Source organism: Nonomuraea fuscirosea (assembly GCF_003001935.1).
GTDB lineage: Bacteria > Actinomycetota > Actinomycetes > Streptosporangiales > Streptosporangiaceae > Nonomuraea > Nonomuraea fuscirosea.
This window is the reverse complement of the sequence record NZ_PVNG01000002.1, coordinates 288,358-402,965: the sequence shown is the minus strand read 5'-3', so window position 1 is coordinate 402,965 and position 114,608 is coordinate 288,358. Positions and strand designations below refer to the sequence as shown.

102 protein-coding genes and 1 pseudogene (1 of these 103 running past the window's edge) are annotated in these 114,608 nt (G+C 71.4%); 51 read left to right on the top strand and 52 right to left on the bottom strand.

What is annotated here, in order from left to right; translation table 11 throughout:
* The 6 genes from B0I32_RS05390 to B0I32_RS05365 form a co-directional block, all read left to right on the top strand.
* Nucleotides 1-224: the 3' portion of an urease subunit beta gene (locus B0I32_RS05390; RefSeq protein WP_106235489.1), read on the top strand. The gene continues 88 nt to the left of window position 1, outside the view; the window shows 224 of its 312 coding nt (coding positions 89-312); its start codon lies beyond the left edge, outside the window; it ends in the stop codon at nt 222-224.
* Nucleotides 217-1,941 (top strand): urease subunit alpha, encoded by a 1,725-nt coding sequence (locus tag B0I32_RS05385; RefSeq protein ID WP_106235487.1) that lies wholly within the window; start codon nt 217-219, stop codon nt 1,939-1,941. Before B0I32_RS05390 ends, B0I32_RS05385 begins: the two co-directional genes overlap by 8 nt.
* Complete coding sequence (locus B0I32_RS05380) at nt 1,941-2,630, top strand: urease accessory protein UreF (RefSeq protein ID WP_106235485.1); 690 nt, start codon at nt 1,941-1,943, stop codon at nt 2,628-2,630. The genes B0I32_RS05385 and B0I32_RS05380 overlap by 1 nt, the downstream gene beginning before the upstream one ends.
* 17 nt (nt 2,631-2,647) lie before the next feature.
* The gene (ureG, locus tag B0I32_RS05375) at nt 2,648-3,322 is read left to right on the top strand and encodes an urease accessory protein UreG (RefSeq protein ID WP_106235483.1); all 675 of its coding nucleotides are present in this window, start codon (nt 2,648-2,650) and stop codon (nt 3,320-3,322) included.
* 149 nt (nt 3,323-3,471) lie between these two features.
* On the top strand, nt 3,472-4,188 hold the full coding sequence (locus tag B0I32_RS05370) for an urease accessory protein UreD (RefSeq protein WP_245955606.1): 717 nt from the start codon (nt 3,472-3,474) through the stop codon (nt 4,186-4,188).
* 54 nt (nt 4,189-4,242) lie between these two features.
* A complete protein-coding gene (locus B0I32_RS05365; RefSeq protein ID WP_106235479.1) occupies nt 4,243-4,701 on the top strand; it encodes a hypothetical protein in 459 nt (152 codons plus the stop codon).
* 24 nt (nt 4,702-4,725) lie between these two features.
* Here the strand turns inward: B0I32_RS05365 and era are convergent, their stop codons facing one another.
* From era to B0I32_RS05325, 8 genes are all read right to left on the bottom strand, one after another.
* Nucleotides 4,726-5,634, bottom strand: coding sequence for a GTPase Era (era, locus tag B0I32_RS05360; RefSeq protein ID WP_245955604.1), 909 nt, complete (start codon nt 5,632-5,634; stop codon nt 4,726-4,728).
* A gap of 17 nt (nt 5,635-5,651) precedes the next feature.
* Nucleotides 5,652-6,128: an NUDIX domain-containing protein gene (locus tag B0I32_RS05355; protein WP_106235475.1), complete on the bottom strand. Its 477-nt coding sequence runs from the start codon at nt 6,126-6,128 to the stop codon at nt 5,652-5,654.
* A gap of 7 nt (nt 6,129-6,135) precedes the next feature.
* Nucleotides 6,136-6,447 carry a cytidine/deoxycytidylate deaminase family protein gene (locus B0I32_RS05350; RefSeq protein WP_106235473.1) on the bottom strand — a complete coding sequence of 104 codons (312 nt, stop codon included), beginning with the start codon at nt 6,445-6,447 and terminating at the stop codon, nt 6,136-6,138.
* 9 nt (nt 6,448-6,456) lie between these two features.
* Nucleotides 6,457-7,089, bottom strand: coding sequence for a hypothetical protein (locus tag B0I32_RS05345; protein ID WP_146178051.1), 633 nt, complete (start codon nt 7,087-7,089; stop codon nt 6,457-6,459).
* Between the two features lie 320 nt (nt 7,090-7,409).
* Nucleotides 7,410-8,705 (bottom strand): hemolysin family protein, encoded by a 1,296-nt coding sequence (locus tag B0I32_RS05340; RefSeq protein ID WP_106235469.1) that lies wholly within the window; start codon nt 8,703-8,705, stop codon nt 7,410-7,412.
* Nucleotides 8,702-9,178 carry an rRNA maturation RNase YbeY gene (ybeY, locus tag B0I32_RS05335; RefSeq protein ID WP_106235467.1) on the bottom strand — a complete coding sequence of 159 codons (477 nt, stop codon included), beginning with the start codon at nt 9,176-9,178 and terminating at the stop codon, nt 8,702-8,704. Before ybeY ends, B0I32_RS05340 begins: the two co-directional genes overlap by 4 nt.
* Nucleotides 9,175-10,215, bottom strand: a complete 1,041-nt coding sequence (locus B0I32_RS05330; protein WP_106235465.1) for a PhoH family protein — start codon at nt 10,213-10,215, stop codon at nt 9,175-9,177. The genes ybeY and B0I32_RS05330 overlap by 4 nt, the downstream gene beginning before the upstream one ends.
* Nucleotides 10,216-10,334: 119 nt before the next feature.
* Nucleotides 10,335-10,679, bottom strand: coding sequence for a histidine triad nucleotide-binding protein (locus tag B0I32_RS05325; protein ID WP_106235463.1), 345 nt, complete (start codon nt 10,677-10,679; stop codon nt 10,335-10,337).
* Between the two features lie 279 nt (nt 10,680-10,958).
* Between B0I32_RS05325 and B0I32_RS05320 the strand changes: the two genes are divergently transcribed.
* On the top strand, nt 10,959-11,471 hold the full coding sequence (locus B0I32_RS05320) for a SigE family RNA polymerase sigma factor (RefSeq protein WP_106236047.1): 513 nt from the start codon (nt 10,959-10,961) through the stop codon (nt 11,469-11,471).
* Complete coding sequence (locus B0I32_RS05315) at nt 11,468-12,124, top strand: hypothetical protein (protein WP_106235461.1); 657 nt, start codon at nt 11,468-11,470, stop codon at nt 12,122-12,124. Before B0I32_RS05320 ends, B0I32_RS05315 begins: the two co-directional genes overlap by 4 nt.
* Nucleotides 12,125-12,302: 178 nt before the next feature.
* Here B0I32_RS05315 and B0I32_RS05310 read toward each other — a convergent pair whose 3' ends face one another.
* From B0I32_RS05310 to hrcA, 3 genes are read right to left on the bottom strand one after another with little or no spacing between them, the layout of a single operon-like run.
* Nucleotides 12,303-13,028, bottom strand: coding sequence for a 16S rRNA (uracil(1498)-N(3))-methyltransferase (locus B0I32_RS05310; protein ID WP_106235459.1), 726 nt, complete (start codon nt 13,026-13,028; stop codon nt 12,303-12,305).
* A complete protein-coding gene (gene dnaJ / locus B0I32_RS05305) occupies nt 13,025-14,167 on the bottom strand; it encodes a molecular chaperone DnaJ (protein WP_106235457.1) in 1,143 nt (380 codons plus the stop codon). The genes B0I32_RS05310 and dnaJ overlap by 4 nt, the downstream gene beginning before the upstream one ends.
* A gap of 11 nt (nt 14,168-14,178) precedes the next feature.
* Nucleotides 14,179-15,192: a heat-inducible transcriptional repressor HrcA gene (gene hrcA / locus B0I32_RS05300; RefSeq protein ID WP_106235455.1), complete on the bottom strand. Its 1,014-nt coding sequence runs from the start codon at nt 15,190-15,192 to the stop codon at nt 14,179-14,181.
* Between the two features lie 562 nt (nt 15,193-15,754).
* Between hrcA and B0I32_RS05295 the strand changes: the two genes are divergently transcribed.
* The 3 genes from B0I32_RS05295 to B0I32_RS05285 are packed head-to-tail and all read left to right on the top strand — an operon-like array spanning nt 15,755 to nt 17,996.
* Entirely contained in the window at nt 15,755-16,192 is a 438-nt protein-coding gene (locus tag B0I32_RS05295; RefSeq protein ID WP_245955602.1) for a hypothetical protein, read from the top strand.
* A 17-nt stretch (nt 16,193-16,209) separates the two neighbouring features.
* Nucleotides 16,210-17,016: a DUF3097 domain-containing protein gene (locus B0I32_RS05290; RefSeq protein ID WP_106235453.1), complete on the top strand. Its 807-nt coding sequence runs from the start codon at nt 16,210-16,212 to the stop codon at nt 17,014-17,016.
* Nucleotides 17,013-17,996 (top strand): DUF4870 domain-containing protein, encoded by a 984-nt coding sequence (locus B0I32_RS05285; RefSeq protein WP_106235451.1) that lies wholly within the window; start codon nt 17,013-17,015, stop codon nt 17,994-17,996. Before B0I32_RS05290 ends, B0I32_RS05285 begins: the two co-directional genes overlap by 4 nt.
* Nucleotides 17,997-18,002: 6 nt before the next feature.
* Here the strand turns inward: B0I32_RS05285 and hemW are convergent, their stop codons facing one another.
* Complete coding sequence (hemW, locus tag B0I32_RS05280; protein ID WP_106235449.1) at nt 18,003-19,223, bottom strand: radical SAM family heme chaperone HemW; 1,221 nt, start codon at nt 19,221-19,223, stop codon at nt 18,003-18,005.
* Nucleotides 19,224-19,316: 93 nt separating this feature from the next.
* Here hemW and B0I32_RS05275 point away from each other — a divergent pair, with 93 nt between their 5' ends.
* The 5 genes from B0I32_RS05275 (at nt 19,317) to B0I32_RS59640 (ending at nt 26,234) form a co-directional block, all read left to right on the top strand.
* Nucleotides 19,317-20,543 (top strand): styrene monooxygenase/indole monooxygenase family protein, encoded by a 1,227-nt coding sequence (locus tag B0I32_RS05275; protein WP_106235447.1) that lies wholly within the window; start codon nt 19,317-19,319, stop codon nt 20,541-20,543.
* A 51-nt stretch (nt 20,544-20,594) separates the two neighbouring features.
* Nucleotides 20,595-21,842, top strand: a complete 1,248-nt coding sequence (locus tag B0I32_RS05270) for a glycoside hydrolase family 18 protein (RefSeq protein ID WP_106235445.1) — start codon at nt 20,595-20,597, stop codon at nt 21,840-21,842.
* A gap of 976 nt (nt 21,843-22,818) precedes the next feature.
* Nucleotides 22,819-23,307 carry a hypothetical protein gene (locus tag B0I32_RS05265; protein WP_146178050.1) on the top strand — a complete coding sequence of 163 codons (489 nt, stop codon included), beginning with the start codon at nt 22,819-22,821 and terminating at the stop codon, nt 23,305-23,307.
* On the top strand, nt 23,300-25,213 hold the full coding sequence (locus B0I32_RS57455) for a sensor histidine kinase (RefSeq protein WP_245955652.1): 1,914 nt from the start codon (nt 23,300-23,302) through the stop codon (nt 25,211-25,213). Before B0I32_RS05265 ends, B0I32_RS57455 begins: the two co-directional genes overlap by 8 nt.
* Nucleotides 25,214-25,409: 196 nt before the next feature.
* Complete coding sequence (locus B0I32_RS59640) at nt 25,410-26,234, top strand: response regulator transcription factor (RefSeq protein WP_245955600.1); 825 nt, start codon at nt 25,410-25,412, stop codon at nt 26,232-26,234.
* Here the strand turns inward: B0I32_RS59640 and B0I32_RS05245 are convergent.
* A complete protein-coding gene (locus B0I32_RS05245) occupies nt 26,194-26,511 on the bottom strand; it encodes a hypothetical protein (protein ID WP_146178049.1) in 318 nt (105 codons plus the stop codon). The two genes, B0I32_RS59640 and B0I32_RS05245, sit on opposite strands and share 41 nt — an antisense overlap.
* A 265-nt stretch (nt 26,512-26,776) precedes the next feature.
* Between B0I32_RS05245 and ccmA the strand changes: the two genes are divergently transcribed.
* Entirely contained in the window at nt 26,777-27,400 is a 624-nt protein-coding gene (gene ccmA, locus B0I32_RS05240) for a heme ABC exporter ATP-binding protein CcmA (protein ID WP_106235434.1), read from the top strand.
* Nucleotides 27,397-28,935, top strand: a complete 1,539-nt coding sequence (locus B0I32_RS05235) for a DUF6297 family protein (protein WP_106235432.1) — start codon at nt 27,397-27,399, stop codon at nt 28,933-28,935. The genes ccmA and B0I32_RS05235 overlap by 4 nt, the downstream gene beginning before the upstream one ends.
* Before the next feature lie 21 nt (nt 28,936-28,956).
* Here the strand turns inward: B0I32_RS05235 and B0I32_RS05230 are convergent, their stop codons facing one another.
* Both B0I32_RS05230 and lepA read right to left on the bottom strand, forming a co-directional pair.
* Nucleotides 28,957-29,448 carry a GNAT family N-acetyltransferase gene (locus tag B0I32_RS05230; protein ID WP_245955598.1) on the bottom strand — a complete coding sequence of 164 codons (492 nt, stop codon included), beginning with the start codon at nt 29,446-29,448 and terminating at the stop codon, nt 28,957-28,959.
* Nucleotides 29,449-29,544: 96 nt separating this feature from the next.
* A complete protein-coding gene (gene lepA / locus B0I32_RS05225; RefSeq protein ID WP_106235428.1) occupies nt 29,545-31,374 on the bottom strand; it encodes a translation elongation factor 4 in 1,830 nt (609 codons plus the stop codon).
* Between the two features lie 56 nt (nt 31,375-31,430).
* On the opposite strand from lepA, the gene B0I32_RS05220 reads away from it, so the two are divergent.
* The 7 genes from B0I32_RS05220 (at nt 31,431) to B0I32_RS05190 (ending at nt 41,035) form a co-directional block, all read left to right on the top strand.
* Complete coding sequence (locus tag B0I32_RS05220; protein ID WP_106235426.1) at nt 31,431-32,429, top strand: glycoside hydrolase family 18 protein; 999 nt, start codon at nt 31,431-31,433, stop codon at nt 32,427-32,429.
* Between the two features lie 109 nt (nt 32,430-32,538).
* Nucleotides 32,539-32,808 (top strand): 30S ribosomal protein S20, encoded by a 270-nt coding sequence (rpsT, locus tag B0I32_RS05215; RefSeq protein WP_106235424.1) that lies wholly within the window; start codon nt 32,539-32,541, stop codon nt 32,806-32,808.
* Between the two features lie 180 nt (nt 32,809-32,988).
* Nucleotides 32,989-36,066 (top strand): ABC transporter permease, encoded by a 3,078-nt coding sequence (locus B0I32_RS05210; protein WP_106235422.1) that lies wholly within the window; start codon nt 32,989-32,991, stop codon nt 36,064-36,066.
* Nucleotides 36,067-36,130: 64 nt separating this feature from the next.
* Nucleotides 36,131-38,719, top strand: a complete 2,589-nt coding sequence (locus B0I32_RS05205; RefSeq protein ID WP_106235420.1) for an FtsX-like permease family protein — start codon at nt 36,131-36,133, stop codon at nt 38,717-38,719.
* On the top strand, nt 38,716-39,642 hold the full coding sequence (locus B0I32_RS05200) for an ABC transporter ATP-binding protein (RefSeq protein ID WP_106235418.1): 927 nt from the start codon (nt 38,716-38,718) through the stop codon (nt 39,640-39,642). Before B0I32_RS05205 ends, B0I32_RS05200 begins: the two co-directional genes overlap by 4 nt.
* Entirely contained in the window at nt 39,635-40,327 is a 693-nt protein-coding gene (locus tag B0I32_RS05195) for an ABC transporter ATP-binding protein (RefSeq protein WP_106235416.1), read from the top strand. Before B0I32_RS05200 ends, B0I32_RS05195 begins: the two co-directional genes overlap by 8 nt.
* Before the next feature lie 33 nt (nt 40,328-40,360).
* Complete coding sequence (locus B0I32_RS05190) at nt 40,361-41,035, top strand: HAD family hydrolase (protein WP_106236043.1); 675 nt, start codon at nt 40,361-40,363, stop codon at nt 41,033-41,035.
* Nucleotides 41,036-41,146: 111 nt separating this feature from the next.
* Here the strand turns inward: B0I32_RS05190 and B0I32_RS05185 are convergent, their stop codons facing one another.
* Together B0I32_RS05185 and B0I32_RS05180 are read right to left on the bottom strand one after the other, a co-directional pair.
* Nucleotides 41,147-42,181, bottom strand: a complete 1,035-nt coding sequence (locus B0I32_RS05185) for an RNA-binding protein (RefSeq protein ID WP_181307033.1) — start codon at nt 42,179-42,181, stop codon at nt 41,147-41,149.
* Nucleotides 42,156-43,736: an MFS transporter gene (locus B0I32_RS05180; RefSeq protein ID WP_181307031.1), complete on the bottom strand. Its 1,581-nt coding sequence runs from the start codon at nt 43,734-43,736 to the stop codon at nt 42,156-42,158. Before B0I32_RS05180 ends, B0I32_RS05185 begins: the two co-directional genes overlap by 26 nt.
* Before the next feature lie 80 nt (nt 43,737-43,816).
* Here B0I32_RS05180 and B0I32_RS05175 point away from each other — a divergent pair, with 80 nt between their 5' ends.
* Entirely contained in the window at nt 43,817-44,302 is a 486-nt protein-coding gene (locus B0I32_RS05175; RefSeq protein WP_106235412.1) for a MarR family winged helix-turn-helix transcriptional regulator, read from the top strand.
* Nucleotides 44,303-45,329: 1,027 nt separating this feature from the next.
* Here the strand turns inward: B0I32_RS05175 and holA are convergent.
* Nucleotides 45,330-46,301 carry a DNA polymerase III subunit delta gene (gene holA, locus B0I32_RS05170; protein ID WP_106236042.1) on the bottom strand — a complete coding sequence of 324 codons (972 nt, stop codon included), beginning with the start codon at nt 46,299-46,301 and terminating at the stop codon, nt 45,330-45,332.
* 162 nt (nt 46,302-46,463) lie between these two features.
* On the opposite strand from holA, the gene B0I32_RS05165 reads away from it, so the two are divergent.
* Nucleotides 46,464-47,384, top strand: a complete 921-nt coding sequence (locus tag B0I32_RS05165) for a phosphotransferase (RefSeq protein ID WP_106235410.1) — start codon at nt 46,464-46,466, stop codon at nt 47,382-47,384.
* 23 nt (nt 47,385-47,407) lie between these two features.
* On the opposite strand, the gene B0I32_RS05160 is transcribed toward B0I32_RS05165, so the two are convergent.
* Entirely contained in the window at nt 47,408-47,842 is a 435-nt protein-coding gene (locus tag B0I32_RS05160) for a hypothetical protein (protein WP_146178048.1), read from the bottom strand.
* 920 nt (nt 47,843-48,762) lie between these two features.
* Nucleotides 48,763-49,977: a ComEC/Rec2 family competence protein gene (locus tag B0I32_RS59635; protein WP_245955596.1), complete on the bottom strand. Its 1,215-nt coding sequence runs from the start codon at nt 49,975-49,977 to the stop codon at nt 48,763-48,765.
* 90 nt (nt 49,978-50,067) lie between these two features.
* Between B0I32_RS59635 and B0I32_RS59630 the strand changes: the two genes are divergently transcribed.
* Nucleotides 50,068-50,262 (top strand): hypothetical protein, encoded by a 195-nt coding sequence (locus B0I32_RS59630; protein ID WP_245955594.1) that lies wholly within the window; start codon nt 50,068-50,070, stop codon nt 50,260-50,262.
* A gap of 12 nt (nt 50,263-50,274) precedes the next feature.
* Complete coding sequence (locus tag B0I32_RS59625) at nt 50,275-50,802, top strand: hypothetical protein (protein ID WP_245955593.1); 528 nt, start codon at nt 50,275-50,277, stop codon at nt 50,800-50,802.
* Nucleotides 50,803-50,916: 114 nt separating this feature from the next.
* Here B0I32_RS59625 and B0I32_RS61585 read toward each other — a convergent pair.
* From B0I32_RS61585 to B0I32_RS05120, 6 genes and pseudogenes are all read right to left on the bottom strand, one after another.
* Nucleotides 50,917-51,948: pseudogene (locus B0I32_RS61585) on the bottom strand (ComEC/Rec2 family competence protein); the annotation flags it as partial.
* Nucleotides 51,949-52,087: 139 nt separating this feature from the next.
* Entirely contained in the window at nt 52,088-53,107 is a 1,020-nt protein-coding gene (locus B0I32_RS05145) for a ComEA family DNA-binding protein (RefSeq protein WP_106235406.1), read from the bottom strand.
* Between the two features lie 801 nt (nt 53,108-53,908).
* Nucleotides 53,909-54,625 (bottom strand): DegV family protein, encoded by a 717-nt coding sequence (locus B0I32_RS05135; protein ID WP_245955592.1) that lies wholly within the window; start codon nt 54,623-54,625, stop codon nt 53,909-53,911.
* Nucleotides 54,626-55,082: 457 nt separating this feature from the next.
* Nucleotides 55,083-56,291 (bottom strand): imidazolonepropionase, encoded by a 1,209-nt coding sequence (gene hutI, locus B0I32_RS05130; RefSeq protein WP_103953925.1) that lies wholly within the window; start codon nt 56,289-56,291, stop codon nt 55,083-55,085.
* A gap of 688 nt (nt 56,292-56,979) precedes the next feature.
* Nucleotides 56,980-58,392: a GTPase HflX gene (gene hflX / locus B0I32_RS05125; protein WP_106235402.1), complete on the bottom strand. Its 1,413-nt coding sequence runs from the start codon at nt 58,390-58,392 to the stop codon at nt 56,980-56,982.
* Nucleotides 58,393-58,500: 108 nt separating this feature from the next.
* Nucleotides 58,501-59,193 carry a DUF4097 family beta strand repeat-containing protein gene (locus tag B0I32_RS05120; protein ID WP_106235400.1) on the bottom strand — a complete coding sequence of 231 codons (693 nt, stop codon included), beginning with the start codon at nt 59,191-59,193 and terminating at the stop codon, nt 58,501-58,503.
* A gap of 144 nt (nt 59,194-59,337) precedes the next feature.
* Here B0I32_RS05120 and aceB point away from each other — a divergent pair, with 144 nt between their 5' ends.
* The 8 genes from aceB (at nt 59,338) to B0I32_RS05080 (ending at nt 68,560) form a co-directional block, all read left to right on the top strand.
* Nucleotides 59,338-60,915 carry a malate synthase A gene (aceB, locus tag B0I32_RS05115; protein WP_106235398.1) on the top strand — a complete coding sequence of 526 codons (1,578 nt, stop codon included), beginning with the start codon at nt 59,338-59,340 and terminating at the stop codon, nt 60,913-60,915.
* Nucleotides 60,916-60,930: 15 nt separating this feature from the next.
* Nucleotides 60,931-62,367, top strand: a complete 1,437-nt coding sequence (locus B0I32_RS05110; RefSeq protein ID WP_106235396.1) for an FAD-linked oxidase C-terminal domain-containing protein — start codon at nt 60,931-60,933, stop codon at nt 62,365-62,367.
* 40 nt (nt 62,368-62,407) lie between these two features.
* Nucleotides 62,408-63,613, top strand: a complete 1,206-nt coding sequence (locus tag B0I32_RS05105) for an FAD-binding oxidoreductase (protein ID WP_245955591.1) — start codon at nt 62,408-62,410, stop codon at nt 63,611-63,613.
* A 46-nt stretch (nt 63,614-63,659) separates the two neighbouring features.
* Nucleotides 63,660-64,868, top strand: a complete 1,209-nt coding sequence (locus B0I32_RS05100) for a (Fe-S)-binding protein (RefSeq protein WP_181307025.1) — start codon at nt 63,660-63,662, stop codon at nt 64,866-64,868.
* Complete coding sequence (locus B0I32_RS05095; RefSeq protein WP_106235392.1) at nt 64,865-65,611, top strand: IclR family transcriptional regulator; 747 nt, start codon at nt 64,865-64,867, stop codon at nt 65,609-65,611. The genes B0I32_RS05100 and B0I32_RS05095 overlap by 4 nt, the downstream gene beginning before the upstream one ends.
* A gap of 14 nt (nt 65,612-65,625) precedes the next feature.
* A complete protein-coding gene (locus B0I32_RS05090) occupies nt 65,626-66,366 on the top strand; it encodes an IclR family transcriptional regulator (protein WP_106235390.1) in 741 nt (246 codons plus the stop codon).
* A gap of 3 nt (nt 66,367-66,369) precedes the next feature.
* Nucleotides 66,370-66,582 (top strand): DUF2277 domain-containing protein, encoded by a 213-nt coding sequence (locus B0I32_RS05085; protein WP_106235388.1) that lies wholly within the window; start codon nt 66,370-66,372, stop codon nt 66,580-66,582.
* A 61-nt stretch (nt 66,583-66,643) separates the two neighbouring features.
* On the top strand, nt 66,644-68,560 hold the full coding sequence (locus B0I32_RS05080; RefSeq protein WP_106235386.1) for a zinc metalloprotease: 1,917 nt from the start codon (nt 66,644-66,646) through the stop codon (nt 68,558-68,560).
* A gap of 94 nt (nt 68,561-68,654) precedes the next feature.
* Here B0I32_RS05080 and B0I32_RS05075 read toward each other — a convergent pair whose 3' ends face one another.
* Nucleotides 68,655-69,116, bottom strand: coding sequence for a septum formation initiator (locus B0I32_RS05075; RefSeq protein WP_146178046.1), 462 nt, complete (start codon nt 69,114-69,116; stop codon nt 68,655-68,657).
* Nucleotides 69,117-69,208: 92 nt separating this feature from the next.
* Here B0I32_RS05075 and B0I32_RS05070 point away from each other — a divergent pair, with 92 nt between their 5' ends.
* From B0I32_RS05070 to B0I32_RS05060, 3 genes are all read left to right on the top strand, one after another.
* A complete protein-coding gene (locus B0I32_RS05070) occupies nt 69,209-69,886 on the top strand; it encodes a response regulator transcription factor (RefSeq protein ID WP_106235382.1) in 678 nt (225 codons plus the stop codon).
* Complete coding sequence (locus B0I32_RS05065) at nt 69,883-71,121, top strand: sensor histidine kinase (RefSeq protein WP_106235380.1); 1,239 nt, start codon at nt 69,883-69,885, stop codon at nt 71,119-71,121. The genes B0I32_RS05070 and B0I32_RS05065 overlap by 4 nt, the downstream gene beginning before the upstream one ends.
* A gap of 66 nt (nt 71,122-71,187) precedes the next feature.
* A complete protein-coding gene (locus tag B0I32_RS05060) occupies nt 71,188-71,529 on the top strand; it encodes a PepSY domain-containing protein (RefSeq protein ID WP_106235378.1) in 342 nt (113 codons plus the stop codon).
* Between the two features lie 172 nt (nt 71,530-71,701).
* On the opposite strand, the gene B0I32_RS57445 is transcribed toward B0I32_RS05060, so the two are convergent.
* The 11 genes from B0I32_RS57445 to B0I32_RS05000 form a co-directional block, all read right to left on the bottom strand.
* On the bottom strand, nt 71,702-72,808 hold the full coding sequence (locus B0I32_RS57445; RefSeq protein ID WP_181307023.1) for a hypothetical protein: 1,107 nt from the start codon (nt 72,806-72,808) through the stop codon (nt 71,702-71,704).
* Nucleotides 72,805-75,273 (bottom strand): Hsp70 family protein, encoded by a 2,469-nt coding sequence (locus B0I32_RS05045; RefSeq protein ID WP_106235373.1) that lies wholly within the window; start codon nt 75,271-75,273, stop codon nt 72,805-72,807. Before B0I32_RS05045 ends, B0I32_RS57445 begins: the two co-directional genes overlap by 4 nt.
* The gene (locus tag B0I32_RS05040) at nt 75,266-75,751 is read right to left on the bottom strand and encodes a hypothetical protein (RefSeq protein WP_146178044.1); all 486 of its coding nucleotides are present in this window, start codon (nt 75,749-75,751) and stop codon (nt 75,266-75,268) included. The genes B0I32_RS05045 and B0I32_RS05040 overlap by 8 nt, the downstream gene beginning before the upstream one ends.
* On the bottom strand, nt 75,748-76,761 hold the full coding sequence (locus B0I32_RS05035; protein WP_106235369.1) for a serine/threonine-protein kinase: 1,014 nt from the start codon (nt 76,759-76,761) through the stop codon (nt 75,748-75,750). The genes B0I32_RS05040 and B0I32_RS05035 overlap by 4 nt, the downstream gene beginning before the upstream one ends.
* A 9-nt stretch (nt 76,762-76,770) precedes the next feature.
* The gene (locus B0I32_RS05030) at nt 76,771-78,156 is read right to left on the bottom strand and encodes a hypothetical protein (protein WP_106235367.1); all 1,386 of its coding nucleotides are present in this window, start codon (nt 78,154-78,156) and stop codon (nt 76,771-76,773) included.
* A gap of 173 nt (nt 78,157-78,329) precedes the next feature.
* Nucleotides 78,330-79,094, bottom strand: a complete 765-nt coding sequence (locus B0I32_RS05025; protein ID WP_181307021.1) for an endonuclease/exonuclease/phosphatase family protein — start codon at nt 79,092-79,094, stop codon at nt 78,330-78,332.
* Between the two features lie 57 nt (nt 79,095-79,151).
* The gene (locus tag B0I32_RS05020) at nt 79,152-79,823 is read right to left on the bottom strand and encodes an HNH endonuclease family protein (protein ID WP_245955590.1); all 672 of its coding nucleotides are present in this window, start codon (nt 79,821-79,823) and stop codon (nt 79,152-79,154) included.
* Nucleotides 79,824-79,884: 61 nt separating this feature from the next.
* Nucleotides 79,885-83,271, bottom strand: coding sequence for a 2Fe-2S iron-sulfur cluster-binding protein (locus B0I32_RS05015; RefSeq protein ID WP_106235361.1), 3,387 nt, complete (start codon nt 83,269-83,271; stop codon nt 79,885-79,887).
* On the bottom strand, nt 83,268-83,510 hold the full coding sequence (locus B0I32_RS05010) for a sarcosine oxidase subunit delta (protein ID WP_106235359.1): 243 nt from the start codon (nt 83,508-83,510) through the stop codon (nt 83,268-83,270). Before B0I32_RS05010 ends, B0I32_RS05015 begins: the two co-directional genes overlap by 4 nt.
* The gene (locus tag B0I32_RS05005; RefSeq protein WP_106235357.1) at nt 83,510-84,712 is read right to left on the bottom strand and encodes a sarcosine oxidase subunit beta family protein; all 1,203 of its coding nucleotides are present in this window, start codon (nt 84,710-84,712) and stop codon (nt 83,510-83,512) included. Before B0I32_RS05005 ends, B0I32_RS05010 begins: the two co-directional genes overlap by 1 nt.
* A complete protein-coding gene (locus tag B0I32_RS05000) occupies nt 84,709-87,159 on the bottom strand; it encodes a GcvT family protein (protein ID WP_106235355.1) in 2,451 nt (816 codons plus the stop codon). Before B0I32_RS05000 ends, B0I32_RS05005 begins: the two co-directional genes overlap by 4 nt.
* Before the next feature lie 150 nt (nt 87,160-87,309).
* Between B0I32_RS05000 and B0I32_RS04995 the strand changes: the two genes are divergently transcribed.
* Nucleotides 87,310-88,293: a helix-turn-helix transcriptional regulator gene (locus B0I32_RS04995; protein WP_106235353.1), complete on the top strand. Its 984-nt coding sequence runs from the start codon at nt 87,310-87,312 to the stop codon at nt 88,291-88,293.
* Nucleotides 88,294-88,352: 59 nt separating this feature from the next.
* Here B0I32_RS04995 and B0I32_RS04990 read toward each other — a convergent pair whose 3' ends face one another.
* The 6 genes from B0I32_RS04990 to B0I32_RS04965 all read right to left on the bottom strand — a co-directional run bounded on the left by B0I32_RS04990 (nt 88,353) and on the right by B0I32_RS04965 (nt 94,572).
* Entirely contained in the window at nt 88,353-89,111 is a 759-nt protein-coding gene (locus B0I32_RS04990) for an SDR family NAD(P)-dependent oxidoreductase (protein ID WP_106235352.1), read from the bottom strand.
* 112 nt (nt 89,112-89,223) lie between these two features.
* On the bottom strand, nt 89,224-91,500 hold the full coding sequence (locus B0I32_RS04985; protein WP_106235350.1) for a hypothetical protein: 2,277 nt from the start codon (nt 91,498-91,500) through the stop codon (nt 89,224-89,226).
* 19 nt (nt 91,501-91,519) lie between these two features.
* Nucleotides 91,520-92,275: an SCO6745 family protein gene (locus B0I32_RS04980; protein WP_245955589.1), complete on the bottom strand. Its 756-nt coding sequence runs from the start codon at nt 92,273-92,275 to the stop codon at nt 91,520-91,522.
* 48 nt (nt 92,276-92,323) lie between these two features.
* The gene (gene dapF / locus B0I32_RS04975) at nt 92,324-93,136 is read right to left on the bottom strand and encodes a diaminopimelate epimerase (protein WP_106235348.1); all 813 of its coding nucleotides are present in this window, start codon (nt 93,134-93,136) and stop codon (nt 92,324-92,326) included.
* 1 nt (nt 93,137) lies between these two features.
* Nucleotides 93,138-94,031: a tRNA (adenosine(37)-N6)-dimethylallyltransferase MiaA gene (gene miaA, locus B0I32_RS04970; RefSeq protein ID WP_106235346.1), complete on the bottom strand. Its 894-nt coding sequence runs from the start codon at nt 94,029-94,031 to the stop codon at nt 93,138-93,140.
* 13 nt (nt 94,032-94,044) lie between these two features.
* Nucleotides 94,045-94,572 (bottom strand): methylated-DNA--[protein]-cysteine S-methyltransferase, encoded by a 528-nt coding sequence (locus tag B0I32_RS04965; protein ID WP_219911656.1) that lies wholly within the window; start codon nt 94,570-94,572, stop codon nt 94,045-94,047.
* Between B0I32_RS04965 and B0I32_RS04960 the strand changes: the two genes are divergently transcribed.
* Nucleotides 94,571-95,488, top strand: a complete 918-nt coding sequence (locus tag B0I32_RS04960) for a ribonuclease Z (RefSeq protein WP_106235342.1) — start codon at nt 94,571-94,573, stop codon at nt 95,486-95,488. The genes B0I32_RS04965 and B0I32_RS04960 overlap by 2 nt on opposite strands.
* Here the strand turns inward: B0I32_RS04960 and B0I32_RS04955 are convergent.
* The 3 genes from B0I32_RS04955 to B0I32_RS04945 all read right to left on the bottom strand — a co-directional run bounded on the left by B0I32_RS04955 (nt 95,461) and on the right by B0I32_RS04945 (nt 97,772).
* Complete coding sequence (locus B0I32_RS04955; protein WP_106235340.1) at nt 95,461-96,114, bottom strand: class III extradiol ring-cleavage dioxygenase family protein; 654 nt, start codon at nt 96,112-96,114, stop codon at nt 95,461-95,463. The genes B0I32_RS04960 and B0I32_RS04955 overlap by 28 nt on opposite strands.
* 166 nt (nt 96,115-96,280) lie before the next feature.
* Nucleotides 96,281-97,021, bottom strand: coding sequence for an isocitrate lyase/PEP mutase family protein (locus tag B0I32_RS04950; RefSeq protein WP_106235339.1), 741 nt, complete (start codon nt 97,019-97,021; stop codon nt 96,281-96,283).
* A 169-nt stretch (nt 97,022-97,190) separates the two neighbouring features.
* Entirely contained in the window at nt 97,191-97,772 is a 582-nt protein-coding gene (locus B0I32_RS04945; RefSeq protein WP_106235337.1) for a hypothetical protein, read from the bottom strand.
* A gap of 358 nt (nt 97,773-98,130) precedes the next feature.
* Here B0I32_RS04945 and B0I32_RS56325 point away from each other — a divergent pair, with 358 nt between their 5' ends.
* On the top strand, nt 98,131-98,646 hold the full coding sequence (locus B0I32_RS56325) for a hypothetical protein (protein ID WP_146178043.1): 516 nt from the start codon (nt 98,131-98,133) through the stop codon (nt 98,644-98,646).
* Nucleotides 98,647-98,803: 157 nt separating this feature from the next.
* Here B0I32_RS56325 and miaB read toward each other — a convergent pair whose 3' ends face one another.
* Nucleotides 98,804-100,303: a tRNA (N6-isopentenyl adenosine(37)-C2)-methylthiotransferase MiaB gene (gene miaB, locus B0I32_RS04935; protein WP_106235334.1), complete on the bottom strand. Its 1,500-nt coding sequence runs from the start codon at nt 100,301-100,303 to the stop codon at nt 98,804-98,806.
* 137 nt (nt 100,304-100,440) lie between these two features.
* Here miaB and B0I32_RS04930 point away from each other — a divergent pair, with 137 nt between their 5' ends.
* The 6 genes from B0I32_RS04930 to B0I32_RS60830 all read left to right on the top strand — a co-directional run bounded on the left by B0I32_RS04930 (nt 100,441) and on the right by B0I32_RS60830 (nt 106,725).
* Nucleotides 100,441-101,196 (top strand): amino acid ABC transporter ATP-binding protein, encoded by a 756-nt coding sequence (locus B0I32_RS04930; RefSeq protein WP_106235332.1) that lies wholly within the window; start codon nt 100,441-100,443, stop codon nt 101,194-101,196.
* Between the two features lie 18 nt (nt 101,197-101,214).
* Complete coding sequence (locus B0I32_RS04925) at nt 101,215-102,078, top strand: glutamate ABC transporter substrate-binding protein (protein WP_106235330.1); 864 nt, start codon at nt 101,215-101,217, stop codon at nt 102,076-102,078.
* Nucleotides 102,079-102,136: 58 nt separating this feature from the next.
* A complete protein-coding gene (locus B0I32_RS04920) occupies nt 102,137-102,805 on the top strand; it encodes an amino acid ABC transporter permease (protein ID WP_106235328.1) in 669 nt (222 codons plus the stop codon).
* Nucleotides 102,802-103,719 carry an amino acid ABC transporter permease gene (locus B0I32_RS04915; RefSeq protein WP_106235326.1) on the top strand — a complete coding sequence of 306 codons (918 nt, stop codon included), beginning with the start codon at nt 102,802-102,804 and terminating at the stop codon, nt 103,717-103,719. Before B0I32_RS04920 ends, B0I32_RS04915 begins: the two co-directional genes overlap by 4 nt.
* Before the next feature lie 188 nt (nt 103,720-103,907).
* Nucleotides 103,908-104,756 (top strand): glutamate ABC transporter substrate-binding protein, encoded by an 849-nt coding sequence (locus B0I32_RS04910; protein WP_106236033.1) that lies wholly within the window; start codon nt 103,908-103,910, stop codon nt 104,754-104,756.
* A gap of 136 nt (nt 104,757-104,892) precedes the next feature.
* On the top strand, nt 104,893-106,725 hold the full coding sequence (locus B0I32_RS60830; RefSeq protein ID WP_281262573.1) for a S9 family peptidase: 1,833 nt from the start codon (nt 104,893-104,895) through the stop codon (nt 106,723-106,725).
* Between the two features lie 44 nt (nt 106,726-106,769).
* Here the strand turns inward: B0I32_RS60830 and B0I32_RS04900 are convergent, their stop codons facing one another.
* The gene (locus B0I32_RS04900) at nt 106,770-107,093 is read right to left on the bottom strand and encodes an STAS domain-containing protein (RefSeq protein WP_106235323.1); all 324 of its coding nucleotides are present in this window, start codon (nt 107,091-107,093) and stop codon (nt 106,770-106,772) included.
* 124 nt (nt 107,094-107,217) lie between these two features.
* A complete protein-coding gene (locus B0I32_RS04895) occupies nt 107,218-107,799 on the bottom strand; it encodes a DUF5994 family protein (protein ID WP_281262576.1) in 582 nt (193 codons plus the stop codon).
* Between the two features lie 158 nt (nt 107,800-107,957).
* Between B0I32_RS04895 and B0I32_RS04890 the strand changes: the two genes are divergently transcribed.
* Both B0I32_RS04890 and B0I32_RS04885 read left to right on the top strand, forming a co-directional pair.
* Nucleotides 107,958-108,962, top strand: coding sequence for a tyrosine-type recombinase/integrase (locus B0I32_RS04890; protein ID WP_106235320.1), 1,005 nt, complete (start codon nt 107,958-107,960; stop codon nt 108,960-108,962).
* Between the two features lie 118 nt (nt 108,963-109,080).
* Nucleotides 109,081-110,421 (top strand): PP2C family protein-serine/threonine phosphatase, encoded by a 1,341-nt coding sequence (locus tag B0I32_RS04885; RefSeq protein WP_181307019.1) that lies wholly within the window; start codon nt 109,081-109,083, stop codon nt 110,419-110,421.
* Between the two features lie 175 nt (nt 110,422-110,596).
* Here B0I32_RS04885 and rny read toward each other — a convergent pair whose 3' ends face one another.
* A complete protein-coding gene (gene rny, locus B0I32_RS04880) occupies nt 110,597-112,213 on the bottom strand; it encodes a ribonuclease Y (RefSeq protein WP_106235316.1) in 1,617 nt (538 codons plus the stop codon).
* A gap of 1,308 nt (nt 112,214-113,521) precedes the next feature.
* The gene (gene recX / locus B0I32_RS59615) at nt 113,522-114,238 is read right to left on the bottom strand and encodes a recombination regulator RecX (RefSeq protein ID WP_245955650.1); all 717 of its coding nucleotides are present in this window, start codon (nt 114,236-114,238) and stop codon (nt 113,522-113,524) included.
* Nucleotides 114,239-114,608: the final 370 nt, after the last annotated feature.

Genomic DNA, 114,608 nt, shown 5'->3' with positions numbered 1-114,608 from the left:
CGGACCGGCCAGTGCAGGTGGGCTCGCACTACCACTTCGCCGCGGCCAACCCGGGGCTGGAGTTCGACAGGAAGGCGGCGTGGGGGATGCGGCTGGACGTGCCGGCGGGGACGGCGATCAGGTTCGAGCCCGGCGTCGAACGGGACGTGACGCTGGTGCCGCTGGCGGGGAACCGGGTGGTGCCGGGGCTGCGCCCGGAGTGGGCGGGACCGCTCGATGACTGACCGGCCGGCTTCTCATCAGATCACCCGTGCCCGCTACGCCGCCCTCTACGGGCCCACGACCGGCGACCGGATCCGGCTGGCCGACACCGACCTGTTCATCGAGGTCACCGAGGACCGCTCCATGGGCCCGGCCGGTCCCGGCGACGAGGCCGTCTTCGGCGGCGGCAAGGTCATCCGCGAGTCCATGGGCCAGGCCAGGACCACCCGCGCCGAGGGCGCGGCCGACCTGATCATCACCGGCGCGGTGATCCTCGACCACTGGGGCGTGATCAAGGCCGACGTCGGCATCCGCGACGGCCGCGTCATGGGCATCGGCAAGGCCGGCAATCCCGACACTATGGACGGCGTCGACCTGGTCATCGGGCCGTCCACGGAGGTGCTGGCCGGCAACGGCAAGATCCTCACCGCCGGGGCCGTCGACTCGCACGTCCACCTCATCTGCCCGCAACTGCTCGACGAGGCCGTCGGCTCCGGCGTCACCACGATCGTCGGCGGCGGCACCGGGCCCGTCGAGGGCACCAAGGCCACCACCGTCACCGGCACCTGGTACCTCGCCCGCATGCTGGAGTCGCTCGACGCCTACCCGCTGAACTTCGCCCTGCTCGGCAAGGGCAACACCGTCAGCGAGGAGGGCCTGCTCGAACAGCTGCGGGCCGGCGCCTCCGGCTTCAAGCTGCACGAGGACTGGGGCACCACGCCGGCCGCCATCGACGCCTGCCTGAGCGTCGCCGACGCCGCCGGCGTGCAGGTCACGATCCACACCGACACGCTGAACGAGGCCGGCTTCGTCGAGTCGACCCTCGCGGCCATCGGCGACCGGACGATTCACGCGTACCACACCGAAGGGGCGGGCGGCGGGCACGCGCCCGACATCATCCGCGTCGCGGCCTATCCCAACGTGCTGCCGTCCTCCACCAACCCGACCAGGCCGCACACCGTCAACACGCTCGACGAGCACCTCGACATGCTGATGGTCTGCCATCACCTCAACCCGTCGATCCCCGAGGACCTGGCGTTCGCCGAGTCGCGGATCCGGCCGACGACGATGGCCGCCGAGGACGTCCTGCACGACCTCGGCGCGATCTCCATGATCGGCTCCGACTCGCAGGCCATGGGCAGGATCGGCGAGACGATCATCCGTACGTGGCAGACGGCGCACGTCATGAAGGGGCGGCGAGGCTCGCTGGGCGGCCCGGCCGACAACCTGCGCGCCCGCCGCTATATCGCGAAATATACGATCTGCCCGGCCATCGCCCATGGGCTGGAGGCCGACGTCGGCTCCGTCGAGCCCGGCAAGCTCGCCGACCTGGTCCTCTGGGACCCGGCCTTCTTCGGGGTCAAGCCCGACCTGGTGCTCAAGGGCGGCGTGGTCGCCTGGGCGCAGATGGGCGACGCCAACGCCTCGATCCCGACGCCGCAGCCGGTGCTGCCCCGCCCCATGTTCGGCGCCGCGCCGGTCACCGCGGCCGCCACCTCGCTGCACTTCGTCTCGCCCGCCGCCGTGGAGTCGGGGCTGGCCGACCGGCTGGCGGTGCGCCGCCGCCTCGCGCCGGTCGCGGACGTACGGAGGCGCGGCAAGTCCTCGATGCCGCTCAACGACGCGCTGCCGCGGATCGAGGTGGCGCCCGACACGTTCGAGGTCCGCATCGACGGCGACCTCGTCGAACCCGCTCCCGCCACCGCCCTGCCCATGGCCCAGCGTTACTTCCTCTTCTGATGCGTCCCGCCCTGCTCCTCCTCACCGACTCCCGGCTGCCGGCCGGGGGTCACGCCCACTCCGGCGGCGCCGAACGCGCCGTCACGTCGGGGGCGGTCCACGACGTGCCCTCACTGGCCCACTTCCTGCGCGGACGGCTGCGCACGGCCGGCGCCGTCGCCGCCGCCCTGACCGCCGCATGCACCCACGCCTCCGCCGGCGGGGGCACGGTCTCGTGGGAGGCGCTGGACGCCGAGGTGGACGCCAGGACCGCGTCCCCGGCGCAGCGGGAGGCCTCGCGCACCCAGGGCCGGCTGCTGCTTCGGGTGGCCCGCCGGATCTGGCCGTCCCCCGTGCTGGACGAGCTCGCCCGGGCGATCCCGAGCCCGCACCACCCGCTCGCCCTCGGCGCGGCGGCACACGCGGCCGGTTGTACGCCGGAGGAGGCGGCGCTGGCGGCGGCCTACCACGCGGTCACGGGGCCGGCCACGGCGGCGGTCCGTCTGCTGGGCCTCGACCCGGTGTCCGTGCACGCCGTCCTGGCCACCCTGACCCCCGACCTCACCGCCGTGGCGACCCACGCCTGCCGGCCGTCCGATCCCCTCACGCCCCTGGAGGCGCTGGGGGCGCTGCCCGCCTGTTCGGCGCCCGCCCTCGATGCCCTCGCGGAACAGCACGCCCGAGCCGAGGTACGGCTGTTCATCTCCTGACACGAAAGGACCCCTTCATGGGAGCCAATCACGACGACCATCACCACGCCCCCGACGGCCGCGGCCGCGCGCTGCGCCTGGGCGTCGGCGGGCCGGTCGGCAGCGGCAAGACGGCCCTGGTGGCGGCCCTGTGCCGGACCCTGGGCCCGACGCTGTCCCTGGGCGTGGTGACCAACGACATCTACACCACCGAGGACGCCGACTTCCTGCGCCGCGCGGGCGTGCTCGACCAGGAGCGCATCCTCGCCGTCGAGACCGGCTGCTGCCCGCACACCGCCATCCGCGACGACATCGCCGCGAACCTCGACGCCGTGGAGACCCTCGAACACCACTTCGGCCCGCTCGACCTGGTGATCGTCGAGAGCGGCGGCGACAACCTGACGGCCACGTTCAGCCGCGGGCTGGCCGACCGGCAGATCTTCGTGCTGGACGTGTCCGGCGGCGACAAGGTCCCGCGCAAGGGCGGCCCCGGCGTCACCAGCGCGGACCTGCTGGTGATCAACAAGACCGACCTGGCCCCGATGGTGGGCGCCGACCTCGACGTGATGGCCCGCGACGCGGCCGCGGTGCGCGGGGACCGGCCGGTGCGCTTCACCTCGATCCGCCAGGAGCCGACCGCCGCCGAGGTCGCCGCCTGGGTCTACGAGCAGGTACGCGACTGGTCCCACACCCACGCCTCCCCCGTCTCGTAATGCCACCACCGCCACCACCGGCCGGTCGCACAACCTCCACCCGGGCGACCGACGATCCCGCGACGCCCTCACCATCGGCCGACCGGCGCGCGACGCCCCCGCCCCCGCCCCCGCCGAACGGCCGCCGGGTGATGCGGGCGAGTGCCGCCGTGGCCACCGCACGAGCTGCCGACGGCCGTACCGTGGTGAGCCGGCTGGCCTCGGCGCCGCCGCTGACGCTGCGCCAGACGGGGCCGCACACCGTCCACCTCGTCTCCACCGCGGCGGGCCCGCTCGGCGGCGACATGCTCGCGCTCGACCTGTACGTCGCCCCCGGCACCACCCTGGAGCTCGGCTCGGTCGCCGCCACACTGGTCCTGCCCGGCCCGGGCGAGTCCGAGCTGCTGGTCACCGCCCACGTGGGCGCCGGCGGCACGCTCCGCTTCGCCCCCGAGCCGACCGTGCTCGCCGCCGGCTGCGCGCACCGCCTCCTGGTCCGGCTCACGCTGGAGGACGGCGCGAGCGCGTTCTGGCGGGAGGAGATCGTCTTCGGCCGCCACGGCGAGCCGTCCGGCCGCTGCCGCTCCCGCTTCGACGTCACCCGCGACGGCCTGCCGCTGCTGCGGCAGGAGTTCACGGCCGGCGACCCGGACCTCGACTCCTCCCCCGCCGTGTACGGCTCCGCGCGCTGCGTCGGCACCACGTTCCTGACCGCCCGCGCCGAGGAGCCGGCCGTGGCCGAGGGCGTCGCGGTGCTGCCGCTGGCCGGCCCCGGCACACTGGTGTCAGCGCTCGCGAAGGACGCCGTTCAGCTGCGGTCACGGCTGGAGTGGGGCGAGCGCACGGCTGTGGCGGATGAGCCGGCCACCGCCGCCACGCCGTGGTGACGACTCCGTTGCGTACGGTGGAGCGCGGTGCATCTCCCGGCTTACAGTGATCGTATGGCCGTCGCACCCGCCCACCCGAAGCTGCGCCGTGGTTACCCGCTGGCCGTGATCGCCGCCGGAGTCCTCCTCGTGTTCTGCGCGGTCCTGCCCTGGGCCGGGCTGCAGGCGACGAGCGGCCTGATCGGCGCCGGGGTGGCCAGCGACGTGCGCGGCATCGACGACGCATTCGGCGTCTACACGCTGGTCGCCGGGCTGGCGGCGCTGGGCTGCGGCCTGGCCGGGCTGCTGTCGCGCCCGAGGCTGGCGGCGCTGGCGCTCGTGCCCGGCGGCGCGGCCGTGCTGGTGCTCGTCCTGTTCGTGACCGAGGGCAGCGGGCTGCGCGACCGCATCTCCATCGACCTCGGCGAGCTGCTGTCGATCGAGCCGGTGATCAGGTTCGGCTGGTTCGCCGCGCTGGCCTGCGCCCTGGCGATCGTCCTGCTCGCCTTCATGTCTCTGGTCGGCCGCCGCTGAAGCCCCGGCCACCCCGAGCCGGGATCAGTCGTAGAAGCCCAGGCGGCGCAGCTGCTTGGGGTCGCGCTGCCAGTCCTTGGCCACGCTGATCCGCAGGTCGAGGTAGACCCGCGTGCCCAGCAGCGCCTCGATCTGCTTGCGCGCCCTGGTGCCCACGTCGCGCAGCCGCTCTCCCTTGTGCCCGATGACGATCGCCTTCTGCGAGGGCCGTTCGACGAACATGTGAGCGTAGATGTCGAGCAGGTCGTCACGCCCCTCGCGGACCATCATCTCGTCGACGACCACGGCGATCGAGTGGGGCAGCTCGTCGCGTACGCCCTCCAGCGCCGCCTCCCTGATCAGCTCGCCCACCAGCACCTGCTCCGGCTCGTCGGTGAGCTGGCCGCCCTCGTAGAGGGGCGGCGACTCGGGCAGATGCTCGATGATCACGTCGCCCAGCACGTCGAGCTGCTCGCCCGACTGCGCCGACACGGGCACGACCGCGGCGAACTCGGCCACCTCCGACACCGCCAGCAACTGCGCGGCGATCTGCTCCTTGCTCGCCAGGTCGCACTTGGTCACCACCGCGATGACCGGGGTCTTCTTCACCGCGGACAGCTTGTCGGCGATGAACCGGTCGCCCTTGCCGATGGGCTCGTTGGCCGGCACGCAGAACCCGATCAGGTCGACCTCGGTCAGCGTGGACAGCACCAGGCTGTCGAGCCGCTCGCCGAGCAGCGTGCGCGGCCGGTGCAGGCCGGGGGTGTCGACGATGATGATCTGGGCGTCGGGCCGGTGCACGATGCCCCTGATGACCCGCCTGGTCGTCTGGGGCTTCGACGAGGTGATCGCCACTTTCGTGCCGACCAGGGCGTTCATCAGCGTGGACTTGCCGACGTTCGGCCTCCCCACGAAGCAGGCGAATCCGGCGCGATGGTTGTCTGGCGAAGTCACATGTGCATTCTGTCCCATCATCGAGCCTGTTCACGCCACCAGGCGAACGCCGTCGGCGCCACTCCGGGCGTCCACGCCGTCGTCTCGAAGCCGGGCAGCTCGCTCTCGGACACCCACCGGTAGTCGTTGATCTCGTCTCCGTCGGGGTGCGGCTCGCCCGAGCCGGGGGCCAGCGCGCAGCCGTAGACGGCGACGACGTAGGCCACCTGGTGGCCGTTGGGGTAACGGGTGCGGAACTCGGGCCCGCCGTACACGCCGATCAGGCCGCGCACCTCGATCTCGACGCCGAGCTCCTCGCGCAGCTCCCTGACCACGGCGTCCTCCGGCCGTTCGTCCGGGTCGATCCCGCCGCCCGGCGGGGCCCAGAGCCCCACGTCACCATGCCGGGCCAGCAGCAGCCGGCCCTCGTCGTCGAACACGTGCCCGGACACCGACGGCAGCATGAGCAGATCGTTGCCGACCTTCTCCCTCAGGCTCGCCAGGAAGGGCGACATCGCCACGTCAGCCCCGCAGGGTGCCGTCGGGACCGGCCACGAGCAGCTCGCCGACGCCCAGCTCGGCGGCCACCGCCTCGTCGTCGGGGCTCGGCGCGCCCTCGCTGACCAGCGCCGCCGCCTCCAGCGACGTCGCTCCGCTGGAGATCGCCATGGCCGCCGCCACCTGCACCGCCGACAGCTTGAGCGCGGTCAGGGCGACGTCGGTGGCCGCGTAGGTGCGGCCGGTCTCGTCGCGGACGGCCGCCCCCTCGGCGGAGCCGTTGCGCGCCCTGGCGGCACGGGCCAGCGTGATGATCTTGCTGTCTTCAGGGTTCACGGATCCAGATTAGGCGCTGACCAAGGAGATCGCCGCCTCGACCACCTTGCGGGTACGCGCCGCGTCCACGTCGTTCATCCCGGTGTGCACCACGGACACCAGCGTGTCACCGACGCGGGACACGACGACGTCCAACGCGTACGGGTAGCCATTCAGCCGCCCGTGCAGCCGCGCGCCCACGGCCTCGTCCCCCGCGTCGCGCACGGGAAGCGTCCGCACGCTCAGGTCGGTGCCGCTGGAGGTGTGCACGGAACGGCAGGAGTCCATGGCCTTGGCCAGCTTGTCGAGGTGCCCGCGCGCCTGCTCGTTCGCGTACCTGGCCAGCCCCACCCCGGCCTGCTCGCCGAGCCCGTCGCCCTCGTAGCTGACGGCAGCCTGGGCCTTCAGCGCCTGCGCCGGCGCCCGCCCGCCGGCCGGCTCCAGCACGGCCCTGCAGTTCCTGTCCGCCTGCCCGAACGGCATCCGCCAGGCCTGCTCGGGCCGCGGCGTGAAGCCGTCGGGCAGCGGTGGCTTCTTGTTCAGCACCTCGCGCAGCTGTGCCATGGCCCGGGCGTCGAGGAAGCTCTCGGCTCCCCCGCCGCCGCATCCCGCCAGGACTCCGGCCAGCAGTGCGCAGGCGATGACCCCCGGCACGCGTTTCATGATCCCCCCTGCTTCGCAACTTCCCCCACCTGCGAAGACGGCAATCCACCGGGGTGGCCACCGAAGCGCAAAAAGGGTGCCCTCCTCCGTTTCCGGAGGAGAACACCCTTTACGCCGAGCAACGTCTCAGCCGGTCGCCCAGCCAGGACGTTGTCGTCCCCCCGGGGAGTCTCCTCAGGCCGCGAACCCCACCCGGCCTTCGGAGGCTTCCCCTTTGACACCCACCGCACTGGATGTCGTGAATCGAGAATGGCGGACCCGGCTTGCAGAAGACTTGTAGAACGCTTGCCGCATCACCCTTGAGGTGATTCCGCGTCCGGTCAGTCGCGTTCGGCGGCGGCCGGGACCACCTCGTCCTCAGGGGGCGTGACCCGCCGCGCCACCACCGTGCTGATCCGGTTGCGCCGCCCGGCCAGGCTCTCGGCCGTGAGTGACAGCCCGCCCACCTCCGCGTGCGACCCGGCGATCGGGACCCGGCCGAGCGCGTGGGCCAGCAGCCCGCCCACGGTCTCCACGTCGTCCACCTCGATCTCGGTGTCGAACAGCTCGGCCAGCTCGTCCACCGGCATCCGGGCCGTCACGCGCAGCGCGCCGTCCGGCATGGACTCCACCCGGGGGGCCTCCTGGTCGTACTCGTCGGTGATCTCCCCGACGATCTCCTCCAGGACGTCCTCGATCGTGACCAGGCCGGCGGTGCCGCCGTACTCGTCGATCACGATGGCCATGTGGATCTGCCGGGCCTGCATCTCCCGCATGAGCTGGTCGATGGGCTTGCTCTCCGGCACGTACGCGGCCGGACGCATGATCGACTCGACCTGCTCCTTGCCCCCGCCCTCGCCCGACTCGTGGATCTTGCGGGCGATGTCCTTGAGGTAGGCGATGCCGATGACGTCGTCCTCGTTCTCGCCCACGACCGGGATGCGGGAGAAGCCGCTGCGCAGCGCGAGCGACAGCGCCTGGCTGATCGTCTTGCCGCGCTCGATGTAGACCATGTCGGTACGCGGCACCATGACCTCGCGCACCAGCGTGTCACCCAGCTCGAAGACCGAGTGGATCATCTCGCGCTCGTCGGGCTCGATCACCCGGCGCTCCTCGGCCAGGTCGACCAGGTCGCGCAACTCGGCCTCCGAGGTGAACGGGCCGTCGCGGAAGCCCTTGCCGGGGGTGAGCGCGTTGCCGAGCAAGATGAGCAGCTTGGGCAGAGGGCCGAAGATGCGGGTCAGGCCGTACACGATGGGGGCGCTGGCCAGCGCGACCGGCTCGGCGTGCTGGCGCCCCAGCGTCCGCGGCATGACACCGACCACGACATAGCTGATCACGATCATCACGACCGCGGCCCAGAAGTAGGCCCAGCCCTGATCGTCGAGCAGGTCGATGAAGAGCAGCGTCGCGATCACCGTCGCGACCAGCTCACAGCTCAGCCGCAGCAGCAGGAGCAGGTTGAGGTAGCGCGGCGGGTCGGTCACGATCGCCTGCAACCGTGCGGCGCCGCGTCTGTCCTCGCGCGCGTATTCCTCGGCACGCACCCTGGAGATGCGCGTCAGCGCCGTTTCCGCGCTGGCGATCAGGCCACCGATGATCACAAGGGCGATGACCGACAGCAACCAGGCGTTCACCGCGGGTTGCGCACCTCCTGCCACGACTCGAGGAGCCGGGACTGCAGTCCGAACATCTCCTTGTGCTCCTCCGGCTCGGCGTGGTCGTAGCCGAGCAGGTGCAGGATGCCGTGGGTGCACAGCAGCTCCAGCTCCTCGGCTGCGCTGTGACCGGCCTCCTCCGCCTGCCTGGCCGCCACCTGCGGGCAGAGCACGACGTCACCGAGCAGAGCCGGGTCGGCGGGACCGTCGCCCTCGCCGCGCGCGCCGCCCCCGGGACGCAATTCGTCCATCGGGAACGCCAGCACGTCGGTCGGGCCGGGCTCGCCCATCCACTTCTCGTGCAGCTCGGCCATGGCGTCCTCGTCGACCACCACGATGGACAGCTCGGCGAGCGGGTTGATGCCCATCTCGCCGAGCACGTGAGCGGCCAGGGCGGCGATGCTCTCCTCGTCGACCCCTACGCCGGACTCGTTGTTGATCTCTATGCTCATGGCCGTCGCTTCCCCCGCTGCTGGATCGCCTTCGGCTCCTGAGCGGCCTGCGTGGCATCGTAGCGCCCGTAGGCGTCCACGATCTCGCTGACCAGCTTGTGGCGGACCACGTCGGCGCTGGACAGGCGGGCGAAATGGATGTCGGGGATGCCCTCCAGGATGTCCTGGACCACCCGCAGCCCGCTGACCGTGCCCGACGGCAGGTCGACCTGGGTCACGTCACCCGTCACCACGATCTTGGAGTTGAACCCCAGCCGGGTGAGGAACATCTTCATCTGCTCGGCCGAGGAGTTCTGTGCCTCGTCGAGGATGATGAAGGCGTCGTTGAGCGTGCGCCCGCGCATGTACGCCAGCGGCGCGACCTCGATCGTGCCCGCGGCCATGAGCTTGGGAATCGAGTCGGGGTCGACCATGTCGTGCAGGGCGTCGTAGAGCGGCCGCAGGTAGGGGTCGATCTTCTCGTAGAGCGTGCCGGGCAGGAAGCCGAGCCGCTCACCGGCCTCGACCGCCGGCCGGGTGAGGATGATGCGGTTGACCCGCTTCTCCTGCAGCGCCCGCACGGCCTTGGCCATCGCCAGATAGGTCTTGCCGGTGCCGGCCGGGCCGATGCCGAACACGACCGTGTGGTTGTCGATCGCGTCGACGTAGCGCTTCTGGTTGACGGTCTTGGGCCGGATGGTACGGCCGCGCGAGGAGAGGATGTCGAGGGAGAGCACCTCGGCGGGACGGTCGGAGGTCATGCGCAGCATGGCGATGCTGCGCTCGACCGCGTCGGGGGTGAGCTCGCCGCCGCTGCGCAGGACCTCGACGAGCTCCTCGAAGAGGCGCACCACGGTGCCGCTCTCGTCGGGGCTGCCGGTGACGGTGATCTCGTTGCCACGCACGTGGATGTCGGCCCTGAAGGCGCCCTCGATGACGCGGAGCAGCTCGTCACGGGAGCCCAGGAGGCTGACCATCGGGTATTCGTCCGGAATCAGCACCTTCGCCTGAGTCCGCGAAGGAGGTGCTGTGCGTCGGGATTCGTGTAGTTCGGACATGGGCAGGCCAGCGGCCTGATGCCTCCCGGTCTCTTTCAGGTGTGCTTCTCCGCCCCATCGTAGCCGGGACCTGGCCGATTGCTCGCGCCAATATCACCGCGTCAGGCCGGAGGTGTCCGTTATCCGGGCGGCCAGCCCAGATCGCGCCCGCCCAGGACGTGGGCGTGGACGTGGAAGACCGTCTGCCCGGCGCCCGCCCCGGTGTTGAACACGATGCGATAGCCGCTCCCGGACACCCCGTCCAGCACGGCCACCTCGTGCGCGGACTTCAGCACCTCGTCGGCCAGCCCGTCGTCGGCCGCGGCCAGCGCCGCGGCGTCGGCGTGATGCTCCTTCGGGATGACGAGAACGTGCGTGGGAGCCTGCGGATTCACGTCGCGGAAGGCGAGGGTCCGGCCGGTTTCGTAGACGATCTCAGCGGGAATCTCGTTGGCGACGATTTTGCAGAAGAGGCAATCGCTCACCCGATCACCCTACCGAGAGCTCACCGTCAGCAAGTCCGTTGCGAATCGGTAATCAGCTGTGTCGTGCGTAGGAAGATCAACGAGGTTAGGGTGAGTGTGCGACACTACAGCTAAAAGAAGACGATTCAGGGTCGGGCGAGCGCCACCTGGCGAGGACACGACTGGGTAATGCACCCTAAGGAACCGGGGAAACCTCAAGAACCGGAAGAGCGTAAACCCTCTGGGAAGGCCGCGCGTCCCACTGATGTGACCACCGAAACCCTCCTGGCCGACAGGTCGATGGGGGCGGTGCAGGTCGGGTGGGATGCCGACATGGCCGTGACGGCGCTGTACAGCGCGCACTTCCGGTCGTTGGTGCGTCTCGCCGTGTTGCTGGTGCGCGACATTGCAACAGCCGAGGAAGTCGTGCAGGATGCGTTCGTCGCCATCCATGGCGCCTGGCGCAGACTGCGTGACCCCGACAAAGCACTCGCCTACCTGCGTCAATCCGTCGTCAACCGGTCCCGGTCCGTGCTGCGTCACCGCGCGGTCGTCGAGAAATACGCCCCCAAGGGCCTGCCTGACGCTCCGAGCGCCGAGAACGGCGCGATCGGCGAGCTGGAACGCTCCGCCGTGATCGAGGCGTTACGAGCCCTGCCGACCCGACAGAGAGAAGCACTGGTTCTACGCTACTACGGTGATCTGTCCGAAGCTGAGATCGCTCACGCCATGGGCATCAGCAAGGGCGCGGTCAAGAGCCACACGGCACGTGGTATGGCCGCGTTGCGATCGGTCCTGGAGAAAATGTCATGACCCAGCCCCCCGACGAGTACGGCGATCTCTTGCGCCGTGCGCTCCGCGCGGAGGCGGACGCGGTCGTACCCTCGCCGGAAGGACTGGAGATCATCCGTGGCCGCATCGAGCGGCGTGGAGTGCGCAATCTGTTCTGGTGGCGAGCGGGCGCGGCCGCCGCCAGCGCCCTGCTGGTGGCGGGAACGATCGTGATGGCCGTTCCCTCGTTGCGCTCGCAGATCATCGACCAGATTCCGGCCGCCCCCATCGACAACGAGACGACCTCCGAGGCTCCTTCCAACTCCTCCACCACCCGCTCCGTACAGCCTCCGCCGCCGGAGCGGACCACCGACCCGCCCGCGGTCGTGATCCCCGAGACCCCCAAGCCGCCGACCCCGCGCACCAGCCGCAAGGCCGACTCGACCAGCAGGCCGTCCCCGTCGCCCAGCCCGACGCCGACCGACTGCCCCTCGACCCTGGCCGAGCAGACCGAGCCTCCCGCCGACTGTCCTACGCTGTCACCATCGCCGACACCGACGCCGACGATGGAGGAGACGAGCGTGGCGCCCACGGCGTGCCCGCCTGAGGAGTGCCCGCCGACCGACGACGCGATGGAGACACCCGCGGACCTGGCCAGCCCGCTCCAGGACACCTCCGACACCACGGTGCCCTGACCCGGCTCAGCCGGCCCCCGCACACCCTCACGACCGCACCGCCGCGGTCACCCCTTCACCACCGCACCGTCGCGGTCACACCCTCACGGCCTGAGCGGTTCTCACGCCTGAGCAGCTCTCACGGCCTGAGCGGTTCTCACGCCTGAGCAGTTCTCACGGCCTGTGCGGCTCTCGCGCCTCACCAGCGTCCGGTACGGGTCAGCAGGACGGCCGCCGCCGCGACCCCCGCCGTGGACGTGCGCAGGACCGTCGGCCCCAGCAGTACCGGCGCCGCCCCGGCCGCCCCGAACCGGGCGATCTCGTCCTCCGAGACGCCTCCCTCGGGCCCCACGACCATCACGATGTCGCCGCTCACGGGCAGTGTCACCTTCGACAGCGGCTCGGCCGCCTCCTCGTGCAGCACCAGGCCGAGGGCCGCCCCGGTGAGCAGCCGTTCGACCTGCGCCGTCGTGGCCAGGTCGGTCACCTCGGGCAGGTGGAAGCGGCGGGCCTGCTTGCCCGCCTCACGGGCCGTGGCCCGCCACCGGCCGAGCGCCTTGGCGACCTTGTCGCCCTTCCACTGGGTGATGCTGCGCGCGGCCGCCCACGGGACGATCACGTCCACGCCGGCCTCGGTCATCATCTCGACCGCGAGCTCACCCCTGTCGCCCTTGGGCAGCCCCTGGACGACGACGAGCCGGGGCGCGGGCGCCTCGACCCGGTAGCGGCGCAGCACGTCGAGCCTGAGCGCGTCCTTCAGCGTCTCGCGTACGACGCACTCGGCCACCGTGCCGGCGCCGTCGGTCAGATCGACCCGCTCACCCGCGCGCAGCCGTCGTACGGAGGCCGCGTGCCGCCCCTCGGGCCCATCGAGCGTCAGCTCGGGGCCGTCGAGCGCCTCGGCCAGGAAGACGGGCGCCGTCAACGGCCGTTGAAGGCGTCACGCAGGCGGGAGAAAAAACCCTGCTGACCCGGTGCGAACTTGCCAGGCGGGCGCTCCTCACCCCGCTGCCTGGACAGCTCGCGGAGCAGTTCTTCCTGGGCGGTGTCGAGCCGGGTCGGCGTCTCGACGTTGACGTGGATGAGCAGGTCGCCCCTGCCGGACTCGTTGAGGCGCTGCACGCCCCGGCCGTACATGGTGATGACCTGGCCGGACTGGGTGCCGGGGCGGACGTCGATCTCCTCGGAGCCGTCGAGCGTCTCCACCGCCAGCACGGTGCCGAGCGCGGCGGCCGTCATCGGGATCTGCACGGTGCAGTGGAGGTCGTCGCCGCGCCGTTCGAAGATCTCGTGGGGGCGCTCGACGATCTCCAGGAAGAGGTCTCCCGGCGGGCCGCCGCCCGGGCCGACCTCGCCCTCGCCGGCGAGCTGGATGTGCGTGCCGTCCTCGACGCCGGCGGGGATGCGGACCTTGATCGTCCGGCGGGTGCGCACCCGGCCGTCGCCGGAGCACTCCTGGCAGGGGTGGCGGATGATCGTCCCGAAACCACCGCACTGGGGGCACGGCCGCGAGGTCATGACCTGGCCCAGGAAGGAGCGGGTGACCTGGGAGATCTCACCGCGCCCGTTGCACATGTCACAGGTGTCGGGGTGGGTGCCCTGCGCGGCGCCGGCGCCGTGGCACACCTCGCACACCACGGCCGTGTCGACGGCCAGTTCGCGGGTGGTGCCGAACGCCGTCTCGCGCAGGTCGAGCTCCACCCGGATGGTGGCGTTGCGGCCCCTGCGGGCGCGTGAGCGCGGCCCGCGGGCGCCGGCCGCCGTGCCGAAGAAGGCGTCCATGATGTCGCTGAACGGGAAGCCCGCGCCGAACCCGCCCGCGGCGCCCGCGCCCGCTCCCGCACCGCCGAAGGGGTCGCCACCCAGGTCGTACATCTGGCGCTTGTTGGGGTCGGAGAGCACCTCGTAGGCCTGCGTGATCTCCTTGAACCGCTCCTGGGTCTCAGGATCGGGGTTCACGTCGGGGTGCAGCTCACGGGCGAGTCGGCGGTACGCCTTCTTGATCTCGTCCTGACTCGCGTCACGGCGCACCCCGAGGGTGGCGTAGTAGTCGCTGTTTGCCACTTATCGACCTCTTATGATGCAGCCAGTATCTGGCTGACGTAGCGTGCCACCGCGCGTACGGCGCCCATCGTCACGGGATAATCCATCCTGGTCGGCCCGAGTACGCCGAGCCGGGCCAGTTGGTTGTCGCCAGAACCGTATCCGGTCGCGACGATGGATGTCCCCCGCAGGTAGGGGTTTTCCGCGCCGATGCGCACGGTGAGCGCGGACGGGGTGTCTGAGGTTGTCTCGCCGAGCAGCCGCATGAGGACGACCTGCTCCTCCAGCGCCTCCAGCACGTCGCGCAGGCCGGTGGTGAAGTCGGCGCCGGCGAGGTTGGCCGCGCCGGCGAACACGATCTTCTCGTCGTGCCGCTCGACCAGCGTCTCGAGCAGGACCGACAGGACCGTGGCCACCACGGGCCGGTCTTCGAGGGGCAGCCGCTCGGGCAGGTCGGCGACCAGGTCGGGCACGCTGCTCAGGCCGCAGCCGTCGAGGCAGGAGTTGAGCACGGCGCGCAGGTGCGCGATGCGGGCGTCCTCCACCACCTCGGGCAGCTCGACCACGCGCTGCTCGACGCGGCCGGTGTTGGTGATCAGCACCAGCATGACCCGCCGGTCGCTCAGCGGGACCAGCTCGACGTGCCTGACCGTCGAACGGGTCAGCGTCGGATATTGCACGACCGCGACCTGCCGGGTCAGCTGCGCGAGCAGCCGGACGGTGCGGGTGACCACGTCGTCGAGGTCGACCGCGCCGGCCAGGAACGTCTCGATGGCTCTGCGCTCGGCTCCGGACAGCGGCTTCACCTGCGAGAGCCGGTCGACGAACAGGCGGTAGCCCTTGTCCGTCGGCACGCGGCCCGCGCTGGTGTGCGGCTGGGTGATGTAACCCTCCTCCTCCAGCGCGGCCATGTCGTTTCTGACCGTGGCCGGGGAGACCTTCAGGTTGTGACGCTCGGCGAGCGCCTTGGAGCCCACCGGTTCGTTGGTGGACACGTAGTCTTCGACAATGGCCCTGAGCACAGCCAGCTTCCGTTCGTCGAGCACGTGCTCACCTCCTGCCTCTGTCTCTTTCAGGAACGCGGTGTCTAGCACTCTGTGTTCCCGAGTGCCAAGTGTACGGCTCTCGCCCACAAGGTGCGATAACAGCGGGTCCCATCCTGCTGCTGGCGTGGTGTGAGCGACAGGCCTCAGACTGGCCAGCATGACCGACGATTCTCAGCCCCGGCCGTACGGCCCCCCGTCTGAGCAGGGGCCCCACCACGGTCAGCCGCAACCTCCTCAGTACGGGCCGCAGCCCGGCTCACAACCCTACGGACAGTCACCGTACGGGCAACCGCCTTACGGGCAGCCGCCGCAGGGACAGCCGCCCCAGTACGGACAGCCTCCGCCCCACGGGCAGCCGCCGCAGTACGGTGAGCCCACCCAGTTCGGCCCGCCACCTCAGTACGGACAATACGGCCAACAGGCCCAATTTCCGCCACGAATAGACTCCAAAGCCATAAAACCCAGCCTGTGGTGGCTCGCCGCCGCCTGGGGCGTGTTCCTGGCGTGCGCGGTGGCGGGCGTGGCCCTGTTCGGCGGCGGTTTGGTGAGCAGCGTGGCGGACATGGCGCCGACGAAGACGTTCGAGTCCGGCGAGAGCATCACGGTGACGGTCGATCCGGCCGACAAACCCGCCGTGTACGTCGCCAGCGCCGCCCGCATCTCCTACGACTGCGCCATCTCCGGCGGCCCCGGCCAGGCCAGGCTCGCCAAGGTCCCGGGGAACCAGAGTGTCACCTGGAACGACACGACCTGGCAGGAGATCCTCGTGATCAACGCGCCGGCCAAGGGCGACTACCAGCTCACCTGCGCCAACCAGGAGCAGGCCACCGTCCGCTACGGCGTGGGCCGCGACGTCCTGTCCAGCCTGGGCGGCGTCACCGGCGGGCTGGCGGGGCTGTTCCTGCTGCCCGGCGCGGGCCTGCTGGCCGCCGTCGCCGGCACGGTCGTCGTCCTGGTCCGACGTAGCGGCGCGCGCAAGCGCCTTGCGGTCAGCGGGTGATTTGCTACGGTCCCCGTGTGTACGAGGGCGATGTTCTGGCGGGAAACTGGCGTCGGCCGGGCAAGGGGAAGATCCCCAAGGTGCCCGCCGAGATGGATCTGGTCGTCGAGGACGCCGACAGCGGCTTCTGCGGCGCCGTGGTGGCCTGCGACAAGGAGGCCGTCACGCTGGAGGACCGGTTCGGCAAACGCCGCCTGTTCCCGCTGGCGCCCGCCGCCTTCCTCCTGGAGGGCAAGCCCGTGACCTTGGTACGTCCCGCCGCCGCCCCCGCCGCGCCCCGGCGCAGCGCCTCGGGCTCCGTGGCCGTGGAGGGGCTGCGGGCCAGGGTCGCCAGGCAGAGCCGCATCTACGTGGAGGGCGTTCACGACGCGGCCCTCGTCGAGAAGATCTGGGGCCACGACCTGCGGGTCGAGGGGGTCGTGGTCGAATACCTCGAAGGCGTGGACGACCTGCCCGCCATCGTGGCCGAGTTCGGCCCCGAGCCGGGGCGCCGGCTGGGCGTGCTGGTGGACCACCTGGTGCCCGGCTCCAAGGAGAGCAGGATCGCCGCCGAGATCACCTCGCCGGACGTGCTCGTGGTGGGGCATCCGTACATCGACATCTGGCAGGCGGTCAAACCCTCCGTGCTGCGCATCCCCGCCTGGCCGGACGTGCCGCGCGGGGTGCCGTGGAAGGAGGGGGTGATCGCGGCCCTGGGCTGGCGGATGGAGCCGGCGCAGGCCTGGCGGCGCATTCTCGGCGCCGTCTCGACGTACACGGACCTGGAGCCGGAACTGCTCGGCCGGGTCGAGGAACTGATCGACTTCGTTACGGAGGCACCATGAGCCAGGACCCGCCCCAGCCGCCGCCCGATGACGACGCCACCAAGAAGATCTCCGCGGCCGACATCCAGCCTCCGGCGTCCGGCCCCCAGCCCGGCTACGGGCAGCAACCCGGCTCACAGCCGTCCTACGGCCAGCAGCCCAGCTCACAGCCGGGGTACGGCCAGCAACCCGGCTCTCAGCCCGGGTACGGCCAGCAACCCGGCTCTCAGCCCGGGTACGGCCAGCAACCCGGCTCTCAGCCCGGGTACGGCCAGCAACCCGGCTCTCAGCCCGGGTACGGCCAGCAACCCGGCTCTCAGCCCGGGTACGGCCAGCAACCCGGCTCTCAGCCCGGGTACGGCCAGCAACCCGGCTCTCAGCCCGGGTACGGCCAGCAACCCGGATACGGTCAACAGCCCAGCTCACAGCCGGGTTATGGGCAGCAACCCGGGTACGGGCAGCAGAACCCGTCCGGTCAGCAACTCCCGTACGGGCAGCAGCCCAGCTCGATCCCGAACTACGGCCAGCCCGGTCCCAGCCAGCCCAACTACGGTCAAGCGGGCTACGGGCAAGCGGGCTACGGTCAGCCCGGTCACGGCGGTCAGCCCGGCTACGGGCAGCCCCACGGTTACGCTCCCGGCCGTGGCGAGCCGTACGTCCCCGGCAGGTTCGGCCCCCGCCCCGGCACCGACGACACCACCATGGCGATGCTGTCGCACCTGCTCGGCCTGCTGGTCTCGTGGATCGGCCCGCTGATCATCTACCTGATGAAGAAGGACGAGTCCCCCTATGTCCGGGATCAGGCGGCGGAGGCGCTGAACTTCCAGATCACGATGTTCATCGGCTACCTCGTCGCGGGCATCCTGACGGTCATCTTCATCGGTGTCCTGCTCCTGCCGGTCATCTGGGTGCTGTCCCTGATCTTCCACATCCAGGCCGCCGTGGCCAGCAACAAGGGCCAGCCGTACCGCTACCCGTTCTCCATCCGGATGATCACCTAGACCCCCTCATACCAGGAGGTCCCTGACGAGGGCGTCGGCGAGCAGCCGACCCTGGAGGGTGAGCACCATCAGGCCCGCCTTGAACGGCTCGGGCTCCAGCAGCCCGCGCGCCAGGGCGCTCGCCACGGCCGGGCGGGCGGCCGGCGCCACCCGCGCCAGCGGGTAGCCGGAGGCCAGCCGCAGCTCCAGCATCAGCCGCTCGGCGTCGCGGTCGTCCTGGCCGAGCACCTCGCGCGCGTGGGCGGGCGAGGCGCCGCCGGCCAGCCGTTGCGCGTAGGCGGCCGGATGTTTGACGTTCCACCAGCGGGTGCCGCCGACGTGGCTGTGCGCGCCGGGGCCGGCCGCCCACCAGTCGCCGCCGGTCCAGTAGAGCAGGTTGTGCCGGCAGCGGGCGGCGTCGTCCACCGCCCAGTTGGACACCTCGTACCAGCGCAGACCGGCACTGGAGAGCAGTTCGTCGGCGATCAGGTAGCGGTCGGCGGCCACGTCGTCGTCGGGCATGGGCAGCTCGCCGCGCCGGATCCTGGCCGCCAGGCGGGTGCCCTCCTCGACGATCAGCGAGTACGCCGACACGTGGTCGGGGCCGGCCTCGATCGCCGCGGACAGCGAGGCCCGCCAGTCGTCGTCGGTCTCACCCGGAGTGCTGTAGATCAGATCGAGGTTGACGTGATCGAACCCGGCCTGCCTGGCCTCCTTGACCGCCGCCGCGGCCCGGCCCGGCGTGTGCTGCCGGTCGAGGACCCGCAGCACGTGCTCGCGCGCGCTCTGCATGCCGAAGCTGATCCGGTTGAACCCGCCGTGACGCAGCTTCTCCAGGGACGACGGATCGACCGACTCGGGGTTGGCCTCCGTGGTGACCTCCGCCCCAGGCGCCAGCCCGAACTCGGAGTCGATCGCGGCCAGGATCCTGGCCAGGTCCTCGGGCGGCAGCAGGGTGGGCGTGCCCCCGCCGAAGAACACCGTCTCCACCGGCAGCTCGGTGCCGCCCAGGACGCGGCGCGCCAGGCGGATCTCCGTCACGACCGTGTCGGCGTAGTCGTGGTGGGAGGCGCCGGGGCCGAGCTCGGCGGCGGTGTAGGTGTTGAAGTCGCAGTAGCCGCAGCGGGTCACGCAGAACGGCACGTGCACGTAGAAGCCGAACGGGCGCTCGCCGAGGCCCCGGAGGGCGCTGTCGGGCAGTTCGCCCGTGGTGGGCGCGGGATCGCCGTCAGGCAGGGTGGATGGCACACCTACCAGTGTGCCCGCCTCCCAAGAGTGCTCCAATCCGACTGCAAGTCAGGACATGTCAACTGATGTGATACCGGCGAAGGGGGAAACACCATGGCGGGCATCGGCATCGTGGGGGCGGGGATCTCGGGGCTCACCCTCGCTCTGCGGCTGCAGCAGCTCGGCGTCGAGACCACGCTCTACTGCGAGCGCGGGGCCGAGTCGATCCGTACGGGGCGGCTGCCCAACACCGTGGCCAGGATGGGCCACACGCAGGAACGGGAGCGGGAGCTGGGCAGCGCCCACTTCCGCGACCCCGCCTGCCTCATGAACTCCGCCACGCTCTCGATCAAGGGCGATCCGCCGCTGGAGTTCACCGGCTACGTGAGCGAGCCGTTCCACGCCGTCGACTTCCGGCTGCTGCTGCCCGCGTTCATGGACGACTACGCCGGACGGGGCGGCGAGATCGTGCCGGCCGCCACGGAACCGGACGCGGCGCAGGTGGATCGCTGGTCGCGGCGGCACGAGCTGATGGTGGTGGCGGCGGGACGGCGCTCGGTGGCCGAGCTCTTCCCGCGCGATCCGGCGCGCTCCCCGTACGACCGGCCGCAGCGCAGGCTGGCCGCCGGGCTCTACCACGGCATCGACCTGCCTGCCGCCTTCTCCAACAACATCGCCGGCGGGGTGGGCGAGATCTTCCGCCTGCCGATGATGACGCGGGAGGGCGTCGTCTCCACCCTGCTCGTCGAGGCGATCCCCGGCGGCCCGCTGGAGCCGGTCACCCACATGCCGTGGAACGAGGTCTCCGCCGCCCTGCCCGGGCTGATCCGCGAGTACGCGCCGCGGCTGGCCGAAGGGCTGAACCCGGCCGAGTTCGGCCTGCTGGGGCCCGACGACCTGCTGCAGGGCGCGATCACACCCACCGTACGCCGGCCGGTGGCCGAGCTGCCCGGCGGCCGGATCGCGCTGGCCGTCGGCGACGCCTGGATCGTCAACGACCCGATCACCGGCCAGGGCGCGAACCTGGGCTCCAGATGCGCCTGGATCGCGGCCGACGCCATCGCGGCCGGCGGCCCGTACGACGCCGCGTTCGCCCACGCCACGGCCGAGCGGATGTGGGAGGCGGCGGCGCCGGTCACCGACTGGACGAACGCGTTCCTGCAGCCGCCACCCGAGCACGTCGCGCGGCTGCTGCTGGCCGCCGCCACCAGGCAGGACCTCGCCGATCTGGTGGTGTCGCTGTTCGCCGACCCCGCCTTCGCCTGGAGTCTGCTGTCCTCGCCCGAAGAGGTCGCGCGGGTCGTTGACGGGGGACAGAAGCCGCTCTACGATCGCGTCTAACTTATAGGAAAGTTTCCTATATAAGGCTGCGCAGTCACCGGGAGCCGCTCCGTGCGTAAGAAGGTCCTGATCACACTGTCGCTCTTACTCGGCCTCTCGGCGCTCGCCGTGCCCGCCGAGGCCCATACCGGCTTCAAGCGGGTCGCGTACTTCATCCAATGGGGCATCTACGGCCGGAACTACCACGTCAGGGACATGGACGTCTCCGGCGCCGCCGCCAAGCTCACCCATCTCAACTACGCGTTCGGCTTCGTGAACGCCGAGGGCGCCTGCTACTCGGCCGACCCGTGGGCGGACTGGCAGCGCCCCGTACCGGCCGAGCAGAGCGTGGACGGGGTCGCCGACGCCCCGGGTCAGGCGCTCAACGGCAACCTCAACCAGCTGCGCAAGCTCAAGGCCAAGCACCGCGGGCTCAAGGTGATGATCTCGCTCGGCGGCTGGACCGGCTCCGCGCACTTCTCCGACGCCGTCCTCACCCCCGAGTCCCGCTCCGCGCTGGCGGCCTCCTGCATCGACCTGTGGCTGCGCGGCAACCTGCCGGGACTGGAGCCGGGCGCGGGGGCCGGCGTGTTCGACGGCATCGACCTGGACTGGGAATGGCCGGGCTCGTCCGGCGCCGACGGCAACGTCATCAGGCCGGAGGACAAGCGCAACTTCACCCTCTTCGTCCGCGAACTGCGCAAGCAGCTCACCGCGTACTCGGCCAAGGCCCAGCTCACCGCCTTCCTCCCGGCCGCCGCAGCCAAGATCGACGCCGGCTTCGAGGTCCGCGACGTCTTCCGGCAGCTCGACTTCGCCACCGTCCAGGGCTACGACCTACGCGGCTCCTGGGAGCCCAGGACCGGCCACAACGGCAACCTGCTCACCGACCGGCGCGACCCGAACCCGGTCAAATACAGCGTCGACCAGACCGTACGCGACTACCTCTCCCGTGGGGCGCCGGCCCGCAAGCTCGTGGTGGGCGTGCCCGCGTACGGCCAGGGCTGGACCGGCGTCACCGGCGCCGGCAACGGCCTTTACCAGCCCGCCACCGGCCCCGCCCCCGGCAAATGGGCCCCCGGCACCGAGGACTACAAGGACCTCCTCACCAAACCCGGCAAACGCCACCGCGACCTGCGCACGGGGACGATGTGGCTGTACGACGGCAACGAGTTCTGGTCGTACGACGACCCGGCGGTGATGCTGCAGAAGGCGGCCTACATCCGGCTCAAGGGGCTGGGCGGCTCGATGATGTGGTCCATCGACCAGGACGACTCCCGCGCCTCCCTCACCACCGCTTTGTACTCAATCCTCCACTGACCCCCAGGCCGCGCCCACCCGCCCAAGGCACCCGGGCGCGGCCTCCCCACCCGTCCAGTCGCGACCTCCGCCCCACACCCGGACACACGATCTACCCCCCACGTCCGGACGCGACCTAAACGACGTCATCGGACGCGGCCTACGCCACAAGCCCGGGCGTACGTTCTACGGACCCCGCCCGGACACGCGATCTACCCCAGGCGTCCGGACGCGGCCACCCCACAGGCTCGGGCGCACGATCTGCCCCACGGGTCCGGACCCGCGACCTACCCCACACGTCCGGACCTGCGATCTACCCAGGCGTTCGGACGCGGCCCACCCCACACCCCGGGCGCACGGCCTACCTCCCGCGTTCGGACGCATGGCCAACCCCATCCTCTGGGCACACGGCCACCCCACGCGTTCGGACGCGGTCTACGCCACACGCTCAGACGCACGACTACCCCGCCACGCGCCCGGACGCATGGCCGACCCACGTCTTTGGGCACACGGCCTGCCCCACACCTCCGAACACGACCGCCTCCCCGCAACCAGGCACGACGAAGCGAGGCCCCCGACCACACTCCAACCACGCCCCTGGCGACACAGCCGGCCACACCCGCCCCAGCCAGGCGCTACCAAGCAGGCGCGACCCGACCACACCCCTCGGCGACGCAACCGGACACACCCAGACCACCACGGCAAGCCACCAGGACGGGCCAGGCACAACCCAACCCCACTCCCGGGCGTGACCTGGCCAGCGCGGTTACACGCCCAGCAACATCCTGACCACGCCGCCAGGCACAGCCCGACCACGCGACCACACTCGACGGGACCGCACGACTGGGCTCAGCGCGGCCACACGCCGGGCCCAAGTTGACCACACAACCGGGTGCTACCGATGGCCCGGGCGGACGCTCCACCCCAGGGTGGAGATTCGGGGGCTCAACCCGCGGGTCGATCCGGTTTCGGGGGCGTCTGCCTACGGTCGGACCTCGTGAACACCGTGGAGATTTCCCTTCTCGTCCTTCTCGCCCTCTCGCTCGCCGTCTACCGACAGACCCGAACCCGGCCCGCCGCCCGCATGACGGGAACCCTCGTCACCGCCGCCGCCCTGGTGGTGCTCGGCTTCACGTCCGGCGGGCTCTTCGACACCGGGCAGCCCGCACTCAGCCTGGCCCTCTTCGCCGTTGAAGCGGTCGCCGCCGTCGCGCTCGGCGCGTGGCGTGCGAGCAGCGTGCGCGTCTGGCTGGACGACGCCGGCATCGCCTGGGCGAAGGCCACCGTCTGGACGCTGCTGGCATGGCTGGTCTCGATCGCGACCCGGGTCGGCCTCTACTTCGTGGGAACGGCCGTAGGGCTGTCCGTCTCGACCGGCGGAGCCCTGCTGTTCCTCGGCCTCACGCTCGGCACCCAGGCGTACCTCGTCGCACGCCGGGGCCGTGCGCTGACCGGCGACCGGATACTTTCGAAGGGTGATGCGTGAGCTGTCCAGGTTCGTCCCGGTCGCGTTGCGGCTGGGGGTGATCGTGCTGCTGATCGTGGCGCTGGCGCGGGAGACACCCGCGCCGGGCCTGACCGGTACGCCGCTGGTCGTCACCCTGCTGACCGTCGCTCTGGCCCTCTCCCTCCTCGCCGCCCTGCTCCTGTCACGCCCGTGGAGCCTCCCCCGTAAGAAGAACGTGGGCTTCCTCCCCGCCACGCAGACCGGCACGAGCACCACCACCCGCACCAGCGCCAGCGCCAGCACCATCGGCACCACCGCCACCGGCCCCACCACCACCGGCGCTGGCACCGGCACCGGCATCGGCATCGGCATCGGTGAGAGCCCGCCGGCCGGACGTCCGCTTCCAGCCGAAGGGGAGAGCACACACCCGCGCCGGTTCACCGGGGATCCGTTCCCAGCCTCGGGGCGCACCATCCGCACACCCTCGCCGACCGGACGTTCCCTCCCAGCCACGGGGCGGACCCCGAACGCGCAGTTCCCGCCCAGCCTTTCCGGCGTCTGGCGGACCGAAAGCACCCGCTTTCCGGCCAGCCTTTCCGCCGCCTGGCGAACCCTACGCACCCGCCTTTTCAGCGCATGGCGGATCCTGCGCATACGCGTCCGGGCCGGCCTTTCCGGCGCGTGGCGCAGCGTGCGCACCCGCTTTCCGGCCAGCCGGCCGAACGCGTGGCGCAGCGTACGCGCGGACCAGCCGTCCGGGCGTTCTCTCCCAGCCGCGTGGCGGAGGATGCGCCGGCCAAGGGTGAGCATGTCGCAACTCGCCACGACGATCGCGCTCAGCCTCGGGGTGCTCCTCTCCATCGCCCTGAACTCGATCACCCACAGCGGGGCCACGATCGGCTCGCTGCTCGTGTGCGTCAGCCTGGCGGTGAGCCGCCTGACCTTGGCGCGGTCGCTGGCGGTCGCGTTGCTGGCCGTCGCCGGGCTGATCGTGGCGGGCGGGATCTCCGGCGCGCCGGTGCAGGACCTCACGCTCATCCTCAGCGTCTGCCTGATCTTCCTGGTCACGTACGCCGGCAAACAGCGCAAAGCCGCCAGAGCCGCCGAGGCCAGGGAAGCCGTGCTCGCGGAGCGGGCCAGGATCGCCAGGGAGATCCACGACATCCTGGCCCACTCCCTGTCCGCCCAGCTCGTCCACCTCGAAGGCGCCAAGCTGCTGCTGCGCGCGGAACGTACGGCCGAGGCGCTCGACCGCGTCACCCACGCCCGCGACCTGGCCAAGTCGGGGCTGGATGAGGCCGGCCGGGCGGTGTCGGCGCTGCGCGAGGATCCTCCTGAGCTGCCCGTGGCGCTGCGCTCTCTCGCGGAGAACTTCGAGAGCACCACCCACAGGCCCTGCACGCTGCGCATCTCGGGCTCGGAGCGCCGACTCTCTCCTGAGACGGAGCTCGCGATGCTGCGCACGACCCAAGAGGCCCTCACGAACGTACGCCGCCACGCGCCCGGCAGCCCGGCCGAGGTCGAGCTCGACTTCGGCCCGGCCTGGTGCGACCTGCGAGTCATCAGCCCCACCTCCGCCGGAACGGAACCACCCAGAACGCGGTCACCTGAGCCGAATCTGCCCGAGGCGGGGCCACCCGAGCCCAGGCCGTCTGAGCCGGAATCACCCGAATCGGGGCTACCTGAGCCCAGGCCGTCTGAGCCGGGATCGCCCAAGCCGGGGCCGCCCGAGCCCAGGCCGTCTGAGCCCAGGCCGTCTGAGCCGGGATCGCCCGAACCATCGCCCGAACCGGGATCGCCCCAGACTGGGTCACCCGGGGCGGGATCACCCAGGAGCGGGTATGGACTGGTGGGGATGCGTGAGCGTGCCGAACTTCTCGGTGGCACGCTGTCGGCGGGCGAATGTGACGGCGTCTTCCTGGTGCACCTGAGGGTGCCGGCATGAGCCGTTCTTCTCGCGAGCACGGCTCTCCCCTTTGCTCCTCCTCTCCTCGCGTCGGATCCCGCGCCCCGATCGGCACCGCGACCAGGGACGGCGATGAGGCCGAGGACGGCTGGGCATGGGAGCCAGGCATGAGCGGCAGCGTCGTCAGGCGCGGGATCGGGATCGAAGGGAACGGGATCATGGGGGTGCTCCTCCGGTGATCAGAGTGGTGGTGGTCGACGACCAGGCGGTGGTGCGTGAGGGACTGGTGCTGCTGCTCGGGCTGTTGCCGGGGATCGAGGTGGTCGGGTCGGCGGGCGACGGTGAGACCGCGTTGCGGCTGGTCGGCGCGGAGTCGCCGGACGTGGTGCTGATGGACCTGCGCATGCCGCGCATGGACGGCGTGGAGGCGACCGGACGCATCCGCGCCGCCCACCCCGCCACCCAGGTCGTCGTGCTCACCACGTATTCGGACGACGAGTCGGTCTTCGCGGCGCTGCGTGCGGGCGCGCGAGGGTTTCTCACCAAGGACGCGGACGCCGACGACATCGCCTCGGCCGTGGCCACGGTGATGCGCGGCGACGCCCAGCTCGACCCCACGGTGCAACGCCGTCTCCTGGACACGATCTCCCCTCCCTCACCGGACCACACCAGCCCACCGGACCACACCACCTCCCAGCCGCCACCCGACAAGAAGCCCGACAAGACGCCCGGCGAGGCCCTCGACAAGACGCTCGGCAAGACGGCCGACGAGACCCCTTACGAGACGGCCGACGAGCCGGCCCACCAGGCGGGCAGGGCGAAACCCGGTCCGGCGGATCGCCGGGGCGGCGAGGCGCCGGACGGACTCACTCCGCGCGAGAGCGAGGTGCTGGCCCTCATCGCCGAGGGCCTGTCGAACGCCGAGATCGCCCTGCGCCTCTACATCACCGAAGCCACCGTCAAGACGCACATCAACAACCTCTTCGCCAAGGCCCGACTCAGGGACCGGGCCCAGGCCGTCACGTACGCCTACCGTCACGGCCTGGCCGGCCCGCATTGAGCTGGGACTCCTCGTCGAACCCGGCCAGCTGTAACAACGTCTCCAGGGCCGCCTGCCTGGTCTCCTCGACCGAGTCGCCCCGTTCGCCGAAACACTCGGCCGCCACATCGAGCAGCGCCGTGACCACGGCCGCGTCGGGGTAGGGCACGTCCACGAGGACGGTGCCGTCGTCACCCTCCTCACCTTCGCCCACATGCAGCTTCAGCAGCCGCCGCGCCTCCTCGGCCACAGCCACCCCCAGCACCGCGGCACGCTCGAATCGCTCAGAAGCAATCACGTCACCCTCCAGTCGCACAGGTGTTCGGAATGAAAAGGTAGAGGGTGGCACCGACAGAATCCCTTGCGTCGCCGGGGATCCCGCCCTTTGGCGCCTCGCGGACCGCGTCATCACGCACGCGGCGCCCGGCCCCCGTTCGACTCCCGTCAAGCCCCGTTCGACCTCCGCCAACCCCCGTTCCGCTCCCGTCAACCCCCGTTCAGCTCTCGCCGAACCCGGAGGTCGCCGATGCGCGCTCGGCCGGAACGATGGATACGCTCGTACGATGCACGACCCGATCATCACCACCGACAACCTCATGGTCGAACTGGGCGGCAACCCCGTGCTCCGGAACCTGCGCCTGACCGTCTCCCCCGGCGAGATCGTGGCGGTGGTGGGCCCCAACGGCTCGGGCAAGTCCACCCTCCTGCGCTGCCTGGCCGGTCTCCAGCCGGCCACCTCGGGAGAGATCCGGGTGTTCGGCGAGCCCCCTGCCGACGACGCCGCCTTCTGGGGGCGCGTCGCGTTGCTGGCTGACGAGCCCGCCTGGTATCCGGGGCTCACTGCGCGCGAACATCTGGAGCTGATGGGAGCCGTGCACGCCCGTCCCAGAATGACGGTGGACGCGGCGATGGAGGCGTTCGCGCTGACGGAGCGGGGCGACGCGCCGCCGCTGAACCTGTCCACCGGCCAGCGCCAGCGCCTCTGCCTGGCCGCCGCGCTGCTGCGGCCGAGCACGTTGCTGCTGCTGGACGAGCCGGAGCGCGGCCTGGACGCCGCCTTCCGCGACCGCCTGACCGGCCTGCTCGCCGCGTACGCGGACGAGGGCGGCACCGTCGTCATGGCCACCCACGACGAGGGCCTGGCCGCCGGAGCCCGGCAGATCTCTCCTGCGGGGGTGGGCGCGTGAGCGGGCCGGAGGCGAGCGTACGGACGGTGCGGGCCTACCTCCGCTCGCGCGGCCGCGCCCCCGCCACGATGATCGACCGCTACGCCGCCGTCTTCGGCCTGGCCATGATCGCGGCCGTGCTCGGGCACCCGCTGTCCGGCCTGCTCACCGGCCTGGCCGGGCCGATCGACCCGGTACGGGCCGGCGCGGGTGCGGCGCTGCTCGCGCTCGCCGTGGCGGGCTTCCTGGCGGCGGCCCGCGCGGCGGGGCCCGTGCTGCTGCCCGCCGCCGACGCGTCCTGGCTGCTGCTCTCCCCGCTGAACCGGCGCCACCTCCTCGGCCGGACGGCCCGCGCGCTGGGCGTGATCGCCCTGGTGGCGGGCGTGCTGCTGGGCGTGGGGCTGCTGGCCGTGCTGGGCGCGCCCGACCAGCTCGGGTGGCGGCTGGTCGGCGCGCTGGTGCTCGGCGTCTCCGCGACGGCGGGCGGGCTGGCGCTGGCCGTGCTCGGGCAGGTCTCCCCGTCCTGGCAGATCTGGCTGACCGGCGCGATGGCGGCGCTGCTGGTGCTGGCCGTGGTGGCGATGAGCGGGCAGCTCCGTACGGTGATGACGATCGCCGCGAGCGCTCCGCTCACCGCCCTGGCCGCCGCCGCGTCGGGGGCCGCGATGCTCTCCGCCCTGCTGGTACGGCGGGCATGGACCTCCCTCGATCGCATTCCCACCCGTACCCTCGCGAACGCCTCGACCAGGGCCGGCCATGTGGCGCGGGCGACCGTCTCCCTCGACCCCGGCGCGCTCACCTGGATCGCCGAGGACAACCGCTGGCGGGCCAGGCGGCTCGCCTCCAGGCGGTGGCCGTCGCTGCCCGCGCCGTTCGCGCTGGCCTGGCACGACTGGCGCAAGCTGGCCCGCACGCCGGGACGGCTGGCGGCCGTCGCGGCGACGGCGGCACTGCCCGCGGTGCTGGCTCAGGCGGGCGGCCCGCCGGGGGCGCTGGGGGCGGCCGTGCTGGCCGGCGCGCTGGCCGTGGCCTCGTTGGGTACGTCGGGCGCCCGCAGGGACGCCGACAACCCGGCCCTGGCCAGGCTCATCGGCGTGGGCCGCCGCCCGGCGCTGGCGGCCCGCGCGGCCCTGCCCGCCCTGCTGGCCGGCGTCTGGGCGGCCACCGCCCTCACCGCCCTGACCCTGGCCGTCCCCGCCACGCCCCAGACGGCGACGGTGGCGACGGTGACAGCGACCGCGACAGCGGGGGCAGGGGCGTGGTGGGTGCTGGGGCTGCTGGCCGGCCCTGCGCTGGCCGCCGCCGCGCTGCGGATGGCCGGACGCGCCCCGGTCGACCACTCGATGCCGGTTCTCGACACCCCGGGCGGCGCCATCCCGACGGGCCCGCTGTTCTGGGCGGCCACCGGCCCCGACCTGGCCCTGCTCGGCTGCCTCCCTACCGCCATCGCACTGCTCACGCAGCCGGCCGTGCTGACGCCGTTCCTGATCGCGCAGGCGGTCATGGGTGCGGTGGTGCTCATGGGGTACGTGTGGCGGACGGGTCGGATGAGGTGAGACGTCGCCGGTCGAGCGGGGTCAGGTGACGTAGACGTCGCTGGCCACGCCTCCGTACGGGATCGTCCGGTCCTTCTTCATGCCGATCCGCTCGGCCACCCGGCGCGAGGGCAGGTTGATGTCCCTGATCACCGCCACGACCTGCCCCAGCCCCTCGCCGACGTCGAGGGCGGCCCTGGCCAGCTCGACCGCGTACCCCTTGCCCCAGGCGGCGGGGCGGAAGCGGTAGTACAGGTTCAGCACCTCGCGCCCGTCCACGATCGCGCGGCGCAGCCCGCCGAATCCGAGCACGAGCGGCTCGTCCACCGGCCGCGCCGCCCAGTAGCCGATCCCCCGCTCCTCCCAGTCGGCCAGCCACAGGTCGAGCATGGCGCGGCTGGACTCCAGGTCGGTCACGGGGCCGCTCGGGTGGTAGACGCTCGTCCGCGGGTCGGCGTGAATCTCGTGGACGGCGTCCAGATCATCGGCCGTGACCCGAGATAGGACCATACGCGCCGTATGTACCACTTCCATGGTTTCAGCGTATCCGCCGCCATCGAGATGGCGATCGGACGAAGGCAGCACAAAGGGCCTCCGGCGATGAACACCAGAGGCCTCGGCCCGCAGGGGCTACTTCTTGGCCTTGTCGGCGTTGCCGTCGGTGGAGAGCGCGGCGACGAAGGCCTCCTGGGGCACCTCGACCCGGCCGACCATCTTCATCCGCTTCTTGCCCTCCTTCTGCTTCTCCAGCAGTTTGCGTTTACGGGAGATGTCACCGCCGTAGCACTTGGCCAGGACGTCCTTGCGGATGGCCCTGATGTTCTCGCGGGCGATGACCCTGGCCCCGATGGCGGCCTGGATGGGCACCTCGAACTGCTGCCGCGGGATCAGCTCGCGCAGCTTCTTGGCCATGTCGACGCCGTAGCCGTAGGCCTTGTCCTTGTGCACGATGGCGCTGAAGGCGTCGACCGCCTCGCCCTGCAGCAGGATGTCGACCTTGACCAGCTCGGCCTCCTGCTCGCCGGCGGGCTCGTAGTCGAGCGAGGCGTAACCGCGGGTGCGCGACTTGAGCTGGTCGAAGAAGTCGAAGATGATCTCGCCGAGCGGCAGCGTGTAGCGGATCTCGACCCGGTCCTCCGACAGGTAGTCCATGCCGAGGAGCTGGCCGCGCCGCCCCTGGCAGATCTCCATGATCGCGCCGATGAACTCGGACGGCGCCAGGATCGTGGACTTGGTGACCGGCTCGAAGACCTGCGCGATCTTGCCGCCGGTGGGGAACTCCGACGGGTTGGTGACGGTGAGCTCTTTCCCGTCCTCCATGACCACGCGGTAGACCACGTTGGGCGCGGTGGAGATCAGCGACAGCCCGAACTCCCGCTCCAGCCGCTCGCGCACGATCTCCATGTGCAGCAGCCCGAGGAAGCCGACGCGGAAGCCGAACCCGAGCGCCGCCGAGGTCTCCGGCTCGTAGACCAGCGCGGCGTCGTTGAGCTGAAGCTTGTCGAGCGCCTCGCGCAGCTCGGGATATTCGTCGCCGTCGATCGGGTAGAGGCCGGAGAACACCATCGGCTTGGGGTGCTCGTAGCCGGCCAGCATGTCCGTGGCGGACTTGGCCGCGGAGGTGACGGTGTCGCCGACCCTCGACTGGCGCACGTCCTTGACGCCGGTGATCAGGTAGCCCACCTCGCCCACGCCCAGGCCCTGGTCGGCGACCTTGGGCTCCGGCGAGATGACGCCGATCTCCAGCGTCTCGTGGGTGGCGTTGGTGGACATCATCAGGATGCGCTCGCGCTTGCCCAGGTGACCGTCGAACACCCGGACGTAGGTGACCACGCCGCGGTAGGTGTCGTAGACGGAGTCGAAGATCAGCGCCCGGGCGGCCGCGTCGGCGACGCCGACGGGCGGGGGCACGGTCTGCACGACGTGGTCGAGCAGCTCGCGCACGCCCACGCCGGTCTTGCCGGACACCTTGAGCACGTCGGACGGGTCGCAGCCGATCAGCCCCGCGAGCTCCTCGGCGAACTTCTCCGGCTGCGCGGCGGGCAGGTCGATCTTGTTGAGCACGGGGATGATGTGCAGGTCGGCGTTCATGGCCAGGTAGAGGTTGGCCAGCGTCTGCGCCTCGATGCCCTGGGCCGCGTCGACCAGCAGGATCGCGCCCTCGCACGCCTGCAGCGACCGGGACACCTCGTAGGTGAAGTCGACGTGCCCGGGGGTGTCGATCATGTTGAGCACGTGACCGTCCCACGGCAGCCGCACCGCCTGCGACTTGATCGTGATGCCCCGTTCGCGCTCGATGTCCATCCTGTCGAGGTATTGGGCACGCATGGAACGGTCGTCGACCACGCCGGTGATCTGCAGCATGCGGTCGGCAAGCGTCGACTTGCCATGGTCGATGTGCGCGATGATGCAGAAGTTGCGGATCAACGCGGGGTCGGTCTGGCCAGGCTGAGTGCGCACCGAAGTCCGTTTCGACAGGGTTGAGGTAGAGCAGTCTTTTATGGTGACATGCCCGGGTGATAGCCCGGACCGTCATCCGCCGCGGCCTGCGCCTGGTCGCGCTGGCCTTGGCCGTCGTAGTCGCGCTGGTCGGCCTCCTCGCCGTGGCGCTCCGGCTCCAGTTTACCGGTGCCCCGGCGGCCTGGGCGAAGAGCACGGGCAACGACGCCCTCTGGCTGGGCCACGCGTGGGTCGACGGCCGCCGCACGGAGCACGACGTGGAGCTGCTCGCGGTACGGCTGCGCGCCACGGGCATCAAGGACGTGTACGTCCACTCGGGCCCCTTCGAGTACGACGGCCGATTAGATCCCGCCAAATACCCCAACGCCGGAAATTTCATCTCTTGGATGCGGGAACGGCTGCCCGGGATCCGCATCTCCGCCTGGCTCGGCCAGACCGTCGACGCGGGCCTCGACGACCACCTCGACCTCGACGACCCGAAGTCCCGCGAGAACGTCCTGGCCGGCGTGGCCGCCGTCATGAAGACCGGCTACGACGGCATCCACTACAACTTCGAGCCGATCGGCGACGCTGACACCGAGTTCCTCGACCTGCTCGACCGGACCAGGCGGTACACGAAGCTCCTGTCCGCCTCCACCCCGCAGATCGAGCCGTACCCGGGCATGCGCCTGACCGCCCGAGCCCTGCTGGGTCACGACAAGTACTGGTCCGAGGGATATTTCAGTGAAGTCGTGCACCGGGTGGACCAGGTGGCCGTCATGACGTACGACTCCTACACCCCGCTGCAGTCGCTCTACGGTGGCCACGTGGCCCGCCAGGCCCGCCTCGCCCTGGACCTGGTGCCCGCCGGGAAGTCCCTGGTCATCGGCGCCCCCGCCTACCACGACCACGGGGTACCATGGCTGGACGCCGCCGAGAGCGTCGAGATGGCGGCCGAGGGCGCCAGGCTGGCGCTCTCCGATCACGGCCGTCGCGAGCGGTTCGGGCTGGCCCTCTACGTGGACTTCGCGGCCACGGAAAAGGATTGGCACGAGTACATGACACGATGGCGTTGATTTGAGCAGCGGCCTGGGTTATTGGTAGCCTGGGCAACTGCGTGTGGCGCGCCCTCTCTCGAGCCCGCGCGCCCCGTCCAATCACTTCAGACTTCACCGAGGCTTCTTCGTGGCGAACATCAAGTCCCAGATCAAGCGCAACAAGCAGAACGAGAAGGCTCGTCTGCGCAACAAGGCAGTCAAGTCCTCGCTGAAGACTGCCGTCCGCAAGTTCCGCGAGGCCGCCGAGCAGGGCGACGTCGAGCAGGCCGCGGCCCTTCAGCGGGTCGCCGCCCGTCAGCTCGACAAGGCCGTCAGCAAGGGCGTCATCCACAAGAACCAGGCCGCCAACCGCAAGTCCGCGATCGCCAAGCAGGCCGCGGCCCTGGCCGCCAAGTAAGCGCGACCGGATCAGCAACGCCGCACTCCACGTCGGAGTGCGGCGTTCTTGTTTTTGTTGGGACTTTGTCACGGTTTCGATATCACACTGCCGTATCGGGTGAGTCACCGTTGCAAAGATCGCCTTGCCCCTCGCTCCGCGCGTGCTCGAAAGTGCACTAAACGGGGTTAAGGGGGACATATGCGGGGGCCGCTCGTCGTCAAACGGGCGTTCAGCGAGCCGTTGCTCCTGCTGGCCGCGTTCGGGTCGATCCTGCTCGCCACGACCACGCTCGTGGCGCTGACCATGTACGCCTCCTCCATCGCCGAAGCCGGTGTCCGCCGGACGATGGAGACCGCCTCGTACGAGCAGACCGCCGTCACCATCAGCGCCTCCGTGACCGCGGAGACGTTCCCGAAGTACGACGCCTCCATCCGCGCCGAGCTCGCCAAGGCCTACCCCAGCACGCCCGCCGTCACCACCAGCCTGCGCTCCGACTCCTACACCATGCCGGGCCAGGAGGACAGGAAGCTGCCCGAGCTGCTCAGGTTCGGCAGCTACGACGGCCTCGACCAGCAGGCCAGGCTGGTCTCAGGCACGTGGCCCACACCTGCGCCCAAGCCGGGGCCCAAGTCAGGGAACGACCCGGTCGAGGCGGTGCTCTCGCTGTCGGCGGCCACGGCGACCGGGTTCGAGGTGGGCCACGAGTACACCGTGCGGGGCCGGCTCGACCCGCGGCCGGTCAAGGTCCGCGTGGTCGGCGTCTTCCAGCTCGACGACCCGTTCGGCGCACGGTGGGCGGGCGAGCAGCTGCTCAGCACGGGGGTCGAGCGCCGCGACTTCACCACGTACGGGCCGCTGATGGTCGCACGTGAGACGTTCGTCGGCCGGTTCGCGACCAGCGTCAACGCGACCTGGGCCGCCGTGCCCGACCTGCGCGCCATCACGCCGGAACGGCTGCGCCCGCTGGCCGGCGCCGTCGCGGACCTGGGCGACCGGCTCAAGGCCGCCGGGTGCACCGGCTGCGAGACGGCCAGCCGCCTGCCCGAGATGCTCACCCAGCTCGACACCGCCTCGCTGGTGGCCCGCTCCACCATGCTGATCCCGGTGCTGCAACTGCTGTTGCTGGCCGCGTACGCGCTGATGCTGACCGCGCGGCTGCTGGCCGACCACCGCCGCATGGAGGTGGCGCTGCTGCGCTCGCGCGGCGCGGGCACGATGCGGCTGGCAGCGCTGGCAGGCGGCGAGGCGCTGCTGGTGGCCCTGCCCTGCGCGATCGTGGCGCCGTTCCTCGGGCCGCCGCTGCTCGCGCTGGTCACCATGCTGCCCTGGATCAGGGCCTCGGGCGTGCGGCTCGCGCCGGTCGCGGACCTGGGCACGTTCCTCGTGTCGTCCGGCGTGGCGCTGGCCGCGGCCGTGCTGCTCATGCTGCCCGCCCTGGCCGGCGCGCGGCGCACGTACGTGGAGGAGCAGTCGGCGCGCGGGCGCGGCGGCGGGCGCGGGCTGATCGAACGGGTGGGCGCCGACCTGGCGCTGCTGGTCGTGGCCGGACTGGCCATCTGGCAGCTCCAGCGTTACGGCGCGCCAGTGACCACCACCGCGCAGGGCGGGCTGGGCATCGACCCGCTGATCATCTCCGGGCCCGCGCTGGCCCTGCTCACCGGCGGCATGCTGGGGCTGCGGCTGGTGCCGCGCGTGTCCAGGCTGGCCGAACGGGTGACGTCCAGACGGCCCGCCCTCGCCCCCGCACTCGGGGCCTGGCAGGTCAGCCGGCGGCCGCTCAAGTACGCCGGCCCCGCGCTGCTGCTCACCATGGCCGTCGCGATCGGCATCGTCTCCCTGGCCACCACCGCCACCTGGCGTTCCTCGCAGCTCGACCAGGCCCGGCACCAGGCGGGCGCCGACCTGCGGCTGTCGGGACCGCCGGACGGGCCCGAGCTGGGCGCGCTCGGACGCGGCACCGCGTTCACCACCCTGCCTGGACTCACCGCCGCCTCCCCCGGATACCGGGGGCAGAGCGAGGTCGGTGGCGAGAACGCGCTGCTGCTCACGCTCGACGCCGGGAAGATGGGGGAGCTTTTCCACCTTCGTCCAGATCTGTCGGCGCAGACCACCGCCGAGCTGTCGCGGGGCCTGGCCGGCGACGTCGCGGGCAAGCTCGACCTGCCCGGCCGGCCCACCACACTCAGCCTGGCCGCCCGGGTGAGCACGGACCTGCCGCTGCGGCTCGTCCTGTCCGACGCCCTCGGCGTGTGGCGGGAGGTCTCGCTCGGCGTGCTCAAGGCGGGCGAGAACCAGGTCGACGTGGATCTCCGGGCCCTGGCCGGGCGGAGCGGGGCGCTGTCGTACCCGATCTCGCTGCGCGGCCTGCTCTCCGGCGTGCCGGAGAGCGAGGCGAACCTCACCCTGACCGGCCTGCGCGCCGACGGCCGGGACGTGGCCGCGCCTCCGCTCACGATGACCGTCGGCACCGGGCCGGGATCGGCCGCGTTCGCGGCGCCGCCGCGGCTCGGGCCGCTGCCCGTGGTGCTCACCGCCGACCTGGCCGCCTCGCTCAAGCTGGGCGTCGGGCAGGTCGGGAAGGCCAGCATCGACCGGCGGGTCCAGACGGTCAAGGTCGTCGGCGTCGTCGAGACGATGCCCACCGCGCCGGCCGGGCAGAAGGCCGTACTGGCCGACTGGAGCACGATGCAGGCGCACGAGCTCGCCGCGGCCCAGTCGCCGCGGCCCGCCACGGAGTGGTGGCTGGCCGGGGACGGCGCGGCGGCCGTGGCGGCGCTCGGAAAACACCCGGAATGGGACGTCTCCGTGCTCGACCAGCGGGCGCTGGCCGCGACGCTGCAGAACGACCCGCTGGCCAGCGGGCTGCAGGGGGCGCTGATGCTGGGGTTCCTGGCGGCGCTGGTCTTCGCCGTGCTGGGGTTCCTGGTCAACGCGGCCGTCGCGGCACGGGAGCGGATGGCCGAGTTCGCGATCCTGCGGGCGCTCGGGGTGAACTCGCGGCAGGTGTTCGGGATCCTGGCGATGGAGCAGACGTTCGTGGTCGGGCTGTCGCTGGTGGCCGGGACCGGGCTCGCGATCGTCGTCGGGGTGCTGGTGGTGCCGCACATCGTGCTGACCGGCCAGGCGGCGGCCGTCACGCCGGGCGTGCTGCTCGACATCCCGTGGGCGGCGACCGCGGTGATGCTGGTGCTGGTGGCCGGGGTGCTGTTCGCGATCGTCGCCGGGCTGACGCGCAACCTGCGCCGGCAAGGGCTCGCCTTCCGGGAGGAACAGTGACGATTCCGGCCGCTCGCCCGGCAGGAACGGCGAGGATCCGGCTGCTCGCTCTTCGGGAGGAACAGTGAGGATCCGGCTGCTCGCCCGGGAGCACCTGGGCACGGTCGCCGTGCTCTTCGTGCTGACGCTGGGCGCCTGCCTGCTGGTCGCGGGCCTGCCCAGGGCGACGCAGGCGGCGTACGACGAGGCGCTGCGCCGCGACCTCCAGGCCGCGCCCGCCGTCCAGACCGACCTGGCCGTGACCGTCTCATCCGGCTCGCGCGCCGAGGACCTGCGCGAACGCGCCCAGTTCGACTCCCGCGAGCGCCTCTGGCGCGAGATCCTGCCGCCCGAGCTGCGCCCGCTGACCGCGCCCAGCAGTGCCGGCCACATGAGCGCCAAGACCACGCTCACGCCGATCACCGGCACCGGCGGCAAGTCCTTCCTCAACCTGGGCTGGCTCTCCGACGCCGACCGGCGCGTGGACTGGGTGCGCGGGCGCGCGCCCGGCGCGCCCGCCACGACGCGCTACGAGGGCGAGACGATCCCGGTCTTCGAGGTGGGCGTCGTCGAACAGGCCCTGGACAAGATGAACCTGCGGCTGGGCCAGACGGTGTTCGTCGGCGAGAACGACTACGCCGCCGTCAAGATCGTCGGCGTCTTCCGTGCCAAGGATCCCGGCGACCGCTACTGGTCCCACAACTCCGACATCCTGCGCATCCTCGAAGAGCAGCCACCCGGCCGCCAGGACTTCGTCCGGCACATCACCACGCTCACGTCCGACGCCGGGCTCAGCGCGCTCAGCGGCGAGGGACGCAACCTGACCTACCGCTGGATCCTGCCCCTCGTCCCCCGGGCGGCCGACGCGCTCGACGTGCCCGGCCTGCGGGCGGCCGTCCACGAGTTCGACCGGGTCGTGGCGCTGCAGACCGTGGGCACGTCCAGCCCCTACTACCTGGTCACCGGGCTGCCCGAGCTGCTCACCGGCTTCCTCGCCGAGCTGTCGACCGCGCAGACCGTGATGTACCTGGTGCTCGGCGGGCTGCTGGCCGTGGCGCTCGGCGTGATCATCCTCGCCGTACAGCTCCTGGCCGACAAACTCGACCACACACTGAGCCTGGCGCGGGCCCGGGGTGGCTCGTTGCCGCAGGTGGCGGGGACGGCGGCGGCGCTGACCGCGCTGGCCGTGGCGCCCGCCGCGGTGATCGGGTACGCGCTGTCGTACCTGGTGCCCGGCCCCGTCCTGCCGATCGTGCACGCCGGGCCGGTGATCGTGGTGGTGGTGACCGTCGGGTTCGCCGTCGTCAGGCCGGCTCTCCTGCACCGCACACCGCTGCACGAGCGGCGCGAGGACGTGGCCACCGCCCGGCCGTCCGCCCGGCGGATCACGCTTGAGGTGCTGGTCGTGGTGCTGGCGCTGGCCGGGGCCTATCTGCTGCGGGCCCGCGGGCTGAACGCCTCGGCGGGGCAGGACCCGTTCCTGCTGGTGGTGCCCATCGCGCTGACCGTGGCGGCGGCGCTGATCACCTTGCGCTGCTATCCGTACCCGCTGCGGCTGTTCGTCCGGCTGAGCGCGCGCGCCCGCGCGGCCGTGCCGTTCCTCGGGCTGACCAGGGCGGCCAGGTCGCGATCCGGCAGCGTGCTGCCGGTGCTGATCCTGCTGCCGGCGCTGGGCGTGTCGGTGTTCGCCGCCGTCGTCTCCGACGGGATCGCGAGCACGCAGCGGCTGGCGGCCTGGCAGCAGGTGGGCGCACCGGTCAGGGTGAGCACGGAGAGCGAGATCCCGGCCGACGCGATCGAGCGGGTGCGCCGCCTGGCCGGGGTGGAGCAGGTGGTGCCGGCCCAGACGGGACGGGTCCAGGTCGGGTACGGCGCCGAACGGGCCGAGGCCATCGCCGTGGACGTGGCCCAGTGGCGCGCCATCCTCGGCGACGCCCCCGTCGGCCTGCCCGCGCTGTCCGACGGCGTGCTCGTCTCCCCTGAGCTGCGCGGGCGGGGAACCCTCGAGATCGGCTGGCAGTCGCGGCTCAAGCTGGCCACGCGCGGCGTGATCGAGTCGGTGCCCGGCTTCTTCACCACCGGCAAGTTCGTCGTCGTGCCCATCGGCGTGCAGCTGCGGCCAGCCGTGAACACGCTGCTGATCAAGGGCGACGTCTCGCTCCCCGAGCTGGCGCGGCTGGTCCCGTCCGCTCGCGTCGTCTCCCAGGAGAGTGCGATGGCGGCCATCCAGGACGATCCGCTGACCAGCACCGTCCGCTCGACGCTCGTCGTGGTGACGGTCGCGCTGGCGGCGTACGCGCTGGTCGCCGTCGTCCTGTCGCTGGTCGTCGGGGCGGCCGAGCGGGCCAGGACGGTGTCGTTCCTGCGTACGCTGGGGCTGTCCGAACGCCAGGCGCAGCGGCTGACCGTGCTGGAGATCCTGCCCATGATCCTCGTCACCGCGCTGGTCGGGCTCGGCCTGGGCCTCGGCCTGCCGGCCGCGCTCGGGCCCGGCGTCGACCTGTCGTCCTACGCCGGTGACCTGGCCGTCGGCGACTACTCGCTCGACCTGTTCCTGCCGAGCGCGCTGGCCGCCGGGCTGGCCGTGGTCGCCGTACTCGGCGCGTACGCGCACACCGTCATCAGCCGTCGTCGCAGCCTCGGCGCCGTGCTTCGAGTGGGGGACTCCACATGAACCCGACCCTGTCAGAGCTGGAAGCCAAGGCCACCCGCCAGAAGGCCGCCTTCGGCGGCGACTCGCACATCGTGTGCGACAACCTCGTCCGCATCTACAAGACCGAGGGCGTCGAGGTCGTGGCACTGCAGGGCCTCGATCTGGTGATCGACAAGGGCGAGCTGGTGGCCATCGTCGGCGCGTCGGGATCGGGCAAGTCGACGCTGCTCAACGTCCTGTCCGGGCTCGACGTGCCGACGGCGGGAGTGGCCAGGGTGGCGGGCATGGACCTGTTGTCCATGAGCCCCCGCGATCGGCTGCGGTACCGGCGTTCCGTGGTGGGGTTCATCTGGCAGCAGACGGCGCGCAACCTGCTGCCGTACCTGACCGCTCGGGAGAACGTCGAGCTGCCGATGAAGCTCGCCTCCCGCGGCAAGGCGCGGCGGGGACGGGCGGAGGAGCTGCTGGAGCTGCTCGGCGTCGACTCCTGCGCCGGCCGCAGACCCCCCGAGCTGTCCGGCGGCCAGCAGCAGCGCGTCGCCATCGCCGTCGCGCTGGCCAACTCCCCGCAGCTCATCCTGGCCGACGAACCGACGGGCGAGCTGGACAGCGAGACGTCGGAGCAGGTGTTCGACGCCCTGCGCACGGCCAACAGGGAACTGGGCGTGACCGTGGTCATCGTGACGCACGACCCGCTCGTGTCCGAGCAGGTGGACCGCACGGTGGGCATCCGCGACGGCCGTACCAGCAGCGAGACGCTCCGGCGCGAGGGCGCCGAGGGCCAGATCATCGCCGAGGAGTACGCCGTGCTCGACCGCGTCGGACGGCTGCAGCTGCCCCGCGACTTCACCAGCGCCCTCGACATGGAGCGGCGGGTCCGCCTCGAACTCGAATCCGACCACATCGGCGTGTGGCCCGCCCGTGAGGAGCCCTCGAATGACTGACTCGCCCCTCGTCGTGGTGGAAGGCCTGCGCAAGGTCTACCGGACCGGGCCGAAGGAGGTCGTCGCGCTGCGGGACGTGACATTCTCCATCCATCCCGGCGAACTGGTCGCCGTACGGGGCCGGTCGGGCTCCGGCAAGACCACCCTGCTCAACCAGATCGGCGGCCTGGACAAAGCGGACGCCGGCCGGGTCGTCGTGGACGGGCACGAGGTCACGGCCATGTCGGAGGACGAGCTGCTGGCCCTGCGCCGGGACGTGGTCGGCTTCGTCTTCCAGTCCTTCGGGCTGATCCCCGTCCTGTCGGCGGCCGAGAACGTCGGGGTGCCGATGCGGCTCCTGCGCACGCCCGGGGAGGAGCGGGAGGCCCGGGTCCGGATGCTGCTCGCGCTCGTGGGGCTGGAACAGCACGTCAACCAGCGGCCGTACGAGCTGTCCGGGGGGCAGCGGCAGCGGGTGGCCATCGCCCGCTCCCTGGCCAACCGGCCCCGGCTGCTGGTGGCCGACGAGCCGACCGGGCAACTGGACTCGCAGACGGGGCGGCAGATCATGGAACTGCTGCGGGCGCTCGTACGGAGTGAGGGGGTCACGGCGCTGGTGGCCACGCACGACGAGAGCTTGATGACGGTGGCGGACCGGGTCCTGGAGATCAGCGACGGCGTCATCCACGAGGCCGCCCGCACCTGATCCCCCGGGTGCCGGCTTTCTATGATCGGCTGCGTGCAGCGTCTGGCCCTCTTCGACCTCGACCGGACCCTCCTCGACCTTGATACCGCGTTCCTCCGGTGGGCCGCGGAGTTCGCCGAGCAACAGCACCTCGGCCCCGAGAGCCGCGCCTGGCTCGTCGCCCGGGATCGAGCCACGCATCCCCATCGGGAGACGTTCTTCAGTGACGTCCGCGAGCATTTCGCTCTTTCCGAGTCGGTCGAGGAGCTGTGGGCGGCCTACCGCCAGCGCATGCCCGACCTCGTACGGTGCTACCCCGGCGTCCTTTCCGGGATAGCCGGCCTGCGCGGTGCGGGGTGGCGGGTGGGGATCGTCACCAACGGCATGGCGGACAACCAACTCGGCAAACTCCACCGGACGGGCCTGGCCGAGTTGGTGGACGGTTACGCCGTATCGGAAGCCGAGGGCATCAGGAAACCCGAGACCGGCCTGTTCGAGATCGCCGCTCAGCGGTGTGGGGCCGGCCTTTCTCTGGGCGGCTGGATGGTCGGCGACAATCTCATCGCCGACATCGAGGGAGGCCGGGCGGCCGGTCTGCGGACGATCTGGATCGACCGGGGGACCTGGCCGGCCCACGAACACCGGGCCGATCACGTGGTCGCTGACGCCGTCGAGGCCATCGCCGTCATGCGCGAGCCGCTTGAGCAGCCCGGCTCGACCGCACCTTGACTCCTCGCGAACCTCCGTTGATGCGTTCTCATTGCCGCCAGCAGACCTCCATCGCCACAGATCAAGCCGTCACCTTGAATCAACGGGCCACACCTCTATGCGCAGTGAGCGTCAGGGCATCCATCGGGCGCGGAGTACACCATCGGGGTCGGGCATCACGGCGGCCATCAGCGGGATACGTTCGTCCTCGTCGCAGGAGAGAATCAACACCGCCCGGGCATCAGCCAGTTTGGCGGGCAGTGCCGGATATTCAGTTTCGTCGATCGTCAGACTGGTGATCTCCCCCCGAGAGTTCTGCCAGACGATCTCAACGAGGCCGTCGTCGGGAAGACCGGCGAGGGCCGTGTCCACGTCGGCCGACAGGTCGGGCCAGATCAGCAACCTGGCCCGCGGGGCGATTCGGCTCCGTATCGAAGCCACGTCATCAAGCGCGATGCGGTGCCAGCGTGAGGTGTTGAAGACGAAGCCCTCCTCGAGCAACACCGTGCCTCGCCTGCTGATGAGGACATTCAGTTCGGCCCAGAAGGCGTCGTCGGCGGAGCGTCCCCGGGCGGAATCGGCTTCATCGAGGTGTGGGTCGTACGGTGACCGGTCGATCTGTTCGGCGAAGAGTCCACGCCCGTGCGTCAGCGACACCGCGTACGGGCACGGAAGTGCGCTGCCGACATAGACGTACTGGTCGTACCCTACGTGGACGAAGAATCGACCCTCAGCCTCCAAGCGACACCAGGCGCCGTTGTCGCGCAGCATCGCCCGGACCAGTTCCAAGGCGACGGACATCGGCACCTGTGCGCCGTCGTGGTAACCCGTCAGGTCGGGTGGGAAGAGTCCGGCCAGGCCATGACCGTCGATCGGAGGCTCTACGCCGAAGTTCACGAAGCCGGCTACCTCGGGTTCCCGAATAGCGAGGTGGGTGATGCCGGTTTCTTCGGCGAAAGCGGCAACAGAAGCCAGATAGGCCGCTTCGACCGCGCCGTGGTCGCTGTACACGTCCTCAGGACCGACGTAATGGCCGGCCGCATCGCGGTCGGCCGGGTCGTACTTCGTGACGCGGTAGACGTGGAATCCCCGGTCAGTTCGGTCATCCGCGGGCTGAGCCCGAGGTAATGACGCGGGTGCTTCAGGACGGGGCGTGGGAACGTTCACCGTCCTCATTCTGGCCTCTCATCGAAGCTCGCCGAATATGGGCCGTCGCCGGTCGAGCCCACCGCGACAGCGCCGCCCGGCCGACGCCGGCTGGAGTCGCCGCAGTTCGGGTCGACGGCGTGGCTGACCAGGTGATCGCCATCAGGTTGGCTGCGGCGACCAATACGCCACCCACCAGTGCCAGAGCCGTGACCCCGGTCAGCCCCGCCAGCGGCGCCGCCACTGCCAGCCCGAACGGTCGCGACGCGAACGAGATCAGTGTGTCGAACGAGCGCACCCGCCCCAGAGCCCGCTCCGGGATCTCCTCGGCCACGACCGTCTCCCACAACGGGATGAGCACCCCCAGCCCGAACATGGCCGCGAAGTACGCCACCGCCAGCACCGCGACCGGACCTGGCACGGCCAGGGCGGCCATGGGCAGCAGGTAGGCGGCGGCGCCGACCTGCATCACCGCCAGCGGCCGCCGGATCGGCAGCCTGGGCGCGGCGAACACGCCCAGCACCATCCCCACGGTCCCGCTCTGCACGATCACCATCCAGTTCGTCTCACCGCCCAGGTCTTGTACGACCGTCACGGGGGCGAGCGTCAGGAACAGGCCGGCGACGAAATGCCACACGCCGTGGCCGAACACGCATGCCAGGAACCAGGGCCGCTGCCGAATCTCCCGCCACCCACGACGCAGGTCCCGCCCGAACGCGGAGAACGTGCCCCGCTCTTCAACCGCACGCTCGAGCCCAGGGCTCTCAACCCGCCGGCCCGCCACTTCTATCTCAACACCCCGGACCCCCACACCGTCCTCAGGGCCCTGGACCACAACGTCCTCCTCAGCCCTCCGGACCCCCGCACCGTTCTCAGTCCCTTGACCCACGACACTCGCCTCAGCACTCCGGACCTCCACGCCCTCCTCAGCCCTCCGGACCCCCGGACCGTTCTCAACGCCTTGGACCGCTACACCCGCCTCAGCGCTCTGAGCCCCCGCAGCCTTCTCAGCGCCATGGTGACCCTCCGCGCGCCGGGCGATCGACGTTCGCATGCCGCCGAGCGTCAGCGCCGACCCGGCGAACAGCACCGCGGTCAGCCCCGCCGCCCAACCAGGCCCGGCGACGACGGTGACCGTTCCGGCGATCGCCGGGGCCGCCACCGACGACAGGCTCGTCACCACGCCGATGCGCGCGTTCACCCGCAACCTGGCCGGCCCGGGCACCACCGCGACCACCAGTCGCGGCACGGCCGGGCTCCCGAACGCGATGGCCGCCTCGGCGAGCGCCGACAACAGCGCGAGGTCGACCAGCCGGTACAGCCCGAGAAGCAGTTCCACGGCGATGGCGGCCTGCGACAGGCCCCGGGCCAGGTCGGCGAACAGCGCCACCCGCTCGGGCCTGAGCCGGTCGGCCAGCACGCCGCCGACGGGGAGGAGCAGCAGCATGGGGACCAGTTCGCTCGCCAGCACGACCCCGAGCGCCCCACCGTCGTCGGTGGCACGCAGCACCGCCAGGGTCAGGGTCGTCGGTATGAGCGCCGTGGCCAGCGCCGACAGGCACCGTCCGATCAACAACCGAGACATCATGGTGAGAGACGATATTTCGCCAGCGAATGTTTCGTCAACAAAATACTCGCTGGCATAGGATCGCGCGCATGGAAGACTCCGTCGATCGCCACCTGGCCCGCTGGCGCGGCAAGGCACCCTTCGACGAACGGGTCGAGGCGATCGTCACCCGCCTGCAGTTCCTGGTGAAGCACCTGGGCCACACCAAGGAGGCGGCCCTGTCGGAGGTCGGCATGCAGGACTTCGAGTTCGAGACACTGCACCGCCTGGTGGCACGCGGCGGCTCGGCGACGCCCTCGGAGCTGGCCGCGGACCTCCTGCTCTCGCCGGCCGGGATGACAGGCCGGCTGGACACGCTGGAACGGTCACAACTGGTGCGGCGCGTACGCAGCACCGAGGACCGGCGCCGCGTGGACGTCGAGCTCACCCCCAAGGGCCACGACCTGTGGACGGATGCGATGACGATCCGCGCCGAGGTGGAGGCGACGATGATCAGCACCCTGCCACCCGAGGATCAGACCGTCCTGAACAACCTCCTCAAACGCCTGCTCCTCAACGCGGAAACCCCCCGCTGACCCGCCCCTCGCGGACTCGGCGTGTCAGGATCCTGTCTGCACAGGCCACGACGCCGTTCCACTTGTTGGACCGCCGCGGGACGACGCTCAGCTCGATGCCGTGCAAGGCGGCCTGGTCTTGTCGGAGCGGCCCCTCGCGTTCGCGTTCGAGCACGGCCTGCTGCAGTGATCAGGACGGGACATCCTGGTCAGCCGGGGCAGCGGTTCGTCGCGAGAAGGCGTTCCTGTCGGCCTCCTCCCCGCTGACTGCTTCCCTCTGACCACCTCGCTGACAGCTCCTCCACCTCTCGCAATACCGCTCCCCAGGACCGCCCCTCGCTGATCCGCCTCCGCAAGCTCCTCACCGCTGACCGCTACCAGTCCGGCCGGCCTGCCGGCTGACCGCTCCCCGCCTCTCGCGATGCCGCTCCCCTGGCTCGTTCCGTACCGGCCCACCTCCACAGACTCCACCGCTAACCGCTTATCCTCTGCCCCGCCTCGCTTCTGGCCCATCTACCGGCCGACCGCTTCTCCCCGCTTCTCGCGATGCCGTTCCTCCGGCCCGCCCTTCGCTGACCAGACTCCGCAAACTTCTCCCCACTGACCGCTTCCCCTCTGCCCCGTCTCCCGGCTGACGGCTCCACTGCCTCTCGCGATCCCGCTCCCCTGGCGCGCTCCTCACCGACCCACCTCTCGAACGCCGCCACCGGAGTCGGCTGGCACGTCAACTTGTGCCCTCGGGGGTATCGCCCTGACCAGCCGATCACGCCGCGCCGACCCATGCCCACGGGCGCCGCCGACCTGCCCAACCAGGCTCGCCCAGCCCGCTACGCCTAGTCAGCCACGCCGTTCCCCTGGCACTCGGAGCCCAACACCGTACTCAGACAGCCACACCAACCCGCGCCACCAGGACGCGACCACCCGGCCCAGCCAGGCTCGCCCAGCCGATCACGCCGCGCCGTACCCTCAGGACACCACCACCACGCCCAATCAAACGAGCCGACCTACCTCCTCGATCCCCCGGCCACACCGAGGCGCCTCTTGAACGTCACCGGCCCGTTCGGTTGGCCACGATGACCTGCACCGTGTGCTCCAGTGCGTAGGCCGGATCCGCGCCCCCGCCCTTGACCTGCTCGTCGGCGCTGGCCACGGCCTGGATCGCCCGCGACAGCCCTTCCGGCCCCCAGCCGTTGAGCTGCCGTCTCACCCGGTCCACCTTCCACGGCGGCATGCCGACATGGCTCGCCAGTTGCCCGCCCCGGAGGTTGCGCGGCGCGCTGCCGACCTTCGCCAGCGACCGCAGGCCACCGGCCAGAGCGCTCACCAGCAGGACGGGAGCGACGCCGGTGCCGAGCGCCCAGCGCAACTGCTCCAGGGCCTCCGCCAGCCGCCCCTCGACCGCCGAGTCGGCCACGTTGAACCCGGTGACCTCCGCGCGCCCCTTGTGGTAGCGGGCCACCGCCGTCGCACTGATCGTCTTCTCTTCGCTGTCGAACACCAGCTGACTGCACGCCGCGGCCAGCTCCCGCAGGTCGTTGCCCACGGCATCGAGCAGCGCCTGCGCCGCGTCACCCGAGATGTTGCGCCCGGCCCGCTTGAACTCCCCCTTGATGAACTCCAGCCGCTCCCCCGCCTTGGTGACCTTGCTGATCGTGATCACCTTGGCCCCGGCCTTCTTCACCCCGTCGACCAGCGCCTTGCCCTTCACCCCACCCGGGTGCGCCAGCACCATCACCGTGTCCTCGGACGGCTGCTTGGCGTAGGCCACGACCTCGGCGATGACGTCCTTCGTCAGATCCTGCGCCGATCGGATCACCACCACGGAACGATCGCCGAAGAGCGACGGCGAGGTCAGCTGGGTGAGCTCGCCCGTGGTGACCTTGCTCCCCAGCAGGTCATGCACCTCGGAGGCGGGATCAGCCGCCCGGGCCGCGGCGACGACGCCGCTCACCGCCCGCTCGGCCATCAACTCCTCATCGCCGACGACCAGGGTCACAGGTGCTGGATCGGTTCCCGCCATGTCAGGCAGCATGCCATGCCCCACCGACAACCCGGTACTCAACGCCTCCGCCGCAGCTGAGAGCGATGGACGCCGGGTGGGAAGCGGTACGTCCCCAGCCTCCTGCACTGAGTCTCAGGCGACATCCGGCGCATTCGTAACGCACCATGGCACAGTTTCACTGTGCTGCTCGATGACCTGCCGGACTGGCTACCGGCCTGGTGTCTGGACCACCTGGGGGACCGACCCGCCGACGTGCTGTTCCGGCAGCGGTCGATGTCGTCGGTGCTCGGTCTCCGGCTGGCCGGCGGTGCGTACGTCGTGGTCAAGGCCCGTCACGACGACGGCCGGGCGCGATCATGCGTCGCCGCGCAGGCCCGCCTCGCCGAGAACGGGTTCCCTTGCGCCCGTCCGCTCACGCCGGTCGTCGGCGTCGGTCCCCTCGCCGTACACGCTGAGGAGTTCCGTCCCGGAGGAGAGGTGCTGCACGGGGACACACCAGACCTCGCCGTACGCTACGCGGAGGTCTTCGCCCAGCTGATGACCGCACTCGAGGACGTCGCCGTCACGCCGCCCCTGCCGAATCCTCGCTGGGTACGGTGGGATCACCCCGACCCCGGTCTGTGGCCCGCGATCGAGTCTCTCGACGAAAAGGATCAGAGCCTCATACCCGCCTATGTCACGGACATAGCCGACAGGGCCCGTCGGCGCATGCTGGCGACCGACCTGCCCCGTGCGCTGGGCCACGCCGACTTCGAGGCGCACAACCTCCGGTGGCACGGCGGGCAGGTGTGGATCGTGCACGACTGGGACAGCCTGGCCTGGCAACCGGAAGCCGCCCTGGTGGGAGCCGCGAGCACGGTGTTCCCCAAGCTGGGCCCGGCTACATTGCCGCCGATCGAGAGCACCGAGGCATTCCTGGCCGCCTACCAGGACGCTCGGGCCCGCTCGTTCACCGCCGAAGAGCAACAGATCGCCTGGGCGGCCGGCCTGTGGCCGGCCGCCCACGACATCCGATGGGAATCACTCCACGGCTACACCGCGGTGTCCGGCGGAGCACTCTGGACGCAAGCAGCCGAACGCCTCCGCCGAGCCAACGCGTGACAGCACCTCGGCCGAACGACTGATCATCTTTTGTCCACCAGCGTGTAGCCACCCTTGACCACCGGCGCATCGGCCGCAGGAGCCATGCAGGCGCTCAACTCGCCTTCCCCAGGCCGAGGCGCCCCGCTCAACCCGATCCGGTTCGGCCCTCGCCCCTTTCCGGCAACGTAAAAGCTGAGGCCCATGCGCGTCCGCTCCTTCAGCAGCTCCTCCCATGGCCCACCGGGGGCCACCTTGGTGAGCCTGCCGGTGACGGTCGCGGTGGGCCCGCCGGTGGTCAGGCAGTCGACCGCGAAATCACCCCAGTTGGTGAACCATGTCCCGTCCGGCAACTTGTAGCGATGCGAGATCCGGAACGTCCCCCATGATCGGGTAGGTCTCCACGCACCGTTCGGATCGAACGTGGCGTGGGCGTCGGCCGTGATCTCGATGTCGTTGTCGGGCGCTGGAAAGTACATCGTGGCCCGCCCCTTCAGGTGAGCGGTCTTCGCTGCGGACGCGGACGGACTCGGCACGGCAGATGCCTCCAGCCCGGCGGCACCACCCGCCGACCAGCCCACGGGCGCCACCGATCCAGCAGCGCCACCCGGAGCCCAGCCCTGGGACGGCATCGATGCGGCAGCACCACCCGACGTCCAGACCCCAGACGACCCCGAACCGGCAGTACCACCTGACGTCCAGACTCCAGACGACCCCGAACCGGCAGTACCACCTGACGTCCAGACTCCAGACGACCCCGAACCGGCAGTACCACCTGACGTCCAGACTCCAGACGACCCCGAACCGGCAGTACCACCTGACGTCCAGACTCCAGACGACCCCGAACCGGCAGTACCACCTGACGTCCAGACTCCAGACGACCCCGAACCGGCGGTGCCGTCCATCGCCCAGGCCCCGGAGGGCACGACCGCAAGGGCCGCTGCGGCGATCAGGCCCATCACGGACGTGCGGGTAGTCATTACGAACGTACGGTGAATCCGAATGCTCACGTTTACACCCCGGTTCGAGAAGGTCACGGTTGCTGACCTCCTGAGCTTTGCAATCGCCCCCACACCGCGGCTCCCCCTCGGGAGTGAAGTCATGATCGCCGCACTCCCCCGAACGAGGGAGATGGGGCTTGGGGACGTGAGCGAGGGGCCGCGTAGGACGTCGTCCAGTCGAATGAGTCGTGCAGGCTGGGGCCTTGACTCAGACAGACGAGTCGCTCGCCCTCAGACCATCCGGGCCGTTCCCGGATTCGCCCTCAGGCCACCCAAGCCGTTCCCGTATACAGCCTCAGACCATCCGGGCCGTTCCCGAATACAGCCTCTGGCCAAGTCCTGCGGACAACCACACCACCACACGCGCATCCTGAAGTCACGTCCCAGAACTCACTCGGTCATGTGCCGCGTGAAACGATGGCCAGTCCTCCTTCCTCTCGTTCCACCACGGCGAGATCCCCTTCCTTATCGGTCCGGTAGATGGTGAGGCCGAGCCGACGCAACAGGTTCAGCGTGGACACCGCGGGATGGCCGTAGTCGTTGTCGGCTCCGACGCTGATCAGCGCGGCTCGTGCGCCTAGCGAGGACAGGAAGGCCGGGGACTGCCGGTTCGACCCGTGGTGCGGGGTTTTGAGGAGGTCTGCCCGTACAGTCAAGCGATGGTGCAGGTGATCCTGCGCTTCCGTTTCCAGATCGCCGCTGAGCAAGATCGAGCCGGCGCGCCAGCGTACGTGCATGACCACGCTGGAATTGTTGATCGCGCTTCCCTCCCCGTATCCGTGCAGGTCATCGGCGGCGACCTCCGGGGCGAGTACTGTCAGCTCCGATGGACCGAACCGCCAGCGGGTCCCTGGTGGGGCGGTCCATTCGGGGATCCGGTGGTGCGCGAGGGTGGCGGACACGCGTGCGCCTGACCGTGCGTCCGTTCGCTGCGGACTGACCAGCACCGCGCCGACGCGCCGGTTCCTGAGCACGCCTGGCAGGCCGTTCACATGATCGGCGTGGGGATGGGTGAGAACGAGCAGCGGTACGTCCTCGATGCCGATCCTCCTCAGGCAGCGGTCCATGGTCACGGGATCCGGCCCGGTGTCCACCACGACGCCGCGTCCAGGCCCGGCCGAGATCACCAGGCCGTCGCCCTGTCCTACGTCGCACATGACCATCAGCCAATTCCTGGGCGGCCAGGGTCCGGCGATGGGCCGGATCACCAGCACGGTCACCAGCGCGGCACCGGCCGCCGTGAGCGCCATCGCCCGCCAGGCGCGACGGCGCAAGATGAGCACCGTCACGGTCATCACGAGCAGAAGCAGGCCGAGCCCTGCAAGGCCGGCGGGCCATGGGACGTTGGCGAACGGGAGATTCACCGCCCAGCGGGCTACCGTGATGATCCAGCCGACCGCGTATCCGGCGGGGATCACCAGCAGCCTCGCGCCGTCCGGCCAGATGGGCGCTACAAGAGCGGCACCGAAGCCGAGCAGAGTGGCAGGAGCCACAGCCGGCGCAACGAGCAGGTTGGCGATCACGGCTACGGGAGTCAGCTGGCCCGCCATCAACACCAGGACAGGTGTCACGGCCAGTTGCGCGGCGGCCGGAACGGCAACAGCCTCAGCCATCCAACGCGGGACCCGCCACGAAGACCCAGAATCGGCACTTCGAGGGCTGGGCTCTGCGTCATGCGGGTCGGAGTGAAGCGAGCTGGGGCCGTGGTGCTGTTCGGGGCCGAATCGGTGGGGCTCGGAGTCGTCAGGCCCGAAGCGGTCGACGTTGATTCGCGCTGCCGGGTCGAGGCGATCGGCGCTGCAGGCATCGGCGTCTTGAAGGCGCGCTACCTCATCGCCACGGGCGTCACCCGGGAGCTGGACCGCACGGGACGGGCCATCCTGGACAGCCTGGCTTGAGCGTGGACGAGCATGAAGACCTGCAGTCATACGGGTGAGACCGAAGGTGTCGGTGTGCAAGCGGTCGGTGTCGCGGCTCGCCCAATGGGAACGGCTCGGGTCGAGGATGCGGTGCTCGGGGCTGGGAGGGTCAGGGTCGAACTGGGCAGTCCCGTGGTGGCCCGACTGGGAGTGGTCTGGGCGGGGGTGCTGAAGGCTGGAATGGTCAACGTCGCATTGGCCAGTTCCGAGGTGGCTCGGCTTGGAGTGGTCCGGGCGGGGGTGAGACAAGCTGGAACGGTCAGCATCGCATCGGCGAGTTTCGAGGTCGTCCACCCTGGCATAGCTCGGGTTGGGGTGATGCAAGCCGGGACGATCAAGAGCGAATGGGCCGGCGCTGCAGAGGTGGGGGCAGTCGCATTCGGCGCGGTCGCGATGGGGACGGTCGCGATCGGCGCGGTCGCGATCCGAGTGTTCACGACCGGGGTGTTCACTATCCGAGTGGTCACAACTGCGGTCGTCACAATCCGAGTGGACACGACCGAGGCCATCACAATCTGAGTGGACACGATCTGGGTCGCCCGGGTGAGAGTCACCCAGGCGGGAGACGCCCGGATGAGGGTCGCCCAGGTGAGGGTGGGTTTCTGGTGGGGTGGCTTCTGTGTTTGCGCCCGTTAGCTTGTCTCGCCAGCGTGGGGCCAGGATGAGGATGCCGGCGGTGGCGGTTACCGAGAGGGCGAAACCGTAGCTGCGGGCGAGGTCAGGGGCGAAGAGGATCAGCAAGAGGACGGTTGCCGACAGGGCCGCGAAGCCGTCCTTCGAACGGCCCGTACCCATGGCTATGGCTGCTGCCAGGCCCATGAGGAGGGCGCGCAGGACGCTGGGGGACGGGCGGGCGACGACGGCGAACGCGAGCATCGCGACTGCGGCGAACAACGCCCTCAGCGGCAAGGAGAGGCCGATGAGGCGGGAGAGTGCAAGTGTGGCGCCTGCGACAATCGCCAAATTTGCCCCTGATACGGCGTTCAGGTGGCTGAGGCCCGCTTCTTTGAAGTCGGCGGTTACCTGTGGGTCCATGCGGGAGACGTCACCGACGACGAGGCCTGGGAGGAGGCCACGCTGCTCGGGAGGGAGGATGTCGGCGGCCGATCGCAGGCCCGATCTGAGCGCGCCCGCTGCCGTCTGGAGTCCTGAGGGCTGCGTCAGCACTCTTGGCGGGCCTCGGACCAGGAGGGTTGCGGCTATCAGTGAGCCGGGGACCGGTTTGGCCAGGCGGCCGGTGACCTCCACGTGCTGGGTGGGCAGGAGCGGGCCCCAGGATTGGCCGGTGGCGAAGACGGTGATGGGGACGTGGACCGCTTGCGTGGTGGTGGCGGTTCGGATGGTTATCAGGTCTGCGGAGATCACATAGCTGGCATGTTGGAAATGGCCGCTTCTGCCCGGTCGGCGTTTGGGGTCGTCGGTCAGGGCGATCTGGGCGGTGACGAAGGCGTTCGCCTCCGCGAGCTGGGCTGCTGGTCCTGTGGTGAGCGCGTGGACTCTGAAAGCGACAGAGGCCGAGGCCGCCGCTGTGCAGATGAGCGTGGCCAGGGCGACGTTTCGCCATGCGGTGCGTCTGGCGGTGGAGCTGTCGGTTTGTCCGTCTGCGGATTGGATGAGGCGGAGCACCACGATGGTCGTCGAGGCTGCGGTTATGGCGACGATCATGCCGGTGAGGGCGGACCAGGCGGGCAGGATGAGGGCGGCGGCCCAGGCTGCCAGGGCGGGCAGGGCGAGGGGCCAGGTGTGTTCGCGAGGGACCGAGATCGGGTCTTCTGAACTGTCTGCCGTGCGTTTCCTGGGCATGTCAGACGCGGACCTTCGGCTTGATCTCGGCGAACTTCCGCGGCCCAATGCCATTGACTTCGCGTAGTTGGTCCACCGTGGTGAAGCCGCCCCGGCTGGTACGGAACTCGAAGATGCGGGCGGCCAGGACTTCTCCGACTCCCGGAAGTTGCTCCAGTTGGTCGGTGGTGGCGGAGTTCAGGTCCAGGATGGCGGTGGCCGGGTCTGGGGCGAGGGCACCGGGGCCGAGGGGTGTCTGGGGTGAGGTGACGCCCACCACTATCTGCTCACCGTCGATCAGGCGTCTGGCCAGGTTGAGGGGCCCGGTCGAGGCACCCCGCGTCACGCCACCTGCGGCTGTCACCGCGTCCGTCACTCGGGCGCCTGAGTGGAGCAGGTAGACGCCTGGCTTACGGATCTTGCCTGCGACGTGGACGGTCACTTTGGCGGAGGGGGACTGGGGCGAGGGGGCGATCGATGTGATGGGGGTGATCGGGGTGGGGACGGCGAGGGGTTGGGGTGACGGGGTCGAGCGCCAGACGAAGAAGGCGGCTGCGGCGACTGCGAGTGCGCCGATGGCGAGGAGGACTCGCAGACCTGGTCTGCCCGGATCGAGGGTGGAGCTCTTGGAGGCGATCAACTCTCGGAGCGATCGCAATGATGGAGGGGAGAGGGTGGCTGTTGAGGAGGTGGACGGGCCGGCTGTTGGTGGGCCAGAGGTCTCGGGCCAGTCTGCGGTGGGTGAGGCAGCGGCGGTGGGCGTCTGAGCGGGGCCGAGGTCGAAGCTGTCGGCGGGTGCGGAGATGCGGGCGGGAGTGAGGACCGGGTTGGGACCAGGAGCGGAGCCGTGATCAGGTCCGGGGTTGATGCCCGGGCCGGCATTGGGAGTGGGGTCGAGGCTTGAGGCCCGGCCGCTGGCAGAGCTGGGCGTTGGGGGATGTGGGAGCGTTGCGGCTGGGGGTGTGGCGGGCAAGGGCGTGGGGGGTTGCGAGGCTGCGGGGTTGGGCGGCACGGGTTGCGATGTCGCACCCGTTGGTGTCATCGACCGCGAGGGTGTGGATGCGGCGGGCGGTGAGGACATTGGCGCGGGTATCGCAGGGTGCGAAGCTGCGGGTGCGGACGCTTGTTCCCACGGCACCGGCTCCGGCTCGGGCACCGGCTCCGGCTCCGGCTCCGGCTCCGGCTCCGACCTCGCGTACGCCAGCGCCGCAGACCGCGCGTACGCCAGCGCCGCAGACCGCGCGTACGCCAGCGCCGCAGACCGCGAGGACGGCAGCGCGGACACCCCAGGGCGCATACCTGCGTGTGCGGAGGCTTGTTCCCCCGGCTCCGGCTCCGGTCTCGCGTACGTCGGCGTCGCAGGTCGGAAGGACGTGGGTGTGGGTGCTGCTTGTTGGGCGGTTGGCGGTGTGGACGGCTGTTCCCACGGCTTTGGGTCTGGGATCGCGTGCGGCGGCTTCCTTGGGTGTGCGGTTGTGGGGGCGGGGGTTGTGGGCGCCGGAGCTACGGGGTCGGGGCTCGTCAGTGGGTTTTGGTTGTGCGGGGTTGAGCGGTTGCGGGGTGGTGGGGGCAGGTTTTTGGGGTTGGTAGCGGGTTCCCGGGATCCGGGGGGCTTGCCCATGCCCCAGGGAGGTTTGCCGATGAGGCGGCGGGGGCGGCGGGCAGGGGCGGTGATCGACCGTAGCCGGGCTTCGGCTATGGCGCGCTCTGCCATCGGATCGGGGGTTCGCACGTCGGCGACGGTATGGGGTGGGTGGCCGTGGGAGTGGGGCCGAGCGACGTTCTGGGGATAGTGGTGGGTGGGGATGGGGCGGCTGTGGACAACGTGCCGCGGGCGGGATTGTCAGGCGTCTTCTGGTGTTACGGTGAGGCCGAGGAAGCCGGGGCCCACGTGTATGCCGAGCTCCGCGCCCACCTCCACCACCTGCAGGTCCACCACGGCCGGCAAGCGTTTCGGCAGGCGTTCCGCCAGCGCCTCGGCTCGTTCGCTCGCGTTCAGGTGTTGTACGGCGACCCGTACAAGGCCCGTTCCCGCTGCTTGCACTGCCAGGTCCTCGAGACGGGCGATGGCGCGTGAGGCGGTGCGGACCTTCTCCAGGAGGGAGATGCGGCCGTCCACGAAGTGGAGCAACGGCTTGATCATGAGGGCGGAGCCTACGAGGGAGGCCGCCGTGCCGATCCGGCCGCTGCGGCGGAGGTAGTCGAGGTTGTCCACGTAGAAGAACGATCGCGTGGTTCGCAGGCAACGGCGTGCGGCCGCTGTCGCCTCGTCCAACGTGGCGCCGTTCTCGGCGGTACGGGCGGCGGCCAGGACGGGGTATCCCAGGCCCATGGCGATCGAGCGGCTGTCGATCACCTCCACGGGCACGGGGGCATCCCGCGCGGCGGCTCGGGCGGAATCTATGGTGCCGGACAGTTCGGCGGAGACGTGGATCGAGACGATGCCCGTGGCGCCGGCGGCGGCCAGCTCGGCGTAGCAGGAGGCGAAGCGGGCGGGGGAAGGGCGCGAGGTGGTCGCGTTGATGAGGTCTCCGGTGAAGGAGCTCTCATCTGACGTCACTGCCGATGACGCAATTGCCAGGGCCGATGTGGCAGCCGACTCGGCAGAAGGATCCAGGGCCGGTGTGGCGCCGGGCGCGATGTGAGGGCTAGGCGCGGTGGACGGGCCCGCGGTGGCAGGACCGAATGTGGTTGGCGAGGCTGGAGCAGGGTCGGACGTGGCGGAAGGGCCGGGCGTGGGCGGCGGAACTGCAGGAACGGACGCGATAGGAAGACCGGAGGCGGACGCGCTGGGCGTCGTCGGGCAGGGCGAAGCAGGGCCGGACGCCTGGGGAGGTCCGGAGGTGGGAGGGCCGTGCGTGGGCGGTCGGGGTGGAGGAAGGGTGGGTGGGGGGAGAGGGGTGGTGGGGTGGTGTGGGAGGACCTGGATGGGGATGACTGTCATGCCGGGCACCTTGCCGAGGCAGGCGGTGGAGTCGGTGACGATGGCGATCCACGGTGGCATGGCCGGCGCCTGACTACTGGACCGGTGTCCCGCCCCGCCACACCCGCCGCGGCTTGAGGCCGAAGGACCAGGCGAAGGCGCCCTCGTGGTCGGCGTCCCACTGGACGATGTCGGCCAGCCGGCCCGGCGCGAGGACGCCGCGGTCGGGGGCGCCGAGGACGGTGGCCCCACCCAGGGTGGCGGCGCGGAGGGCGTCGTTGACGCTCATGCCGAACGCCGACACCGCCATGGCGATCACCAGGGACATCGAGGTGATGCCGCAGTAGCCGGGGTTGTGGTCGCTGCCGAGCGCGATCTGGACGCCGTGCTTGATCATCTGGCGGACCGGCGGGAGGTGGCCGCGCTGGAGGGCGGTGGCGGGGCAGACGACGGCGGGGACACCGTAGCGGGACATGATGGCGATGTCCTCGTCGGACATGTGGTGCAGGCCGTCGGCGGAGGCGCAGCCGAGCTCGGCGGCCAGCTGGACGGCGCCGCGGCGGCTGTACTGGCCGGCGTGGATGCGCGGCAGCAGGCCCACGTTGCGGCCGGAGGCGAGGACCCAGCGGGACTCCTCGGTGGTGAAGTAGCCCTCGTCGCAGTAGACGTCGACGCTGTCGGCGCCGGCCGCGGCCGCGTCGGCGCACCAGGCGCCCACGGCCTCGACGTATTCGCGCTGCCGGCCGAAGTATTCGGGCGGCACCACGTGCGCGGCCAGGAACGTGACGTGCACGCGCGGCATCATCGGCTCCTTCTCCAGCTCGCGCAGGAGCCGCACGTCGGCGAGCTCGCCGTCGCGGGTGAGGTGGTAGCCGGTCTTGGCCTCGACGGTCGTGGTGCCGCTGAGCAGCCAGCCGCGCAGCCGCTCGCGTACGCCGTTGCACAGGGTCCACGGGTCGGTGCCGCGGGTCACGGTGACGGTGGAGCCCACGCCGCCGCCCGCCGCGGTGATCGAGGCGGAGGTGGAGCCGCCGGTGCGGATCGCCAGCTCGGCGTAGCGGTTGCCGGCGTAGACGGGGTGCGTGTGGGCATCGATCAGGCCGGGCGTGACCAGGGCGCCGCCCAGGTTTTCGACATGGTCGACGTCGACGATGTCGTCGACGACCCCGGGGACGCTCTGCGGCAGGTCGGGCGCGCGCCCGACCCACGCGATGCGGTCGTTGTGCACCAGGATGGCGGCGTTGCTGAGGACCTCGTTGCCGGTCCAGAGGCGGCCGATGTTGGTCAGCAGTCGAACGGTCACCGCATCACCACCCAGCACGGCCCACCGCATGAGCGCAGAGCCCAGCGCACGGCCTGGGCCGCGCCCACTGAGTCCGCTCCGGGTCCGGACGACATGGGGGGTCTCCTGCTCTTTTCCGCACCTCGTTGGTGCGGTGACCGTATCGCCGGAGGCATGATCCGGCGATTTCAGTTCAGTTACGTTATTTCACATGTTGGGCTGGTGTACAGGGTTATTCGGAAGAAAGACCACTCATCCCAATCGTCACGCAGCCCTACCGCGTCCCCAGGGCTCCCGCTGACGACTCGAACGCGCACGACCCTCATCCGAAACTCAGAACCGAACCCAAATCCAGACCAAAGTTAGGTCTGGCCAATCCTAGCAATCCCAGGGTTCGGGGACCACTGCCGCTTTTGGGCAGGTCTGCGCGCTTTGAGGCGAGAGCTGACCCCCATACCGGGAAGGGCGCCGAAAAGGCGCCCCTCAAGTGTCCCATCGGTCCCATCGAGAGCCCATGGGCGTCGGCGGCCGTGAGTATCCATGGCCGCCGTCCATGGGCCGGCGTGGTCATGGCGTCCGTGGCCGCCTTCCAAGGGCGTCCACGGTCGTCCGTGGGTGTCCGTGAGGCGCGGTGGTGACAACCGCCCCCACCGCACGCCCACCCGCAGCGTACGCGACCTCAGCGGCCCCGTACGCGCGCCAGGAAAGCCTAGGAGACGTGCTCCACCGGCTTGCCCACCTTCTTCAGCTCCTCCGCCAGGCTAGGCAGCACCCGCGCGTGCAGCACGGTGCCGTCGCCCACGTGGTCCACGGAGAGCACCTCGCCCTCCTTGTGGGCCCGCGAGACCAGGTCTCCCCTGTCGTAGGGCACCAGCAGCTGCACCTCGTGGTCGAGCCGCGGCAGCCGTTCCTCGATCAGCGCCATCAGCTCGCCGATCCCCTTGCCCGTGCGCGCCGACACCACGATGCTGTCGCGTTCGCGCCTGGCGATCCGGTCGAGCACCTCCTGGTCGGCCGCGTCGGCCTTGTTGATCACCACGATCTCGGGCACCTCGGCGGCGCCCTCGATGTCGGCGAAGACCTCGCGCACGGCCGCCAGCTGCCCCTCGGGGTCGGGGTGCGAGCCGTCGACCACGTGCAGAATGAGGTCGGCGTCGGCGACCTCCTCCAGCGTCGAGCGGAACGCCTCGACGAGCTGGTGGGGCAGGTGCCGGACGAAGCCGACGGTGTCGGCGATCGTGAACAGCCGGCCCTCCGGCGTGCGCGCCCGGCGCACGGTCGGGTCGAGGGTGGCGAACAGCGCGTCCTCCACCAGCACGCCCGCGCCGGTGACGCGGTTGAGCAGCGAGGACTTGCCGGCGTTGGTGTAGCCGGCGATGGCCACGGCCGGGACCTCGCGCCGCTGGCGGCGGTTGCGCATGGTGTCGCGGGAGGTGGACATGCCGCCGATCTGGCGGCGCAGCTTGGACATGCGCTCGCGGATGCGCCGGCGGTCCAGCTCGATCTTGGTCTCACCGGGGCCGCGGCCGCCGATGCCGACGCCGCCCGCGGCGCGGCCGCCGACCTGACGGGACAGGTTGCCGCCCCAGCCGCGCAGGCGCGGCAGCAGGTAGGACAGCTGGGCCAGCTCGACCTGCGCCTTGCCCTCGCGGCTCTTGGCGTGCTGGGCGAAGATGTCGAGGATCAGCGCGGTCCGGTCGATGACCTTGACCTTGACGATCTCTTCGAGCTGGCGCAGCTGGCCGGGGGCCAGCTCACCGTCGCAGATCACGGTGTCGGCGCCGGTGGCCTCGACCACGTCGCGCAGCTCCAGGGCCTTGCCCGAGCCGATGTAGGTGGCCGGGTCGGGCTTCTGGCGGCGCTGGACGAGTCCCTCGAGTACCTCGGACCCGGCCGTCTCGGCCAGGAGCTTGAGCTCCAGAAGGGAGTTGTCGGCGTCCTCGGCCGTGCCGGAGGTCCAGACGCCGACGAGGACGACCCGTTCGAGCCGCAGTTTCCGGTACTCGACCTCGGAGACGTCCTGCAGTTCGGTGGAGAGGCCCGCCACGCGGCGCAGCGCCTGGCGCTCCTCGAGGTCCATGTCGCCGGTCTCGAACTCGTCGAGCTCGGTGTATTCGTGCATTCGTGTCATCTCTATGAGGGAACGTCTGGACACCCCGATGTCTTCCCACGATGGTGGCATGACACCCGCGGCGCAATCACCTGGTTATCCAGGCGCGTCCCGGCCCTGTCAAGGGGCCGCGACGGTGATGTCGCCCGAACCCGCCTTCAGCGAGATCTTCCGCGGCGAGGAGCTGTCGCTCTTGATCGAGACGTTCTTGTCGCCCGAGCCCACGTCGCTCTTCACGTCGTAGGCGCCGTCGGGGACGTTGAGGGTGATGTCGCCCGACCCGACCTCCAGCTCCACGTTGTCGGGGGCGGAGACGTACTTCAGCTCGATGTTGCCCGAGCCGGCCTTGGCCAGCACCTTCTTGCCGCCGAGGTCGGCCGCGTCCACGTCGCCGGAGCCGACCCGCAGGTCGATCGGGCCGGTCAGCGCCCTGAGCGTGAGGGTGCCCGAGCCGCTCTCCAGGTCGACGGGCAACCCCTTGGGGATCTCGATCTTGTAGTCGACGCTGCAGCTCCCCCAGTTCGACGGGCACTCGTAGGTGAGGAACAGCGAGCCGCCCTCGACCTTGTGCTCGGGGACGGGCTTGTCGTCGCCACGCCAGCGCAGCTTCTCGACCACGCGCACGCTCGCGCCGTCGGTCTCGGTGATCACCGCGTCGCCCGCGTCGCTGTCCAGCCGGAGTGTGGAGACCTTGTCCTTCACCTCGTACGAGGCCGTGTCCTCGTTGCTGGGACCGCCCAGGCTCCCGAGTCCGCAGCCCGTCATCAAGAGGGCGGAGGCCAGCAGGCCGCCCGCGATCGCCATCGTCTTCATACTCCCGAATCCTGACGTGTGCGGCCCGGACGCACATCGGGGATCACCCCGGGGGAACCCCAACCTTTGACCCCCGGGCACCAGGGGAGTAACTTCACTTCCACAATCCAGAATCGATTTTCCATACAGCGGAAAGGCGTCCTGATGGAGATCACCGGCCCGATGCTCGACCGGTTCGACGAGATCCTCACGCCGGAGGCGCTCGCCTTCGTGGCGGCTCTCCAGCGGGAGTTCGGCGCCAGGCGGCTGGAGCTGCTCGACGCCCGCCAGGCGCGCCAGGCGGAGCTGTCGGCGGGCGGCATGCTCGACTTCCTGCCGGAGACCAAGGAGGTCAGGGAGGCCGACTGGCAGGTCGCCGCCCCCGCGCCCGGCCTGGAGGACCGCCGGGTCGAGATCACCGGCCCGGTCGACAAGAAGATGACCATAAACGCGCTCAACTCCGGCGCGAAGGTGTGGCTGGCCGACTTCGAGGACGCCAACTCCCCGCTCTGGGAGAACTGCGTGGCCGGCCACCTCAACCTGCGCGACGCGCTCGACCGCACGATCGACTTCGAGACCGGCGGCAAGTCCTACGCGCTGCGGCCCGACGCCGAGCTGGCCACGGTCGTGGTCCGCCCGCGCGGCTGGCACCTCGACGAGAAGCACGCCCAGGTGGACGGGCAGCCGGTGGCGGGGTCGCTGTTCGACTTCGCGCTCTACTTCTTCCACTGCGCCCAGCGGCAGATCGACAAGGGCAGGGGGCCGTACTTCTACCTGCCGAAGATCGAGTCACATCTGGAGGCCCGGCTCTGGAACGACGTGTTCACCAGGGCCCAGGAGTTGCTCGGCATCCCGTACGGCACGATCAGGGCGACCGTGCTCATCGAGACCTATCCGGCGGCGTTCGAGATGGAGGAGATCCTCTACGAGCTGCGCGACCACTCGGCCGGGCTCAACGCGGGCCGCTGGGACTACCTGTTCAGCGTGATCAAGAAGTTCCGCACCAGGGGGCGCGAGTTCCTGCTGCCCGAGCGGAACGCGGTGACGATGACGGCGCCGTTCATGCGCGCGTACACCGAGTTGCTCGTGCGCACCTGCCACAAGCGCGGCGCGCACGCCATCGGCGGGATGGCGGCGTTCATCCCCTCGCGCCGGGACCCCGAGGTCAACGCGGTCGCGCTGGAGAAGGTGCGGGCGGACAAGACGCGCGAGTCCAACGACGGGTTCGACGGGTCGTGGGTGGCGCACCCCGACCTGGTGCCGGTCTGCCGTGAGGTGTTCGACGGCGTGCTCGGCTCGCGACCCAACCAGCTCGACCGGCTGCGCGAGGACGTCAGCGTGTCGGCGGCCGAACTGCTGGCCGTCTCCGAGACGCCGGGTGAGATCACCGAGGCGGGGCTGCGCAACAACGTGGACGTGGCGCTGCGCTACCTGGCCGCCTGGATGGGCGGGCTGGGCGCGGCGGCCATCCACAACCTCATGGAGGACGCGGCCACGGCCGAGATCTCGCGCTCGCAGATCTGGCAGTGGATCCACAACGACATCACGCTGGCCGACACGGGCGCGCAGGTGACCAAGGAACTGGTCGAGCGGATCATCTCGGAGGAGCTGGCCAAGATCGCGCAGGAGCCGGGCTACGACGAGAAGCTGTTCGGGCAGGCGACCGAGCTGTTCAAGGAAGTGGCGCTGGACGACGACTTCGCGGAGTTCCTGACGCTTCCGGCCTATGCTCAAATGCCATAAGAAGGGGGATCGGTGATGGACACCCTCATAGCGGCTCTTCGGTCGCTGCTGCCCCACGACTCGGTGATCACCGATCCGGTACGCCTGCGCACCTACGAGTGCGACGGCCTCACCTACCACCGGGCGACCCCCGGCGTGGTCGTGCTCCCGGGCACGGCCGAGCAGGTCGCCCGGGTGGTGCGGCTCTGCAACGACTTCGGCGTGCCGTTCGTGGCCAGAGGCTCGGGCACGGGCCTGTCGGGCGGCGCGCTCCCCCGCGAGGACGGCGTGCTGATCGTCACCTCCAGGATGCGCGCGATCCTGGAGGTCGACCTCGCCGACCGCAGGGCCGTCGTGGAGCCGGGCGTCACCAACCTGGCGATCACCGAGGCCGTGCGCGACCGCGGCTACTACTACGCGCCCGACCCCTCCAGCCAGCAGATCTGCTCGATCGGCGGCAACGTGGCGGAGAACTCGGGCGGCGCCCACTGCCTCAAGTACGGCTTCACGGTCAACCACGTCGAGGCGTGCGAGATCGTCACGCCGGACGGCGACCTGGTCACGCTCGACCGCATGGACCCCGGTTACGACCTGCTGGGCGCGTTCATCGGCTCGGAGGGCACGCTGGGCATCGCCACCAAGATCACGGTACGGCTCTGCCGCGCGCCCGAGGCGGTGACCACGGTGCTGGCCGCGTTCGAGAGCATCGAGCAGGGCGGGCAGGCCGTCTCGGCGATCATCGGGGCGGGCATCGTGCCGGCCGCGATCGAGATGATGGACGCGCTGGCCATCGAGGCGGCCGAGGCGGCGGTGGCCTGCTCCTACCCCGAGGGCGCGGGCGCCGTGCTGATCGTCGAGCTGGACGGGCCCGCCGCCGAGGTGGAGCGGCAGTTCGCGCAGCTGGAGGAGATCTGCTCGGCGGCGTTCGAGCTGCGGGTGGCGGCCGATCCGGCCGAGCGGGCGGCGATCTGGAAGGGCCGTAAGTCGGCGTTCGCCGCGGTCGGGCGGATCAGCCCGGCCTACATCGTCCAGGACGGCGTGGTGCCGCGCACGTCCCTGCCCGCCGTGCTGGCCGCCATCGACCGGCTGTCCGCGGAGCACGACATCAAGGTGGCCAACGTCTTCCACGCGGGCGACGGCAACCTGCATCCGCTGGTGCTGTTCGACGACGGGGATCCGGGGGCGGGCGAGCGGGCCGAGGTGGTCTCCGGCGCGATCCTGGACCTGTGCATCGAGCACGGCGGCTCCATCACGGGCGAGCACGGCGTCGGCGTCGACAAATCCCGATATATGCCGAAGATGTTCAGCGCGGACGACCTGGACACGATGCAGCTCGTCCGGTGCGCGTTCGACCCTCAGGGCCTGGCGAACCCGGGCAAGGTGTTCCCCACCCCGAGGTTGTGCGGCGAGGTGCCGGGCGTGCGCAAGGGCGTGCATCCGCTGGTCGAGTCGGGAAAGGCCGATCAGTTGTGAACGGGTCGTCGATGAGCGGGGCGAGGGTGAGCGGGCAGTGGTGACCGGCGGTCTTGAGGGGGCGGGCGTGTTCGGCGAGGTGACGACCAGGCAGGCGGGCGACGACGACGCCGTGTGCGGGGTGCGGCCGCGCTGGGTCGCACTGCCCGAGACCGTCGAGGAGATCGCCGCCGTCCTGCGCGCCTGCGCCGAGCGCGACCTCGCGGTGGTGCCCGCGGGCGGCGGCACGAAGCTGCACTGGGCCCCGCCGCCCGAGCGCTGCGACGTCCTGCTCGACCTGTGCTGCATGAACGAGGTGCTGGAGCACGCCGCCGGCGACCTGGTCGTCCGCGCCCAGGCCGGGGTGACGATCGCGGCCCTGTCCGCGGCCCTCGCGGGCGAGGGGCAGGAGCTGGCCCTGGACGTGCCGTTCGGCGAGGACGCGACGGTCGGCGGCACGCTCGCCGCCCCGCTGCCCGGGCCGCGCGCGTTCCGCTACGGCACCGCCCGCGACCTGCTCATCGGCATCACGGTGGTGCTCCCCGACGGCACCGTGGCCAGATCCGGCGGCAAGGTGGTCAAGAACGTCGCGGGCTACGACCTGGGCAAGCTCTTCACCGGCTCGTACGGCACCCTCGGCGTCATCGCCGAGGCCACGTTCCGCCTGCACCCGATGCCCCCCGAGCGCCGCTGGGTCGTCGCCGAGCTGGGCGGCGCCCGGGTCCCCGCGGTCGCCGCGGCGCTGGCCGCCTCCCAGGCCGAGCCCAGCGCGGTGGAGGTGGACCGGCCGGACCCGGCGGGGCCGCTCACCCTGGCCGCGCTGGTCGAGGGCACGGCGGCGCAGACCAGGGGCGAGACGCTGCGCGAGCTGATCGGCCCGGCCGAGGTGAGCGGCGAGCCGCCTTCGTGGTGGGGGCAGGTCTTCGGTGACGACGTGCTGGTGGAGGTAAGGTTCCCGGCCTCCGGCACGGCGGCCGTGCTGGACGCGGCGGCCGGGTGCGGGCTGTCGCTGCGCGGCTCCCCCGTCGCCGGGCGGGTGCTGCTGGAGCCGGGGCGCGAGCTGGACGAGGACGAGCTGGCCGCGACGGTGTCGGGGCTGCGCGAGAAGGTGGAGGCGGCCGGCGGGCGGGTGAGCGTGCTCGCGGCGCCCTGCCAGGGCGTGGACCGGTGGGGACACGTGAGCGGGCTGCCGCTGATGCGGCGGGTCAAGGAACGCTTCGATCCCGGGCGCAGGATGTCTCCGGGCCGGTTCGTGGGAGGCATCTGATGGGCCGAGACGGCGAAGCCGGCGCGAGGGGGAAGGGAGTGCGGCCATGAGCTTGGATCCCGAGCTGATCAACGACTGCGTGCACTGCGGGTTCTGCCTGCCGACGTGCCCCACGTACGCGCTGTGGGGCGAGGAGATGGACTCGCCGCGCGGCCGGATCCATCTGATGAAGCAGCACGTCGAGGGCACGCCCATGACGCCGGAGATGGCCGGGCACTTCGACGCCTGCCTCGGCTGCATGGCGTGCGTGACGGCCTGTCCCTCGGGCGTGCGCTACGACCGGCTGATCGAGCAGACCAGGGTGGAGGTGGAGCGGCAGCACGTACGCGAGCCGCGCGAGCGGGCCGTGCGCGGCCTGGTGTTCAGCCTGTTCCCCTACCCGCGCAGGCTGCGGCTGCTGCGGCCGGGGATGTGGCTGGCGGAGCGGCTGGCGCCCTTCCTCGGCCGGGCGAACCCCAGCCTGGGCGCCATGGCCGCGCTCGCGCCGCGCGTGGAGCACCGCCAGCGCCTGCCGCGCGTGGTGCGGGCCAGGGGCGAGCGCAGGGCCGTGGTCGGGATGCTCACCGGCTGCGTGCAGGGCGAGTTCTTCCCGCAGGTCAACGCGGCCACCGCACGGGTGCTGTCGCTGGAGGGCTGCGACGTGGTCATCCCGCGCGGCCAGGGCTGCTGCGGCGCGCTCAGCGTGCACTCGGGGCTCGACGGCCAGGCCAGACGGCTGGCGAGCAGGACGGTGCGGGTGTTCGAGCGGGCCGGCGTCGACACCGTCGTGGTGAACGCGGCCGGCTGCGGCTCGTCGATGAAGGAGTACGCCGAGCTGCTCGGGCGCGAGCCGGGGTTCCGGGTGATGGACCTGTCGGAATACCTGGCCGAGCTGGGTCCCGTGGCCAAGCGGCATCCGCTGCCCGTCACGGTCGCCTACCACGACGCCTGCCACCTGGCCCACGCCCAGGGCGTGCGCTCGCAGCCGCGCGAGCTGCTGGGCGCGATCCCCGAGCTGGAGCTGCGCGAGATCCCCGAGTCGGCCATCTGCTGCGGGTCCGCGGGGACGTACAACCTGCTGCAGCCCCAGGCCGCGCGCGACCTCGGCGACAGGAAGGCCAAGGCGGTCGGGACGACCGGCGCGGAGCTGCTGGTCTCGGCCAACCCCGGCTGCACGATGCAGATCGCGGCGGCGATGCGGCGCGGCGGCGCGGAGATCCGGGTGGCGCACACGGCCGAGGTGCTGGACGCCTCGCTGCGCGGGGTGAGCCTGTGAGCGTCCAGTCGGTCGAGCGGGCGCTCGACGTGCTGGAGGCCCTGGCCGAGCACGGAGGTGAGGCGGCGCTGTCGGAGATCGCCGCCAGGACCGGGCTGCCGTACGGGACCATCCACCGGCTGCTGCGCACGCTGCTCGCCCGCGGTTACGTGCGTCAGGAGTCCGACCGGCGTTACGCGCTGGGCGGCGGGCTGGTGCGGCTGGGCGGCATCGCGGAGAGCATGGTCGGCGTGTGGGCGCAGCCGTACCTGGCCAAGATGGTGGAGCTGTCCGGCGAGACGGCGAACCTGGCCGTGCTCGAAGGCGACTTCATCGTCTACGTGGCGCAGGTGCCCTCGCCGCGCAGGCTGCGCATGTTCGCCGAGGTCGGGCGGCGGGTGCTGCCGCACAGCACGGCGGTGGGCAAGGTGCTGCTCGCCGGGCGCCCCGCCGCCGAGGCGGTGGCCGTGTTCGAGCGCACCGGCATGCCGCGCCGCACCCCCAACACGATCACCGACCTGCCCGCCATGCTGGCCGAGCTGGGCGCGGTCAAGGACCGCGGCTACGCCATGGACCTGGGCGAGGAGGAGCTCGACGTGCACTGCCTGGCCGTGCCCGTGCTGGACGGCGAGCGCGTGGTGGCCGCGATGTCGGTCTCGGGGCCGGCCGGGCGGATCGACGCTCTCGACCGCGACGAGCTGGCAGAAGGACTGCGCAAGATCGCCCTCGATTTCGGTGACGAGCTCAGTCCCGTCCGTAACTGAACTATCGTTGCGTCATGGGCAACAGCACGTCGGTTCAGTCGGTCGACCGTGCCATCGCGATCCTGGAGATCCTGGCCCGCGACGGCGCCACCCGAGTCACGGACGTCGCACAGGAGCTCGACGTGCACAAATCCACCGCCTCCCGGCTGCTCGCGGCCCTTGAGCACGGCGGGCTCGTGGAGCAGAGCGGCGACCGCGGGCGCTACCGGCTCGGCTTCGGCGTCGTCCGGCTGGCCGGCGCGGCCACCGCCCAGCTCGACCTGGCCCGCGAGAGCAGACCGGTGTGCCTGCGGCTGGCGGAGGCGGTCGGCGAGACCGTCAACATCGCGGTCGCGCGGGCCGGTGACACGGTCAACATCAGCCAGGTACGCGGCCCCGCCGCCATCAGCGGCCACAACTGGGTCGGCCAGCGCACCCCCTCCCACGCCACCTCCAGCGGCAAGGTGCTGCTGGCCTTCGGCGCGCTGCGGCTTCCGGCCGAGCTGGAGCGCTACACGCCCCGCACCATCACCTCCCCCGCCGAGCTGGGGCTGGAGGAGATCAGAGACCAGGGCTGGGCCAGCGCCGTGGAGGAGCTGGAGGTGGGGCTGAACGCGGTGGCGGCGCCGATCAGGGGCGCCGACGGCTCCGTGGTGGCCGCGGTCAGCGCCTCCGGGCCCTCCTACCGGCTGACCAGGGAACGGCTGCCGGACGTGGGCGCGCTGCTCGCCGAGGGCGCGAGGGAGATAAGTCAGCGCATCGGCCATTACGGTTAGGGCATGTGTAGAAGCATCAAAACCCTCCGGCCGCCGTACACCGAGGACGTGACCGAGGAGGACGTACGGGCCGCCGCGCTGCAGTACGTCAGGAAGATCTCCGGCTTCCGCGCGCCGGCCGGGCACAACGCCGAGGCCTTCGACCGGGCGGTCGAGACGATCACCAGGGCGTCGGAGGAGCTGCTCGGGGCGCTCCAAGTTCGCGGGAGTCGTTGACAGGGTCATCCCGCGGGAGAAGTGTCCCCGGTATGACCTCAGGCGATCCCCAGGAGCTCCCATGATCAGCGGGCTGTACCAGGGACAGGACGGCGACTCGCGGCTGGCGCTCCGCGTCGACGTGGACGGGCCCAGGCCCACGGGGCGGGTGAGCGGCGACCTGTTCACGGTCGCGGGCGCGACCACCTCGTACGCCGGCTCGTTCGTGGCCGGCGCCCCTGCCGTGCGGGGCGACGGTGACCGGACCCTGATCGAGGGACGGGCCGCGTTCAGCGTGGACACCCCGGACCGGGACGTGCGCGTGACGATCGGCGACGGGGGCGGGACGGCCGTCGTCGCGGGGCGTACCTACGAGGTGGCGTTCGCCTCGCCGTTCTTCCGCAGCGTGGTGCTCGAAGTGGACTCCGTGGTGGGCGCCGAGCCGTTCACGGCGTACCGGACCGGCTCGCTGCCGGGGCCGGCCGGGTCCCCCGACCGGGAGCTGACCGTGCCGGCGGCGTACGCGGAGGCGGGCGTCGAGCTGCGGCTGAACGAGCCGGAGGTGATCCCGGTGACCGGCTCGGGCGCGGACCTGGCCTGGGACGACGCCGAGCTGCACCACGCGATGACCCGGCACTTCAGCGCGTTCGCCGACCAGCCCGCCTGGCGGGTGTGGCTGCTGGTGGCGAGCAAGCACGTGGGCGGCTACCGGGGCATCATGTTCGACTACAACGACGCGCACCAGCGGCAGGGCGCCGCGGTCTTCCACGACGCGATCATGGGCGCGACGCCGCAGGCGCGGCGGGCGCAGTTACGCACGTACGTGCACGAGCTCGGCCACGCCTTCAACCTGCTGCACTCCTGGCAGAAGAACCTGGCGAACCCGCCCCAGCCGCTCGGCCCCGACGGCGGCTTCGGCGACCTGTCGTGGATGAACTACGTCCAGCACTACTCCCAGGGCGGCGAGGAGGGCTACTGGGCCGCCTTCCCGTTCCAGTTCACCGACGCCGAGCTGGTCCACCTGCGCCACGGCTTCTACCGGAACGTGGCCATGGGCGCGGACGCCTTCGGCAAGGGCGCCGCCGAGATCGCCCCCTTCGAGCCGCCGGTGGAGGACCACTCGGGGCTGCGGCTGGAGGTGCGCGCCAAGGACTCGTTCGAGCTCGGCGAGCCCGTCGTGGTGGAGTTCAAGCTCTCCCGCACGGCCGGGCCGCGCGCCACGCACGGCCATCTGCATCCGGACACCGAGTTCACCCAGGTGTCGATCACGCAGCCGGGCGGCAGGACGCTGCTGTACCGGCCGATGATGCGGCACTGTGTGGACACCTCACCGCGGATCCGGCTGGACGACGGCAATCCGGCCCTCTATCGCAGCGCGTACATCGGGCACGGCCGCGACGGCCACTACTTCCAGCAGCCCGGCGAGTACCAGGTGCGGGCCCAGTACATCGCCGCCGACGGCTCCCGCATCGTCTCCGCCGTCTGCCCGGTCAAGGTGCGTTTCCCCGTCTCCCGCGACGACCACCAGGTGGCCGAGCTGATGCTGGGCGAGGAGCAGGGCATGCTGTTCTCGTTGCTCGGCTCGGACTCGCCCCGGCTGAGCGCGGGCAACCAGGCGCTGGACGAGGTCATCGGCCGGCACGGCCAGCATCCGCTGGCCGTCTACGCCCGGATGGTCAAGGGGCTGAACGCGGAGCGGGAGTTCAAGGAGCTGACGCCGGGCAACCGGCTGCGGGTGCGGCTGCCCAATCCCAAACAGGGCATCGAGCACCTCAGCGCCGTCGCCCGCGACCCCGGCATCGACAACATCACCCTCAACCTGGTCATGCGCCGGCTGGCCAGGGCCGAGGCGCGGCAGGGCGACCTCGGCCGGGCGAACGCGGTGATGGACCGGATGGTCGCCACGTTCGAGGCCAAGGGGGTCAACGAGATCGTCATGGGTCAGATCCGGCGCCAGGCCGAGCTGACGAAGACGGCACTCGCGGCCGAAGTCTCCTGAGGCCGCAGTCTCCTGAGGCCAGGACCGCCTGACGCCAAATCGCCTGACGCCGCAGTCTCCTGACGCCCGGCTTTCCTGACCTCCCGCCGCGCCGTCACCGGGAGCGGACGACGGGCGAGCCGCCCGAGCAGACGATCGTCAGCTCGACGTCCTCGCCCTCGTCCGGCTCGAACTCCACCTTGGCCTCCCGGGCCGGCCCCGCGTCCACGCTGTCCACCGAGTAGTCCTGGGCCGGGCTCCACGAGCGCAGCGTCACCAGGCCGCCGTCGCAGGAGGCGATCACCGTCCCGCCGGCGCTGCGGATCAGCTTGTCCCTGGGCGTCCGCGACGGCGTCGCGCTCGGCGGTGCGCCTGTGCTGGTGGGGGTGCCGGTGGAGGTGCCGGTCGCGGAAGGGGTGCGGGTGGCGGCGGTGGCCAGCGCCGAGCGGACCTCCCCGGCGCTGAGAACGTGGCCGTCGGTGCCGGTGATGCCGTTGCCGAGCAGGCCGATGACCGCCACGGCGGCGCCGGTGGCGGCGAGCGCGGTGGCGGCCCAGGCCACGACGAGTCTCTTCATCGCCATCACGTTCCCCCATGTACGGCTAAGGCCAGGTTAAGGCGGCCCTAAGGCTGCTCAATGCAGGGCGGAAAAGCGTCTACGTTCTTGCTATGGCTGACATTCTGCTCATCGAGGACGATGCGGCGATCCGGACGGCGCTCAGCCGCGGGCTGCGGGAGCTCGGTCATGCCGTCTCCTCCTCCCCGACGGCGCTGGACGGGCTGCGGCTGGCCGTACAGGACCGGCCCGACCTCATCGTGCTCGACCTGGGGCTGCCCGACCTGGACGGGGTGGAGCTGCTGCGGATGTTGCGGGCGGTCAGCAAGGTGCCGGTCATCGTGGCCACCGCCCGCGACGGGGACGCCGAGATGGTGCCCGTGCTGGACGCGGGGGCCGACGACTACGTGGTCAAGCCGTACAGCGCGGCGCAGCTCGACGCCCGCGTACGTGCCGTGCTGCGGCGCTCGGGCGAGTCGGCGCCGGAGCCGCTGGCGGTGGGGACGCTGCGGGTCGATCCGCGGGCGCGTACGGCCACGCTCGACGGCGCGGCGCTGGACCTGACGCCGCGCGAGTTCGACGTGCTGCACTATCTCGCGGCCCGCCCCGGCGAGGTGGTCACCAAGCGGGAGCTGCTGACCGAGGTGTGGCAGCTGCCCTACGGCGGGGCGGACAAGACGGTGGACGTGCACCTGTCGTGGCTGCGCCGGAAGCTGGGCGAGACGGCCGCCGAGCCGCGTTACCTGCACACGGTGCGCGGCGTCGGCGTCAAGCTGGTCGAGCCGTCGTGAGGCGCTGGCTGGCGCTGCTCGTCGCGGCGACGACGTCCCTGGTGCTGATCGCGCTGCTGGTGCCGATGGCGCTGCTGATCCGCGCGGTGGCCGAGAACGGCGCGATGAGCCGGGCCACGACCGCCGCCGAGTCCGTGGCGGTCGCGGTGGGCACGGACGAGCTGGCCGTGGCGGTGGAGCAGGTGTCGCGGCCCGTCACCGTCTTCCTGCCGGGTGGGGGCCTCATCGGGGCCCAGGCCGCGCGCTCCGACGCGGTACGCCTGGCCGCGACGGGCCGCAGCGTCACCGCCGAGGCCCCCGGAGGCAGGGAGGTGCTGGTCTCGGCGCAGTCGCCCGAGGGGACGGCCGTGATCAGGGTGTTCGTGGCGGACGCCGAGCTGATGCGCGGCGTGCGCGAGGCGTGGCTGGCGCTGCTGCTGCTCGGGCTCGGGCTGGTGGTGCTGGGCATCGCGCTGGCCGACCGGCTGGCGCTGGCCGTGACGCGGCCCGTGGACGGACTGGCCCGCGTCTCGCACCGGCTGGCCGGGGGCGACCTGAGCGCCAGGGCCGAGCCGGGCGGTCCACCGGAGGTGCGTTCGGTGGCGCTGGCGCTCAACCACCTGGCCGCGCGCATCGACGAGCTCCTGGTCGCCGAGCGGGAGTCCGTCGCCGACCTGTCGCACCGGCTGCGCACCCCGCTGACGGGCCTGCGGCTGGACGCGGAGTCGCTGCGTGACCCGGAGGAGGCGGCGCGCGTCCAGGCCAGGGTGGACGCGCTGGAGCGGGCGGTGAGCTCGGTCATCACGGAGGCGCGGCACCGCTCGGCGGGCCGCGAGTCGTGCGACGCGGCGGCGGTGGTGCGCGAGCGGGTGCGGTTCTGGTCGGTGCTGGCCGAGGACCAGGGGCGTGAGGTGACGGTGACGCTGCCCGACGGCCCGCTGCCGGTCGCGGTGGGGGCCGAGGAGCTGGCCGCGTCGGTGGACGCGCTGCTCGGCAACGTCTTCGCGCACACCCCTGAAGGCGTCTCCATGGCGGTACGGCTCCGGCCGCACCCCACCGGAGCCCTGCTGAGTGTGGAGGACGCGGGTCCCGGGTTCGAGCCCGCGCTGCTCGAACGGGGGAACAGCGGGGGCGGCTCGACCGGGCTGGGGCTGGACATCGCCCGGCGCAGCGCGGAGTCGTCCGGCGGCGGCCTGACCGTCTCCCGGTCCGCGGACGGCGGAGCCCGCGTCGACGTGCTCCTCTCCCGCCCCTGAACGCCTTCTCCTCGCCTTAACCGCCGTTTAGCGCGCGGTTACCGGGCTTCGCGGTTTCGTGGAGTCATGCAGATCACGAAGAAGTTCATCGTCGCAGGTGCCGGAGTCGTCGCGCTGATCGGTGGCGGTGGCGCCGCCTACGCGGCCACCACGTCCGCCGCCCCCGCCGCCCCCAAGGTCACGGCCGAGCAGGCCATCGAGATCGCGCACAAGACCGTGCCCGGCGCGTGGGTCAGCGAGCTCGACTTCGACAGCCAGGGCACCCGGGCGGACGTCTGGGAGCTGGAGCTGACCAAGGGCTCGGAGCGTCACGAGGTGAAGGTGGACGCGGCCTCGGGCAAGGTCGTCAAGAACGAGATCGACAGGAACGACCGGGACGACGACCACGACGGTGACGACGACGACTGATCCCTCTTCCCCCAGCCACGCCGGCCCGCCTCCAGGTGGGCCGGCGTCCTCATGCCCGGCCCGTGTCATCGCGGGCCGGCGTCCTCATGCCCGGCCCGCTTCGTCGTGGAGCCGGGCGTCCTCTTGTCCGATCCGCCTCATGACGGGCCGGGGCTCCCGTGCCCGGCCCGCGTCACCCCTGGGGCGTGATCCGCAGGGTGACCGTGCGGTTTCTCGGGGGCTGCCGGTGCGGGTCGTCCGACTGGTCGGCGCTGACGAGCGTGAACGACGTGCGCGGCAGGCCGCCGCCCTCCGCCAGGTGGCGGGCCGCCACCAGGGCGCGGCCCAGGGCGACCACCGAGCCGCCGCGCGTCCGGCCGCCGGGCACCGGCAGCGCGTGGCCCACGACCGTGATCCGCACGTCCATGCCCGCCATCCTGCGGCCCAGCCCGCGCAGCAGTGCCCTCCCTCGGGGGCTGACGTCCGCGCTGCGCGGGAACAGGCCCGTGTCGAAGCGTACGTACACGTCCTGGGAGCGGCGCCGTACCGTGACGCCCGGCATGGAGAGCCGTCCGGCGATGGCGGCGAGCCCCGCGTCGAGGCGGTCTGTGGCGGCGGCGCGGCGCTCCTCGGCGGCGGCCAGTTCCGCCCGCTCCCGCTCGACCGCCGCGCGTTCCCTCCCCAGCGCCGTGCGTTCGGTCTCAAGGGCGGCCTCCAGGGCGGCCACCCGGCCGGCCAGGGCGTCGGCCCGTACCGGCGAGGCGGGCGCCCCCGCGCCCCGCCCAGCCGCCCCCAGCGCCACCACAGCACCGCCGGCCAGCACCACGGCCGTCACCGCCGCGGCGGCCAGCACGGCCCGGCCCGGACGGACGAGCGGCCGCATCCGGCGGCGACCCGCGGTGATCCGCGCGATCGTGCGCCGCCCCTCGGCCGCCGCCGCGTCGCCGGGCGACAGTTCCTGCACGGCGGCCCAGCACCGATCCGCCTCGGCCAGCTCCCCACGCTGCGCGTGCACCCGAGCCCGCAGATCCAGCACCGCCACAGCGCTCGACGCGGCGCCCGGCGCAGAATCCGGCCCAGAATCCGGCACAGAATCCGGCACAGAATCCGGCGCCGAAGGCGATGCCGGATCCGATGCCGGATCCGCTGCGGCACCCGTCCCCGTCCCCGTCTGGTCCGGGGCGTCGGCGGCCGTCGGGTCCAGCTTGTCCAGCAGGCGGAGGGCGGTGTCCAGGTCGCCGGTGCGGGCGGCGGCGCGGGCGCGGTCGAGGGTCAGGCGGGTGCGCAGGGCCTCGTTCATCGCCTGACCAGGCCGATGATCTTGTCCTGCTCGCCCTTCGGCAGCATGCGGATCATCCGCTGGTTCACCCCGTCGAGCCCCGGCCGGTCGCCGGCGGCGATGGCCCGCTCGCCCTCCTGGATCAGCGCCTGGGCCCCTCCAGAGGGCTCCAGCATCTCCCGCAGCCCCTGGAACAGGGTGACCGGCCAGTCCGGGCTACGCCGTTCCAGCTCCATCAGCAGCCGCCCGGCCCGGTCGATCTGGGCGCGTACGGCCGCGATGTCCCGCGCTCTGATCGCCTCGCGCGAGCGCCCGCGCAGCCCGGCCAGCTCCACGCGGTCGGCGGGGTCGCCGAGCACGTCCACGAGCCGGTCCGCCTCGTCCAGCAGCCCGTCCAGCTCCTCAGCGAGCGCGGGCAGCAGCGCGGCGTCCTCGACGTCGTCCAGCTCCGCCTGCAGCTCGCGCAGCCGCTCCTCCGCCGTGGCCGCCGCGCCGACGTCGACCCGGGCCGCGCGCACCTGCTCGCGGGCGGTCGTGACGGTGCCCTCCGCCTCGATCCTGGCCAGCCGGCCGGCGACGTCGGACGAGCCTCCCGACGAGGCCGTCCCGCGCAGCGTGTCCAGGCGCCGCTCGGTCTCGGCGAGCAGCGTCTCCAGCACCTCCGCGTCCGGTATGCGTACGTCGCTCAGGTTGATCTCGCCCTCGAACTGGGTCTGCACCAGCGGCACGTCCGCCACCACCGTGACCAGGCTGGAGGCGTCGACCTCGAAGGTGACCTCCACCTCCGTCCCCGGCGGCAGGTCGATCGTGACGTCCTTGGGCCGGATCTCCAGCTGGCCGACCACGCGGTTGCGCTCGCCCCTGCTGCGCTCGCCCTGCAGCACCGGGATGCGGATGACCGCGTCGGCGTCGGAGCGGCGCAGCGCGGCGGCGGTGTGGAACACCTCGCGTACGGACGTCGGCAGTGTGACGCCCTTGCGCAACATCGGCGCGAAGGCCCTGTCGGCGAGCTGGATGCCGAGCGAGTGCGCCAGCCGCACCCCGCCGAACTCGACCTCGCCGTGCTTGATCGACAGCGTGTCCGGCGTGAGCGGCCGGGGCGCGCCCCGGTCGTCGATCAGCTCGACGCGGAAGCGCGAGGTCCTGCCCTTGTCGATGTCCACCTCGGTGACGAAGTGGCCGGTGTCGCTGAGCGGGATCCTGCCGGTGGTGAACGGCGGCCGCCCCTCGGGGTTGCTCAGCGTGACCGAGTGGCCGCCCCAGCCGGTGGCCGGCCCGCTCACCCGGCCGGCGACGGTGGGCCTGGTCGTGGTGACGATGGGCTCGTATGCCAGATCGACCGCGAACTCGCCCTCGACCCTGGTCTGCGTCCGCGGCCGGCGCAGGGTGGCGGCGAAGACGGCCGCGCCGCGGGCGACCACCGTCGTGGGGTCGAGGCTCACGTCGAGCTCGATGCCCAGGCCGTGCCGCGGGTCGGCGAGCCGCTCCCGCAGCCCCGGCGACAGGGTGACGCCGCCGACCAGGAGCAGCCGGTCGATGTCGGCCGGGCCCAGCGCCGCCTCCTTGAGCGCCCTGCGGCACAGGTTGATCGCCCGCTCGTAGAACGGTTCGGCGGTCGCGTCGAGCTCGCCACGGCGCAGCGTGTACTCGAAGGTCTCGCTGCCGCCGTCCGCGCCCGTCAGGTCGACGAGGAGGTCCGCCTGGTCCATCCTGGACAGCAGGATCTTCGCCTCCTCGGCGGCGGCCTTCAGCTTGGCGAAGTTGTAGCGCCATCTGGGGTTGTCCCGGCGAAACTCCTCCAGCCCGAGCTCGCGGGCGGCGGCCGGGGCCAGGATCCGCTCCACCAGCGCCCAGTCGATCAGCTTGCCGCCCAGGTACGGGTCCCCCGAGTGGTCGAGCACCCGCAGGTCCCCGTCACGCTTGCTGACCACCGCCGCGTCGAAGGTGCCGCCGCCGAAGTCGAACACCATCCAGTACGCCCGCTCGTCGGCGTCGTCGAACCCGTACGCGAACGCCGCCGCGGTCGGCTCCTGCACCAGCGGGCAGGCCGTGGTGAAGCCGGCCAGCAGGGCGGCGTCGGTGGTGGCCTTGTTCTGGTTCAGCGTGAACGCGGCCGGCACGGTGATCACGGCGGCGTCCGGCGGGGTGCCGGTGTGGTGGGCCGCGTCGGCGCGCAGCGACTTGAGCACCTCGGCCGACAGCTGCGGCGGCGACAGCCGCACCCCGGCCCTGGCGAAGCTCGTGCGCGCGTCGGCCAGCCCCATCTCCAGCTTGAACTCCGCCGCCGCGTTCTCCGGGTCGCTCTCCACCCGCTCCCGTGCCCGCCGGCCGACGTGGACGAGGTCCGGCTTCGGCATCCAGACGGCCGAGGGCGTGGTGTCCCAGCCGTCGTTGTTCTTGATCACGGTGACGGTGTCGTCGTCCGCCACGGCGATGGCGCTGTTGGTGGTGCCGAGGTCGATGCCGAAGTCGATGGTGTCACGCATGTCCGTTCCTCAGGTCTTCTCGGGTGGGGCGGCCGACGATCACCTGGCCCAGCTGGATGTGCCGCTCCCGCAGGTAGATCGAGGGCCGCACGGTCTCCAGGACCGTCTCCGCGCTGAGCGACGGGTCGTCCTGGAACAGCAGGACCTCGATGGAGCGGCCGGAGTGGAACGCCTCGCCGTCGTGGTCCTGGAGGACCAGTCCGGCCTCGGCCAGCGCGGCGCGGGTCGTGCGCAGGTGGCGGGCGGTCTGCCGGCCGGCGGCGTCCGCACCGGGCGCGGCCAGCCTGCGCTCGGCCCGCCACAGGTGGGTGGCCGCGGTGGCGAGCGACTTCTCGTCCAGCGGTTCCGGCGGTCGCGGGGCGTCGAGCAGCGCGGCGAGCTGCGCCATGACGGGTTCGTCCCAGAAGGGCGGCGGGATGCGGAAGGCCCGATGGTGACACAACTGCCCGAGCTCCTCCCGGAACGTACGGCGGTTCACAGGACCACCCCCCGCCGCCAGAGCGCGAGCCGGGACCGGTGGAGTTCGCGCAGGGGCGGCCACAGTTCGACGGCTTCCTCCATGAGTGCGGTGGCGCGGGCCAGTTGCCCGGGGACGCGGTGCAGGCGCAGCGCCTCGGCGGCGATCCGGCGGGCGCGCTCGTCCGGCGGGCCCGCCACGGACGCGCGCCGCTCGCGCAGGGCGGCGGCGAGCTCGCCGGCCGTGGCCGGACGGTGGCGCGGGTCGAGCGCGAGCGTGGCCATGACGATCTCGTCGAGACCGCGGTCCACCTCGTCGTTGTACCTGCTGGGCGGCAGCAGCGGCCGGTCGAACCGGGCCAGGCCGAGTCCCTCCCCGTACGGCAGATAACCGGTGAGCAGCAGGTACGCGATCGCCCCGACCGACCACACGTCGCTCGCGCACGAGTGACCCAGATAGCCCAGCACCTCGGGGGCCATGAACACGATCGTGCCCCGCCCGCTGGCCATGCGGGTGACCGGGTCGGCCCGCCTGGCCAGGCCGAAGTCGCTGACCCGCACCCGAATGTCGCCGCCCTCGTAGCCGATCAGCACGTTGGCCGGGGTGAGGTCGCGGTGCACGACGGGCGGGTCCTGCTCGTGGGCGAGCGCGAGCCCGCCCGCCATCTGCTCCGTCACCCGCACCACGAGGTCCGTGGGGATCCCGCGCGGGTAGGCGGCGGTCAGGGTCTCCAGGCTGCCGCCGGGGACGTACTCCATCGTGAAGAAGCCGCGCAGCCCCTCCGGCGTCCGCACGGTGCCGGCGTCGAAGAGCCGGACGATGTTGGCGTGGCCGAGCGTGGACAGCAGCCGGGCCTCGTCCAGCATCCGGTGCGTCTCCTCCAGCGAGGCGATCCGCTTGAACAGCTTCATCGCCTGCAGCCCCAGGTGCTCGTGCCGCACGCGGTGCACCTCGGCGAACGAGCCCTCGCCGAGCAGCCGGTCGATCACGAGGGTGCCGGTGACCCGGTCACCGCTGTTGAGCAGCGCCATCGTCCCGCCTCACCAGCTCTGTGCCGCGGCGGCCGGTCGCCCGACGGCGGGGGCCGCGGTGTCGGAGGAGCCGGCCGAGCACTGGTTCAGCAGGAAGATCCCGCCCGCCACCAGGACCGCCCAGAAGGCGAGCTTGAGCCCGGTGCGGCGGCGCCGGGGAGCCGCCACGGCCGCGTACCCGCCCCGGTCGGTGCCGAGGTCGCGGCGCAGCTTGTCGATCATCGCCTCGCCCGGCGTGCCGGCCGCCTGCTGCCGCAGCTCCAGCAGGAACCTGTCGGCCACGGCCGGCCCGTAGCCGGCCTTCAGGGACTCGGCCTCGTACGTGATCCGGTTGAAGGTGTCCACGAGCTCGGTCACCTGCTGCTCGTTCAGCTCGATGGCGTCCTTGGTGAAGGAGTCGGAGCTCAGGTCGAGAGCCGTGGTCAGCCATTTGCGCGCCGTCGCCTCCGACGCGGGCCCGGTGTGCTCCATCAGGATCATGGCGCAGTTGTTGAGCAGGATCGCGGTGTCGTTGTGCACGCCGGCGGTGCGGCGGTGCCGGTCGCGGGGCACCACGATGTCCAGCCGGCGCAGCTCGGGCAGCACATCCGTGTAGACCGTCGCAGCCGCCAGCGCGGTGTCGCCCTCCTGCAGCCGGTCGTTCGCCGTCGCCAGGCCCGTGCGCGCCGCCTCGTAGCGCGGTGCGGCCACCGTCTCCAACTGGTCGTCGATCGCGACCGACGGCGCCGGCCAGCGGCGGGCCAGACTCGCGAGGCGCGCCTGGTCCCGCTGGTTCCGGCCGGCCAGGTCGGTGATCGGCCGCAGCAGCGCGGTCGCGAACTCCTGGCGCAGCCCGTCCACGGCGGACTCGTCGAGCTGCCGGTCGTCCAGCGCGGCGACCCGGTGGCGGACGTGGTCCCAGAACGCGGCCCGGCGCAGCACGGCCTGCCAGGACTCGGCGGCCGACTCCCACAGCCTCTTCAGCTCGGGATCGATCGGCCCGGGGTCGTCGGCCTCCCGGTCGAGCGCGGCGCAGTGGGCGCGTACCGCCTCGTCGTGGTCGGCGTGCAGGGACTTGACGCACGCGCAGGTGGCGTCGTCGGTGTCCCAGAGCCAGAACAGCTCGTCGACCAGCCTTCTGCGGGGGTCGTCGAGCAGCCGGTCGAAGGCGGCGCGCACCTCGCCGGGCCCGACGGGCAGCGCGTGACCGAGGTCGAGGTCCGCGCCCACCTGGAGCGCGGTGCCGACGCGCTGCCTGCGCTCCCGTACGGCGCGCCGGTTCGCGTACGTGGAGACTCCGGTGATCCGGAACGCGTTGCGCCGGTAGAGGTCCGCCCCGGCGACGTCACGCAGTGCCGCCACCGTCGCGTCGCCGGCTCCTTGTGCCGCCCAGCCCGCCTCGCCTGCCCCGAACATGACCTGCCCATCCCGATTCGAAGGACCGCCTGCCCCGAGCCTGGCGCAGGCCCGCGTCAGGCTCCATGACAGGCGGATGAAATCCAGATGGGCGCCGCTTCGCAGCGGCATCACCACACCACGGCAGGCCGGAATCAGCGGGGCGTCATCGGCGGGACGTCGGCGGGACGGGGTCAGCGGACCATCCTCATGACCAGCGGGCGGTGGTCGGACAGGGTGGACGGCAGCACGGACCCGCTGGTCGTCGTGATCCCCCGGGTGTAGACGTAGTCGATGCGGGCGTCGCCGTGGGTGGGCTTGTTGGCGTACCTGGCGCCGGTGTCCGTCCAACCGGCGCTCACGAACCGCTTGGACAGCGCGTCGCCGGGCGGCGCGTTGAAGTCGCCGGTGAGGATCACGCCGGTCCTGGTGCCGAAGTAGGCCAGCACCTTGGCGGCCTGGGCCTCGCGGCGGCTGACCGAGGTCGCCGACAGGCCGGGCGACAGATGCGTGGTGAACACCCTGACCTGCGCGCCGCCGCCGAGGTCGAGCTTGACGCCGGCCATGGAGCGGTTGACGGGGCAGGTGGCGAAGTTCGACAGCGGCAGCGTCACCCGTTCGGCGATCCGGTACGACGACAGGATCGCGTTGCCCGCCTTGCCCGGTTGCGGATCGTCACAGGGCCCGACGTCGTCGCCCGCGCCGAAGTGGGCGTTGGCCGTGATGTCCCAGCCGAGCGCGTCGGCCAGTTCGCGGACCTGGTCGGCGCCGGGCCGACGGTGGATCTCCTGGAGCGTGACGACGTTCGCCCCGCTGTCCTTGACCACCTTGGCGATGGCCTTCATGTCGGCGTCCTCGCCGTGGATGTTCCAGTCGAGGACGACGACGTTGACGGCCCTGGCCTGAGCGCTCTGGACGGTCGGGAGGGCGGTGGCGATGAGGACTAACGCGACGGTCACCTGGCTACGCTGAGTCACTCGCATATTTCGTGATCTTACGTAGCCTTTCTCGTGAAGTCAGCAGCTGTCCAGGATGCCCTTCATGGCGTCCTTCTCCGCCGAGGTCACCCACAGCTTGTACTTCGCCTTCACGTCGATCTGCTTGGCGATGTAGGTGCACCGGTAGGCCTTGCGCGGCGGCAGCCAGGTGGCGGCGTCGGAGTCGCTCTTCTGCCCGTTCAGCGGGCCGTCCACGGCCATGAGGTTGATCGGGTCGTTGGCGAACTCCTTGCGCTTGGCGTCCGTCCACTGCTGCGCGCCCTTCTGCCAGGCGTCCGACAGCGGGATCAGGTGGTCGATCTGGACGGCCGTGCTGGTGCTCTGGCCGCGCTTGAACTTGATCGTCTTGCCGCTGTACGGGTCGTCGAGCGTGCCGGTGAGCACGATGCAGTCGTGAGTGCCCGACTTGAACGTCTCGTCCTCCAGGTCGCGCTTGAGGATGTCGTTACGGGTGTCGCAGCCGTTGTGATCGACGTCGGACCAGGCCGGGCCGAACTCGTCGCGGTCGAAGCCCGTCTTGGGCGCGCGGCCCTTGACGTCCAGCCTGGCCAGCTTGTCGCGGGCGTCGGCGATCGCGGCCGAGTCCGTCTTCGAGCTCTTGCCGCCTCCCGACGACTGCGCTTCCAGCCCGCCGCAACCGGCCAGCATCGCCACTGTGGCCAGACCGGCCATGAACGCCCGAACTCGCACGCCCGCTCCCCAGACTTCGGTCAACTATTCCCTAAAGTCTAGGTAATGCCCGATTAAAGAGTTATAACGCGCTAATAGCGTCTAGCAGCCACTGCGCGAGATATCGGGTGAAGGACGACCTGACGTAGACGCGGTAGTCGCCGGGGCCGCGCCGCTCCAGGACGACCGACGTCTTGCCGAGCAGGGTCTGGGCGTGGCCGGGGAGCGTCTCCAGGTCGATGGGGCACCCGGTGATCAGGACGTCCTCCGCCTGGGGGCCGGTCAGCTCCAGGATCGTGCGCTGGCCCGAGACGTCCACCCAGCCATCACGAGGCACGATATCTCCGGACACCAGCCACCAGGACGGGCCCAGCCGCAGCCCCACGCCCGGATCCTGCCCGCGTACCTCCCACATCGGCTCGAACGGCACCTCCCGCACGCTCAGGGCGGGCCCGCTCACGGCCTCGAACCGCGCGGCGAACCCGGCCGCCGGGCTTTCGGCCCGCGCCTCCCGCACCCGCGCCGGACGGCCGTCGGACTGCCGCCCGCGAGCTTCCTCGGAAAAGTGCCCGAGGGATCGCCCGCCCGCCGCTGGACCGCCGTCGTCAGGCAAGGGCTCGCCGTCGCGGCGGGCGTTGTCCGGGTCGTAGAAGACGGGCTCCACGACGGTCACCGGCTGCGTCACTCCCCCGGACACGGCGGTGAGCCGGTCTCCCGGCCCGACGCCCCTGGCCAGCGCCAGCCCGAACGTCCGTCCCAGCGCCGCGCTGTGATAGGCGGAGGTCACGTGGCCGAGCATGGGCACCGGGCCCTCCACCGGGCCCTCCACCCCGCCCTCTGCTGGGCCCTCCACCCGGTCCCCTGCTGGGCCCTCCACCCGGTCCTCCGCTGGGCCCTCCGTCGGCCGCCCGGCCGCGACGAGTTGCGCGCCCTCCTCCAGCCGGGCCCCCGGATCGTCGGGCAGCAGGCCGATCAGGCGCTTGCGGTCCTCGCGCGCGGTGTCAGGGCGGAGGTGCGAGCGCCGGCCGACGAACTCCGGCTTGCGCCGGGAGACGATCCACGCCATGCCGAGGTCCTGCGGGGTGACGGTGCCGTCGGTCTCCTGCCCGACGATCGCGAACCCCTTCTCCGCCCGCAGCACGTGCATGGTCTCGGTCCCGTACGGCACCGCCCCGGCCGCCAGCACCGCCTCCCACAGCGCCCGCCCGTACGCCCAGGGCACGTTCACCTCGTACGCCAGCTCGCCCGAGAAGCTGATCCTGAACACCCGCCCCGGCACGCCGAGCACGTCCGTGGCCGCGTACCGCATGAACGGCAGCTCCACCGCCTCCGGCGCGACAGCCGCGATGACCCGCCTGGCGTGCGGCCCCGCCACGGCCACGGTCGCCCAGTGGTCGGTGACCGACGTGAACGACACGTCCATGCCCGGCCACTCGGTCTGGTGCCACTCCTCCAGCCAGTCGAGCACGGCGGCGGCGTTGCCCGTGGTCGTGGTCATGAGGTAGTGGTCCTCGGCCAGCCGGGTCGTGGTGCCGTCGTCGAACACCATCCCGTCGGCCCCGCACATCAGCCCGTAGCGGCAGGCGCCGACGGCGAGGGTGGAGTACAGGTTCGTGTAGATCAGGTCGAGGAACGCGCCCGCGTCCGCGCCCCTGATGTCGATCTTGCCGAGGGTGGAGGCGTCCATCGCGGCCACGGCGGTGCGGGCGGCGTGGCACTCGCGCCGCACGGCGGCCTCCATCGGCTCGCCGTCCTGCGGGAAGTACCACGGGCGCTTCCACTGGCCGACGTCCTCGAACACCGCGCCCCTGGCGACATGCGCGTCGTGCATCGCGGTCGTCCTGACCGGGTCGGACAGCTCGCCCCGGTCACGCCCGGCCAGGGTGGCGAAGGACACCGGCGTGTACGGCGGCCGGAAGGTCGTGGTGCCGACCTGGCCGGGAGCCGCGCCGAGAAGGGCCGACATGACGCCGACGACGACCGCGCCCGACGTCTTGCCCTGGTCGGCGCCGGTGCCCGCGGTGGTGTAACGCTTGACGTGCTCCACCGAGCGCATCCCGGCGCCGGTCGCCCTGGCGAGGTCGGCCACGGTGACGTCCCGGTGCAGATCCGCGAAGGCGGGCTCGTCCGAGCTCCCCTCGACCACCCACAACGCGGCCGGCCGGCCAAGCGGCCGCTCATCACACTCCGGCACCCGCAACCCGCCCGCACCGGGCTCCGCCGCGCGAGGCTGCACCGCGCCGGGATCCGCCACCTCACGGTCCGCCGGGTCGGAGCTCGCCGCACCCGTGCCCGCCACACCCGTGCCCGCCGCGCCGTCGCCTGCCGCGCCCGTGCGGGATCGCGTAGCCTCGGCGGCCTCGGTGCCGGCCGCGTAGCCGTCCGCGATGGCCTCGCGGGTGCCGTAGCGGCCCGCGCACGCCCCCGCCGACCGTTCCGCCTGCGCCGACGTGCCGGGGACGAACGCCTGGAGGTCCTCGTCGAACCTGACCCGGCCCTGCGACTGGCTGAACAGGTGCACGGCGGGGTTCCAGCCGCCGGCCACCGCCAGCAGGTCCGCCTCGAGGTGCCGCGCGCCCACCTGGACGCCGTTCAGCACCCCTTCCGCGTCGCCCGTCGTGCCGGTGACCACCTGCCCGTCCACACGGGGATCGACGATCTCCGCGATCTCCACGCCGGCCGCCACCAGGTCCCGCGCCGCCTCGTGGCCGGAGTCCGTGCACGCGAACACCACCGCCCGCCGCCAGGGCGCCACCCCGTACCGGTTGGCGTAGGCGCGGGCGGCCGAGGCCAGCATGACGCCGGGCCGGTCGTTGCCGGGGAAGGCGAGCGAGCGCTCGTGCGCACCGGTCGCCAGCACCACCCGCCGCGCCCTGACGTGCCACAGCCGCTCGCCGCGCGCCCGCCGCTCGACGGCCACCACGTAGTTGTGGTCGTAGTAGCCGATGGCGGTCGTCCTGGTCAGCACCCGGCCCGGCAGGTCGAGCGCGTCCACCCAGTCCGTCGCGGGCCGGCCGTCCAGCAGCGTCCTGGAGTTCAGCAGGTCGCCGCCCAGCCGGGGCTGGTCGTCCATGAGGATCACCCGCGCGCCGGCCATCCCGGCCGCCGTGGCGGCGGCCAGCCCGGCGGGCCCGCCGCCGACCACGAGCACGTCGCAGTGCAGGTAACCCTTGTCGCAGCGACGACCGTCCCCGGCATCGGAAGCGGCGCTGACGTCCACCCGCCCCTTGCCGCGCAGGCTCCACGCCTCCAGCCCGTCGTACAGCTCCACGGTCGTGGCCGCCAGCATCGGATCGGCGCCCACCCGGACCAGCGCGTTCGGCTCCTCGGGTCCGGCGGTGAAGACGCCGCGCGGCCGGCCCAGCTCGACGCTGCGGCCGACGATCCGGACCCCGCCCCGCAGGAGCGCGGCGGCCAGCGTGTCACCCGGCTCGCCCTCCATGGGGCGGCCGTCGAAGGTGAACCTCATCGCGCCTTCCTCACCTCGTGAGTGACGGTGTGCCGCTCGACGTCGAACCAGGTCCGGCAGCCGTGCGCGTGGAACCACCGCTCGCGGAACCAGCCCTTGGGGTTGTCGCGCAGGAAGACGAAGGCGGCCCACTCCTCGTCGGTGGTCTCGCCGAGCGGGTAGGGGATGCCGGCCTGGCCGCCGTAGTGGTACTCGTTCTCGTCGCGGGGCCCGCAGTGGGGGCAGTCGATGAGCAGCATCAGTGCGCCACCGCCGCCGCGCCGTGCTCGTCGATGAGCGCCCCCGTGGTGAACCGGTCCAGCCCGAACGGCTCGGCCAGCGGATGGGGTCGTTCCCCGGCGATCGTGTGGGCGTACACCCAGCCCGCGCCCGGGGTGGCCTTGAAGCCGCCGGTGCCCCAGCCGGCGTTGACGTACAGGTTCTCGACGGGGGTGGGGCCGATGATCGGCGAGGCGTCCGGGGAGACGTCCACGATGCCGGCCCAGGTGCGCAGCACGCGTACCCGGCCGAACAGCGGGAACAGCTCCAGCGCCGCCGCCATCTGCGCCTCGATCACGTGCACGCCGCCGCGCTGCCCGTAGGAGTTGTACGCGTCGATGCCCGCCCCCATGACCAGCTCCCCCTTGTGCGCCTGGCTGACGTAGACGTGCACCGCGTTCGACATGACCACACAGTCGAGCACCGGCTCCAGCAGCTCCGACACCAGCGCCTGGAGCGGGTGCGACTGCAGCGGCAGCCGGACGCCGGCCAGCGCGGCGAGCACCGAGGTGTGCCCGGCCGCCGCGAGCGCGACCTTGCCGGCGGCGATCGGGCCGCGCGAGGTCCGCACGCCGGTCACCCGGCCGCCGCTCAGCTCGAACCCGGTGACCTCGCATCCCTGGATGAGGTCGATCCCGTACGCGTCCGCCTTGCGGGCCAGCGCCCAGGCGACGTGGTCGTGCTTGGCGATGCCCCCGCGCCGCTGCAGGGTGGCCCCCATGACCGGGTAGCGGGCGCTGCCGGAGACGTTGATGATCGGGCAGAACTTCCTGACCTCGTCGGCGTCCAGCCACTCGGCGTCCACGCCATTGAGCCGGTTGGCGTTCACCCTGCGCCTGCCCTCGCGCACGTCGCCGAGGCTGTGGGCCAGGTTGAGCACCCCTCGCTGGCTGAACTGCAGGTCGTAGTCCAGCTCCGCGCTCAACCCCTCCCACAGTTTCAGCGAGTGCTCGTAGATCGCGGCGCTCTCGTCCCACAGGTAGTTGGAGCGGATGATCGTGGTGTTGCGGGCCATGTTCCCGCCGGCCAGCCAGCCGCGCTCCAGGACGGCGACGTTCGTGATGCCGTGGTTCCTGGCCAGGTAGTAGGCGGTGGCCAGGCCGTGCCCGCCGCCGCCCACGATCACCACGTCGTAGGCGGGCTTCGGGTCGGGGTTGCGCCAGAGGAAGTCGGGGTGGGTCAACGCCTGATCTTCTCCATCCCGGGGTCGTACAGCGGCTCGGCGGCGACCACCGCGGGCACGCGGCGGCCGAAGTAGGAGATGTCCACGTGGGTCCCCGGCTCGGTCAGGTCGATCGGCAGCCAGGCGTAGGCGATGGGGCGCTGGACGGTGTGCCCGTAGGCGGCGCTGGTGACGTGGCCGACCGTGCGTCCGGCATGCTTCACCGGCTCCTTGCCCAGGACGACCTCGGTGCAGAGCAGCGGCACCAGCTTGCGGCTCACGTCCTTGGTGAGGGCGTCGCGGCCGACGAAGTCCTTGTCGTCCTTGACCGCGAAGGCCAGCCCCGCCTCGTACGGGTTGTGCTCGGTCGTCATGTCGACGCCCCAGAGCCGGTATCCCTTCTCCAGCCGCAGGCTGTTGAACGCGGCCCGGCCGGCGGCGACGGCCAGCCCCGGCGCCCACAGCGTGTCCCAGAGCTTGAGCCCCATGTCGGCCGTGGTGTAGAGCTCCCAGCCCAGCTCGCCCACGTACGAGACGCGCAGCGCGAGCACTGGCACCTGCCCGACATATCCGGACTTGCAGCCGAAGTAGCGGAAGCCCTTGTGCGACAGGTCCATGTCGGTCAGGCCCTGCACCAGCTCCCTGGCCCGCGGCCCCCACACGCCGACGCAGCAGGTGCCGGGCGTCAGGTCGCGCACCCGCACGCCGCCCGGCGCGTGCCCGGACAGCCAGTCGAGGTCGAGGTTGCCGTTCGCGCCGACCTGGAACGTGTCCTCGTCCAGCCGGGCCACGGTGAGGTCGGACCGGATGCCGCCCTTGACGTCCAGCAGCAGCGTGTAGGTGACGGAGCCGGGCTTCTTGTCCACGTTGTTGGTGGTCATCCGCTGCAGGAACGCCGCCGCGCCCGGCCCGCTCACCTCAAGCCGCTTGAGCGGGGTCATGTCGTAGAGCGCGACGGACTCCCTGGTGGCGTACGACTCGGCCGCGGCGATCGGCGACCAGTAACGGCTCGCCCACTCGTCTCGCTGCGCCGCCCCCAGCACCGGCTCGACGGCCGCGCTCCGCGACTCCTCCGGCACCTCGGCGTACTCCTCCCGGCGCCGGCGGACCAGGTCCTCCAGCAGCGGCACGTTCGCCTCGAACCAGTGCGGCCGCTCCCACCCCGCCCCCTCCAGGAAGAAGGCGCCGAGCTCCTGCTGCCGCGGATGGAACGGGCTGGTCCGCAGCGGCCGGGGCGACTCCATCGGCTGCAGCGGATGGATGATGTCGTAGACCTCGACGAAGTTCTGCCTGCCGCGCTCCTCGACGAACGCGGGCGAGAGCTGGGCCTGCTCGAACCGGTTGAGCTCGCACTCGTGCAGGTCGATCCGGGAGTGCCCGTCCACCAGCACCTCGGCCAGCGCCCGCGCCACCCCGGCCGAGTGCGTCACCCAGACCGCCTCGGCCAGCCAGAACCCGTCGAGGTGCGGCGCCTCGCCGATCAGCGGGAAGCCGTCGGGGGTGAAGGAGAAGATCCCGTTGATGCCGTCCTCGTACTTGGACTCGGCCAGCACGGGCAGCAGCTCGACCGCGTCGCGCCAGGCGGGGTCGAAGTCCTCCTCGGTGAACGCCTGCACCGACGGCATCGTGGTGGACCTGGGGCCGATCTCGTCCTGGGTGACCGGCATGGGGCGGTGGGCGTAGGAGCCGATGCCGATGCGGTCGCCGTGCCGGCGGAAGTACAGGTCGCGGTCCTGGTGCCGCAGGATCGGGCCCTCCTCGCCCAGTTTCAGCGGGCCCGACTTGGCGTACTGGTGGGCCAGGGGCAGCAGCGGCACGCTCAGTCCGGCCATCTTCCCGATCGAGGGGCCCCAGAAGCCGGCCGCGCACACCACCACGTCGGCCGGGATCGTACGGTACTCGCCACCGCTCGCCACCGCGACCCCGGTGACCCGGCCGCCGCGCTGCTCGACGCCGACCACGGTGTGCCCGGGCAGGAACCTGGCCCCGCGTTCCATGGCCCGTTCCGCCTGCGTCTGCCCGCACGCGACCGCCGCCGCGAGCCCGTCGCCCGGCACGTGGAACCCGCCGAGCACCTTGCCGGGGTCGAGCGACGGCCACAGCTCCAGGCACTCGGCGGTGTCGAGCAGGCGCGCCTCGACGCCCCACGACTCGGCCCAGCCGTGCTTGCGGTGCAGGTCGTGCCGGCGTTCCGGGGTGGTGGCCACCTCCAGGCCGCCGACCTGGCGGAAGCAGTGCTCGCCCAGTTCGGTGTACTTGCGCACGGTGTAGGCGGCGAACTCGGTCATGGTCTTCGACGGGTTGGTCTGGAAGACCAGGCCGGGCGCGTGGGAGCTGGAGCCGCCGGCGGCGAAGAGGGGGCCCTGTTCGAGCACGGTGACGTCGGTCCACCCCCGCTCAGTGAGCTCGTCGGCGAGAGCGCAGCCGACGATGCCCGCCCCCACGATCACCAGACGGGGCCGACTCATGACGCCTCCGGTTGTTCCTTAATGCGCAACATGTCCCGGACTACGCAACGAACATAGATCCCAGCGTCCTCCCGAACAAGGGCCCCTTCACCGCCGGGGACGACCCCCATACTCTTTATTCGGATCATGGCAGGTCAGGAAAGAGGTGACATGGCGCAGCGGCGCTTACTCGAAGGGCTCGGCGTCACCGTCGCCGAGGAGAACTCGTACCGGGCCCTGCTCAGGCACGGGCCCGCCACGCTGAGCGAGCTCGCCGCCGAGACCGGCACCTCCGCCGCCGCCATCCGCCGGATGCTGCCCCGGCTCGAAGACCTCGGGCTGATCTCCCGGGTCGCCGGACGGCCGCTGCGGCTGGTCGCCACTCCCCCGAACGTCGCCATCGACATCCTCGTCGCGCGCCGCCAGGAGGAGCTCACCCACAGCCGTGCCGCCGCCGCGCTGCTGGCCACCGAGGTCGCAGACCGCGGCGGGCCGCACCCCGAGGAGGTGCTGGAGGTGGTCAGCGGGCGCGACGCCGTGGCCAGGCGCTACCTCCAGCTCGAACGCAACGCCACGCGGGAGATGCTGGTGCTGGTGCATCCGCCGTACGCGGTGGACGTCAGCGACGACAGGGAGAACCGCCGCCGCGCGGCCCGCCAGGGCGCGCCCACCCGCGGCATCTACAGCCCGCTGGCCTTCGAGCACCCCGGCATGCTGGCCCACACCCGCCGCGCCATCGCCGACGGCGAGCAGGCCAGACTCGGGCAGGTGCCCGTCAAGCTGGCCATCGCCGACGCGCGCACCGCCATCCTGCCGCTGGTCTCCGACGAGGACCGGGCCGTGGAGAGCGCGCTCGTGGTGCACCCGTCGGCGCTGCTCGACGCCCTGGTGGGGCTGTTCGAGACGCTGTGGCGGGCCGCCGTGCCGCTGCGCCTGTCGGCCGAGACCCTCGAACCGGAGGCGTGGCCGCAGGCGTCCGACGCCGAGGTGCTGACCCTGCTGGCCGCCGGCATGAAGGACGACGCCATCGCCAGGCAGCTCGGGCTGAGCCCGCGCACGGTCCAGCGCCGCGTCCAGGTGCTGTGCGAACGCCTGGGCGCCAGGACCCGCTTCCACGCCGGCTTCCTGGCCGCCCAGCACGACCTGCTCGACTGAGCGATCAGCCTCCCGCCGCCCGCCACGAGCGGCGCTCCCGCGGTCCGCCATGGGCCGGGCTAGGTGATCAGGATCCCGCCGTCCACCGCCAGCGTCACCCCGGTGATGTACGAGGCCGCGTCACCGGCCAGGAACACCGCGGCCGCCACCAGCTCGGCCGGATCCCCCGGCCGCCCCATGACCACCCGCTGCTCCGTCATCCGCTCCAGGTAGCCGGGCGGGTACTGCTCGGTCATCTCCGAGGCGAAGAAGCCCGGCTCCAGGCAGTTGACCCGGATGCCGCGCCGCCCCGTCCACTGCTGGGCCAGGTCGCGGGTGAGCCCGTTGACCGCCGCCTTCGAGGCGCTGTAGGCGGCCTGCGGCAGCCCGGCGGTGGTCTCGCCCAGCACGCTGCCGATGTTGACGATCGACGAGCCGGGCCGCATGACCCGCGCGCACGCCTGCGCCATCCAGTAGGTGCCGTGCAGGTTGACGTCGACGACCTGGCGGAACTCCTCGGGCGTCTCGCGCAGCGCGGGCACGGCCGTACCGACGCCGGCGTTGTTGATCAGCACGTCGACCCGGCCCAGGCCCTCGACGGCCGCGGCCACCAGCCGGTCGCAGTCTTCCGGCCGGGCCACGTCGGTCTGGACGGCCAGGCACGCGCGGCCGGTCTCCTCGACCAGCTTGCGCGTCTCCTCCAGCCGCTCCGCCCGCCGGGCGCCGATCACCACGTCGGCGCCCGCCTCCGCCAGACCCCGGGCGAAGGCCACGCCGAGGCCGGAGGAGGCCCCGGTGACGATCGCCACCTTGCCGTCGAGCCGGAAGCGCTCCAGCACGTCACACCTCGCCTCTCGGAACGAAACCCCGCCCCGGCGGGCGATCGTCCGACGAGGCCGGTGACCCGGCCGTCGCCGCACGAACCCCCGGCCGGCCCGGCGGCAGCGGATGTTACAGGCCGTATTCCTTGACGATGCGCTCGTGCCGCTCGACCTCGACGTCGATCTCGCGGGCCAGGTCGAGCCAGGCCAGCGGATGCACCCACCGCTCGGTGGCGTCGTCGAGCAGCGCGTCGACCTCGTTGGGCGACACGTCGGGCGGCACCGCGACCCAGCCGAAGACGCCCGGCAGCGACTCACTGCTGGTCGGGTGGGTGACGGTGTAGTTTTCGTCGCTGTAGACCCACATCGGCCAGCCGCGCTCGGCCATGACCTCGGTGAACTCGGCCCAGTCCTCCTCGCTCGGCGCGGCGCCGTCGAAGAAGTAGCTGGTGTAGCCGCCGGGCCGCAGGATGCGCACCGCGCCGAACGGCGGCACGAAGTTCTGCTGCTCCTCCGGGTCGTCGGGGACGGGCTCCAGCAGCTGCGGGTCGAACACGACCAGGTCGCCCGCGTTGTAGTCCATGCCGCGCGGCTGCGGCAGGGCCAGCCTGGCGGTGGCGGGGCCGGTGCGGATGGACAGCACCTGGCGCTGGCCGCCGTCGGGGGCGGGCAGGATGAGCCTGATGAGGCCCATCTCCTCCTCAATCGGCCCCTCCTTGGACTTGACCGGCATGCCGATCTTGGCCGCGCCCTTGCGCACGGTCTCCCAGTCCTCGGCCGAGGTGGCCATGACGATCATGCGCCAGACGTCCTCCTCGGCCAGCTCGTCGAGCACCTCCAGCAGCACCTCGGCGGCCCTGGCGTTCTGGTCGAGCTGCTGGGCCGCGCCGGACAGCAGGCGGCGGGCGTCGAGCCCGGCCCCGGCCGCGAGGGCGTGCTCGCCTGCCTCGACCGTCTCCTGCCAGCGCTCGCGGGCGCTGTGCAGCCGGGCCAGCGCGAGGTATTGCGCCGCGTGGGGCAGCAGCCCGGCCATCTGCTCCAGCCGCTCGTCCTGGCGGGCCTCGATGAGCAGCGTGGTCAGGTAGGCCACGTCCTCGGGGTCGGCGGTGGAGATGTCGCCGGTGTCGACGAGCAGCTTCCAGTAGATGTCGGCGCCGGTGGCGGGGTAGCCGAGGAAGCCCAGCGTGGTGGTGTGGCGGCGGGTCGCCTCGATGTCCTCGCCGGACAGCGGCGCGAGCCAGCCCACCCACTTCTCCGGGTCGGCGTTGAAGCCGTCGGCGGCGTCGAACAGGCCGACCCGCTCGGCCGGCGGACCCGGCGGCGTGGGCTCGGTGGCGGCCTCGGCGGCGGTCCGCAGCGCGGCGATCCGCTCGGCCAGGTCGCCGGTCTCGCGCAGCTCGGCGGTGCCGGACTCGGCCACGTCGGCCAGCAGCCTGGCCTGCCAGACGCCCTGCCTGGCGATGGCCAGCTCGCCCGCGACCAGGGCCAGATCGACCCGGGCGCGGTAGCCGCCCATCATGCCGAAGTAGTCGGTCCACTGGCGCAGGACGCGGCCGAGCTGCCAGGTGTTGGTGATCTGCGCGGAGCTCGCCAGCTTGTTGACGGCGTGGGCCCACTCGACCCACACGCGCGGGTGGTCGCCCACCACGTCGAGGTCGGGCAGGGCGTCGACGGCCTCGGCGGTGCGGCCGAGGGTGGCCAGGATGAGCGCCCGGCGCACGCCGTCGCGGTGCTCCTTGGCCACCGGGTCGTCGGCCTGGAACCCGGCCGCGGCCTGGAGCGCGGTCAGCGCGTCCTCCGCGCGGCCGGCGGCCAGCAGCGCGCGGGCGCTCTCCGCGCCCAGCTCCCAGCTGGCCTCGCGCCCGGCCGTCCCCAGCCGCTCGACGGCGGACTCGGCGTAGGTGACGGCCTCGCCCGGCTTGCCCGCGTCGACCAGCGCGGCGACGTACTGGGTGATCAGGCCGGTGAAGCCGGGCCGCTCGGGGCTCATGCCCTCGAGCGCGGCGGCCAGCGTCTCCAGGCGCTGGGACGCGTAACCGGGGCCGTCGGTGTTGGCCCACACGATGGCCAGCGCCTCGACGGCGGCCGGGGTGGCGGGGCAGTCACGCACGTCTTCGCGCTGGGCGAACGCGAGCAGCTGCTCCACGTCGGCCAGGGCCACCGCCCCCTGGGCCCGGTCGCCGATCCGGCCGACCAGGTGCCAGTAGCGGGCGTAGAACTCGAGCCAGGGCAGCTCCAGGGTCTCGGCCTGCTGCGCGATGGCCGGGGCCATCACGTCGAGCTGCGGATATCGGCCCTCATAGGCCTGTGCGGGGAGGTCTCCCAGCGCCATGGCGAGGCCAACGTTGCCCGCCTCGGAAAGCTGCTGCTGGGTATCGCCGACCCAGGCCCAGATGTCCACGTCCATGGGGAGTCAGTCTGCCAGGTCAACGAGCGTCCCCAAAACGCAGAAGCTCGATCAGCTCGTCCGATTCGCCGTCGGTGAGGACCGAAAACGCGGGCGCCATGAGTTCGTCCGTCTTCTCCTCGACGGCGGCGCGGCGGGCGAGCAGTTCCGGGCCGGGCGTGGCGTACGGCTCCGGCCACTCGAAGAACCTGGCGATCGCCTCGCCGGCCGACTTCCCGAGCGGGGCGCCGCGGTGGTCGGCGGCCAGGGTGGCGTCCAGCGGGTGCAGCCCTGCCGCGATCACGGCGTTGGCGTGCAGACCGCCGCGCAGCTCGCGTACGACGTGCATGAGCTGGGCGGCCCTGGCCGGCGGGTCACCGGGCAGCGGGACGGCCCGCCACCCCGCGAACAGCGGCGCGCCCACGGACGAGGCCCGCTCGACGACCGGCTGCAGCAGCTCGGCGATCCTGGCACAGCCGTCGTAACCGCCCAGGTTGCGCCGGCCCCACGCCTGGCACGCCTGCGCGTAGAGCTCGACGGCGTGCTCGGCCGCGAGCTTGCGGCCGCCGTTCCAGTTCGGCTCGACGTGCTGGGAGGGGAAGAAGACGGCGACCGAGGTGACGACGTCGGCCTCGCACTCGCCGAGGACGCCGCAGCGGCCCCTGAAGTAGAGCTCACGCGGGGCGAGGCCGTGCTCCTCGCAGAGCGCCTTGGCCTCTCTGGAGATCATGAAACCGCCGCCGAGCCGGCCGATCGGCGTCTTGACCTCTGCCGCGGTGGTGCGTGGGTCAGCCATGTCCACCCCTCAGTCCGTGAAGTGAACCCAGCATCCCCTACCAGAACATCATTCTGCAAGCATGAGTTCGCCGCTGGCGACGATGGCCGCGGGACCGGACAGATAACTGGTCTCCTCGTCGAGGGTCACCGTCAGCGTGCCGCCCAGCACCTCGATCGTCCACGTGCCGGTCGTGTCGCCCGACAGGTTGGCCGCGGCCACGGCGGTGGCCACCGCGCCGGTGCCGCAGGAGCGGGTCTCGCCGGAGCCGCGCTCGAAGACGCGCATGACCGCGCGGCTGGTGCCGACCGGGTTGAACAGCTCGATGTTGACCCCGGCGGGGAAGACGCCGGTGTCGAAGCCCGGCTGGTGGGTGAGGTCGAGCTGGACGACGGGGTCGCCGATGGCGCAGGCCAGGTGGGGGTTGCCCATGTCGACGCGGAGCCCGGTGTATTCCTGGCCGCCCACGGAGGCCACGCTCTCGCCGGAGACCACGGGCTTGCCCATGTCGACCGTGATGTCGCCGTTCGGCTCGACGCGGATCCGCCGCAGGCCGCCCCGCGTCGCGATCTCGAACTCCTGGGCGCTCACGGCGCCGGTGTCGATCAGGTAGCGGGCGAACACCCGCACGCCGTTGCCGCACATCTCCGCCATGCTGCCGTCGGCGTTGCGGTAGTCCATGAACCACTCGGCGGCCGCGGCCTGGTCGGCGACCTCGTCGCTCTGCTTCGTGCGCATCACCCGGAGCACCCCGTCGGCGCCGAGGCCGGCTCTCCTGTCGCAGATCCTGGCGACGAGTGTGGCCGACACGTCGACCACCCCGTCGGGATCAGGCAGGATGACGAAATCGTTCTCGGTGCCGTGCCCCTTGAGAAAGCGCATGCTAAGAGTTTATTAGCGCCAGAGATCGCTCAAGGATGCCGGGGGCGTCGTACGGCAGCCAGCGCACCCGCGGGTCCCTGCGGAACCACGACTCCTGCCGCCGGGCGAAGCGCCTGGTCAGCCTGACCGTCTCGGTCATCGCCTGCTCCTCGCTCCACTCGCCGGTGAGAAAGCGGATGACCTGCGCGTAACCCAGCGCCCGCCCGGCCGTGCGCCCCTCGGCCAGCCCCTGGCCGAGCAGCGCCCGCACCTCGTCGACCAGCCCCGCCTGCCACATCCGGGCGACCCTGAGCTCGATCCGCTCGTCCAGCACCGGCCTGGGCACCTCCAGCCCGATCTGCACACTCGGGTAGACGGCGTCGTAGGACGGCATGGTGGCCGAGAACGGGCGGCCGGACAGCTCGATCACCTCCAGCGCGCGCACGATGCGCCGGCCGTTGCTGGCCAGGATGGCCGCCGCGGCGGCCGGGTCACGCTCGCGCAGGCGCTCGTAGAGGGGGGCGGGGCCGCGCTCGGCCAGCTCCTCCTCCAGCCTCGCCCTGATCTCCGGGTCCGTGCCGGGGAACTCCAGCTCGTCGATGGCGGCGCGTACGTACAGGCCGCTTCCGCCGACCAGCACCGGCACCTCGACGGCGTCGAAGACGGCCCTGGCCAGCTTCTGGTATTCGGCCACGCTGGCCGTGACCGTCACGTCCCAGATGTCCAGCAGATGGTGCGGGACCCCCCGCCGCTCGGCCTCGGTGAGCTTGGCCGTGCCGATGTCCATGCCCCGGTAGAGCTGCATGGAGTCGGCGTTGACGCACTCGCCGCCCAGCCGGAGGGCGAGGTCGACGGCGAGATCGGACTTTCCTGCGGCCGTGGGACCCACGACGGCGATGACTGGCTGCTGGCGCACGGCGACAAGTCTGCTAGAGATCGAGCAGCGTCGGCTGCAGATAACCCTCGTGGGTCAGCAGCCACCGCTTGGTCTCCACGCCCTCACCGCCGCTGAAGCCGCCCAGCCCGTTGCCCGCCGCGACGACCCGGTGGCAGGGCACCACGATGGGGATCGGGTTGGAGCCCATGATCGAGCCGATGCCGCGGGCGGGCACGCTGGAGCCGCTGAGCGTGGCCAGCTCGCCGTAGGTGACGGCGCTCCCGTACGGGATCCCGTGCAGGGCGCGCAGCACCCGCAGCCGCGAGCCGGACATCAGCCGCCAGTCGATCGGCGTCTCGAACCGCTTCAGCTCACCGGCGAAATAAGCATTCAGCTCGGCGACGGCGAAGGCCGTACGATCCGCATCATGAACCTCAGCCAGGTCGAGCCGGCCGGCCACCAGGGCGCGGGAGCCCCAGCCCGACGCGACGAGCCCGGTCTCGGTGACGGCCAGCACGAATGGCCCCACCGGCGTCTCCACCTCGGCGAAGGCGACCGTCTCCTCGTTGGCGGTCATCATGTCCTCACGTGAGCTCGTGGTGCTGGGCACGTCCAGCGCCGTTCCTACCCGACACCGTAACCACAACGGCTACCTGCTGCGCTGGGACGGCCAGGGCTTCCTGTTCGATCCGGGCGAGGGCACGCAGCGGCAGATGGTGCACGCCGGCCTGAGCGCCAACGACGTCCACTGGCTCTGCGTGACCCACTTCCACGGCGACCACTGCCTGGGCGTCCCCGGCGTCGTCCAGCGCATCGCACGCGACAAAGTACGCCATCCGGTGCGCGCCGTCTTCCCCGCCTCCGGCCAGACCTACTGGCGCCGGCTCCGCCACGCCGCCGCGTTCGCCGACACCCCGGTCATCGCCGAACATCCGCTCACCGGCGACCTCTCCGGCGTCGGCCCGCTCATCGCGCGCCGCCTGTCCCACCCCGTCGAGTCGTACGGCTACCGCGTCCAGGAGCCGCCCGGCCGCCGCATGCTGCCCGACAAGCTGGCCGCCCACGGCATCCGCGGCCCCGACATCGGCGAGCTCCAGCGCACCGGCTCCGTGCGCGGCGTCACGCTGGCCGAGTGCAGCGTCCCCAAGCCGGGGCAGAGCGTGGCGTTCATCATGGACACCCGGCTCTGCGACGCGGTCTTCGAGCTGGCCTACGGGGTCGACCTGCTGGTGATCGAGTCCACGTTCCTGTCGGCGGAGAGCGCGCTGGCCAAGGAGTACGGGCACCTGACGGCGTTCGAGGCCGGGGTGGTGGCGGCGGACGCGGGGGCGCGCAGGCTGGTGCTCACGCACTTCTCCGAACGGTACGGCTTCGACGACGAGCCCCGCTTCGTCGCGGAGGTGCGGCGCAACTTCGACGGCGAGGTGGTGACGGCCCGCGACCTGATGCGGATCCCGGTGCCGAAGCGTCAGGCCGTCCACGTCCCGACGAGATAGCCGACCCCGTACGGGGCCGTCGCCATCAGCAGCCGGCCCGCGAACTCCCGCCCGTCCGCCGCGCCAGCCAGCACCTGGAAGGCGGCCCGGCCGCTCACCCACAGCCTGTCGGCCTCCTCAGGATCGAGGGCGGCCAAGGGTGCGGGGCCGCCTCCGTCGATGGCCTGGGCGATGCGGTCGTTGCAGGGGCCGGCCGCCTCGTCGTACCTGCCCGGGGCCTTCGGGCTCAGGCAGGCCGAGCCGTCGGCCATGACCAGCAGCGCCACCCTGCCCGCGCGCTCGGCCAGTCGCGCGCCGAGCTTCGCGCAGTCCTCGCCCGGGGCGTCCCAGGCCACCGACTGGAAGGAGTCGGGGGCGTGCTCCCCCAGCAGCAGGCGGGCGACGGTCAGCGACAGCGGCAGCACCGGCTCGCCCCGGCCCGCCGCGAGGTCCGGGCCCCAGGGGCGCAGGCTGCCCGCGGCGTCGCCGTCGTACGCGCCGGTGGCCGGCGCGCCGCCCACCACGATCAGCGCGTCGGGCCGCGCGTCGCGCAGTGTGGCGATCGCGGTGTGGCAGGCGGAGCGGAGGTCGGGCATCCCCAGGACGACCAGCGGGGTGAGCGGGCACACGGCCGCGGCGACAAGCACGAGCGCAAGCGTACGTCCGCCCCCTCTGCCGCCCGGCACGGCCCCTGCCGTCGGTACGCGGCCCTGGGGCGCGACGCCTGGCGTCGTACGGTCGCGGCCCTGCCGTCAGTAGGGGTCGCGGCCCTTGGGCGCGACGCCTGGCGTCGTACGGTCGCGGTCCTCGCCGTCAGAAGGGGTCGCGGCCCGCGTGTATCTCGGCGAGCAGGCTCTCCGTGTACGTCTGGGACGCCTGGTGCAGGCCGCTGCCGAAGCTGATCCTGGCCACCCCCAGCCCGGCCAGCGCGCCCAGCCCGGTGACCCCCGGCCTGAACAGCACGTTGACCGGCCCGCCCAGACCGTCGACCAGGGCCCGGATCTCGTCCGCGTCGGTCAGCCCGATCGGGTACACGCAGTCGGCCCCCGCCTCCAGGTAGCGCCGCCCGCGTTCCAGCGCCTCCTCGCGCGTCGCCCGCCTGCGCAGGTAGAGATCCACCCGCGCGTTGATCACCAGCCCGTCGCCGGCCGCCGCCCGCACCTCGGCCAGGAACGCGGCCTGCTCGTCCGGATCCACCATCTCGCCGCCGCCAGGCAGGGAGTCCTCCAGGTTGCAGCCCACGGCCCCGGTCGCGAGCAGCCGCTCGGCCAGCTCGGCGGGCTTGAGTCCGTACCCGCGCTCGACGTCCGCCGTGACGGGCCGGTCCACGGCCCTGACCACCCGGGCGATGGCCGCCATCATCTCCCCGACGGGCGTACGCTCACCGTCCTCGTAACCGAGCACCCGCGCGACCGCGGCGCTGCCGGTGGCGACCGCGGGGAACCCGGCCGCCTGCACGGCGCGGGCGGAGGCGGCGTCCCAGACGTTGGGCAGCACCAAAGGGTTTCCGGGCACGTGCAGGGCACGCAGCTCGGACGCGTCGTCAGTCGTCATACTCCGACCCTACGGACAACGCTGGCTTCCCCGAAGTACCAGTACACCTCATAAACGGCAAGCCACTTCGGACCCCGCCGTCACGAAGGGTTCCTTGCCACCCGCCGTCAGGTCCCTGTCATCATGAGCCCACCCGCCGTGCAACGTCAGGCCCGTCGTCAGGACGTGCTCAGCAGCCGCTCTTCGAGCACTGGCCGGGGACGAGGCCGCCGGGGCCGTCGGCCGGGCTGCCTGCGTCGGAGGGGGTGCCGCGGCCCGAGGACTGCGGCGACTTGGTGGGCGCCGTCGTCGCGGGCTTCTTGCTGGTGCCGGTCTTGGCGGAGTCGCTGCCCGTGCCGCCCGTCGTGTCTCCCGTATCGGCCTGGTCGCCGCCGTCCGGGACCCCGGCCGCGACGTCGCCCATGCTGCCGTCGTCCTCGGGAGCGTCGCCGGTACGGTCGTCCTCGGGAGAGTCGGCGGTGACGTCGCCCGCCGTGGCGTCGTCGTCTCCGGCGGGATCCTCGTTCGCCTCAGCGCTCTGAGAGGTCGCGGGGTTGCCGCCGCCCTGCTGGGCGCTCCCGCCGGGGTTCGAGGCCAGCATGTAGCCGGCGCCACCGGCCACGAGCACGGCGATGAGCGCCGAACCGGCGATGAGAAGGGATTTGTTGCTCTTCTGCTTCGGTCGTCTGTTTCCCGAGGCCCTGTTTTCCAGGCGGGTGTCTCCCGGCCCGGTGAGGATCTCCTGGCGATCCGCCTCGATCGGATCTTGCATGGCGTTACAGCTCCCTGCGGTCGTATCGGGGAAAGCTCGCCGGCTTCCGCGGGTGATGGACCACACTAGCCGCAACGACGGAATGCTCGCACAACAATCACAAAGGAATCACGACTTGTCCCCCCTTAGATCCATTAGCCCAGGTAGCCGCGCCAACCTGGCACCCGTGGCCGGAGCCGCGGGGGTACTCGTCACAGCGGCGCTGGGGATATTCCTGGCATTCACTAACAGTAAGGAACCGTCACCGCAAACACCTCAGGAAATGGATCAGGAAACCCCGCTTTCCCCAAGATCGATACCACTCTCGGCATCGAACACGCCACCCACGGCGACCGTCATTCCACCGTCGGTGGCGCCCATGGCTGGAACGCTCCAATTCCCCACGGCCCAGCCCGCCGACGTCATGCTCGGGCCGCTGACGCCTCCGTGGATCGAGACCGTCCCGCCCCCGTACGCGAGCCTGCCGCCCTGGGGGACGAATCTCCCGCCTGTGGGCGTGAACCTGCCGCCCGTGGGCACGGACCTGCCGCTCCTCCCCTCGGCGACGGCCGGCCCGCCGGCCTCGCCCACAGCCGGGGACACCCGCCCGCACCGGCCGGGTCGCGACGGTGAACGGCCCCCGAGAGGACGCCCCGCCCCGCGCGCCACCCCGCAGGTGCCCCCTGAGGAACATCCGGCACCCGGCGGCCCCACCGCGCCGCCCCTGGTGACCAGCCCGGCTCCGCCCCCGTCATCACGGCCGCTCGCACCGCCACCGTCCCGTCCGCCGTCCCGGCCGGCGCCGCCGGGCCGCGCGGGCCCCGACCCCTGCGCCACCATGCACGACTTCCGCCGCCGCCCCTGCTACGACATGCTCAACCGCCTCACGCACTGACCCCCCGCACGGCCTCCCCGCACGGCGAAGGGCGGCCCCGGATGATCCGGGGCCGCCCTGGAAGCAGCCGTAAGCCGTGCGCCGAACGAGCCCAGCCCTGACGCGAGCCGCCGACCGCGGCCGGTGCGCCGAACGGGGCAAGTGGCAGCGCGGGTGGTCAGTGCGCCGAGCAGGCACCTGACGAGGTCGGCAGCGGTGCGGGGCGGCCGACGGTGGGCATGCCGAGCAGCACTCCCGAGCCGCCGGCGGCGCTCCCGCCGCCCTGGCGGGCCTCCCAGGCGTCGCCCGCCCTGGTCCGCCGCAGCCCCAGCACGGCCCCGTCGGCCACCAGGTGGTGCGGCGCCGCGTACGTCACCTCGACCGTCACCATGTCACCGGGCCGCGGCGTCTCCTCACCCACCGCGAAGTGCACGAGCCGGTTGTCCGCCGCGCGCCCCGACAGCCGGCGGGTGACTTCGTCCTTACGCCCCTCGCCCTCGGCCACCAGCACCTCGAGCGTCCGCCCGACCTGCTTCTTGTTCTCCTCCCACGAGATCTCCTCCTGCAGCGCCACCAGCCGCTCGTAACGCTCCTGGACGACCTCCTTGGGCACCTGGTCCGCCATCGTGGCCGCCGGAGTGCCGGGGCGGATGGAGTACTGGAAGGTGAAGGCGTTGGCGAAGCGGCTCTGCCGGACGACGTCGAGGGTCGCCTGGAAGTCCTCCTCGGTCTCGCCGGGGAAGCCGACGATGATGTCGGTGGAGATGGCCGCGTCGGGCATCGCGGCGCGTACGCGCTCGATGATGCCGAGGTAGCGCTCGGCCCGGTAGGAGCGCCGCATCGCCCGCAGCACCCGGTCGGAGCCCGACTGCAGCGGCATGTGCAGCTGGTGCATGACGTTGGGCGTCTCCGCCATCGCGGCGATCACGTCGTCGGTGAACGCGGCGGGGTGCGGCGAGGTGAAGCGGACCCGTTCGAGCCCGTCGATGTCGCCGCAGGCGCGCAGCAGCTTGCCGAAGGCCAGCCGGTCGCCGAACTCCACGCCGTAGGTGTTGACGTTCTGGCCCAGCAGGGTGACCTCCAGCACGCCCTGCTCCACCAGCGTCCTGACCTCGGCGAGGACGTCGCCGGGGCGGCGGTCCTTCTCCTTGCCGCGCAGCGACGGCACGATGCAGAACGTGCAGGTGTTGTTGCAGCCGACCGAGACCGACACCCAGGCGGCGTAGGCGGACTCGCGCTTGGTGGGCAGCGTCGAGGGGAAGACCTCGAGCGACTCCTTCAGCTCGACCTGCGCCTCGCCCTCGACGCGGGCCCGCTCCAGCAGCACCGGCAGCGAGCCGATGTTGTGCGTGCCGAACACGACGTCGACCCACGGCGCCTTGCGGACGATCTCGCCCTGGTCCTTCTGCGCCAGGCAGCCGCCGACGGCGATCTGCATGCGCGGATTGCTCACCTTGGCCGGTCTGAGGTGGCCGAGGTTGCCGTAGAGGCGGTTGTCGGCGTTCTCCCGCACGGCGCACGTGTTGAACACGACCACGTCGGCCGCCTCCCCGTCGGGAGCGGCCACGTAGCCGGCGTCCTCCAGCAGGCCTGACAGCCGCTCGGAGTCGTGGACGTTCATCTGGCACCCGTATGTGCGCACTTCGTAGGTGCGGGCGCCCTCCTGAGTCACAGTCATGGCATTTTCAAGGGTAGTCGGTATCGGCCTTGGGACTGCCCGTACCGATCTAAAAGGCCAGCTTGATGGCATGATGTGATCGGATCGGTACCGCTCGGTTAGTGCACAGCGTTCTAACGCCCTCTACGTTTTACTCCATGACGGAGAACGGCGACGCCACTCCACTTGTGCAGTTGGAGAACGTCAACAAGCACTTCGGGACGCTGCATGTCCTGAAGAACATCAACTTGACCGTCTCTCGTGGCGAGGTCCTGGTCGTCATCGGCCCCTCGGGCGGCGGGAAGTCGACGCTCTGCCGCACGATCAACCGGCTGGAGACGATCAACGACGGCAAGATCATATTTGACGGCCAGGTTCTGCCCGATGAGGGCAAGGCGTTGGCCAGGCTGCGTTCCGACGTCGGAATGGTCTTCCAGTCGTTCAACTTGTTCGCTCACAAGACCATCAGGGAAAACGTCACGCTCGGCCCGATGAAGGTGCGCGGCAAGGCCAGGGACGCCGCCAACCAGCGGGCGATGGAACTACTCGAAAGAGTGGGCATCGCCGCGCAGGCGGACAAATATCCGGCCCAGCTCTCCGGCGGTCAGCAACAACGTGTGGCGATCGCCAGAGCACTGGCCATGGACCCGAAAATGATCCTGTTCGACGAGCCGACCTCCGCCCTCGACCCCGAGATGGTGCAAGAGGTCCTCGATGTCATGATCGGGCTGGCACGTGACGGGATGACCATGATGGTCGTCACGCACGAGATGGGGTTCGCCCGCCGGGCCGCGAACCGGGTGGTGTTCATGGCCGAAGGGCAGATCGTCGAGGAGAACACTCCTGACGAGTTCTTCACCAACGCGCAGACGGACCGGGCGCGAGACTTCCTTTCGAAGATCCTCACGCACTGACTAATGAGGCAGGTACACATGCACATGCGTCGAACGGGAGCAGTGCTCTCCATGGCGGCTCTGGCCGCGGGCCTGACCGCCTGTGGCGGGGGTGGCGGGGAGTCGTACGCCACCGTGGCCGACAAGATCGCGGGCGGTGGCTCGATCGTGGTCGGCACCAAGTGGGACCAGCCCAGCCTGGGCCTGAAGATGGGCAACGAGCCTGAGGGCTTCGACGTCGACGTGGCCAAAGCCGTGCTGAAGGAAGTGGCCGGCGGCAAGGACGTGAAGATCGAGTGGAAGGAGTCGGCCTCGTCCAACCGCGAGCCGTTCCTCCAGAACGGCACGGTCGACATCATCTTCGCCACCTACTCCATCACGGAGGAGCGCAAGGGCAAGGTGACCTTCGGCGGCCCCTACGTCGTGGCGCACCAGGACGTGATGGTCCGTAAGGACGACGCCTCGATCAACAGCCCTCAGGACCTCAAGGGCAAGAAGATCTGCAAGGCCGCGGGCTCCAACTCCTACAAGCGCATCACCGACCCGCCCCCGGACGGTGAGCTCGACATCGACGCGACGACCGTCGACGCCGGCAACTACTCCGAGTGCGTGCAGAAGCTGACCGGCAGCAACCTCGACGCCGTCACCACCGACGACCTGATCCTGGCGGGCTTCGCCAAGCAGGCGGGCGGCAACTTCAAGGTGCTGGGCCAGGGCTTCACGGACGAGAAGTACGGCATCGGCCTGAAGAAGGGCGACACCAAGACGTGTGAGGCCCTCAACACCGCGGTGAAGAAGCTGTGGGACAACGGCACCATGAAGCAGCTGCTGGACAAGTGGTTCGGCGGCATCCAGGGGCTGAAGCTGTCCGAGACCGCGCCGCCGGCCGAGGGTTGCGCCTGATCACACCAGAGGCGGCGGCCGGTGACCCGGCCGCCGCCGTCCTATGCGGTGGAGCACGATGGACGAACTAATCAAGTACGCCCCTGACCTCGGGCTGGGATTCCTGGAGAACGTCAAGCTGTCCCTCGTGGCGGCGGTCGCCTCCCTGATCCTCGGCACGGTTCTGGTGGCGATGCGGGTCTCTCCCACGCCGGTCCTTCGCGCGGCCGGCACCATATACGTCAACGTGGTGCGTAACACCCCGCTCACGCTGGTGCTGGCGTTCTCCGCACTGGGCTTGAGCGACCAGCTCGGCCTGGTGTTCTCGGACGTGCCGCTGACCAACTCGTTCTGGATCGTGGCGATGGGCCTGTCGGTCTACACCGCGGCCTTCGTGTGCGAGGCGCTGCGCGCCGGCATCAACACCGTGAACATGGGCCAGGCAGAGGCGGCCAGGGCGATCGGGCTCACGTTCATGCAGTCGCTGACGCTGATCGTCCTGCCCCAGGCGTTCCGCGCGGTCGTCGCGCCGCTGGGCAGCGTCATGATCGCCATGATCAAGAACACCACGGTGGCCACCGCGGGCGGGTTCCTCGCCGACTCCGCGGCGGTCATGAAGATCACCTTCGACACGACCGGCGCGTCGATCCCGATCTTCCTCGGCATCGTCGTCGCCTTCATGGTGCTGACCATGCCCATCGGATTCTTCACCGGCTGGTTGTCGCGACGTCTGGCGGTGGCCCGATGAGCACGTCCGTACTGTTCGACGCTCCCGGCCCGCGCGGGCGGATCCGCAACCACGCGCTCACGGTGATCAGCGTCGTCGCCGTCATCGCCGTCCTGTACGGCGTCTACCGCGGCTTCGACGCCAAGGGCCAGTTCGAAGGCAAGATCTGGCAGCCGTTCCTGCAGTGGGAGACCTGGGAGTTCTACATCATCCCCGGTCTGATCGGCACCCTGGAGGCGGCGGCCGTCTCGGCGGTGCTGGCGCTGGCCTTCGGCGCGATCTTCGGCCTGGCCAGGCTCTCCGACCACGCGTGGGTCCGGATCCCGGCCGGCGCGGTGGTCGAGGTGTTCCGGGCCATCCCGCTGCTGCTGCTGATCTTCTTCATCTTCTACCTGGCGCCCATGCTCCTGGGCGGCGGCGACTACGCCTTCTTCGCGGTCGTGCTCGGCCTGACCCTCTACAACGGCTCCGTGCTGGCCGAGGTCGTCAGGGCCGGCGTGTACGCCGTGCCGAAGGGGCAGTCGGAGGCCGCGTACGCGGTCGGCATGCGCAAGAACCAGGTGCTGCGGCTGGTGCTGCTGCCGCAGGCCGTCACGGCGATGATGCCGGCGATCGTCAGCCAGCTCGTGGTGCTGCTGAAGGACACCGCGCTCGGCTACATCATCGCGTACGTCGACCTGCTCAACACCGGCTTCAAGATCCTGCCGGCCCGCTTCTTCGGCTCGCTGATCCCGGCGGCGATCGTCATCGGCATCATCTACGTGGCGCTCAACATGGCGCTGAGCTACCTGGCCACCAAGCTGGAACGGCGCAGCAGGCGCAGCCGCAAGACGGCGGCCGCCCCGATCGCGGCGCCCGGATCGGCCGAGGTCGGCATCGGCGCCGGTCAGGGCACCGCGGGCGGCGGCCTGGGGCCGGACGAACCCCTCGAATGACCGCGGGGCGGCGGGCGTGCTGGCGCCCGCCGCCCCGACGGGCTCCCCTGCCCGTCGCCCCGGCCGGCCCTTGAGTTTGTCGCCTTTCTCCCCATAGATCGCCAAGAAAGACCCACGACTGCGTCGAATCCGTGTCCCGCACGGGTCGCGACGGGTTACCCATAGTCGTGGGGAAGTTCAGGGTGACCATGCGCGGGACGGCACTGGCCTCAGCCATGGCCGTGGCGGCGGGGCTGGCCGGATGCGGCGGCGGAGGATCGTACACGACCGTCGCGGACAAGATCAAGAACGCCCGCACCGTCGTCGTCGGCACCAAGTGGGACCAGCCGGGCCTGGGAATGCGTACCGGCTCGGGCAATCCCGAGGGGTTCGACGTGGACGTCGCCCGCTACATCGTCGGCAACCTCGCCGGCGGTGCCCAGGTCAAGATCACCTGGCGCGAGTCGCCGTCCTCCACCCGCGAGGCGCTGCTCCAGAATGGCACCGTCGACATGATCGTCGCCTCCTACTCCATCACGCAGTCCCGCAGACCCAAGGTCACCTTCGGCGGCCCGTACGTGATCGTGCCCCAGGACACCATGGTCAGAGCCGGCGACATGACCATCAAGAACGTGGAAGACCTGCGCGGCAAGCGGATCTGCCTGGCCGAGGGCTCGAACTCGTACCGGCGGATCGTCGACCCGCCACCCGACGGCATGCTCGACCTGCCGGCCGAGCTGGTGCCGGCCCACAACTACTCCGAGTGCGTGCTCAAGCTCGTCGAGGACCGCCTCGACGCGGTCAGCACCGAGAACCTGGCCCTGGCCGGGTACGCCGAGCACGACCCCGGCATGTTCCGGCTGCTCAACCAGCCGATCAGCTGGGAGAAGTGGGGCGTCGGCCTGAAGAAGGGCGACACCGAGACGTGCGAGGCGGTCAATCTCGCCATCGCGTCGATGTGGCGGGACGGGACGACGACGCGACTGCTGAACAAGTGGTTCGGCCGGGCGGGCGTCGCACTCCCCTCCTCCCTGCCCAACCCCGTCGGCTGCCCCTGAACCGCTCACAGGGACTGAACCGTGCCGGCCGCCCGGGAACCGGCTGAACGCCGCCCAGCCACCCCGCGGCCGCCAGGCGGGCTGAACTGTGGGGACAGCACCGCACGCCCGGCGATCTTCCGGCAGGATGCGGGGTATGCCTTTCTGGCCCTCCCCCATTTCGACCAGAGACGTGGCCGGCTCCGCCGTACGTCCCGGCTGGCCCACGCTCATGGACGGCCGGACGTGGTGGACCGAGGACCGTCCCGACGACGGCGGGCGTACGGCGATCGTGTGCCGCGCCGCCGACGGCACCCGTCGTGACCTGCTGCCCGCTCCCTGGTGCGCGCGCACCCGCGTGCACGAGTACGGCGGCCGTCCCTACGCCGTCACCCCCGAGGGGGAGGTGGTCTTCGCCAACCTGCAGGATCAGCGCCTCTACCTGCTGCCGGAAAACGGCGAACCGAAACCCGTCACTCCCCCGGGTTGCCGCTACGCGGATCCGCTGGTGCGCGAGGGACAGGTGTGGTGCGTACGCGAACATCACGCGGAGGACGGCAAGGTCACCAGGGCCGTCGTCTCCGTCCCGCTCGACGGCGGCGAGATCCGCGAATGGGCCACCGGCTGCGACTTCTACGCCTCTCCTACCATCTCCCCCGACGGGCGACATCTGGCCTATGTCTGCTGGGACCACCCCCGCATGCCCTGGGACGGCACCGAACTCCGCGTCGTCCGCCTCTCCGACGGCGACTCCTGGAAGGTGAAGGGCGGTGTCACCGAATCCGTCCTGGCTCCCGCCTGGAAGGACGACACCCGGCTCTACCTGGTCTCCGACTCCTCCGGCTGGTGGAACCTCTACGAGATCGGCCTGCACGGCGACGGGGCGCGAGCGCTCCACCCGGCCGAGGAGGAGTTCACACTGCCGCCGTGGCGACTGGGCGGAATGCCGTACGCGCTCCTCGCCGACGGCCGGCTCGCGGTCCTGCACGGGCGCGGCGATCTGCGGCTCGGCCTGCTCGACCCCGCCACCGGCGCACTCACCGACGTCGAGGCCCCCTACAGCGGCTGGGACGCGGACCTGGCCACCGACGGCACCTCCGTGACCGGCATCGCGTACGCCCCCACCACACCCCGCTCGGTCGTCACCATGGACCCGGCGACGGGCGCGCACCACCCCCTCACCCCCACCCCCTCCGCCCTGCCCGACCCCGCCTACCTGCCCATCCCCCGCCCCGTACGAATCGGCGGCGCCCCCGACCAGGACGTGCACGCCTTCCTCTACCCGCCCCACACCGAAGCCGCGCCGCAATCCGGCCCGCCCCCTTACGTCGTCTTCGTGCACGGCGGACCGACCGCGCACGCCGACACCGCGCTCGACCTGGAGAAGGCGTTCCTGACCTCGCGCGGCATCGGCGTCCTCGACCTCAACTACGGCGGCTCGACCGGTTACGGCAGGGCTTACCGCGGCCGGCTCAAGGGCCGGTGGGGGCTTGTGGACGTCCACGACACGATCGCCGCCGCGCGGTGGCTGGCCGAGCAGGGCCTGGCCGACCCCGCCAGGATCGCCGTACGCGGGGGCAGCGCGGGCGGCTGGACCGTGATGGCGGCCTGCTGCAGCTCCGACGTGTTCGCCGGCGGCGTGTCCTACTACGGGGTCAGCGCGCTCGCCCCGCTGGCCGCCCACACCCACGACTTCGAGTCACGCTACGTGGAGTGGCTGGTGGGACCGGAGGATCCGCAGGTGTACGCCGCCAGGGAGCCCCTGGCCCTCGTGGACGGGGCCACCCGCCCCATGCTCCTCCTCCAGGGCCTCGACGACCCGGTGGTGCCCCCCGAACAGTCGGCCGCCTTCGCCGACGCACTGTCCGAACGTGGCGTGCCGTGCACGTACCTGGCCTTCGAGGGCGAGTCCCACGGCTTCCGCCGCACAGAGACCCGAGCCGCCGCATTGGCCGCAGAACTAGCCTTCTACCAGCAGATCTTCATCTGAACCAGCGAACCGCGAGCCCGGCCGGCGGCGCACCAGGCCGGGCCTCACGCCATGATCGGGAATCGGTGGTCCAGGCCCGTGATGTGGAGCAGCCGGGCCATGCGCGGCGAGACACCGGTCAGGGCCAGCGTGATGCCTTGGGCCTTGGCCCGGCTCTGCAGGCCGACCATCATGCCCAGCCCGCCGGCGCCGCAGAAGGTGACCTCGGACAGATCCAGGACGAGCAGGTCGCTGCTGCCGGCCAGGGAGTTCAGCAGCCGCCGGCGCAACTGCCCCGTGGTGAAGATGTCGATGTCGCCCGAAAGGTGCACGAGGGTCGGCGCCGAGGCGCTCGCCTCGCCGAGCGGGGCGTTGTGGATGGCGGTCATGGCGTCTCCTTTCGGAGCAGCTGAAAGGCGATGAGAAGCCTGCCGGCCGGAGATCGGCCGACCGCCAGAACGGGCGGTGCCCGGACCGCTCGATCCGGCCGGCAGGCGGCACACCACGGTCACGTCAGGGCTGACGGCCGTGCGGTCGATGCGGCTGCGCCTGCCCGGTGACCGCGCCACCCTCGTTCTCCCAGCGGGCCGGGTCATCAGCCGTGGCACGCGGAGCACGGCCGGCCGGCGGCTGGGCGAGAGTGAGGATGGCGTCGATCGTCAAGCCGGCGGCGTCCTGGACGATGCGCTTGAGCGTGGCCTCGGCGGCGCCGGCGGCGGTCTCCGCAGGGATGACCAGCAGGACGACCGGCTCCCCGGACGCGAAGACGAGAGTGAGCACACGCGGGTCGGTGTGCCGGAACCAGCCGACGCGAACCTGACGCCCGCGCGCCGGAACACGGCGCGGGATGTTCCGCCACGCATCGCCGTACACGCCGATCCGGAGCGTGACCCGATCAAGCAACCGGTCGACGGCGGCGATGAGACGCGGCAACTCGACAGCGGCGTCACGGGAGTAGGGCCACCAGGCCCCGTCCACCACCGCTCGCCGATTTGGCACCGGGTGCAGGCTGAGCCGTAGCGCGGAATCGCATCGCGGAACCCCATGGGACGCGGGGCTGAGGGGCACGGGTGGAGAAAGAAGTTGCGTCGGCATCATGGCGGGCTGACCTGTCCTGGCCCTGGTCGAGTGGGGCCGATGGTGGTTCGCCGGGGGCGACGCTGACCTGAATGCCGACGCTCGGAAAGTCCTCGGTGGCCTAAATCTACCTCACGACTTCCGGAAACGTTCAATTCCGGAAGTAAACTGTTACGGTGACTTCCGGAAACAGGCCTGCAGAGTTCGCCGAACCGGCCGGAGCGGCTGCTGCAAACACGCGCCGGTCGCGGGCTCTTCCGCTGTCCGCCCCTCATGCCGCCGTCCTGGCCGACTACACCGCCGAGCTGGAGCACTCCCCGCTGGCCGGCTCGACCAAGGCCAAATACGCCTCCCGGCTGCGCGGCTACCTCGCCTGGCTGTCTGGCCAGGCCGGCGACGGCGCCCTGGACGGCGACCCGCTCACCGACGCCGTCGCGGCCGCCGGCGCGGTGCGTGACTTCCGCCGCCATCTCAAGAACAGCCGCCGCGCTCCCAATACCATCGACACCTACCTGTCGGCCATCGACGACTTCTACGCCCGCCGCGGCCTCGGCAAGCCCCAGACCCACCGCGAACGCGACACCCGCCGCACCGCACCCCGCGCCCTGGACGCCCGGCGGGCGCGTCGCTACATCCGCCACGTCCAGCTCACCGCGCCGCCGCGCGACAAGGCCATCGCCCTGCTGCCCTACCTCGCCGGCCTGCGCATCTCCGAAGTCGTCGGGCTCGACCTGGCCGACGTACGCCTGTCGGCCCGAAAGGGCGAACTACGCATCCGCGGCGAGGGCCGCGACGCCGGCAAGGTCCGTCTGGTGCCCGTCCACGCGGACTTGCGCCAGGCACTAGCCGGCTGGCTGACGGCTCGCCCCGGTTGGAAGGGCGCCGACACCCACAGCGCGGTGTTCCTCAACCATCGCGGCGGCCGCCTGAGCGACCGCGCCGCCCGCGACATCATCACTGGGTTCGGCGCCGCCGCCGACCTGAACGACGACCCCACCGAGCCCTTCAGCCCGCATGTCCTGCGGCACACCTTCGCCACCCAGCTCATCCGCGACGGCAAGGACCCCATCCTGGTGGCCGAACTGCTCGGCCACGGCTCGCTGGACACCACCCGTCGCTACGCCCAGCCCGCCGACGGCGACAAGGCAGCCGCCTTGGACGCCCTGATCACCGACCATTAGCCGAGATCAACCTTGAAAGGGCGGCAACGGTGTCGACCCATGCGGCCGCGACCACATGGCCCCGGACTGTGACCGGGGCCCCTGGGGCGCCTCTTCCGCGGCGGAAGGCGGGCACGCGATGAAGGCTCCGCTGAAGCCGCTGGTGCTGCCGGATGTGCCGCCGATGCCGGTGCAGGTGTACAACCCGGCCCGGCTGGCGGCGCTGGCCGCCACCGCGCTGATGAACACCGAACCGGCGCCGGACCTGGACAACCTGTGCGAGCTGGCGGTCTCCGCGGCCGGCACCCAGCAGGCTCTGGTGGTGCTGTTCGACGCCCGCCACGCGTTCTACAAGGCCGCGGCCGGCCGCGGCCCGCTGACACTCGGCCGGCGCAGCATCCCCCTGCACGCCGACGCCTGCCCGCTGCTGGCCGGCGCCTCCGGCCCGCTGGTCGCCGCCGACACCGCCCGCGACGCCCGCCTGGTCCACCTGCCGGCCGTACGGGACGGGACGATGGGCGCCTGGGCGGGCTTCCCCCTGCATTCGGCCGACGGGCTGGTGCTGGGCGGCCTGTGCGTGCTCGACGAGCAGCCACATCCGTGGACCGGCCGCCAGCTCGGCACACTGACCAGGCTGGCCGCCGCGGCCGGCGACCTGATCGAGTTGCGCCGGCGAATGCACCAGGCTCAGGAACGCATCGACGCCCTGCGAAGCTCCGGAGCCGCAGCCGACCGGCTGGCCCGGTCGCTGCAGGACAACCTGCTACCGCCGATGATCACCCGGCCGCCCTGGCTCGACGCGGCCGCGCTGTATCTGCCCGCCGGCGACGGCGAGACGGTGGTCGGCGACTTCTACGACCTGTTCCCCACCCGGCAGCCGTGGTGGTGCGCGGCGCTGGGCGACGTGTGCGGCAAGGGACTGGAGGCGGCCAAGGTGACCGCGCTGGCCCGCTACACCGTACGTACCGAAGCCACCCAGCATTCCTCGCCGGCCACCGTGCTGACCCGGCTGAACGACGCGCTGATCCGTCAGCACGTCAACGACCGCTTCCTGACCGCGGTCTGCGTGATGCTGCGCCCCGGCCCTGACGGCGGCGTACGCGGGCTGATCAGCCTGGGCGGCCACGCGCCCGCCCTGATCCGGCGAGCCGACGCGACCGTCGAAGAAGCGGGCCGGCCCGGCCTGCTGCTCGGCATCTTCGCCGACGCCCGCCTGCACGCCGAACCGGTGGAGCTGGCGCCGGGCGACGCACTGCTGCTCTACACCGACGGGGTGACCGAAGCACGCAGCCGCAGCGGGCACGCCCTCTGGGGGCTACCCGCGCTCAGCACGCTCCTGGCGGGCTGTGACGGCTTGAACGCCGAGCAGACGCTGGAGCGCATCACCACCGCTCTGAGCGGGCACGCCGGCGACTACCACAGCGACGACACCGCCCTGCTGCTCCTGCGCGTCCCCCACCACGGCGAGCGGCCACCATGACGACCGACCGCACCGAACCGGATCAGGTGCTCATCACCTCCGGATGCGCGAGGGGACGCGACCCCGCTGACCAGAGAGAAGCGATGAGCACCGAGTTCCCTCTGAAATCCCTCTGAACTCGGACCCGCGGAACACCCGCGGCCCGAACCTCTCGCGTACCCGAACGCACGCGGGCTCAGCGGGCGAACTCGGTGGCCCGTGACTCCCGTACCACCGTGATGCGGATCTGCCCGGGGTAGGTGAGCTCCTCCTCCACCTGCTTGGCCACATCCCGCGCGATCACCTGGGCCTGGATGTCGTCGATCGCGTCGGGCTTGACCATGACCCGGATCTCCCGCCCCGCCTGCATGGCGAACACCTTCTCCACGCCCTCGTACGACTGCGCGATCTCCTCCAGCCGCTCCAGCCGCTTGACGTAAGCCTCCAGGGACTCCCGCCGCGCGCCGGGACGGCTGCCGCTGATCGCGTCGGCCGCCTGCGTGAGAACCGCTTCGACGGTACGCACCTCGACCTCGTTGTGGTGCGCCTCGATGGCGTGCACCACGTCCTCCTCCTCGCCGTACCGGCGGGCGATCTCCGCGCCGATCAGCGCGTGACTGCCTTCGACCTCGTGCGTGAGGGCCTTGCCGATGTCGTGGAGCAGCGCGCAGCGCTTCATCAGGGTCTGGTTCATCTTCAGCTCGGCGGCCATGATCCCGGCGATGTGCGCGGACTCGATGAGGTGCTTGAGCACGTTCTGCCCGTACGAGGTGCGGTAGCGCAACTGGCCGAGCAGCAGCGTCAGCTCGGGATGCATCTCGGTGATCCCCAGCTCGACGAGGGCGTCCTCACCGGCCCGCGCGCACAGGTCCTGCACTTCCTGGCGGCTGCGGTCGTGCGCCTCCTCGATGCGCTGCGGATGGATGCGGCCGTCCAGCACCAGCTTCTCCAGCGTCAGCCGCGCCGTCTCCCGTCTGACCGGGTCGAAGCACGACAGCAGCACCGCCTCCGGTGTGTCGTCGATGATCAGATTGACCCCGGTCGTGGACTCGAACGCGCGGATGTTGCGCCCTTCGCGCCCGATGATCCGGCCCTTCATCTCGTCACCGGGCAGGTGCAGCACGCTGACGACCGACTCGGCCGTCTGCTCCGCCGCCAGCCGCTGCACGGCCAGTGTCACGATCTTCGTGGCCCGCTTCTCGCCCTCTTTGCGGGCGGTGCCCTCGATCTCCCTGATGATCAGCGCGGCCTCACGCTTGGCCTGGTTCTCGATCTCCTTGACCAGCTCGTTCTTGGCCTGCTCGCCGGTGAGCCCGGCCACCCGTTCCAGGATGACCCGCCGCTCGTCCTCGACCTGGAGCAGCTCTTCCCTGCGGTCGGCCAGCTCGACCTCGGTCTCGGCCAGCTTCCTGTCCCGCTCGGACTGCCGCCTGGCCTCCTCGTCCAGCCGCTGCTCCCGCTCGGCCAGCCTGGCCTCACGACGTTCGAGGTCGGAGCGGAGCTCCTTGAGCTCGGACTTGAGGATCCGGCTCTCCTCCTCGACCTCCCGCCGCATCTGCGCGGCGCTCTCGGCCGCCGCCTCCGACCTGCGCAGGATCTCCTCGGCGTCGGTCTCCGCCTTGTGCCGGATCTCCTGCGCCTCTTCACGCGCCTGTTCAAGCTCCTCGTGTACGACCTGCACCTGCTCGGCACTCGGCTTGCCGGCGCGGGGCTGACCGTCCGAAGTGCGCCTTATGACGACGAGGAGCGCCGCGATCATCCCGAACGCGAGCACGAGCACCGCCACCATCAGCACCACGACCAGCGGCCCCATGTACGCCCCGCCCTCCTCGCGTCGTCAAGAACTCATAACGCGGCCACAAAACGGGAGGGGTCACAGGCGCGCTGCGCAGAGCCCGGTCGGCGTCTTCACCAGTATCGATGTCAATCCAAGACTGACCGGGCGTCGACTGCTCCAGCCGACACCTCGTCCGCCTCGATCATCCAAGCTCGTTCGTCCGTCGTTCACCGGTATGGCAATCCGCGCTGCGCGGAGTAACTCCTCACTGCCGTCGAGGTTATGCGTCGAACAGGTCACGAGCAAGCAAACGCGTCATCAAGCGTGTCTTACAGGCCCGCATCTCCACATCCAGCCCGATATCCCCCATTGCCGCCCGAATAGCCCCCTATGCCCAGCCCCTCCCACCCACCCTCACCCAAACCCCACCACCCCCACCGCCCAAGGCACCCCCATTTTCCGGTACGGGCCTCCAGCCACCGCCGTACGCCCCCGAATCGCTGAAAGAACGACGACCACCGAGGCGACAGGCCACCTCCTGCAGAACACCGCCTCTCCATCCGCTCCACCTGAATGGCCCACCTCGGCATGCCCGACGCGATCGCTACTCCACCACCGTCGGGAGGCGACCCCTCGGAGCCGCCGGTACGGGCCTGCGGAGGGCCCGCTCAGTACTCGAACCGCTCCACCGAACAACCGAGCAGCGGGCGGGCCACCCAAAGCCGGAAGCGGGCAAGCAGAAGACTGGGAGAAGCCAAAAGCGCACAGCGGGAAGCGGGACGTGACCCGCGGGAAGCGGGAAGCGGGGCCCCGACGCGGGAAGCCGGACCTCGAACCCAGACGCCGGGCCCCGGACACGGAACCCCAGACACCGGACGTGGAACGCCAGACACCAGACGCCGAATGCCGGACCTCCGACGTGGGAAGCCGGACCCCGGCCCCGGACGCCCGACGCCAGGCCCGGACGTGGAACGCCGAACAAGAGAAGCTTGACCCGGACACGAGACATCGGACACGAGACGCGGAGCGCCGGACCCCGAGCCGGGAAGCCGGGCCTCGGACCCGGGACCGGACGCGGAACGCCGACCTCCGGGACGCCGGACGGCGAACACAAGAAGCCGGACCCGGACGCGGGAACACCGAATGCCAGAAGCGGGACCCCGAACGCTGGACCCCGAAGGCGGAAGCGGGGACGTGGGACGGCTCGCTAGGAGAAGCCGGAAGCTCGAGTCGGGAAACCAGGAAGCAGGAACCGAGAGAGTGGGAAGCCGGACGGCCGGAGTCGGAAGAAGCCCACTGTGGAAGCGGAAGCAGTGGACAGCCGGAAGACTCAGGCGTCAGGACTCACGAGTCAGGGAAGCCTTCCTCCATCTCGATGCCTTCCTGCTCAAGCGCCTCCCGGATGACGCGGAAGGCCAGTCCCGAGGGATAGCCCTTGCGTGCGAGCATGCCGGCCAGCCGTCGCGTGCGTACCTGCGGGTCGAGGGATCGGGTCGAGGCGAGCTTGCGTTCGACCAGCCTCCGGGCCGTCTCCGCCTCCTGGTCGGGGTCCAGTCGCTCGACGGCTTCGTTCACCGTGTCGCTGTCGACACCCCGATGGCGCAGCTCGGCCGCCAGCGCGCGCTTGGCCAGCCCGCGGCCGTGATGCCGCGAATCAACCCAAGCCTCGGCGAAGGCCTCATCGTTGATCAGCCCCAGCTCGGAGAACCGGCTCAGCACCGCCTCAGCGGCCTCCTCCGGCACCTCCCGCTTACGCAACGCCTCGGCTAGCTGGGCACGGGTCTTGGGGGCCATGGTGAGCAGTCGCAGGCAGATGGCCCGGGCAACGGACTCCGGATCGGCATGCGCCTGCGTCCCGGTCGCACTCCCCTCATCCGGCCCATCAGGCAACCACCCCTGATTCCGACCACCTTTCCCCTTCCGTCTGCCGCCCCGACGCCCACCTCCACGAGCCCGCCGCTCATCCCCACCGTCATACGGCCAACCCTCACCACCGGACGATCCGCCTGCACCGCCGCGCCGCCCAGCTCCACCATCACCCGGCCCACCCTCTTGGTCCAGGCCGACGTCACCCCCGAAAAACGCGCTCCCACCGCTGTACGGCCGAGCATCGCTCCCGGGTGGACCGCCTTCACTGCCATACGGCCCGGCTTCGCCATCAGCCGGTCCACCTACACGGGCATCTGGGCCGGCGTCACCGCTGCTGAACCCGCTTCCACCGGCAGACGGCCACGCAGCGCCACCAGATAGCCCGCTTTCACCGCCGTACGGACCGACAGCACCATCGCCATCCCCGTACGGACCAGCTTGGTCTCCGTACGGACCAGCTTGGTCTCCGCGCGGACCAGCTTGGTCTCCGCGCGGACCGCCTACGCCGCCGTACGGACCGCCGTCACCGTCGCGGAATCCGCCCCCGCCGCCATTGGGCCAG

What these genes read in the sequence shown, in the direction of transcription:
- B0I32_RS04930 (WP_106235332.1), top strand. Translation starts at nt 100,441, where the DNA reads ATGACGGAGAACGGCGACGCCACTCCACTTGTGCAGTTGGAGAACGTC.
- B0I32_RS05275 (WP_106235447.1), top strand. Translation starts at nt 19,317, where the DNA reads ATGGCGGGCATCGGCATCGTGGGGGCGGGGATCTCGGGGCTCACCCTC.
- B0I32_RS04910 (WP_106236033.1), top strand. Translation starts at nt 103,908, where the DNA reads ATGCGCGGGACGGCACTGGCCTCAGCCATGGCCGTGGCGGCGGGGCTG.
- B0I32_RS04965 (WP_219911656.1), bottom strand. Translation starts at nt 94,572, where the DNA reads ATGATGACCGCCAACGAGGAGACGGTCGCCTTCGCCGAGGTGGAGACG.
- B0I32_RS05320 (WP_106236047.1), top strand. Translation starts at nt 10,959, where the DNA reads ATGGGGGCGGTGCAGGTCGGGTGGGATGCCGACATGGCCGTGACGGCG.
- B0I32_RS05145 (WP_106235406.1), bottom strand. Translation starts at nt 53,107, where the DNA reads ATGACACCAACGGGTGCGACATCGCAACCCGTGCCGCCCAACCCCGCA.
- ureG (WP_106235483.1), top strand. Translation starts at nt 2,648, where the DNA reads ATGGGAGCCAATCACGACGACCATCACCACGCCCCCGACGGCCGCGGC.
- B0I32_RS04915 (WP_106235326.1), top strand. Translation starts at nt 102,802, where the DNA reads ATGAGCACGTCCGTACTGTTCGACGCTCCCGGCCCGCGCGGGCGGATC.
- B0I32_RS05295 (WP_245955602.1), top strand. Translation starts at nt 15,755, where the DNA reads ATGGCGCCGACGAAGACGTTCGAGTCCGGCGAGAGCATCACGGTGACG.
- rny (WP_106235316.1), bottom strand. Translation starts at nt 112,213, where the DNA reads ATGGGGCCGCTGGTCGTGGTGCTGATGGTGGCGGTGCTCGTGCTCGCG.
- B0I32_RS04945 (WP_106235337.1), bottom strand. Translation starts at nt 97,772, where the DNA reads ATGCAAGATCCGATCGAGGCGGATCGCCAGGAGATCCTCACCGGGCCG.
- B0I32_RS05160 (WP_146178048.1), bottom strand. Translation starts at nt 47,842, where the DNA reads ATGTACTTTCCAGCGCCCGACAACGACATCGAGATCACGGCCGACGCC.
- B0I32_RS60830 (WP_281262573.1), top strand. Translation starts at nt 104,893, where the DNA reads ATGCCTTTCTGGCCCTCCCCCATTTCGACCAGAGACGTGGCCGGCTCC.
- B0I32_RS05175 (WP_106235412.1), top strand. Translation starts at nt 43,817, where the DNA reads ATGGAAGACTCCGTCGATCGCCACCTGGCCCGCTGGCGCGGCAAGGCA.
- B0I32_RS05060 (WP_106235378.1), top strand. Translation starts at nt 71,188, where the DNA reads ATGCAGATCACGAAGAAGTTCATCGTCGCAGGTGCCGGAGTCGTCGCG.
- B0I32_RS56325 (WP_146178043.1), top strand. Translation starts at nt 98,131, where the DNA reads ATGGCTGGAACGCTCCAATTCCCCACGGCCCAGCCCGCCGACGTCATG.
- B0I32_RS05200 (WP_106235418.1), top strand. Translation starts at nt 38,716, where the DNA reads ATGAACCCGACCCTGTCAGAGCTGGAAGCCAAGGCCACCCGCCAGAAG.
- B0I32_RS04895 (WP_281262576.1), bottom strand. Translation starts at nt 107,799, where the DNA reads ATGCCGACGCAACTTCTTTCTCCACCCGTGCCCCTCAGCCCCGCGTCC.
- B0I32_RS05075 (WP_146178046.1), bottom strand. Translation starts at nt 69,116, where the DNA reads ATGAAGAGACTCGTCGTGGCCTGGGCCGCCACCGCGCTCGCCGCCACC.
- ccmA (WP_106235434.1), top strand. Translation starts at nt 26,777, where the DNA reads ATGCACGACCCGATCATCACCACCGACAACCTCATGGTCGAACTGGGC.
- B0I32_RS05285 (WP_106235451.1), top strand. Translation starts at nt 17,013, where the DNA reads ATGAGCCAGGACCCGCCCCAGCCGCCGCCCGATGACGACGCCACCAAG.
- B0I32_RS05385 (WP_106235487.1), top strand. Translation starts at nt 217, where the DNA reads ATGACTGACCGGCCGGCTTCTCATCAGATCACCCGTGCCCGCTACGCC.
- dapF (WP_106235348.1), bottom strand. Translation starts at nt 93,136, where the DNA reads ATGCGCTTTCTCAAGGGGCACGGCACCGAGAACGATTTCGTCATCCTG.
- hflX (WP_106235402.1), bottom strand. Translation starts at nt 58,392, where the DNA reads ATGCACGAATACACCGAGCTCGACGAGTTCGAGACCGGCGACATGGAC.
- B0I32_RS05100 (WP_181307025.1), top strand. Translation starts at nt 63,660, where the DNA reads ATGAGCTTGGATCCCGAGCTGATCAACGACTGCGTGCACTGCGGGTTC.
- B0I32_RS05355 (WP_106235475.1), bottom strand. Translation starts at nt 6,128, where the DNA reads ATGTCGCCCTTCCTGGCGAGCCTGAGGGAGAAGGTCGGCAACGATCTG.
- B0I32_RS05030 (WP_106235367.1), bottom strand. Translation starts at nt 78,156, where the DNA reads ATGTTCGGGGCAGGCGAGGCGGGCTGGGCGGCACAAGGAGCCGGCGAC.
- B0I32_RS59625 (WP_245955593.1), top strand. Translation starts at nt 50,275, where the DNA reads ATGAAGACCTGCAGTCATACGGGTGAGACCGAAGGTGTCGGTGTGCAA.
- B0I32_RS05045 (WP_106235373.1), bottom strand. Translation starts at nt 75,273, where the DNA reads ATGCGTGACACCATCGACTTCGGCATCGACCTCGGCACCACCAACAGC.
- B0I32_RS05110 (WP_106235396.1), top strand. Translation starts at nt 60,931, where the DNA reads ATGGACACCCTCATAGCGGCTCTTCGGTCGCTGCTGCCCCACGACTCG.
- B0I32_RS05015 (WP_106235361.1), bottom strand. Translation starts at nt 83,271, where the DNA reads ATGAGGTTCACCTTCGACGGCCGCCCCATGGAGGGCGAGCCGGGTGAC.
- aceB (WP_106235398.1), top strand. Translation starts at nt 59,338, where the DNA reads ATGGAGATCACCGGCCCGATGCTCGACCGGTTCGACGAGATCCTCACG.
- B0I32_RS05230 (WP_245955598.1), bottom strand. Translation starts at nt 29,448, where the DNA reads ATGGAAGTGGTACATACGGCGCGTATGGTCCTATCTCGGGTCACGGCC.
- B0I32_RS05080 (WP_106235386.1), top strand. Translation starts at nt 66,644, where the DNA reads ATGATCAGCGGGCTGTACCAGGGACAGGACGGCGACTCGCGGCTGGCG.
- ybeY (WP_106235467.1), bottom strand. Translation starts at nt 9,178, where the DNA reads ATGAGCATAGAGATCAACAACGAGTCCGGCGTAGGGGTCGACGAGGAG.
- B0I32_RS05000 (WP_106235355.1), bottom strand. Translation starts at nt 87,159, where the DNA reads ATGAGTCGGCCCCGTCTGGTGATCGTGGGGGCGGGCATCGTCGGCTGC.
- B0I32_RS04885 (WP_181307019.1), top strand. Translation starts at nt 109,081, where the DNA reads ATGAAGGCTCCGCTGAAGCCGCTGGTGCTGCCGGATGTGCCGCCGATG.
- B0I32_RS05210 (WP_106235422.1), top strand. Translation starts at nt 32,989, where the DNA reads ATGCGGGGGCCGCTCGTCGTCAAACGGGCGTTCAGCGAGCCGTTGCTC.
- B0I32_RS05085 (WP_106235388.1), top strand. Translation starts at nt 66,370, where the DNA reads ATGTGTAGAAGCATCAAAACCCTCCGGCCGCCGTACACCGAGGACGTG.
- B0I32_RS04995 (WP_106235353.1), top strand. Translation starts at nt 87,310, where the DNA reads ATGGCGCAGCGGCGCTTACTCGAAGGGCTCGGCGTCACCGTCGCCGAG.
- B0I32_RS05330 (WP_106235465.1), bottom strand. Translation starts at nt 10,215, where the DNA reads ATGTCCGAACTACACGAATCCCGACGCACAGCACCTCCTTCGCGGACT.
- B0I32_RS05120 (WP_106235400.1), bottom strand. Translation starts at nt 59,193, where the DNA reads ATGAAGACGATGGCGATCGCGGGCGGCCTGCTGGCCTCCGCCCTCTTG.
- B0I32_RS04900 (WP_106235323.1), bottom strand. Translation starts at nt 107,093, where the DNA reads ATGACCGCCATCCACAACGCCCCGCTCGGCGAGGCGAGCGCCTCGGCG.
- B0I32_RS57445 (WP_181307023.1), bottom strand. Translation starts at nt 72,808, where the DNA reads ATGAACGAGGCCCTGCGCACCCGCCTGACCCTCGACCGCGCCCGCGCC.
- B0I32_RS04980 (WP_245955589.1), bottom strand. Translation starts at nt 92,275, where the DNA reads ATGGCTGACCCACGCACCACCGCGGCAGAGGTCAAGACGCCGATCGGC.
- B0I32_RS04920 (WP_106235328.1), top strand. Translation starts at nt 102,137, where the DNA reads ATGGACGAACTAATCAAGTACGCCCCTGACCTCGGGCTGGGATTCCTG.
- B0I32_RS05365 (WP_106235479.1), top strand. Translation starts at nt 4,243, where the DNA reads ATGGCCGTCGCACCCGCCCACCCGAAGCTGCGCCGTGGTTACCCGCTG.
- B0I32_RS57455 (WP_245955652.1), top strand. Translation starts at nt 23,300, where the DNA reads ATGCGTGAGCTGTCCAGGTTCGTCCCGGTCGCGTTGCGGCTGGGGGTG.
- B0I32_RS05380 (WP_106235485.1), top strand. Translation starts at nt 1,941, where the DNA reads ATGCGTCCCGCCCTGCTCCTCCTCACCGACTCCCGGCTGCCGGCCGGG.
- B0I32_RS59635 (WP_245955596.1), bottom strand. Translation starts at nt 49,977, where the DNA reads ATGGCTGAGGCTGTTGCCGTTCCGGCCGCCGCGCAACTGGCCGTGACA.
- B0I32_RS05315 (WP_106235461.1), top strand. Translation starts at nt 11,468, where the DNA reads ATGACCCAGCCCCCCGACGAGTACGGCGATCTCTTGCGCCGTGCGCTC.
- B0I32_RS05010 (WP_106235359.1), bottom strand. Translation starts at nt 83,510, where the DNA reads ATGCTGCTCATCGACTGCCCCCACTGCGGGCCCCGCGACGAGAACGAG.
- B0I32_RS05070 (WP_106235382.1), top strand. Translation starts at nt 69,209, where the DNA reads ATGGCTGACATTCTGCTCATCGAGGACGATGCGGCGATCCGGACGGCG.
- B0I32_RS04960 (WP_106235342.1), top strand. Translation starts at nt 94,571, where the DNA reads ATGTCCTCACGTGAGCTCGTGGTGCTGGGCACGTCCAGCGCCGTTCCT.
- B0I32_RS05090 (WP_106235390.1), top strand. Translation starts at nt 65,626, where the DNA reads ATGGGCAACAGCACGTCGGTTCAGTCGGTCGACCGTGCCATCGCGATC.
- B0I32_RS04985 (WP_106235350.1), bottom strand. Translation starts at nt 91,500, where the DNA reads ATGGACGTGGACATCTGGGCCTGGGTCGGCGATACCCAGCAGCAGCTT.
- holA (WP_106236042.1), bottom strand. Translation starts at nt 46,301, where the DNA reads ATGGCGGGAACCGATCCAGCACCTGTGACCCTGGTCGTCGGCGATGAG.
- B0I32_RS04925 (WP_106235330.1), top strand. Translation starts at nt 101,215, where the DNA reads ATGCACATGCGTCGAACGGGAGCAGTGCTCTCCATGGCGGCTCTGGCC.
- miaB (WP_106235334.1), bottom strand. Translation starts at nt 100,303, where the DNA reads ATGACTGTGACTCAGGAGGGCGCCCGCACCTACGAAGTGCGCACATAC.
- B0I32_RS05195 (WP_106235416.1), top strand. Translation starts at nt 39,635, where the DNA reads ATGACTGACTCGCCCCTCGTCGTGGTGGAAGGCCTGCGCAAGGTCTAC.
- B0I32_RS04950 (WP_106235339.1), bottom strand. Translation starts at nt 97,021, where the DNA reads ATGACGACTGACGACGCGTCCGAGCTGCGTGCCCTGCACGTGCCCGGA.
- B0I32_RS05035 (WP_106235369.1), bottom strand. Translation starts at nt 76,761, where the DNA reads ATGGCGCTGCTCAACAGCGGTGACCGGGTCACCGGCACCCTCGTGATC.
- B0I32_RS05345 (WP_146178051.1), bottom strand. Translation starts at nt 7,089, where the DNA reads ATGAAACGCGTGCCGGGGGTCATCGCCTGCGCACTGCTGGCCGGAGTC.